Source organism: Mesorhizobium sp. M8A.F.Ca.ET.208.01.1.1 (genome assembly GCF_004791315.1).
GTDB lineage: Bacteria > Pseudomonadota > Alphaproteobacteria > Rhizobiales > Rhizobiaceae > Mesorhizobium.
Genome location: NZ_SRUT01000005.1, coordinates 278566 through 393908, shown reverse-complemented (window position 1 = coordinate 393908; position 115343 = coordinate 278566). Strand labels below are relative to the sequence as shown.

The 115343-nt window shown below is 60.8% G+C and carries 95 protein-coding genes and 1 pseudogene (1 of these 96 running past the window's edge); 44 read left to right on the top strand and 52 right to left on the bottom strand.

Annotated features, from left to right (window positions below; genetic code table 11):
* From EN851_RS23810 to EN851_RS23800, 3 genes are all read right to left on the bottom strand, one after another.
* Positions 1 to 551, bottom strand: partial view of a carbohydrate ABC transporter permease gene (locus tag EN851_RS23810; protein ID WP_135930088.1) — the 5' portion only. Its footprint begins 322 nt before the window's first position; only the first 551 of its 873 coding nucleotides appear in the window; its start codon is at positions 549 to 551; its stop codon lies off the left edge, out of view.
* Entirely contained in the window at positions 541 to 1437 is an 897-nt protein-coding gene (locus EN851_RS23805; protein ID WP_135920543.1) for a sugar ABC transporter permease, read from the bottom strand. Before EN851_RS23805 ends, EN851_RS23810 begins: the two co-directional genes overlap by 11 nt.
* Positions 1438 to 1527: 90 nt before the next feature.
* On the bottom strand, positions 1528 to 2781 hold the full coding sequence (locus tag EN851_RS23800) for an ABC transporter substrate-binding protein (protein WP_135930087.1): 1254 nt from the start codon (positions 2779 to 2781) through the stop codon (positions 1528 to 1530).
* A gap of 386 nt (positions 2782 to 3167) precedes the next feature.
* Between EN851_RS23800 and EN851_RS23795 the strand changes: the two genes are divergently transcribed.
* A complete protein-coding gene (locus EN851_RS23795) occupies positions 3168 to 4040 on the top strand; it encodes a dihydrodipicolinate synthase family protein (protein ID WP_189521921.1) in 873 nt (290 codons plus the stop codon).
* 93 nt (positions 4041 to 4133) lie between these two features.
* Here EN851_RS23795 and EN851_RS23790 read toward each other — a convergent pair whose 3' ends face one another.
* The 9 genes from EN851_RS23790 to EN851_RS23750 form a co-directional block, all read right to left on the bottom strand.
* Entirely contained in the window at positions 4134 to 4943 is an 810-nt protein-coding gene (locus tag EN851_RS23790) for an IclR family transcriptional regulator (RefSeq protein ID WP_245520797.1), read from the bottom strand.
* Positions 4944 to 5245: 302 nt separating this feature from the next.
* Positions 5246 to 6661 carry an aspartate ammonia-lyase gene (locus EN851_RS23785; RefSeq protein ID WP_135930084.1) on the bottom strand — a complete coding sequence of 472 codons (1416 nt, stop codon included), beginning with the start codon at positions 6659 to 6661 and terminating at the stop codon, positions 5246 to 5248.
* Between the two features lie 95 nt (positions 6662 to 6756).
* Positions 6757 to 8253 carry a GMC family oxidoreductase gene (locus EN851_RS23780; RefSeq protein ID WP_135930083.1) on the bottom strand — a complete coding sequence of 499 codons (1497 nt, stop codon included), beginning with the start codon at positions 8251 to 8253 and terminating at the stop codon, positions 6757 to 6759.
* A gap of 9 nt (positions 8254 to 8262) precedes the next feature.
* Positions 8263 to 9363, bottom strand: a complete 1101-nt coding sequence (gene ugpC, locus EN851_RS23775) for a sn-glycerol-3-phosphate ABC transporter ATP-binding protein UgpC (RefSeq protein ID WP_127870961.1) — start codon at positions 9361 to 9363, stop codon at positions 8263 to 8265.
* Positions 9364 to 9367: 4 nt separating this feature from the next.
* Positions 9368 to 10288 carry a carbohydrate ABC transporter permease gene (locus EN851_RS23770; RefSeq protein ID WP_245511668.1) on the bottom strand — a complete coding sequence of 307 codons (921 nt, stop codon included), beginning with the start codon at positions 10286 to 10288 and terminating at the stop codon, positions 9368 to 9370.
* Positions 10278 to 11174 (bottom strand): sugar ABC transporter permease, encoded by an 897-nt coding sequence (locus EN851_RS23765; RefSeq protein WP_127870960.1) that lies wholly within the window; start codon positions 11172 to 11174, stop codon positions 10278 to 10280. Before EN851_RS23765 ends, EN851_RS23770 begins: the two co-directional genes overlap by 11 nt.
* Positions 11175 to 11263: 89 nt before the next feature.
* On the bottom strand, positions 11264 to 12517 hold the full coding sequence (locus tag EN851_RS23760) for an ABC transporter substrate-binding protein (RefSeq protein WP_189521920.1): 1254 nt from the start codon (positions 12515 to 12517) through the stop codon (positions 11264 to 11266).
* A gap of 65 nt (positions 12518 to 12582) precedes the next feature.
* On the bottom strand, positions 12583 to 13893 hold the full coding sequence (hisD, locus tag EN851_RS23755) for a histidinol dehydrogenase (protein ID WP_127870959.1): 1311 nt from the start codon (positions 13891 to 13893) through the stop codon (positions 12583 to 12585).
* Between the two features lie 100 nt (positions 13894 to 13993).
* Positions 13994 to 15796: a thiamine pyrophosphate-binding protein gene (locus tag EN851_RS23750; protein ID WP_135930082.1), complete on the bottom strand. Its 1803-nt coding sequence runs from the start codon at positions 15794 to 15796 to the stop codon at positions 13994 to 13996.
* 370 nt (positions 15797 to 16166) lie between these two features.
* On the opposite strand from EN851_RS23750, the gene EN851_RS23745 reads away from it, so the two are divergent.
* Positions 16167 to 17054, top strand: a complete 888-nt coding sequence (locus tag EN851_RS23745) for a sugar phosphate isomerase/epimerase family protein (protein WP_127870957.1) — start codon at positions 16167 to 16169, stop codon at positions 17052 to 17054.
* 30 nt (positions 17055 to 17084) lie between these two features.
* Here the strand turns inward: EN851_RS23745 and EN851_RS23740 are convergent, their stop codons facing one another.
* A complete protein-coding gene (locus tag EN851_RS23740) occupies positions 17085 to 17843 on the bottom strand; it encodes a DeoR/GlpR family DNA-binding transcription regulator (RefSeq protein ID WP_135930081.1) in 759 nt (252 codons plus the stop codon).
* A gap of 545 nt (positions 17844 to 18388) precedes the next feature.
* Between EN851_RS23740 and EN851_RS23735 the strand changes: the two genes are divergently transcribed.
* From EN851_RS23735 to hisN, 3 genes are all read left to right on the top strand, one after another.
* Entirely contained in the window at positions 18389 to 19558 is a 1170-nt protein-coding gene (locus EN851_RS23735) for a Gfo/Idh/MocA family oxidoreductase (protein ID WP_135930080.1), read from the top strand.
* Between the two features lie 145 nt (positions 19559 to 19703).
* Positions 19704 to 20729: a glycoside hydrolase family 3 N-terminal domain-containing protein gene (locus EN851_RS23730; protein WP_135930079.1), complete on the top strand. Its 1026-nt coding sequence runs from the start codon at positions 19704 to 19706 to the stop codon at positions 20727 to 20729.
* Between the two features lie 137 nt (positions 20730 to 20866).
* Positions 20867 to 21667 carry a histidinol-phosphatase gene (gene hisN, locus EN851_RS23725; protein ID WP_245520800.1) on the top strand — a complete coding sequence of 267 codons (801 nt, stop codon included), beginning with the start codon at positions 20867 to 20869 and terminating at the stop codon, positions 21665 to 21667.
* 53 nt (positions 21668 to 21720) lie between these two features.
* On the opposite strand, the gene EN851_RS23720 is transcribed toward hisN, so the two are convergent.
* Positions 21721 to 22542 (bottom strand): helix-turn-helix transcriptional regulator, encoded by an 822-nt coding sequence (locus tag EN851_RS23720; protein WP_127870954.1) that lies wholly within the window; start codon positions 22540 to 22542, stop codon positions 21721 to 21723.
* 130 nt (positions 22543 to 22672) lie between these two features.
* Between EN851_RS23720 and EN851_RS23715 the strand changes: the two genes are divergently transcribed.
* The gene (locus tag EN851_RS23715; RefSeq protein ID WP_127870953.1) at positions 22673 to 23668 is read left to right on the top strand and encodes a Gfo/Idh/MocA family oxidoreductase; all 996 of its coding nucleotides are present in this window, start codon (positions 22673 to 22675) and stop codon (positions 23666 to 23668) included.
* A gap of 66 nt (positions 23669 to 23734) precedes the next feature.
* On the opposite strand, the gene EN851_RS23710 is transcribed toward EN851_RS23715, so the two are convergent.
* The 8 genes from EN851_RS23710 to EN851_RS23675 form a co-directional block, all read right to left on the bottom strand.
* A complete protein-coding gene (locus EN851_RS23710) occupies positions 23735 to 24535 on the bottom strand; it encodes an IclR family transcriptional regulator (protein ID WP_245511667.1) in 801 nt (266 codons plus the stop codon).
* Between the two features lie 60 nt (positions 24536 to 24595).
* Positions 24596 to 26179: an ABC transporter ATP-binding protein gene (locus tag EN851_RS23705; RefSeq protein ID WP_245520796.1), complete on the bottom strand. Its 1584-nt coding sequence runs from the start codon at positions 26177 to 26179 to the stop codon at positions 24596 to 24598.
* Between the two features lies 1 nt (position 26180).
* The gene (locus tag EN851_RS23700) at positions 26181 to 27011 is read right to left on the bottom strand and encodes an ABC transporter permease (RefSeq protein ID WP_135930078.1); all 831 of its coding nucleotides are present in this window, start codon (positions 27009 to 27011) and stop codon (positions 26181 to 26183) included.
* Between the two features lie 17 nt (positions 27012 to 27028).
* Complete coding sequence (locus EN851_RS23695; protein ID WP_135930077.1) at positions 27029 to 27997, bottom strand: ABC transporter permease; 969 nt, start codon at positions 27995 to 27997, stop codon at positions 27029 to 27031.
* 66 nt (positions 27998 to 28063) lie between these two features.
* Positions 28064 to 29644 (bottom strand): ABC transporter substrate-binding protein, encoded by a 1581-nt coding sequence (locus EN851_RS23690; protein WP_245520795.1) that lies wholly within the window; start codon positions 29642 to 29644, stop codon positions 28064 to 28066.
* A 78-nt stretch (positions 29645 to 29722) separates the two neighbouring features.
* Positions 29723 to 30601 (bottom strand): dihydrodipicolinate synthase family protein, encoded by an 879-nt coding sequence (locus EN851_RS23685; RefSeq protein ID WP_135930076.1) that lies wholly within the window; start codon positions 30599 to 30601, stop codon positions 29723 to 29725.
* Between the two features lie 527 nt (positions 30602 to 31128).
* On the bottom strand, positions 31129 to 31719 hold the full coding sequence (locus EN851_RS23680; RefSeq protein ID WP_135930075.1) for a DUF1349 domain-containing protein: 591 nt from the start codon (positions 31717 to 31719) through the stop codon (positions 31129 to 31131).
* A 230-nt stretch (positions 31720 to 31949) separates the two neighbouring features.
* A complete protein-coding gene (locus tag EN851_RS23675) occupies positions 31950 to 32675 on the bottom strand; it encodes a hypothetical protein (protein ID WP_245520794.1) in 726 nt (241 codons plus the stop codon).
* Between the two features lie 433 nt (positions 32676 to 33108).
* Here EN851_RS23675 and EN851_RS23670 point away from each other — a divergent pair, with 433 nt between their 5' ends.
* Both EN851_RS23670 and EN851_RS23665 read left to right on the top strand, forming a co-directional pair.
* Entirely contained in the window at positions 33109 to 34704 is a 1596-nt protein-coding gene (locus EN851_RS23670; RefSeq protein ID WP_245520799.1) for a GMC family oxidoreductase N-terminal domain-containing protein, read from the top strand.
* A 97-nt stretch (positions 34705 to 34801) separates the two neighbouring features.
* On the top strand, positions 34802 to 35986 hold the full coding sequence (locus tag EN851_RS23665) for an MFS transporter (protein ID WP_135930073.1): 1185 nt from the start codon (positions 34802 to 34804) through the stop codon (positions 35984 to 35986).
* A gap of 653 nt (positions 35987 to 36639) precedes the next feature.
* Here EN851_RS23665 and tssH read toward each other — a convergent pair.
* Positions 36640 to 39444 carry a type VI secretion system ATPase TssH gene (tssH, locus tag EN851_RS23660; RefSeq protein ID WP_135907067.1) on the bottom strand — a complete coding sequence of 935 codons (2805 nt, stop codon included), beginning with the start codon at positions 39442 to 39444 and terminating at the stop codon, positions 36640 to 36642.
* A gap of 320 nt (positions 39445 to 39764) precedes the next feature.
* Between tssH and tssA the strand changes: the two genes are divergently transcribed.
* From tssA to EN851_RS23575, 17 genes are read left to right on the top strand one after another with little or no spacing between them, the layout of a single operon-like run.
* Entirely contained in the window at positions 39765 to 40937 is a 1173-nt protein-coding gene (gene tssA, locus EN851_RS23655) for a type VI secretion system protein TssA (RefSeq protein ID WP_135907066.1), read from the top strand.
* A 6-nt stretch (positions 40938 to 40943) separates the two neighbouring features.
* Positions 40944 to 41483, top strand: a complete 540-nt coding sequence (gene tssB / locus EN851_RS23650; RefSeq protein ID WP_027033816.1) for a type VI secretion system contractile sheath small subunit — start codon at positions 40944 to 40946, stop codon at positions 41481 to 41483.
* Between the two features lie 3 nt (positions 41484 to 41486).
* Positions 41487 to 42992, top strand: a complete 1506-nt coding sequence (gene tssC / locus EN851_RS23645; RefSeq protein WP_027033815.1) for a type VI secretion system contractile sheath large subunit — start codon at positions 41487 to 41489, stop codon at positions 42990 to 42992.
* A 46-nt stretch (positions 42993 to 43038) separates the two neighbouring features.
* Positions 43039 to 43500: an Hcp family type VI secretion system effector gene (locus EN851_RS23640; RefSeq protein WP_032926026.1), complete on the top strand. Its 462-nt coding sequence runs from the start codon at positions 43039 to 43041 to the stop codon at positions 43498 to 43500.
* Positions 43487 to 44242 (top strand): type VI secretion system baseplate subunit TssE, encoded by a 756-nt coding sequence (tssE, locus tag EN851_RS23635; RefSeq protein ID WP_135881127.1) that lies wholly within the window; start codon positions 43487 to 43489, stop codon positions 44240 to 44242. The genes EN851_RS23640 and tssE overlap by 14 nt, the downstream gene beginning before the upstream one ends.
* Position 44243: 1 nt before the next feature.
* Positions 44244 to 46118, top strand: a complete 1875-nt coding sequence (tssF, locus tag EN851_RS23630) for a type VI secretion system baseplate subunit TssF (RefSeq protein ID WP_135880682.1) — start codon at positions 44244 to 44246, stop codon at positions 46116 to 46118.
* Entirely contained in the window at positions 46082 to 47149 is a 1068-nt protein-coding gene (gene tssG, locus EN851_RS23625) for a type VI secretion system baseplate subunit TssG (protein WP_135880683.1), read from the top strand. The genes tssF and tssG overlap by 37 nt, the downstream gene beginning before the upstream one ends.
* The gene (gene tagH, locus EN851_RS23620; protein ID WP_135907065.1) at positions 47146 to 48612 is read left to right on the top strand and encodes a type VI secretion system-associated FHA domain protein TagH; all 1467 of its coding nucleotides are present in this window, start codon (positions 47146 to 47148) and stop codon (positions 48610 to 48612) included. Before tssG ends, tagH (EN851_RS23620) begins: the two co-directional genes overlap by 4 nt.
* A 3-nt stretch (positions 48613 to 48615) precedes the next feature.
* Entirely contained in the window at positions 48616 to 49068 is a 453-nt protein-coding gene (gene tssJ, locus EN851_RS23615; protein ID WP_027059521.1) for a type VI secretion system lipoprotein TssJ, read from the top strand.
* A 39-nt stretch (positions 49069 to 49107) separates the two neighbouring features.
* Complete coding sequence (gene tssK / locus EN851_RS23610) at positions 49108 to 50442, top strand: type VI secretion system baseplate subunit TssK (RefSeq protein ID WP_135880685.1); 1335 nt, start codon at positions 49108 to 49110, stop codon at positions 50440 to 50442.
* 4 nt (positions 50443 to 50446) lie between these two features.
* On the top strand, positions 50447 to 51769 hold the full coding sequence (gene icmH / locus EN851_RS23605) for a type IVB secretion system protein IcmH/DotU (protein WP_135880686.1): 1323 nt from the start codon (positions 50447 to 50449) through the stop codon (positions 51767 to 51769).
* Position 51770: 1 nt separating this feature from the next.
* Positions 51771 to 55307, top strand: a complete 3537-nt coding sequence (gene tssM / locus EN851_RS23600; RefSeq protein ID WP_135907064.1) for a type VI secretion system membrane subunit TssM — start codon at positions 51771 to 51773, stop codon at positions 55305 to 55307.
* Positions 55304 to 55831, top strand: coding sequence for a type VI secretion system-associated protein TagF (tagF, locus tag EN851_RS23595; protein WP_135907063.1), 528 nt, complete (start codon positions 55304 to 55306; stop codon positions 55829 to 55831). The genes tssM (EN851_RS23600) and tagF overlap by 4 nt, the downstream gene beginning before the upstream one ends.
* A complete protein-coding gene (locus tag EN851_RS23590) occupies positions 55831 to 56934 on the top strand; it encodes a DUF2169 domain-containing protein (RefSeq protein WP_135880689.1) in 1104 nt (367 codons plus the stop codon). Before tagF ends, EN851_RS23590 begins: the two co-directional genes overlap by 1 nt.
* Positions 56931 to 57956, top strand: coding sequence for a beta-ketoacyl synthase N-terminal-like domain-containing protein (locus tag EN851_RS23585; protein WP_135880690.1), 1026 nt, complete (start codon positions 56931 to 56933; stop codon positions 57954 to 57956). The genes EN851_RS23590 and EN851_RS23585 overlap by 4 nt, the downstream gene beginning before the upstream one ends.
* Entirely contained in the window at positions 57957 to 58931 is a 975-nt protein-coding gene (locus tag EN851_RS23580) for a DUF4150 domain-containing protein (protein ID WP_135880691.1), read from the top strand.
* 23 nt (positions 58932 to 58954) lie between these two features.
* Entirely contained in the window at positions 58955 to 59905 is a 951-nt protein-coding gene (locus tag EN851_RS23575) for a hypothetical protein (RefSeq protein WP_135880692.1), read from the top strand.
* A gap of 34 nt (positions 59906 to 59939) precedes the next feature.
* Here the strand turns inward: EN851_RS23575 and EN851_RS23570 are convergent, their stop codons facing one another.
* From EN851_RS23570 to tssI, 3 genes are read right to left on the bottom strand one after another with little or no spacing between them, the layout of a single operon-like run.
* Positions 59940 to 60281, bottom strand: coding sequence for a hypothetical protein (locus EN851_RS23570; RefSeq protein WP_135880693.1), 342 nt, complete (start codon positions 60279 to 60281; stop codon positions 59940 to 59942).
* The gene (locus EN851_RS23565) at positions 60281 to 60706 is read right to left on the bottom strand and encodes a DUF6484 domain-containing protein (protein WP_135907062.1); all 426 of its coding nucleotides are present in this window, start codon (positions 60704 to 60706) and stop codon (positions 60281 to 60283) included. Before EN851_RS23565 ends, EN851_RS23570 begins: the two co-directional genes overlap by 1 nt.
* A gap of 11 nt (positions 60707 to 60717) precedes the next feature.
* On the bottom strand, positions 60718 to 63042 hold the full coding sequence (gene tssI / locus EN851_RS23560; protein ID WP_135907061.1) for a type VI secretion system tip protein TssI/VgrG: 2325 nt from the start codon (positions 63040 to 63042) through the stop codon (positions 60718 to 60720).
* Between the two features lie 249 nt (positions 63043 to 63291).
* On the opposite strand from tssI, the gene tagH (EN851_RS23555) reads away from it, so the two are divergent.
* The 8 genes from tagH (EN851_RS23555) to EN851_RS23520 all read left to right on the top strand — a co-directional run bounded on the left by tagH (EN851_RS23555) (position 63292) and on the right by EN851_RS23520 (position 77950).
* Entirely contained in the window at positions 63292 to 64344 is a 1053-nt protein-coding gene (gene tagH / locus EN851_RS23555) for a type VI secretion system-associated FHA domain protein TagH (RefSeq protein ID WP_135907060.1), read from the top strand.
* Between the two features lie 299 nt (positions 64345 to 64643).
* Positions 64644 to 66131, top strand: coding sequence for a type VI secretion system protein TssL, long form (gene tssL, locus EN851_RS23550; protein WP_135907059.1), 1488 nt, complete (start codon positions 64644 to 64646; stop codon positions 66129 to 66131).
* A 22-nt stretch (positions 66132 to 66153) separates the two neighbouring features.
* A complete protein-coding gene (tssM, locus tag EN851_RS23545; protein WP_135907058.1) occupies positions 66154 to 69702 on the top strand; it encodes a type VI secretion system membrane subunit TssM in 3549 nt (1182 codons plus the stop codon).
* Between the two features lie 159 nt (positions 69703 to 69861).
* A complete protein-coding gene (locus EN851_RS23540) occupies positions 69862 to 70635 on the top strand; it encodes a PP2C family serine/threonine-protein phosphatase (RefSeq protein WP_135880699.1) in 774 nt (257 codons plus the stop codon).
* A 5-nt stretch (positions 70636 to 70640) separates the two neighbouring features.
* Positions 70641 to 73208 (top strand): serine/threonine-protein kinase, encoded by a 2568-nt coding sequence (locus tag EN851_RS23535; RefSeq protein ID WP_135907057.1) that lies wholly within the window; start codon positions 70641 to 70643, stop codon positions 73206 to 73208.
* Positions 73209 to 73220: 12 nt separating this feature from the next.
* Positions 73221 to 73727, top strand: coding sequence for a DUF1036 domain-containing protein (locus EN851_RS23530; RefSeq protein WP_245511664.1), 507 nt, complete (start codon positions 73221 to 73223; stop codon positions 73725 to 73727).
* Positions 73724 to 76147, top strand: coding sequence for a M23 family metallopeptidase (locus EN851_RS23525; protein ID WP_135907056.1), 2424 nt, complete (start codon positions 73724 to 73726; stop codon positions 76145 to 76147). The genes EN851_RS23530 and EN851_RS23525 overlap by 4 nt, the downstream gene beginning before the upstream one ends.
* Positions 76148 to 76333: 186 nt before the next feature.
* The gene (locus EN851_RS23520; RefSeq protein ID WP_135907087.1) at positions 76334 to 77950 is read left to right on the top strand and encodes a caspase family protein; all 1617 of its coding nucleotides are present in this window, start codon (positions 76334 to 76336) and stop codon (positions 77948 to 77950) included.
* A gap of 10 nt (positions 77951 to 77960) precedes the next feature.
* On the opposite strand, the gene EN851_RS23515 is transcribed toward EN851_RS23520, so the two are convergent.
* Both EN851_RS23515 and EN851_RS36470 read right to left on the bottom strand, forming a co-directional pair.
* Positions 77961 to 78506: an OmpA family protein gene (locus EN851_RS23515; RefSeq protein ID WP_135880703.1), complete on the bottom strand. Its 546-nt coding sequence runs from the start codon at positions 78504 to 78506 to the stop codon at positions 77961 to 77963.
* Between the two features lie 42 nt (positions 78507 to 78548).
* On the bottom strand, positions 78549 to 78698 hold the full coding sequence (locus tag EN851_RS36470) for a hypothetical protein (protein ID WP_167531251.1): 150 nt from the start codon (positions 78696 to 78698) through the stop codon (positions 78549 to 78551).
* On the opposite strand from EN851_RS36470, the gene EN851_RS23510 reads away from it, so the two are divergent.
* Entirely contained in the window at positions 78697 to 79272 is a 576-nt protein-coding gene (locus tag EN851_RS23510; RefSeq protein ID WP_189521918.1) for a hypothetical protein, read from the top strand. The two genes, EN851_RS36470 and EN851_RS23510, sit on opposite strands and share 2 nt — an antisense overlap.
* Positions 79273 to 79278: 6 nt before the next feature.
* On the opposite strand, the gene EN851_RS23505 is transcribed toward EN851_RS23510, so the two are convergent.
* The 3 genes from EN851_RS23505 to EN851_RS23490 form a co-directional block, all read right to left on the bottom strand.
* Positions 79279 to 80523 carry a caspase domain-containing protein gene (locus EN851_RS23505; protein WP_245511663.1) on the bottom strand — a complete coding sequence of 415 codons (1245 nt, stop codon included), beginning with the start codon at positions 80521 to 80523 and terminating at the stop codon, positions 79279 to 79281.
* Between the two features lie 7 nt (positions 80524 to 80530).
* Positions 80531 to 81622: an OmpA family protein gene (locus tag EN851_RS23500; protein ID WP_135907054.1), complete on the bottom strand. Its 1092-nt coding sequence runs from the start codon at positions 81620 to 81622 to the stop codon at positions 80531 to 80533.
* 543 nt (positions 81623 to 82165) lie between these two features.
* Entirely contained in the window at positions 82166 to 84715 is a 2550-nt protein-coding gene (locus EN851_RS23490) for a caspase family protein (protein WP_135907044.1), read from the bottom strand.
* 1637 nt (positions 84716 to 86352) lie between these two features.
* On the opposite strand from EN851_RS23490, the gene EN851_RS23480 reads away from it, so the two are divergent.
* On the top strand, positions 86353 to 86589 hold the full coding sequence (locus EN851_RS23480) for a hypothetical protein (RefSeq protein WP_135857355.1): 237 nt from the start codon (positions 86353 to 86355) through the stop codon (positions 86587 to 86589).
* A gap of 387 nt (positions 86590 to 86976) precedes the next feature.
* Here EN851_RS23480 and EN851_RS23475 read toward each other — a convergent pair whose 3' ends face one another.
* The gene (locus tag EN851_RS23475) at positions 86977 to 87216 is read right to left on the bottom strand and encodes a hypothetical protein (RefSeq protein WP_135880709.1); all 240 of its coding nucleotides are present in this window, start codon (positions 87214 to 87216) and stop codon (positions 86977 to 86979) included.
* A gap of 274 nt (positions 87217 to 87490) precedes the next feature.
* Positions 87491 to 87976: a hypothetical protein gene (locus EN851_RS23470; RefSeq protein WP_135907042.1), complete on the bottom strand. Its 486-nt coding sequence runs from the start codon at positions 87974 to 87976 to the stop codon at positions 87491 to 87493.
* Between the two features lie 478 nt (positions 87977 to 88454).
* Here EN851_RS23470 and EN851_RS23465 point away from each other — a divergent pair, with 478 nt between their 5' ends.
* The gene (locus EN851_RS23465) at positions 88455 to 90278 is read left to right on the top strand and encodes an adenylate/guanylate cyclase domain-containing protein (RefSeq protein WP_135907040.1); all 1824 of its coding nucleotides are present in this window, start codon (positions 88455 to 88457) and stop codon (positions 90276 to 90278) included.
* 262 nt (positions 90279 to 90540) lie between these two features.
* On the opposite strand, the gene EN851_RS23460 is transcribed toward EN851_RS23465, so the two are convergent.
* Positions 90541 to 92094, bottom strand: a complete 1554-nt coding sequence (locus tag EN851_RS23460) for a winged helix-turn-helix domain-containing protein (protein WP_135907038.1) — start codon at positions 92092 to 92094, stop codon at positions 90541 to 90543.
* A gap of 109 nt (positions 92095 to 92203) precedes the next feature.
* Here EN851_RS23460 and EN851_RS23455 point away from each other — a divergent pair, with 109 nt between their 5' ends.
* Complete coding sequence (locus EN851_RS23455; RefSeq protein ID WP_135907036.1) at positions 92204 to 92665, top strand: cupin domain-containing protein; 462 nt, start codon at positions 92204 to 92206, stop codon at positions 92663 to 92665.
* A 274-nt stretch (positions 92666 to 92939) separates the two neighbouring features.
* On the opposite strand, the gene EN851_RS23450 is transcribed toward EN851_RS23455, so the two are convergent.
* From EN851_RS23450 to EN851_RS23420, 7 genes are all read right to left on the bottom strand, one after another.
* Positions 92940 to 93749 carry an ATP-binding cassette domain-containing protein gene (locus tag EN851_RS23450; RefSeq protein ID WP_135907034.1) on the bottom strand — a complete coding sequence of 270 codons (810 nt, stop codon included), beginning with the start codon at positions 93747 to 93749 and terminating at the stop codon, positions 92940 to 92942.
* A 19-nt stretch (positions 93750 to 93768) separates the two neighbouring features.
* Positions 93769 to 94461, bottom strand: a complete 693-nt coding sequence (locus tag EN851_RS23445; RefSeq protein ID WP_135880714.1) for an ABC transporter permease — start codon at positions 94459 to 94461, stop codon at positions 93769 to 93771.
* Positions 94462 to 94463: 2 nt separating this feature from the next.
* Positions 94464 to 95177 carry an ABC transporter permease subunit gene (locus EN851_RS23440; protein ID WP_135930072.1) on the bottom strand — a complete coding sequence of 238 codons (714 nt, stop codon included), beginning with the start codon at positions 95175 to 95177 and terminating at the stop codon, positions 94464 to 94466.
* The gene (locus EN851_RS23435; RefSeq protein ID WP_135907032.1) at positions 95174 to 96337 is read right to left on the bottom strand and encodes an FAD-dependent oxidoreductase; all 1164 of its coding nucleotides are present in this window, start codon (positions 96335 to 96337) and stop codon (positions 95174 to 95176) included. Before EN851_RS23435 ends, EN851_RS23440 begins: the two co-directional genes overlap by 4 nt.
* Complete coding sequence (locus EN851_RS23430) at positions 96330 to 97874, bottom strand: NAD(P)/FAD-dependent oxidoreductase (RefSeq protein ID WP_135907030.1); 1545 nt, start codon at positions 97872 to 97874, stop codon at positions 96330 to 96332. The genes EN851_RS23435 and EN851_RS23430 overlap by 8 nt, the downstream gene beginning before the upstream one ends.
* Positions 97871 to 98176 (bottom strand): (2Fe-2S)-binding protein, encoded by a 306-nt coding sequence (locus EN851_RS23425; RefSeq protein ID WP_135880718.1) that lies wholly within the window; start codon positions 98174 to 98176, stop codon positions 97871 to 97873. Before EN851_RS23425 ends, EN851_RS23430 begins: the two co-directional genes overlap by 4 nt.
* A 91-nt stretch (positions 98177 to 98267) precedes the next feature.
* A complete protein-coding gene (locus EN851_RS23420) occupies positions 98268 to 99116 on the bottom strand; it encodes a transporter substrate-binding domain-containing protein (protein WP_135907026.1) in 849 nt (282 codons plus the stop codon).
* A gap of 131 nt (positions 99117 to 99247) precedes the next feature.
* Between EN851_RS23420 and EN851_RS23415 the strand changes: the two genes are divergently transcribed.
* The 5 genes from EN851_RS23415 (at position 99248) to EN851_RS23395 (ending at position 103095) form a co-directional block, all read left to right on the top strand.
* Entirely contained in the window at positions 99248 to 100138 is an 891-nt protein-coding gene (locus EN851_RS23415; RefSeq protein ID WP_135907024.1) for a LysR family transcriptional regulator, read from the top strand.
* A 635-nt stretch (positions 100139 to 100773) separates the two neighbouring features.
* A complete protein-coding gene (locus EN851_RS23410) occupies positions 100774 to 101292 on the top strand; it encodes a hypothetical protein (RefSeq protein WP_135907022.1) in 519 nt (172 codons plus the stop codon).
* Positions 101289 to 101687 (top strand): phage holin family protein, encoded by a 399-nt coding sequence (locus EN851_RS23405; RefSeq protein ID WP_135907020.1) that lies wholly within the window; start codon positions 101289 to 101291, stop codon positions 101685 to 101687. Before EN851_RS23410 ends, EN851_RS23405 begins: the two co-directional genes overlap by 4 nt.
* Positions 101684 to 102553: a hypothetical protein gene (locus EN851_RS23400; protein WP_135917261.1), complete on the top strand. Its 870-nt coding sequence runs from the start codon at positions 101684 to 101686 to the stop codon at positions 102551 to 102553. Before EN851_RS23405 ends, EN851_RS23400 begins: the two co-directional genes overlap by 4 nt.
* Before the next feature lie 341 nt (positions 102554 to 102894).
* A complete protein-coding gene (locus EN851_RS23395; RefSeq protein ID WP_135907018.1) occupies positions 102895 to 103095 on the top strand; it encodes a plasmid partitioning protein RepB C-terminal domain-containing protein in 201 nt (66 codons plus the stop codon).
* A gap of 409 nt (positions 103096 to 103504) precedes the next feature.
* Here the strand turns inward: EN851_RS23395 and EN851_RS23390 are convergent, their stop codons facing one another.
* From EN851_RS23390 to EN851_RS37725, 8 genes are all read right to left on the bottom strand, one after another.
* Positions 103505 to 104638 (bottom strand): substrate-binding protein, encoded by a 1134-nt coding sequence (locus tag EN851_RS23390; RefSeq protein ID WP_135907016.1) that lies wholly within the window; start codon positions 104636 to 104638, stop codon positions 103505 to 103507.
* Positions 104639 to 104709: 71 nt separating this feature from the next.
* The gene (locus tag EN851_RS23385; protein ID WP_135907014.1) at positions 104710 to 104982 is read right to left on the bottom strand and encodes a hypothetical protein; all 273 of its coding nucleotides are present in this window, start codon (positions 104980 to 104982) and stop codon (positions 104710 to 104712) included.
* A gap of 90 nt (positions 104983 to 105072) precedes the next feature.
* Positions 105073 to 106650 (bottom strand): HD domain-containing phosphohydrolase, encoded by a 1578-nt coding sequence (locus tag EN851_RS23380; RefSeq protein ID WP_135907012.1) that lies wholly within the window; start codon positions 106648 to 106650, stop codon positions 105073 to 105075.
* 267 nt (positions 106651 to 106917) lie between these two features.
* A complete protein-coding gene (locus EN851_RS23375; RefSeq protein ID WP_135881131.1) occupies positions 106918 to 107916 on the bottom strand; it encodes a sensor histidine kinase in 999 nt (332 codons plus the stop codon).
* An 85-nt stretch (positions 107917 to 108001) separates the two neighbouring features.
* Complete coding sequence (locus EN851_RS23370; RefSeq protein ID WP_135907010.1) at positions 108002 to 109927, bottom strand: PAS domain-containing sensor histidine kinase; 1926 nt, start codon at positions 109925 to 109927, stop codon at positions 108002 to 108004.
* A 142-nt stretch (positions 109928 to 110069) separates the two neighbouring features.
* Positions 110070 to 110372, bottom strand: a complete 303-nt coding sequence (locus EN851_RS23365; protein ID WP_135880727.1) for a hypothetical protein — start codon at positions 110370 to 110372, stop codon at positions 110070 to 110072.
* Positions 110373 to 110952: 580 nt separating this feature from the next.
* Positions 110953 to 111198 carry a hypothetical protein gene (locus tag EN851_RS23360; protein ID WP_135880728.1) on the bottom strand — a complete coding sequence of 82 codons (246 nt, stop codon included), beginning with the start codon at positions 111196 to 111198 and terminating at the stop codon, positions 110953 to 110955.
* A gap of 120 nt (positions 111199 to 111318) precedes the next feature.
* On the bottom strand, positions 111319 to 111936 hold the full coding sequence (locus tag EN851_RS37725) for a cold shock domain-containing protein (RefSeq protein ID WP_135907008.1): 618 nt from the start codon (positions 111934 to 111936) through the stop codon (positions 111319 to 111321).
* 589 nt (positions 111937 to 112525) lie between these two features.
* Between EN851_RS37725 and EN851_RS23350 the strand changes: the two are divergent.
* Positions 112526 to 113255, top strand: a pseudogene (locus EN851_RS23350) (IS5 family transposase).
* Between the two features lie 144 nt (positions 113256 to 113399).
* On the opposite strand, the gene EN851_RS23345 reads toward EN851_RS23350, so the two are convergent.
* From EN851_RS23345 to EN851_RS23335, 3 genes are all read right to left on the bottom strand, one after another.
* Complete coding sequence (locus EN851_RS23345; RefSeq protein ID WP_135907006.1) at positions 113400 to 113675, bottom strand: hypothetical protein; 276 nt, start codon at positions 113673 to 113675, stop codon at positions 113400 to 113402.
* Positions 113676 to 113845: 170 nt separating this feature from the next.
* Positions 113846 to 114055 carry a cold-shock protein gene (locus tag EN851_RS23340; RefSeq protein WP_027145347.1) on the bottom strand — a complete coding sequence of 70 codons (210 nt, stop codon included), beginning with the start codon at positions 114053 to 114055 and terminating at the stop codon, positions 113846 to 113848.
* A gap of 319 nt (positions 114056 to 114374) precedes the next feature.
* Entirely contained in the window at positions 114375 to 114725 is a 351-nt protein-coding gene (locus tag EN851_RS23335) for a hypothetical protein (RefSeq protein ID WP_135907004.1), read from the bottom strand.
* 192 nt (positions 114726 to 114917) lie between these two features.
* Between EN851_RS23335 and EN851_RS23330 the strand changes: the two genes are divergently transcribed.
* Positions 114918 to 115271 carry a hypothetical protein gene (locus tag EN851_RS23330; RefSeq protein ID WP_135930071.1) on the top strand — a complete coding sequence of 118 codons (354 nt, stop codon included), beginning with the start codon at positions 114918 to 114920 and terminating at the stop codon, positions 115269 to 115271.
* The last annotated feature ends 72 nt before the right edge of the window (positions 115272 to 115343 follow it).

Below are 115343 nucleotides of genomic sequence, written 5' to 3'. Positions count from 1 at the left end.
GCCTTGGTCAACTCATCAGGGAACGAGACAAAGTAGTTCCTGAAAAACATTGTCGTGAATGCGATACCATAGACCGTGTGAACCAGTATGAGGCCCGCGGTGGACCCCGACAAATGCAACATGCCGAGCACTCGTGCAATAGGCAGCAGGACCGCTTGCAGCGGAAGGAAGCACCCAAACAACATGAAGGCGAAGAAAAGGTCTGATCCGCGGAATTTCCACTTGGCCAGCGTGTAGCCATTGATGGCGCCGATGGCCGTGGACACGAAAACCGCCGGGACAGTAATGATCAGCGAGTTCAGAAAGAAGGGCGAAAGGCCGACACAGTTGGTGCCGATACAAGCCGTGCTCCAGGCTTTCGACCACGCTTCGAACGTGAATTGCTTTGGGAGGCCGATAAGCGAGCCGGAATAGATTTCATCCAGTGGCTTGAACGACGTAATCAACATGACCCAGAGCGGCACCAGGTAGAGCGTAGCCAGGAAAGCCAGGCAGCCATAGACCAACAGCCTGCCGCCGTAGCGCTCGAATTTGCGCATCTTAATGATCATTGGCTGGCTTCCGAAGTTCGGTGTAAAGATACGGAACGATAATCGCCACCACCGCGGCCAGCATCATCATCGCGCTCGCCGCGCCGACTGCCATCTGGTTTCTTTCGAACGTCGCGGAAAACATGAACATCGACGGCATCTCGGTTGCCCCGCCCGGCCCGCCATTCGTCAGGGCGAATGTGAGGTCGAACGTCTTGATGGCGATCTGGCCAAGCAGGACGACGACGCTGAGAAACGCCGGTCGAAGCATCGGCACGACGACGCTGACATAGATGCGGACCTGAGAAGCGCCCTCCATCTGAGCGGCTTTTATGATCGAATTGTCGATCCCCCTCAGGCCGGCGAGAAAAATGGCCATCGCGAAGCCGGACGACTGCCATACCGCGGCAATGACGACGGTGTAGAGGGCGTAGTTGGGATTCACCAGCCAATCGAATGTGAAGGAGGTCCAGCCCCAGCTCCGAACCACATTCTGGATGCCGAGACCGGGGTTCAAGACCCATTTCCAGGCGACGCCGGAAACGATGAATGACAGCGCCATCGGATAGAGGAAGACGGTTCTGAGAAAGCCTTCCGCCCGAATTCGCTGATCGAGGAGAATGGCGATGAAAAGGCCAAAGAAAGTCGCGATCGACAGGTAAAGTGCCGAGAAGATAAACAAGTTCTTGACGGCTATGTACCACCGCGGGGTCGACCAAAGACGGATGAACTGCTCCAGACCCACAAAATCGTATATCGGCATCACCCTGGATGAACTAAGCGAAATACTTGCAGTCCACGCGATGAATCCGTACGTAATTACGAGTATAATCAATCCGCTCGGAGCCAGAATGATTTTTGGCAACTGGGCGGCGAAGTATCGCTTGATATCCGTCCTTCGAACCATGTCATTCCTCGAATTGCCCGGCCAATTCAGGTTCAAGCAGAACGCCAGCCGGAAGGCCATCGGCGGCCTTCCGGTCGTTGTCAATCACGCCTAACGAGCGTTATCGATTTCGTCAGCGAGAAGCGTCACCGCATCTTGCGCGCTCATGTCCGACACGAAGAACTTCCCTGCAACTTCCTTGAAAATCGCAGCGAATTGAGGTTCGGCGGCATAGCCGCCAGACAGGGTGCCGAGGAACGATTTGTTGTCGATCGCCGTCTTGAGGTCCGCTGCGGCCTGCTTGGCGCAGTCGTCAAACTTCGACATGTCGACACCGAGCCGAGGCGGGATCGACCCCTTGATCAAGTTGAACTTTATCTGCACTTCCGGATCGAGGATCACCTTGACCAGTTTGTCCTGCGCGGCCCGAAGGTTCGGATCGGTGGTCTCGAACATGCTGAACGAGTCCATCGCCCAAAGGAAATTCGGCGTTGACGTGGGGGTCGGGAAACACAGGAAGTCCACGCCGGGCTTCAGGTTCTTTGCGAGAAACTCGCCCTTCGCCCAATCCCCCATGATCTGCATGCCGGCTTTACCGCTCGCCACCATTTCACTCGCAACAGCCCAGTCACGGCCGACAAAATTGTCATCGACGAGACCCCTTACCTGGCGCAGCTTTTCGAAAACCTTGACCATTTCCGGGCTGCGAATGGCCTTGTCGTCAACCTTGAGCGCGACCCGCGTGTAAAACTCGGGTCCATTCAAATCGATGATAAGGCTGTCGAAGATTTTGGCGACCTGCCATGCCTCGTCGCTGGCTGCCAGAGGGATGATACCCGCCTTGCGCAACTTTTCGCCCGACGCGATAAGCTCGTCCCAGGTTTTCGGAATGCCTATACCCGCGGCGTCGAACGCCTTCTTGTTTGCCCAGATCCAGTTGGAACGATGCAGATTGATCGGCACCTCGACCCACTTGCCGTCGGGCGCCGCAAGACGCTTATAGTCGGGCGGGATCAAGTCAGCGCCGCCATTCGCGGTTTCCAAATCGGTCAGGTCCCGCAGAACGCCTTCCTTGGCCCAGGTCGAGGCGTCGTAGCCCAGCATCTGCATCGCGCCCGGTGGGTTGCCGGCGACGATTCGTGCGCGGAGCGATTGCTCCGCATTGACACCATTTGCTCCACCTATAGCGGCGTCCTTCCAGATGACACCGCGCTTTTCCAGCTCCTGCTTGATCGTATTGACCGCGGCCACTTCGCTGTCGGACACCCAATGGTGAATGACCTCAATGGACTTTTCTTCCGCTTGGGCCGTGGCAGACATCATGCCGCATATGGCGGCGCCCAGTAACAGAGTCCGACTACGCATTTCCTCTCCCCAACTATCTCCGAATTGCGATGAGTACAGAGCGCTTGCAACCTGCGTCCCGCGCCTGCCCCGGTAAGCTCGCCATGTAGGTTTTCCGCTCACCGGTATAGAGGTTCATACAACGGAACAGTGCCAGCAATTGCGCACTCGGCAGGAAACTGACGCTATGTGATGCACAAAGGCGCAGCCACTGCGACAGCGAAGGATTTCCAGCAGAATCACTCATCGAAATTCTTCTTGACAAAGGCTCTACGGCAGAGCGATTTTGCGCTAGTCAATATACAGTTTCATTGAATGAAACATCGGCGGCCGCCCGAGCACATCATCGACGCCGGGGCCGAGCGGTCCGCTGGTTTCACAACGATCCCTCTCAGCAGGAAATGCAAATGGTTGAAGCACTAAGGCGCGAAGAAGTCAGAGGCGTCATTACACCGATCGTCACGCCGTTTAACCGCGATGAGACAATCGATTTCGAATGCTTTGAACGCGAACTTTCGTTCATGGAAGCATCCGGCATCAGGGTAATCATCATTGGCGGCAGCACCGGATCCGGCAACGAGCTGAACGCCGAGGAGCTGGCGAGCTTGATCCGCACCGCGACGACCAAGAGCAATCTGCGCGTCATCGCCGGCATCATCCCCGATACGACCAAGGACGCCATTCACCGGTCTCTGCTTGCGAAAGAGGCAGGCGCCGCCGCGTTGCTACTCTGCCCACCGACTTACAACGGCATGACAGACGAATCGGCGCTTGCATTTATCACAGATGTGGCTGCCGCATCCGAGTTGCCAATCGTCTTTTACGACCACTTCAATTATTCCGTCGATCTCTTGAAGACGATTGCTCGCCTGCCTGAAGTCATTGCAATCAAGTGTGTATTCCAGAACATAGGGGAGCTTGTGCAGACTGTCGGCGATCACGTGACTATAGCTGCCGGCTATGACCCGATCACACTTGCCGGCTATGTGATGGGCGCGGAGGCTTCGATCTGCGGCGTTCACGCGGTATTGCCGAAGCAGAACGTCGATATCTATCGGGCGTTCAAGGACGGCAATATCGCAAAAGCGATGCAGTTGACCAAAGCCATCGGCCCGATTTGCCGCGAAGTCAGTCAGGCAACCAATTTTCCCACCCGCATAAAGTACGCGATCGGCATGCTTGGCCGGGATGTCGGGACGCCCATCCGTCCGCTGGACCGGATTGGCGAAACTGATAAAGCGGCCATCGACGACGCTCTCAGGGTCGCCGGACTGCGATAAGAAGATTTTCTGGGCGGGTCGTCTCACTCTCGAGGTAGACGATCCCGCCTCTCTACAGTACGCGATTTTTCCGCTAGCGATGGCGTCCGATTCTCAAGCGCCGACGCGGGAATCCCTTCTGCCGGGGAATCCAATTGCTCGCGACAGTTGCGCAGTAACCTCGACCAGATGGGCCCCCACGGACGGGATCGCATCGTCAACAACGCGGGTCGTCGGACCGGAGATGCTAATTGCTCCGATCGGTCGACCCGAGGCATCGAATATCGCTGCCCCGACACACCTGCTGCCTATCGTGGCCTCTTCATTGTCCACGGCGTAACCAAGTTCGACGATCTCCGGCAATTCGGCCAGGACCTTGGCTGCGCTGGTCAATGTCCGCGGCGTGTAACGGTCAAAACTGCACCGCTGAAGCAACCGGTTGGCCTCGTCGCGATCGAGCCACGCCAATATGCTTTTGGACAGGGATGACGCATGCCAGGGATTCACTGAACCAACCGCCCCGCCCTGCCTCAGCATCTGTGTTGTCTCGATACTGTCGACGACCACGACTTCCTGGCGGACCAGCAGTGCCAGGTTTATGGTTTCATTGAAGTGTTCATACAATTTCTGCAGATAAGGGCGAGCCACGGCGCGAATGTCACGGCGGTGCAACGCTTTCTGTCCCAGCATGAACAGGTCGATACCCAAGGTGTAGCCGTTTCCGTCGACACGCTCGATAACCCCATGGCCGGCCAGGCTTGCCAGATATCGCAACGTCGTTGGTTTACCGAGGTCAACCTCCCTGGCAATCGCGGATAGAGACATTGGCGCTTCCGCCTTCTCCAGGACGCGCAAGATCGCCATAGTCCGATCAACAGCATCGAAACGCACTTTCTCGGTCAGGTTTTGTGATGGTTCTGTCAACGAGCCAACTCCGAATGAGCGCATGGGCAGAAGCCAGCAAAATTGGCCGTTGCCTAAGTCAGCAAGCGCTCAATCAGAGATATTCAGTGCTGAAGCGGTCCCGCTGCCCCAATGCCCGAACGGGAAACCTCGACAATGGGTGAAGCGACTCGTATTTTACACCTGCCAAACAACGATATCACTCACCGAAACATCAGGCAACACAGTCGAACAAGAGTCGATGATTGTCTGACCGCCACCCGACGCGCAGGGCGCCGGCCTTTTCCTTCTCTATCGTTTATCGCAGCGAGGCCGATTGCGCTTCAAGCCGAGGCGGCGTTCGAGAGACCCGCGAACTCGGCACTGTTACCGAATATCTGCTCAATTTGTTCAGGCAGCAGAACACCCTCGTCTTCAACGAGCTGGCGCAAATTTCTCTTGCCCGCCAAAGCCCGCTTCGACAGTTCGGCCGCCTTGCTGTAGCCGATGAGCTTCGCCAATGGCGTGGCCAAGGCTAGGGATTGGTCCAGCAAGGCTTTGCAACGATCCTCGTCGACTTCGATCCCGTCGACGCAGCGCTCTTTGAAGATCCGCATTCCCCTCGTCAACAACCGCATGGATTGCAGGATGTTCAAGACGATCACCGGCTCCATCGCATTCAACTGGAGCTGCCCGGCGCTCGCGGCGAGCGTCACGGCAAGATCATTCCCAATGACCTGGAAACTGAGCTGATTCATCATCTCCGGAATGACCGGGTTGATCTTGCCGGGCATGATGGAAGAGCCGGCCTGTACCGGAGGCAAACGTATCTCCCCGAGGCCGCCGAGCGGTCCGCTGCTGAGCAGGCGCAGATCGTTGCAGATCTTGGTCAGCTTGACCGCAATGCGCTTGAGCATGCCTGAAAAGGACACAAAACCGCCGGTGTCGGACGTTGCCTCGATGAAGTTGCGAGCGGCGATAAGCTGGATCCCGGATATCTGCGACAGATGACGGCAAGCGATGCCGGGGAACTCGCGGGGCACGTTGATCGACGTGCCGATCGCCGATCCGCCCAGGTTGATTTCCAGCAACAACCTCGATGCCGATTGAAGCTGGATGATGTCCTCGTCGATCAGTTCGGCAAAGGCCCCGAACTCCTGCCCGACTGTCATCGGAACGGCATCCTGAAGCTGAGTTCTGCCCACCTTCAGAGCATTTGCGTGCTGCAGCGCTTTCGCGCGGAAGGCCTCACGCAAACCGACCTGTGCGGATACCAGCCCCTCGCAGGCTCGCAAAACCGTGAGGCGGATCGCGGTCGGATACACATCGTTGGTCGACTGGGAGAGGTTTACGTCGTCGTTGGGGTGGAGTCTTGTATAGTCGCCAACGGCTGCGCCGAGCTTGATCAAGGCCAGGTTCGTCACAACTTCGTTGACGTTCATGTTCGTGGACGTGCCGGCTCCGCCCTGCATCATATCCACGGGGAAATTCTCTTCGATCGCACGGAGTCCGATCAGTTCGTCACAGGCGTCCGATATGGCCTCTGTCTTTTCGGGCGAAAGCAGGCCGAGTTCCATGTTCGCCAGGCCGGCGGCCTTTTTCACCATGGCCATCGACTGGATGAGCTCGGGGAAATCCCTCAGGCGCAGCCCGGATACATCAAAGTTCTGTTCCGCCCGACGGGTGTGCACGCCGTAGAGCACATTGCCAGGGATAGCGAGCGGTCCGATCAGATCGGATTCGATGCGTTCGACAAACATGATTGCTACCTCTCTCAGCACAAAATCCCGGCACGACGCACCGCCTCAGCGCTTTCCTCTGGACGACCGTCGGTCCGACGGCCGCAGGTGACCCTTCACCTCTGCCTTATTGCGGCGCCAGCCTTGATGGCGAGGGCCGCGACGGTCAGTGCGGGATTCACAGCCGCCGATGTAGGCAGCACCGAAGCATCGGTTACATAGAGGTTTGAGATTTCGTGCGAACGGCAATCCGTGGACACGACCGACGTCTGCGGATCGTTTCCAAGTCTGGCGGTGCCGCACTGATGCGAGGTCGTCTTCCTGCCGAAGGTTCGGGTGAGCACGATCGGGAAGCCAGCCGTGCGCATGATGTGACGCGTCTTGCGGATGAGGGTCTCGTGCGCCCGCATGTTGCTGCGCACCCAATGCATGACGATGCGGCCGTTGCTGACCGTGACGCGGCTGTCGGGATTGGGCAGGTCCTCGCTGGTCAGGAACCAGCCATAGCAATTGCGGGCAATCAGTCCGGCCAGCCAGCGCGGCAGCAATGGTGCGTTGGCCTTCAGGATGTTTCCCGTAATGTGTCCAAGCAACTGGACGTTTCCCAGCGGAAATCCGGTCTCCGGATCGGCATTGTAGAAGTCGTTGAACGCAAGCGTCTTCTGATAAACCGATGTATTAGCGGATAGCGGATCGATCGCCAGCATGGCGGTGGTGTTGTGGTTCATGAAATTGCGGCCGAGTTGGTCGGAGCCGTTGGCCAGCCCGCGCCGGTGCGCGGCATTGGCAGACCGCAACAGCAGCGCCGCGGTCTGGACGGCGCCGGCCGCAACGGCGAAAACGCCAGCGCTGATGCGCTGCTCAACGCCATCCTTCACAAACACCGCGGCAATCACCTGCTGACCGGCCGGATCAGTCTCCAGGCGCAAGACATTGGCCCCAGTCAAGAGGCTGACGTTGCCATGCTTGAGCGCCGCCGCCAGCGGGCCGGCCTCGGCATCGATCTTGCCGGATCCGGTATTGGGAAACGCATCCCATCCGGTCTTGGCGCGGCGAAGCCATTCATCGATGTCAATGGCCAGAGGAAGACTGGATGGATGAACGCCTGCCTTGTTCAGGCGAGCGCGCACAGCGGCGATGGCCGGCTCGTCCTGCACCGGGGGAAAGCGGTAGGGGCTTGAGCGCGGCGGCTCGGTCGGATCCTGTGAGGCATCGCCGCGCACCTTGAAGATCGTCTCGGCCCGCTCGTACCACGGCTCGAGTTCGTTATAGGTGATTGGCCACCCTGGCGAGGCGCCATCCATGTGAGGGCGAGGCGAGAAATCTTCCAGTCTGTAGCGGTACAAGACCGCGCCAAAGAACTTGGAATTACCGCCGACATAGTAATAATTGCCCGGAAGGAAGGCCTCGCCGTCGGTCCCAACCCACTCTTCGCTCGATCGGTAAAATCCCTTGAGGAATATCGCTTTGTCGTCGCGCGCCTCGGGGGTATCCCGAAGGTGCTCGCCACGTTCCAGGATTACGATGCGCCTGCCGCTATCGGCAAGGCTGTAGGCCAGGGACGCGCCTCCGATCCCTGACCCGATGATGACGATATCTGCTGTCTGATCCAAGTCGGCGCCTCAATCTATTCGTTGTTCGGTCTCAGCATCGAACAGCACGATCTTGGCAGTTTCGACAGCGAGGGTCGCGGGCGTGCGGGCTGCGACGGCCCGTGGTGGCACGCGCGCCGTGACCTCGACGCCGCCTGCCTGGAACAGGGCAAGCGTGTCGGGTCCGGTGGGCTCGACAACGTCGATGTTTACTGACAACTTTTCCGCAGACTGCGCGCCGGCGACGCTGAAAAGTTCAGGACGGATCCCGACAAGGACACTGCGCCCGGCGTATTTGGCAGCCGCCTGCGATGAGACCGGAATTCCGGCGAGTTGAGTTGGCGCCGCTCCAGGGATGTCGATCACAGCCACCGCGCGACCTTCTTTCACCTCGAGCTTCGCCGGAATGATGTTCATCGATGGCGAGCCAACGAACTTGGCCACGTACACGTTTGCCGGCCGGTCGTAGACCGACTGCGGATCGTCGAGGTGCTGGACCACGCCGTCCTTCATCACGGCGACGCGCGTTGCGAGCGTCATGGCCTCGATCTGGTCGTGGGTGACGTATACGATGGTTGTTCCCAATCGTGCGTGGAGACGCTTGATCTCCGTGCGCATGTCGACGCGTAACTTGGCGTCCAGGTTGGAGAGAGGTTCGTCGAACAAGAACAGCTTGGGTTGACGCACGATCGCGCGACCCATCGCTACACGCTGTCGCTGGCCACCGGACAGTTGCGACGGCTTCCTCTCCAAAAGATGTGTCATCTGGAGCAGGTCGGCCGCGGTCTTCACGGCTTTATCCCGCTCGGCCTGCGACACTCCGCGTATCTTCATGCCGAACTCGATGTTCTGGCGCACGGTCATCGTGGGGTACAGCGCGTAGGACTGGAACACCATCGCGATATCCCGGTCTTTCGGCGAGAGGTCGTTGACGACCTTGCCGGCGATACGGATTTCTCCGCCCGATATCTCTTCCAGGCCCGCGATCATGTTGAGCAGGGTGGACTTGCCGCAGCCCGAAGGGCCGAGCAGTACCAGGAAGTCACCGGTTCCGATGGAGATGCTGACCTCTTTCAGAACTTCGAGGTCACCATAGAGCTTGCGGGCACGATCGATTTCAAGAGTTGACATAGCATCAGCCTTTCACGGCGCCGGCGGTAAGGCCGCGCACGAAATATCGTCCAGCGACGACGTAGACAAAAAGGGTCGGCAGCGCGGCGATCATGGCGGCAGCCATGTCGACGTTGTATTCCTTGCGCCCCATCGAGACGTTGACGATGTTGTTGAGGGCTACGGTGATGGGGGCATTCTCACCGGCGGTGAATGAGGCACCAAACAGGTAGTCGTTCCAGATCTGGGTGAACTGCCAGATGCAGGACACGACGATGATCGGCAGGGCCGCCGGCAGCATGATCGATACGAAGATCCTGATGAAGCCGGCACCGTCGATCTTCGCCGCCCTGACAAGTTCATCGGGAATGCTGACGAAATAGTTGCGGAAGAAGAGTGTCGTGAACGCGATGCCGTAGACCGTGTGGACCAGAACGAGCCCCGGCAGAGACCCGGCGAGACCAAGGATTCCCAAAGTTTGCGCCATGGGAAGAATCACGGCTTGAAAAGGCAGGAAGCAACCGAACAACAGCAGCCCGAAAATCACGTTTGAGCCGGGAAACCGCCATTTGGTAATGACGTAGCCGTTGATCGCGCCGATGCCGGTCGACATGATCACGGCCGGGATCGTCAACAGCAGCGAGTTGATGAAATAGGGTTTCAGTCCTTTGCAGGCGGTCCCGTTGCATGCCTCCGACCAGGCGGTGCGCCAGGCGTCGAAGGTGATTTGCTGCGGCAGACCGATAAAAGAGCCGGCATAGATCTCGTCCAGATGCTTCACCGAAGTGGTGATCATCACCCACAGCGGCATCAGGTAGAACGCGGCCATGAAGAACAGGCTGCCGTAGATGACGGCACGACCGATTCGATGCTGCCGACGGAAGGATGCGGCTTTAGTAGCCAAAGGCGCGGGATTGGTGGCCAAGGACGCGGTATTAGTGGCCATCGCGGGTCTCCTTCAGCTCTGAATAGAGATACGGAACGATGATCGCGGCGACGGTCATCAGCATCATCATCGCACTGGCTGCACCGACGCCCATCTGGTCACGCCGGAAGGTGGCGGAGTACATGAAGGTGGAAGGCATTTCGGTCGCGGAACCGGGGCCGGTGTTGGTTAGCGCCAGAATGAGATCGAAGCTCTTGATTGCGATATAGCTGAGCAGGACGATCACGCTCAGGAAGGCGGGGCGCAGCATCGGCACGACGATGGTCCGGTAGATCCGCGGCAGGCTTGCACCCTCGATCTGGGCGGCCTTGATGACCGAATTGTCGATGCCGCGCAGGCCCGCCAGAAAGATCGCCATGGCGAAGCCGGTCGATTGCCATACAGCGGCAATCACCACGCAATAGATCGCGAAGGTCGGTTGTGCGATCCAGTCAAACACGAAGCTGGTCCAGCCCAAATCATTGACCACTTTCTGCACGCCCAGAGCGGGGTTGAGAATCCACTTCCAGGCCGTGCCGGTGACGATGAAGGACAGCGCCATCGGATAGAGAAAAATCGCCCGCAATGTGCCTTCAACGCGGATCTTCTGATCGAGAAGGATTGCCATCAACAGTCCGAGGCCGGTTGTCAGTGCCAGGAACAGTGTTGAAAAGACGAACAGGTTGAACACCGCCGTGTGCCAGCGCGGCGTCGACCACAGACGGACATACTGGTTCAGGCCGACGAAATCGTATTTCGGCACGATCATGGAAGACGAGAGCGAAATCCAACCCGTCCAGCAGATGAACAGGTAGACCGCAACCAGCACAACCAAGAGGCTGGGCGCCAACACCAGCCGTGGCAACCAATTCTCGATACGGTTCGACAAAGGGGTGGATCTGCTCATCGGCTTGCCCTCAGGTTGGGTCAATGGAGCTGCGAGGAAGCGCTGCCGGGACCTCATGGGAGGCATTGCCCCGGCAGCGAACGCACGCCTCAACGTGCGTTGTTGATCCCGTCGACCAGGGATTTGACCGCGTCTTCCGCGCTCATATCGGTGACGAAAAACTTTCCGACGACGTCCTGGAACACGCCGGAGAACCGGGGCTCGACGGCAAAGCCGTCGGTGAGCGATCCGTAGATGGCGTTGTTCTTTATGGCAGCGACGCGGTCCGAAAAGCTGCGCTTGGCGCAGTCGTCAAAATCGTCCATCGCCACATCGAGACGAGCCGGGATCGAGCCCTTGATCAGATTGAACTTCTTCTGAACCTCGGGGTCCATGATCGCTTCGGCGACCGCGTCCTGCCCTTTTTCGATATCGGCATTTTTGATCTTGAAGCCGCCGAAAGTATCGAACACGAACTTGTAGTTCGGCGTTGCGGTCGGTGTCGGGAAGCAAAGGAAATCGACACCCGGCTTCATCCCCTTGGCAAGGAATTCGCCCTTCGCCCAGTCGCCCATGATCTGCATGCCTGCCTGGCCGTTGGCGACCAGATTGGTCGCAGCCGCCCAGTCACGGCCGGTGAAGCCGGCGTCATGCAAACCACGCACCTTGCCCAGCAGTTCAAACGTCTTGATCATCTCCGGGCTGGACAGCGCCGTTTCATCGAGATCGATAGCGGCTTTCTTGTAGAAATCCGGGCCGTTCACGTCGATGAGCATGGACTCGAACAGCTCTTCGATCTGCCAGCTCTCGTCGCTCATTGCGATCGGCGTAACGCCAATCGCCTTCAGCTTTTCGGCACTGGCAATAAGCTCGTCCCAGGTTGTGGGAATGGCGATTCCGGCCTTGTCGAAGACGGCCTTGTTCGCCCAAACCCAGTTCTGGCGATGCATGTTGATTGGGGTCGAGAAGAAGGTGTCATCCTGCTGCAGGAATTGCAGCATCACCGGCGGAAGGGCGGCTTTCCAGTTGTTCTTGGCATACAGGGCATTCAGCGAACGCAGCACGCCTTCCTTGGCCCAGCCCAGTCCTTCGAAGCCGAGGAACTGCATCACCGCAGGCGGATTGCCGGCGGCGACACGAGTGCGCAGTGCCTGCTGGGCATTGGCGCCGTTGGCGCCGCCGACCGCGCTATCCTGCCATTCGAAGCCCATGGTCTTGAGCTTGTCGGTAATCACCTTCAGGGCCCCGACCTCGCTGGCCGACGTCCAGACATGCAGGCCTTCGATTTTGGTCTGTGCCATTGCCTGACCCGCAATGGGCATTCCCAGCGCGGCGGCGAGCAGCATTCTCTTGAGTTTGGTCATCGTTATTCCCCTGTTGAGGTTTGAAATGCCCGGTCGCATTTTCGCTGTTATCGGGCGGGTTGGAGTCAGCTTGGATCAGCCGGCATGGCGTAGCCGACGTTCTTTCTGCCGTAGCGGCGGACCCGGATGTTGGCTTGTTCGGCATGCCCCGCGAACCCTTCCATCAGGCACAGACGCGAGCCGTACTCACCGATCAGGGCCGAGGCCTCGTCGGTCAGGATGCGCTGATAGGTGCAGGTCTTGAGGAACTTGCCGACCCAGAGTCCGCCGGTGTAGCGCGCGGCCTTGTTGGTGGGCAGCGTATGGTTGGTGCCGATGACCTTGTCGCCAAACGACACGTTCGTGCGGGCACCCAGAAACAGAGCGCCGTAGTTCTTCATCTTCTCAAGGAAGTAGTCCGGATCACGTGTCATGACCTGGACATGCTCCGAGGCGATGCGATCGGCCTCGGCCACCATCTCGTCGATCGTATCGCACAGGATGATCTCGCCGAAATCCTCCCAGGCCTTGGCCGCGACAGCCGCGGTCGGCAGGATTTTCAGCAAACGCTCGATTTCATCCAGCGTGTCGCGGGCAAGTTTTTCGGAATTGGTGATCAGCAAGGCAGGCGAGTTGACGCCATGCTCCGCCTGGCCAAGCAGATCCGTGGCCACGATCTCACCGTCGGCACTGTCGTCGGCAATCACCAGCGTCTCGGTCGGACCGGCGAAAAGGTCGATGCCGACCTTGCCGAACAGCAGCCGTTTGGCTTCTGCCACGTAGGCATTGCCCGGGCCGGCCAGAATATCGACGGGAGCGATCGTCTCGGTGCCGTAGGCCATGGCGGCGATCGCCTGGACGCCGCCTAGGCAGTAGATTTCGTCCGCACCGGCGAGGGCCTGGGCGGCGACAATCTTCTCGGCGATCTTGCCCTGAAACGGAGGGGCGCAAGTGATGACGCGCTCGCAGCCAGCCACTCGGGCGGTCAAGACGGTCATGTGGGCCGACGCAAGCAGCGGATATTTGCCGCCCGGGACATAGCATCCGACATTCTGGATCGGGACGTTCTTGTGACCCAGAACGACTCCCGGCAGCGTTTCGATCTCCAGATCGAGAAGGGTCGCGCGCTGGGCTTCGGCGAACCTGCGAACCTGGTCCTGCGCGAAATCGAGATCCTCGCGTTCGCGCTTGGTCAACGCGTTGATGCATCCGTCGATCTCGGCCTTGGTCAGGCGATAGTCATCCCTGTCAAACTTGTCGAAGCGGACGGATAATTCGCGCACCGCCTTGTCGCCGCCCTTCTCGACCTGGGCCAGCAAGGCCTGAACCGTCGCAGTGACTGCCGGCTGACCATCGTCTGCGACACTGCCTCGGGCGGACTTGACGGTGCGTATCATGACAATAACTCTTCGTTCGCGAGCGCGTGGGCGCCGCATCCTCAACGAGATGGGTGGTGAAGTGTGAGGACGGGGCCGGCCCGCCCTCAGGTCGATCCTGCTACAGGTGCTGCTCGCGGGCGCGCATCTCGGCGTAGCCGGCCTGTTCCTTTTCGTAGTAGGCCGGCGACGGGAAATCCCACCAGCCGGTCGCGAACGGTCCCGCCGCGTCGCGCGAGACAATGACCTCGACGAGAGCCGGGCCGCCGCATTCCAGAGCTGCCTTCAGGCTGCTTTCGAGATCTTCATCCTTCTCGACTTTCCAGGCTTCGAGCCCGAATGCGCGGGCGGAGGCCGTGATATCGGCAGAGTAAGGCTGGCCATTGCCGGAATGATGGGTAAATTCGGAAGCGATGTGACGGCCCATGAACTTGCGCTGGCCACCGCGGATCGACATGTAGCCCGAGTTGTTCAACACGAGGAACACCACATTGATGCCGTTCATCACGGCGGTGCCCATTTCGGGCAGCGACATCATGAAGTCGCCGTCGCCAACGATCGCCACGACCTGACGATCCGGGCATGCGAGCTTGGCGCCCAACGCCGCCGGCACCGCCCAGCCCATCGGCGAATAGGAGCCGGAGGTCAGATGAGTGCGCGGCTCGTAGACCGGGAAGCTTTGCTTCACCGAACCCTGGGTGTTGCCCGAACCGACAACCACGATACCATCGCGGTCGAGGACCTTGCGCAAAGCGACCAGGGGGCGCTGCGACGTGAAGGGCGTTTCGCGGCTGTTTTCGCGCGGCGACACCAGAGCGATCCAGTCAGCCTTCGCTTTCTGAACGTCGGCCAGGAACGTCTCGCGTTTCGCCAAGGCCTTCTTTGCATCTGCCTCCGAGATCAACGCCAGGATTGCCTCCAACGCCACCTTTGCGTCGGAAACAATGCCCACCTCGGTCGGATAGGTTTTGCCAATCTCGCGCGGGTCAAGATCGATGTGGATCAGCTTGCCCGGGGGGATCGAGAACGAAACGCCCTTGGCGTAGGAAGAAGCCGACCAATCTGTGAAGCGGCAACCGACGGAGATCACGACGTCCGCGGACGCGGTGATCTTGTTGCCGCAGGTCGTGCCGGTCTGGCCGACCGCGCCGATGAAGAGCTCATGATCTTCCGAGATGGCGCCCTTGCCGTTCCAGGTGATTGAAACCGCCGCGCCGAGCTGCTCGGCCAAACGCGTCAATTCATTCGAAGCGTTGGCCGTGATGGCGCCGCCACCGGCGACGATGACCGGCCGTTCGGCAGTCAACAGAAGCTTTACCGCCGCCTCGATCGCGCTCGGATCCGGGTGGGCCACACCGATCGGCAGGCGCTTGTCCAGCGGATGAATGGTAACGTCCGCCGCCTCGACCTGCACGTCCATCGGTACCTCGACATGCACGGGGCCCGGACGACCGGTGAGCATCTCGTTGAAGGCGCGATGCATGATGCTCGGCAGAACCTCGACGGATTGCGCCTGCCAGGCGCGCTTGGTCACCTGCTCGGTGATGCGCGCAAAGGCGTTGTCCTGCTGGCGCTCGATCTCCTGCATGGTGCCGTGGCCATGCATGTAAGTCTGTGGCGAGCCCGAGACATAGAACAACGAAGTGGAGTCGCAGTAGGCTGTTGCAAGACCAATGATCGTGTTGGTGGCGCCGGGCCCGACCGACGTCGAACATGCCATGGGCTTGCCGCTGGCGCGGAAATAGCCGTCCGCCATATGAACGGCGCTCTGTTCATGCATGACCTGGATAAAGGGCAGTTGCGAGCCTTCCTCTAGAAAAGCATCGAACAGGGCCCAGATGCCATGTCCAGGTACGCCAGCCACATATTCGACGCCATATTCCTTGAGCGCTCTTGCGACGATCTGCCCACCGGTCAGTTTCATTGTTCGACCCTCTTATGTTTTGGCTTACGAGGCGTTGCGAGATATGCTCCTCGTCCATGCTTTCAATAAGCAGCCATGGAAGGCCTTGCGACAAGTTCGCAGGGTACGTTTATTTGAAGCAATGTGACGCGCTATCAGAGAAGACTTGCGACAGTACGCGTTGACCCGTTCCCGCCGCCGATTGGCGAATTATGCCGAGACTGGCTCGTGCCACGCGCAACACGCTTCCGGAATCCGCGAGATTTTCGACGCGATGTAATGCGATAAGTGCTGCATATCGCGCAAGAATTCGCGCCACCGCGAAATTCCGCTTGCACAAGGCGTATGGCTTGCTTGCTGGTATTGTCAACCACTTACGACGGTGGAACCCATGTCGAAGCGCAACCAGATTATCCTGCATGCCCTTGTGGCGCGATACGGCACGCTGGCACTTGATCTCGATATCGCACACCTGACCGGTTTCGACGGGCTGGAAGCATCCGGCGCCAAGATTCGCGCTTTCCTGGACGCTGGTTTCAATTCGCAGGATTTGCGGCGCCTTATCGGCGATACTTTCATCCCAGGAGTTGGATTTCTTCTCGACGTGGAACGCTACGGCGACGCTCGAAAGGACCTGCTGAAAGACGCGGAAGCGTTGACTGACCTTGCCGCGGCGGTTGGAGCAAGGGGCATTCAGGTCATTACGGGTCCAATCAGTCTCGAGGCGCTCGATCCCACCAGCGTTACGCGGCGACCTGATCTCTACCGAGGCGTTGTTGGCCTGCCGATAGAGGAGCAGATCGACATTACGGCGTCTGGATTGGCCTCGGTCGCCGACGTTGCCGCCCAGCGCAACTTGGTCATCTACCACGAAGCGCTGTCCTGGACGCCGCTCAACACCCTCGACAGGCAGCTTCGCACCATCAGGAAAGCAGCGCGCGACAACATACGTCTCGTCGTCGACTTCTGGCACTGTTACACCTCAGGCGACGGTCCCGAACAAATCTCGCGATTAGACAAGGATCTGATTTACGGCGTGCACATCTGCGACTCTCTCCCGTTTGCGGGCGGGGTTCCCAACGAGCCCGTACTGCGCGACGTGGAAACAGGCAAAGGCGCCCTAGATCTCAGAGAGTGGGTGACTGCCGTGAAGTCCACCGGCTACGATGGCTGGTGGAGCTGCGAGCTGTTCTGCAACAAGCAGCATCAGATGAACAGCTATGAGGTCGCACGCGATCTCAAAAATCTCATGCAGGATCTTGTTGAAGGTCCTTCGTAGTCGATCGTCGAGGCTTCAATTTGAACCGCCCTATGCGCGGTGGATCACCGTGCCCTGCTTGCTAAACAATTCGAGGGTCTCGGCAGTTAGGTGGCGCCCGACCACCAAATGGTCGATCTCTCCAGGTCCCGCAACCTGAAAGGGTGCAACCCTTGACACCCTGTCGATTGCTGCAAAAACCACCCGAACGGCGCTTCGCCTGCACATCACGCGTTTGATCTCTGCCTCGGCAAGGTCGAATGCGGTCAGGCCGACGGAAGCATCTATGGCACAATCGCCAGCGAAGAAGAGATCGGCATGGAACTGCTCCAACTGCGAGAGGCAGACGGGTCCGAAAGAGCATCCTCTGTCCTGGTCGTATAGGCCGCCCAACAGAACCACGCGCGCTTGACGATGCCCTGCCAATGCCGTCGCGACAGACGGAGCGTTCGTCACAACCGTCAAGGTCATGTCACGGGGCAAAGCGCCAGCGCAGGCGACGTTTAGGGCTGCTTGATCCATCAGGATCACTGCGCCCGGTCGCACGAGCCTAGTTGCGGCAGCAGTCAGCACCGCGAGATCGGTGGCGGAAATTTTCAACCGCTCGCCTCCGGTGCCGGCCGCCGATGCCTTGGCGAGCGCTCCGCCGTAGACCCTGCGGCAAATCCCGGCTTTGGCAAGGTCGCGAAGATCGCGGCGTACGGTGTCTTCCGACACGCGGAACTCAAGCGCTAGCGCATTGGCCAGGACCTTGCCTTGCTCGGCCAATCTATCGCGTATGATCGCCTGACGCTCTTCCGAAAGCATCATCCAGACCTCCCAGGCAGATCATGGGCAGCTTCCAATTTCGTCTTCATCGCTAGAGGATATAACTCCCTACCTTCCCAAGCCACAATGTCATCATGAACCGGCGCTGCCTGTCGAGCCAAGGGCGCTGCTCATCGATCATGTGGTCGACAAGTCTCACTACCTGCCGCTCACCGACGCAATTTCGCACAGTCATCATTCCTGACGCATTTGGACGTCCATCTCCGACGCGGGAAAAGGGGGAACGGGTCGCGGAACATCGTATCCACCATACCAACCCGTGCTGTCCGACCGCTTACGGGGCGCGGATACCATCGCGGCTGAGCGGCGCTCAAATGGGAGTCTGGACTCGATGCACGATGGACAGCGATCTAGGCGCATCGCGTCACTGTGCGTCACAGATTGGAACCGTGCGAACTTGTCGCTTGATCTAGCGAGTGGAAGGGTACCCTGGGACTTTTCCTCGGCGCCGCCGCTGTCGAATTGGAAGAGTACAACATCCGTCTCCGACCGGTCCAGACAGTGGCCGAAATGCGCAATGGGTACCTATGAGCCTTCTAACGAATGACATCCCCCGCAAACGTCGTCTTCGCGCCGGAATGGTGGGAGGCGGTCGTGGTTCATTCTTTGCAAGTCGCCACCGAACTGCCATGCGGCTTACCAATCGTTTCGAACTTGTAGCTGGCGCTTTCTCGTCCGACCCGCAAACATGCGTTGAAGCGGGCGACGCGCTTGGGGTGGCTGCGGACCGCAATTACCTCAGCTTCCAAGACATGGCGGCCTCCGAAGCAGCACGCGACGATGCGATCGAAGTCGCGATCATCGTCACGCCCAATCATCTGCATTTCGAACCGTGCAAAGCGTTTCTCGACGCGGGCATTCCTGTCATCTGCGAAAAGCCGCTGGTCCACTCGTCGGAGCAGGCGCGCGAGCTTCAGCGGATAGCGGCGGCCAATGACACGTTCTTTGCCGTGACATACACCTATACAGGCTATCCCATGGTCCGAGACGCGCGCGCTCGTATTCGCGCGGGCGAGATCGGGCAGGTTCGCTTCATGCACGTTGAGTATCTGCTCGAATGGTTGGTCAACGACCCCTCGAAACTGGGCAAGGGCGGGATATGGCGCGGCGATCCGGCAAAGGCGGGACCGACGGGCGCGCTGGGGGATATCGGCACGCACGCTTTCAATATCCTCGAGTTTGTGTCCGGGCTCCGATGCACAGCACTCAGCGCCAACCTGATGCGAACCGTCGATTCCTTTGGGTTGGACGACACTGACTTGATCCAGCTGGAATTCGAGGGCAACGCCAACGGCGTCTTGTGGTCCTCCTTTGCCGCTCCTGGCCATCGCAACGGCCTGCGCTTCAAGATCGTCGGCTCCAAGGCCACCATGGAATGGCGGCAGGAGGCGCCGGAAACGCTTAGCGTCTTCCGTCTTGGCCAAGGCGACCTCACCTATCGTCGCGGAAACGGCGACCTGTCGGCTGACGCGAAACTGGCAACCAGCTTGCCGGCCGGCTCTCCCGAAGGCTACCTCGAAGCACTCGCTGTCTTGTACAGCGACTATGCGACGGCGCTCGAGGCAGGCCGAAACTGGCGAAAAGCGCTGCAGGTGGCGGTTTCCGATGTTTACGAAGGGCTGAGGGGCGTCCTGCTGTCCGAGATCAGCGTCACGTCTTCAGCGTCGAAAGCGTGGGTTGCGTTCCCAAATTCGTAGAGCAGACAAACGTCAATGATTGGACTTTGGCTGGCTCGCTGACAGCACAAGCCAAACCCATCTCCACCTCATCCCTCCCGGGTTGCACGGTCTTTGCATCGAACCACTACACTTTCAGAGCCAAGACAAATCAGGACTGAACAAAATGGATGACCTATCCCGCGACGCTTACGCAGTACTCCTGCCCGCCTATGACAAGGTCGAGTTCACCAAAGCGTCGACGTCTTTCTTCAATGCCGGCGGCGTCGCTTCCCTTCTCGGATCGACGCGCGAGGAGTATGTGGCGCGTCGCATGTCGCCAGCTAGGCAGCAATCGGAAACGCAGCAGCTTCTTCTGGACTACCACGACCGCGCGCGGTCGCTTGCCGACGACGTGCTGATTGCAATCGATTACGAACTGGGAGGGGTGCACCGCCTCCATAACCTTGGACCCCAGCTTCCTCATCCGCGCGAAGTTCTGGAGATGAAGGAGACCGAGATCGAGCACTTTGGCGTGGAGGCCGCTCGCGCCGCCAAATCCTGCGGCATCAACTTCTTTTTGGCCCCCGTCGTAGACCTGGTGACCGGAAGCAATCCGTGGCTGCTTGACCGCACCTTTTCCGTGGATGCCGACCTCGTCAGTCGCGCCACGTCGGCATTCATTCGAGGCGTGCAGAGCCAGGGGGTGGCGGCAACAGCAAAGCACTTTCCCGGCCATCCCCATGTGCCTGAAGACCCGCACGACAGCGCGACTGTGTCGGTCACTGCCTCGCTGGACGAGCTCAAACCCAATCTGAAATGCTTCGACGCGGCCATTGCGGCGGGTGTGCGCGCCATCATGACCGGGCCCATACCGGTCGATGCAATCGATCCGACCGAGCCTTCGTCGACTTCCGCAAAGGTGGTCGCGATGCTTCGCGGTGCCCACAGGTTCCGTGGCCTGATTGTTTCGGACGATCTCGATCTGCCTGGAACGTTGCGCGGCCGCACGGTTCCGGAAGCCGCGATGGCGTCGCTCAAAGCCGGCGTCGACCTTCTTCTGTTGGCGGGCGGGCCCCAGGTCGATGAGGTGGCAAACACTATCATCGCCAGTGTCCGCGCCGGCAAACTCGAACGAGGTGTCGTTGCCCGTGCGGCGAGCGCAGTGCGTCTGCTGGCTGGGGATTCTGCTCTGTCCTTGCAGGCGGCCTGAGGACCGACCGGTCGCGCAAGCCTGCGCTGGATGAAATTGCCCGGTGCTTGTTCTAGACAGACAAGAGGGCGCACCTCAAAATTGAAACTCGATCCAGCGTTTGACCCAAGGCGGCAGCCGCATTCGACTAGTTGGAGATGGAACCCATGTCAAAGCTCCCGGACTCGTCCTTCCTGCACCATCTGGCTGATTTGGCGGACGCCGAGACCCTGCCCCGCTATCTGGTCGACCTCGCCGTAGAGACAAAGGTGAAGGCTGGATACAGGTTCGATCCGGTGACCGAGGCAGATCGCGAGGCCGAAATCGCGTTGCGTGCCGCCATAGTGAAAGAGTTCCCGGACCACGCGGTACTCGGCGAGGAATTCGGCGAGACGGGCGGCGGCAGCGACTGGCGATGGGTCCTCGATCCCGTTGACGGAACGCGACCTTTCATCTGCGGCATTCCGGTCTGGGGGACGCTCATCGGTCTAACCAATCGCGGCCACGCCGAGATGGGGATGCTCAGCCAGCCCTATATCGGCGAACGGTTTTGGGCCGACGCAACGGGCGCATGGCGCCAGCGCGCCGGCGAGCGAAAAGCACTCAAGACGCGCAACATCGACAATCTCTCCGACGCCATTCTCCACACCAACTCGCCCGAACATTTTCATGGCGATCTGAAGGCTGGATTCGAACGGCTGAACAGCGCGGTGAAGATGACCCGGTATGGCGGGGAATGCTACGCTTTTGCAATGCTGGCCGCGGGTCGGATCGATCTATCGCTTGAGCCGTCCCTGCAGCCCTACGACATCGTGGCCCTGATACCGATTATTGAAAAGGCAGGCGGTGTCGTCACCCGTATCGACGGTGGCCGCGCCGAAGAGGGAGGGCCGGTCCTGGCCTCAGCAACGCCTGCGCTGCATCGGTTGGCGTTGAATGAGCTTGTCGGCACGGCATAGGCCGGCTTCGCGGTAGCGTTGGACTACAGCCTCGTGCCGTGAAGGCTCCGAGACTACATCTGGATCATGTCGGACCCGTCACCGAGGTACTGCAGCACTTCCCTGGGGATGCTCGGGTCGCCCCTGTCGATCACTGTAAGCTCCTTGAGGTGACGGCGCTGGAGCAGGCCTGGTCCTTTGTAGTGCAAAGCGACCTTCGTTGAGTAGGGTTGGCGAAAGGCATTGGCCGCGATGCCGCTAGCAATGCCGAACATGAAGCGCTTGGCGTTTCGTTTCACCTGGGCGTAGACGCCGAAGGTGAGCTCATTGCTCTGAATGCCTTCGAAATCGGCTGTGAATAGCCTGTCCGCCACCGGAAAACTAAAACCATAGTACTTAAAGACATATTCGGTTTTTCCCGGCTTGTCGAAGCTCGGAAACCGTTCAATATAGTAATGCTGCAGAAACTTATCCGATCTGTACAAGCAGAATGCCGATTTCAGGATGAAGCCTTTGTAGATCGAAGAAAACTGATACCGGTCATAAACACCCAGGATCTCGGAATCCTGAACGGTGCTGTCAAAAACAATGTTGGAGAGGAAATTCACAAACTCAGGCAAATGCCGGGCAGTCGACATTGCATGAAAAAAATTGCCGTCGATCAGCGTCCGAAATTCCTCCGGGTTGGAGAAAAGGATCGGGACGCTCAGCCCGAAGAAGTTCGCGATCGTGCGCAGGTTGGCGCTCGACGGTACGTGGGCGCCGGACAAATATTTGTTAAATTGTTGCCGGTTGACGTTTAATTTGCGACAAACGGCAGCCACAGACCCGTGACGGTCGCAGAGGGTTCTCAAATTCGCCGCCAGCGCGGCATTATCCCCTGCGAGGTGGTTCAATCTGGCGGCCTTCCCGGTGACGCGACTAGACGCTCTGTGTACGCCACATTAATGCAGAACTCAATCAGATGCGAAGTTGGCTCCGCGACGCGAATTCGCCCATACTTGGACCGAATAAGGAGCGCCCGGCATGGCAACTCACGGCAAGACGGGGTGGTCGGTTATGGGCACCGGCACCATCGCCTCGGAGCAGATGGTCGCCGGCATCAGGGCGCAAGGGCATACTCCCCTGTGGGTGGTCAGCCGGCGCAAACTGGACGCCGCGCATTTCGCCCAGGACCTGGATATCCCACAGTGGACAACCAACTTGTCGAATGCACTCGGCGACCCTGACGTCGAGTTCATCTATGTCAGCGCGCGGATAGGGCGCCGAGGGCACTATATCGCTGCCGCGGCGGAGGCCAGGAAGAACGTCCTTTGCGACGGTCCCATCTCTGAAAGCAGCAAGACGGCGGCCGCTTTGGTGCGAATGTGCGATACGGCCGGGATCGTGCTTGCCGTACATCACCCGTTCCGGGCTTCGGCGATCCACCAGACCATGCGCAGGCTGATCGTCGACGGCGAAATCGGCAAGGTTCAATCGACCCTTATAACACGCGAGGGACCATACAAGCCGACAGCCAAGCGCAGGATGGACGATCTCGAAAGCGACAGCGACATCTATCTCGACATGTCCGTCGACGACATCGACCTGGCTAGATTCCTCACGGGCGCGGAGCCTCAGGAAGTTTCCGCCCTCGGTGCGAATGAAGGCAATGGTCCTAACCAGATTTCCTATGCTTTCAAGCTCGACGATGGCAGCATATTCCAAACGTTCGAGAGTTTCGCGATCATGGACATGGAAAGCACGGTGGTGGTCGCCGGCGATCGCGGCACACTGATCGCCCATGGCACGCTGAACGGGAAGGCTTCGGGTACGCTCATGCGACGCCATGGCGCCAAGAATGAGCTCGTTCCGGTTCGCGACGGAGACTCCCATGTCGCGACCGTCGAGGATTTTGTCAGCGCCGGGGAGCGAAAAATGTCCTGGCTGGCGCGAGGCTCGGATAATGTCGCGGCCCTGCGGGCCGCCGAGGCGGTGGCCACGGCTGCGACAAAGCGCCGAACAATCGCAATTCGGCCGTAACCTGCAGAGCCTGGCTGTCGAAATGACAGCCGGGCAGGTTGCTCCGCCGATCACTCGCTGCGGGGGTCAGGCTGACATCTTCCCTTCATACCCCATGGCGCGCGATATCTGATCCGCGATCTCGGCAACGCGCCTGCCCGTCGAAGGGAGATCCTCGTCGGTGACGCGCGCGATCGGCCCGCTGATGCTGATCGCGCCGAGCGGGCGTCCGGCCTCATCGTAAACAGGTGCCCCGATACAGCGGCCACCTATCGCCGACTCCTCGTTGTCGACCGCAAAGCCCCGCTCCCGTATGAGCGGGAATTCGCCACGCAGTTGGTCCAGCGTGACGAGGGTATTCTGGGTGTAGCGGGGTAACCCCGATGAATTGATGAGCCTGTTAACTTCATGCGCATCCAGCCGGGCGAGTATGGACTTTCCCAAGGAGCTGGCATGCCACGGATTCGTCACGCCGACTGACGCCCCCTGACGCAAGGTTTGCATGGCCTCGATACAGTCCACGACAACGAGTTCATCGCGCAGCCAGAGAGCGAAGCTGACCGTCTCGTTGAACTGCTCGTGCAGGGTTTCGAGATAGGGACGGGCTACAGTTCGCACATCCCTTCTATGGAGGGATTTCTGCCCCAGAATATAGAGCCCGATGCCCAGGACATAGCGGTTGCCGTTTACCTTGGCGATAAGACCATGACCGACAAGACTGGAGACATAGCGCGACGTCGTTGGTTGGCCCAGCCCGACCTCGCGGGCAATCATTGACAGCGACATCGGCTGGTCAGCCCGTTCGAGAACGCGTAGAACGGCAACCGCCCGATCGACTGCGTCGAAACGGGCACTCTTCTGCTCATCGGTGGCAAGGTCGGTGGGCAAGATCGCTCCGGCGAATCTCCATGACAATCGCCCTCTTGGTGCTCCAAGAAGAGGTTGCCGTCAATTAAGGCGCGGCGCGGCTTCCAACAACATCCTCGTGTAGCGATGCTGCGGCGAATGGAGGACTTCGTTCGTTCGCCCGGCCTCAACGATGTCCCCGTCCTTCATGATTATGATGGACCGAGCGATTTCCGAGACCAGCGGCAGGTTGTGCGTTATGAACAACATTGCAAGACCATCCTTCTTCAGATCGAGCAGAAGCTCGACGACCGCTGCCTGCACAGACACGTCTAGAGCCGACGTAATCTCATCACAAATCAGAAGCCTCGGTTTCAAAGCCAGCGCGCGGGCCACCGCCACGCGCTGACGCTCGCCTCCGGACAGATCCGCGGGATAGAGGTCGATTACTCTTTGCGGCAGTCGAACGCGGTCGAGCAGCGACCGGACCTCCGCACCAACCCTCGTCTTGTCCGTCATCCCGGTCAGGCGAACGGCGCGGGCAATGCTTTGAGCAATCGATTCCTTGGGGTTGAGCGAGCGGTCAGGGTTCTGAAACACGATCTGCATGGCGCTCAGATCAGCTTTGGAGCGGCTCGACACGGCGAAGGGTATCGAATGGCCTTCAAACAACAAGCTGCCCGTGGCATTGCCATGCAAACCCGTCACGCAGCGGCCTGTCGTGGTCTTGCCGCTGCCGCTGCCGCCGACCAGCCCCACGCATTCGCCTTTGCCGACCGAGAATGAGATGCCGTGGACAACCTCGACGTGGCCATGCGAGGCGCGCAGGTTCTTCACCTCGAGGACGTTCCGGAATGCAAGGGGGTTGACGGTCGTGTCATCCGCCGCAGGACCCGGGCTATCGGTCACCAGTCGCGGTATGGCGTCGAGCAGCATGCGCGTATAGTCGTCGCGCGGCTCCGCGAAAACCTGCTTGCGGCCACCTTGCTCAACAATCCTGCCGGACAGCATGACGGCCACCCGATCGGCCACGACGTTCACGACCGCAAGGTCGTGAGTTACATACACCACGCTGGCGTTGCTGGACTTCACCAGCCTGGCAATCAGTTCAAGGATCGTCTGCTGGGTAGAGACGTCAAGGCCCGTCGTTGGCTCATCCATCACGATCACTTGCGGTGACGTCATAAAGGCCATGGCAATGGCGATGCGTTGAAGTTGTCCGCCGCTCAACTCGAAGGGATAGCGTTTCAAAAAACGCTTATCATCGGGGAGGTCGACGTTGCGCAGAGCTTCGGCCAGCAACGGCTTCAGGCTGGGCTGCGAGTGACCATGCGCGGCAAGAAGTTCGGTCATTTGCTTGCCGATGGACATTCTCGGACTGAAGCTGGTGGTCGGATTCTGCGGTACCAGCGAGACCTTACCGCCTTGAAAGGGACGCCTCTCGCGCCCTGAAAGCGAGAGGATGTCGGTGCCGCCAATGATTATCTTGCCCGACGAAATTCGCATTCCCGGTCGCGCGAAGCCAAGCAAGCTCAGCGCGACAGAGGTCTTGCCCGATCCCGACTCGCCGATGATGGCCAGGACTTCGCCGCGTTCAACGGCAATGGATACATCGCTGACGATTTCGCGGCCGCTGAGATCGTGCATGAAAAGCGACTGCACGACGAGCGGAATTGCTTCGGCCATTTCAAATCTCTTTCGAGCGACCAACCGAGCGCGCAAAGCTGTCGGTCAGAACGTTGACGGCAACGGAGAAGACGGCAATCGCAAGCGCCGGCGCGATGGCGATCCATGGCGAGATGGTGATGCCGATTCGGTTTTCGCTGATCATCAGGCCCCAGTCGGCGGCCGGCGGCGGCAGGCCCAGTCCCAGATAGCTGAGAGAGGCGTAAAGAATGATCGATCCGCAAAGCCGCACACCGAAATCGGCAAGGACCGGCGTCAGCACGTTTGGAAGGATGTCGAGGAAACAGATCGCCGCCCAGCTTTCTCCGCGGGCGAAGGCCGCCTCCACGTACTCGTTCTTTGAAATATCCATCGTGATCAAACGCACGATGCGGAAGATGCGGGGCGAATGCAGGATAACGATGCCCACAATCACGGTTGGGAGGCTGGGGCCGGTCGAGGCGAGAAGCACCAGAAGGAAGATGGCTGGCGGCAAGGCATAGATGACATCGGAGATTGCGATCAGCAGGACATCGAGAGGCCCTCGCCGCAAGCCGGAGTAGATGCCCAACGGCACGGCCACGATATAGGCCGCGACGGTCGCGCACAGCGCGACGACGAGCACCGTCCTGCCGCCGTAGAGGAAACGGCTGAAAGTATCGCGGCCGAGGAAATCGGTTCCGAGCCAATGCTCGTGCGTTATGGGCGCGAACGGAGCGCCGACAATTTCATCAAAGACGTAGGGGCTGAAATAGGGTCCAAGCGTGGCAAGAGCGATGATGACCAGGACTAGGACCAAGGCGATGCGGGCAGCGGGCTTGGCCAGCGTAAGGCGCAGGACAGAGGTGGACATTGACCGATCTCCCCGGCTCAGTTCTTGCCACGTGCAACGCGCAGCCTTGGGTTCAGGAGCAGGATCAGCGCTTCCGACACCAGGTTGATAAGCACGTAGGTAGCCGTGATGATCAGCGTGATGGCGAGCACTGTCGGCATGTCACGGTTGATCACCGCATCTGAAAGCGCGCTGCCGATTCCGGGCAGTTGGAAGACGGATTCTGTGACCACGACCCCACCCGCCAGCCAGGCCGCGTTCAACGCGATCGTCTGAACGGTCGGCGTGATGGTGTTGGGAAGGACGTGCCATATCAACACCCGCGCGGGACTTATTCCGCGAAGCCTCACCATGTAGATGTACTCGGCGCTCAGCACTTCGAGGGCCACCGCGCGAACCATGCGCACGACCTGCGCGAGCGTCGTGCCAAGCAGCGTCAGCACCGGCAAGATGAAGAGGCTGGATTGGGATGAAAGCGGCAGGCTGTCGTTGATCAGTGAAACCGGCGGCAGCCAGCGCAGATAGACCGCGAAAAGGACGATCAGCACGGTGCCAATGACGAACTCGGGCAAGGCAACCGTGACGATGGTCGGGACCGATATCAGGTGATCCGCCAACCTGTCTTTGTAGATCGCCGCGACAATGCCAAGGACGAACGAGAGCGGTATCAGCAGCAGCAGCGAGGTGACCGTCAGCACCATGGTGTTGACGGCCCTAGGCCCGATCGCTTCCCACACCGGCCGGCCTGAGGGGATTGATCGTCCGAAGTCGCCAGTGAGGGCGCCTTCGATCCAGCTGAAATACTGCACGACCGCAGGCCGATCCATGCCGAACTCGCGCCTGAGCGCCTCGACTGCGGAGGGGTCGGCCTTGGCGCCGAGAGCCGCACGGGCCGGATCTCCCGGCAGATACTGTGTCGCGGTGAAGACAACCACCGAGACGGCAAATAGCGTGACGACAGCCAGGACTATTCTCGTCAGCAGCAGCTTCAGCAATGGCTTATTCAAGGGCTATCACTCTTCATATGAGAGGAAGCCGCCGTGAGCCGATCGGCGCCACGGCGGCCTTGCTGCTTACGCGAGATAGACACTTTCGAATTGATAATAGCCGAGGTTTCTCTGGGTCGATGGAACGATGTTCTTGACCTTGGTGCTGGAAGCGTCGAGGAGATCGCGGAAGCCCCAGATGATATAGGCTCCCTCGTTCCAGAGCACCTTCTGCGCCTCCACATAATATTCGCGGCGTTTGGGGGCGTCGAACGTGGTCCTTGCCTTGTTGACCCACTTGTCGAACGCGTCGCTGGTCCAATCCGGTTCGTTCCAGTAGGCGCCTCGCGCATAGCCCTGGCCGAATTGGGATTCGAGGGTGTGCTGGCCCCAGTCCGAACTTCCCATTTGGGTCTTCTTGAAGTTCGGGCCGGAATAGTAGCTGTCCGGCGGGACAACCATGAGCTCGATGTTCACGCCAATTTTCTTCGCCTGGTTGGCGATGAGGGTGGCCGACGCCTGCATGCCTGGAGCAGCATCTGAAGTGTAGAGCGTGATTGACTGGCTGTTGTCGTAGCCCGCCTGCTTGAGCAGCGATTTGGCCTGATCCGGATCATATGTGCGCTGCGGGAGTTCGGACGCATAGTCCGGATCCGTGATGCAGTGCAGATCATTGCCGATCCTGCCATAGCCGGACAGAGCGTTGTCGAGCAGTTGCTGGCGGTCGATCATGAGCCTGAAGGCCTGCCGGACCTTCACGTCGGTAAATGGCTTCAGGTTTGTCATCATGAATTGATCGGTGGTGGCGCCGCTCTTGGAACGCAGCAGCACAAGCGCAGGATTGGCTTCGATGAGCCGCGCCAGGCTTCCGTCAAGCTGTGCCACAGCGTCCACCTGGCCGGCCACCAGCGCATTCATGCGAGCGGTCGGATCGTTTATCGCAATGAACTCGACGCCATCCAGGTAGGGCTGCCCTGCCGTGCGATAATTGTCGCTGCGTGCCAGTGTCACCCGCTGGCCGCGCGACCACGACACGAACTTGAAGGGTCCGGTGCCGATCGGCTTGTCGAAGTCGGTCGTGCCGTCCTTTATGAGGAACATCACCTTGCTGCCCAGCACTTGCGGCAACAGGGCATAAGGCTGTTTCAGCTCGATTTCGACGGTGCTGGCATCCAATGCACGCACGCCCTTTGGTTCCAGTAGCGGAGCCAGATTGGGGTAGGCATCGGCTTTATTGTCGGGGTTGAGGATGTACTGGATGGTGTAGGCTACGTCCTTGGCAGTGAAGGGAGCACCGTCGTGCCACACCACACCCTTCTTGAGCTTGATCTTCCAGATGTTGCCATCGCTGTTGTGGGTGAAGTCATCGGCCAGCTTGTTGTAGAGATTGCCGTCCTTGTCGAAGTCGGTGAGCCGATCGAAGATCGACTGGGCGACGGCGAAATCCATGTCGCCCGTCGAGATGAAGGGGTTGAGCGATGACTTCGCGCCGGCCGCTCCAAGGCCGACCCGGAGCGTCCCTCCCCGCTTCGGTTCGTCGGCAAGGGCCGGGCGAAGCCCTACCCCTGCAAGCACAATGCCCGTGCCCATCAACAAGCCTGTTTTCAATAGATCGCGGCGCCCGATAAGCGCCGGATCAGCGTTGGGGCGATTGATGTCCTTGCTCATGTCCACATTCCCTCTGTTTTGATTGTTTTGTTTGTGTGCTAGTCGACCAACGGACGGGCAGCTGCAGCCGATCCCGGCTCAGGCAAGCAGTCCGGCATGCTTGAGTGCCTTGATGATGTTGTCCTGATCCTCCTTGGCCAGGTTGCCATTGGGCAGGCGCGGTTCACCCACCTTGCGGCCCTGGGCATTGATCGCGAACTTGATGCGGGCGGGGAAATTGACCCCCTTGGTCATTTCGCGGGCGAGCGGTGCGATCTTGTCCGTAAGCCTGCGGCCGAGCGCGTAGTCGCCCGCCGCATGCGCGGCATGGATTTCCACATATTGCTTCGGGATGACGCTGTTGATGCCCGAGATCGAGGCCTTTGCCCCGAACAGGAAGCTCGCAATGTTGACGCTGTCGGCACCCGCGGCGATGACAACCCGGTCTCCGACGGTCTGGACCAGCTCCGTCACAGGCTCCAGAGCCACTTCCTTCAGGCAGATGACCTCGGGCAGCTCGGCAATGCGCTGCATGACGGCCGGCGGGTTGAAGAAATGATTGTAGTAGATGATGGGAAGCGAGGTTGCCGTCCCGACATCCTGGATGAACTTGTCCAGTCCTTCCCCGGACGGGGTATTGTAGATGGGCGGTCCAAGCATGAGGGCGCAGGCGCCGTTCTGCTTGGCGATTTGACCACGTTTTATAGCGTCGCGTGTGGTGGTCGTGATTATCCCGGCAATGACGCGCAGCTTGCTGCTGGTTGTTGCGGTCTCCACCAGGATGCCGAGTTCTTCGGCGGAGAGTTCATCACCTGAACCGGTGCTGCCGCCGACCACGGCGAGGCTGATGCCCGCGCTCTCCATGAACTTCAGTTCGCCCTTGAACAGGTCAAGGTCCAGATCACCGTCGGGTTTGAAGGTCGAAACGAGCGGCGGGATGATCCCCTTGATCTCGTCCTTTTGAAGCACAGTCGTCATTGCCAATCCTTATTTCACTCAGTGAAAGTCACTATTACTGAATGAACATCCCGTGAAGTACCCCGCTTGTCAAGAGCGTTTTGCACAGCTGGTTCGAACGACAATTTCCGGTCGGCTTATTGAACCTCCGATTTCGTCCCTCGAGACGGATCGCCGGTCTTTTGTTCAATGGGAGGAGCGAAGCCGGATGATTACCGGCCTTCTGTTCGCTTATGACCGCTCTTGCGGCTCTACATCGGAATGCCAAACTGGAAGCAGGCGAGCTAAACGAGACCTATGGCGTCACTGTCCGGGCGCTCGCCCGCGATGGGTCGACACGATGCAATTCGTGCCAAGACGTGAACAAAACTGCGCACCCGCATTTGCTCCCGCAGAAAGGCGGCGCGCCGAATTGGCCAGCCGCTTGTGGTATCAACTGGCCGATAAAGCAGCCGTCGCTGCTATCACAGGCACTTCTCGAGGACCGACCGAAGTAGAGAACCGGGCCGCAGATGACGGCCCGGCTTCGTCAATGAGTGCCGGCTTAACTATTGTCCGTTGCGCAGATCGTCGATCTTGCCGACCGAAAGTTTGACGTCGGAGAAGACAGCGGTCGTCCCCTCGCCCGTGGGTGATTGAACCCCCATGCCGATGCGGATCGGCCGCCTTGCAATGCCAGGCAGCGTGAACCAGCGCAGGAAGTTCCAGTATTTGCCGTCCGCCGAAAAGTGGAGGGCGATCGCCTCTCCATCGCTATAGGCGCGCAACCACACATGGTCGCCGGGAAAGGCTGGGCCATCCGAATCGTCGGATGTGGTGCGCGTGACCACACTGACGATGGTCGGCTTGCGTGCGGCGGAAAACTCGAAGGCGATCTTCGCCCAGTTGTCGCCGTCGCATTCGATGAAGAGAGCGCCACCGTCATACGCGGACGCGAATTCGATGGAGACCTTTGCGGATAATGCAAAATGCTGGTCTTCAACCTCACCCACCATTCGCGTGACATTTGCCATCCGGCTCTTGCCGCTTGGGGCGAAGAACCAATCCGTTTTCCCATTGACACGGAGCCGCACCACGTCGTCCTGGATGGTTGCCGTGCCGTTGTCGGTGCCCTCAACGAGCAAGCTGTCGAGTTTCATAAGTGCTTCCTTTCACGTTGCAAGATTGCGTGCCTCGCGGCGCGCCGTTTTGATCATGTCCAGTTCTCAAAGGCCGAGAGCCAGCGACCAGCGCCGGGCAAAATCCCAAGCCCGTCGATCTGCTCTGATGCTGGATTGTTAGCCTTCCATGGCCGATGGAGATATGGCTGGATCATGGTCGCGACGGCGTTTACGAGAAAGGCTCGCGGAGGCCATGGCCGTGACAGCCGTTATGGATGGAGTTCTATCGCCAGCCAGACCGAGTCGGTGTCCGCGTAATAGCGATGCCAGGGGTAGCTCCACTGGTTTTTGCCTGTAACCCGGCAGAACGGGTCATGCGAATAACCGACAGGCATCACCACGTCCTCGTAAATCGTGGTTTCGTCGCGCAGTTTAAATTTCTGCATGCGGCCACTGCCATGGATTTGGGTATGCGTTTCCAGGAATGGGTGCTCATTGTGGATGAAGCAGTCCGTGTCTCCCGGCGACCACCACAGATTGAGCTTGAGCGTGAACGTCTGCGGCGATCCTGGGGCGGCACGCTCATTGGTGAAGACCAGCGGGTCGGTCGACACCGTGCCGATCTCGTCCTGCGACGAAATGAAAAGCGGCGTATCGCGTGGAAAGCTTTTGATGCGATTGCCCAGCCAATCCCAACCGCGAAACATGCACCCGCCAAGATTGGTGGCTCTTCGCACCTTGAGGATAGCCGCGCGCTCCGCGGACTTGATTTGCCCGCCCTTCAGCCATGTCGATTTCCAGGCAGGCACGATTGCCGGATGCTCCTCCCCGGTGATCATGGCGTTGGGGCTGATGTTCACAACGACGGCATCTTCAACGGCATAGTCGCGGACATCTTCCACGAGTTTGGCCAAGATGAAGTCGTCGGCAAACGAAAGGTCTCTCGTTTGGTTGGGCACGGTTTTGTCGTCCATCCTGAGGGTGACTTTCGCCATACCAGACCATAATGCGGCAGTTGAAAGAAGTGCGCGTTCTGACGATTATGGTCGTGACTTGACGCCTTTGGTGCGTCAAACCGCGAAGGCCTGAGTATCTCAAACTCGGTTGGCCTGGCACCGGCACCTATCAGCTTTCCAACCATCGCCTTGTTTGGCGCTCGCCGTGCCGGTGGCCCGATGCTTGCGCCAAAGCGCAACGTCTCTCGCGCGCTTCATGTTGCGTCTAAGTTCGCGGCCCTGCGAACTTGTCAGGGGTACTCGATGTTTGCCTACTAGCCGCCGATGCCTCGGTATTGTCGAGGTCCGCCGCGGTCAATCGAACATTGACGGTGGCGCACTGGCCCCTGAAACCGGGGCCGCTTTTGTAGGATCTTGACCCATGACAGCGCATGGCTCGGCCCTCTGGGGTATACGTCCGCAGGACGAAGTGATGCAGACCAATTGCGACTATATCGTCATTGGCGGCGGCTCGACCGGCTGCGTGATTGCCTCGCGGCTCTCGGAGAACCCCGATGCCTCGGTCTTCCTGTTGGAGGAAGGGCCGCGCGACTTCAATCCTTACATCCATATTCCGGGCGCCTACTACAAGACTGCTCAAGGATCACTCCTGAAACGAATTGCCTGGGAACCGACCTCAAGCCAATCGCGAAGCGAACAGCCGACCATGGTCCAGGCCCGGGTGCTGGGCGGCGGCAGTTCAGTCAACGCCATGATCTATATCCGCGGCGCTCCGTCCGACTATGCGCGGTGGGAGGCGCTCGGCGCGGATGGCTGGAACTACGCTGATGTACTGCCCTTCTTTCTGCGTTCCGAAGACAACAATCGGTTCTGCAATCAGGCTCACGCAGCGGGCGGACCGCTCGGCGTTTCCGACATCGACCACATCCACCCCCTCACCCGCGCCTGGCTGCAGGCCTGTCAGCAGGCTGGACTGCCTTATAATCCGGACTTCAATTCGGGCGACCAGGCCGGCTGCGGTCTTTACCAGATCACCGCCAGGAACAAACAGCGCAGCAGTGCTGCCACGGCCTTCATCAAGCCCGCCCGGCACAGATCCAATTTGCAGATTCGAACCGGTTCCACGGTCACGCGAATAATCGTCGAGAAGGGGCGTGCCGTTGGTGTGGAGTACGTCGCAAAAGGCCGCAAATGGGTGCTTATGGCCAGTCGCGAAGTGATCCTGTCGGCCGGCGCGATTGCCTCGCCGAAATTGCTGATGTTGTCTGGAATCGGCCCCGCCGGGGCCTTGCGCGAACATGGCATTCCTGTCGTTGCCGACTTGCCGGGCGTCGGGCAAAACCTCCAGGACCATATCGAGATATCTCTCGTCTATCAGTTGAACGGCCCCCACAGCTACGACAAATACAAGAAGCCGCACTGGAAGGCCGCTGCCGGTCTGAACTACCTCCTGTTCCGGGATGGGCCTGCTTCGTCGAACCTCATCGAAGGCGGTGCGTTCTGGTGGGGCAATACAAGCGAGGCCATCCCGGATGTGCAATACTTTATGGTCGTGGGAGCCGGCATCGAGGAAGGTGTCGATGCAGTCCCGGGCGGGAATGGCTGCACCATCAATCTTGGGCAGATCAGGCCGCGATCTCGAGGGGAAGTGACGCTGAGAAGCGCCGACCCCTACGAAAATCCACGTGTTGCGCCGCGATATTTTTCCGACACCTACGATCTCGATGCGGTGGTTGAAGGAACGATGGGAGCGTTCGATATCATGGAGCAGCCGGCCATCCGTCGCTACATTGCGTCAAGGCAGATCCCGTCCGCCGGCATAGCGACTCCGCTGCAGGTGAGAAAGTTCTGCCAAGAGGTCGCGCACCCGGCGCTGCATCCGGCCGGCACCTGCCGAATGGGCAAGGACGGCATGGCAGTCGTCGATCCCGAGCTTCGCGTCCACGGTGTAGAAGGCCTTCGCGTGGCAGATGCATCGGTCATGCCGACGCTCATATCCGGCAACCCCAACGCTGTGTGCATTATGATCGGCGAGAGGACCGCGAACTTTATCCAGCATGGCAAGTAGGAACGCGCCTCAGTTCTATCTCCAAGATCAGCCTCACGCGCTCGCCGGCCTCCCGCAAGCCGGCTGATAATGACAAGCAGTCCGGAGGCCTACGATAGTGAACGATGTCTCGACGATTTCCCAAGGCATCAAACGAAGCCGGTTCTTCTGCAGTCTGTTCTTTCTCGGCGGCGGTATCGGGATCGGGGCTTGGGCTTCGTCCCTTCCAGTCTTCAGCATTCAAATGAACCTGGATAAAGGGCAACTCGGGCTGGTCCTGATCTGCTTTGCTCTCGGCGCCATCTCGATGATGACCAATATAGGCCGCTTGGCAGCGATTGTTCCAAGCAGTGTCCTCAGCTTACTGGGATCGATTACCTTTGGCGCCACCCTGATAGCCCTCCCTTATGTCGGTGGCGCCTGGCCGCTGGCGGCGGTTGTGTTTCTTGCGGGGGCCGGTTTCGGAACGCTCGACGTTTCGATGAATATCGATGCCTCGGCATTGGAGCGCCGCATGCGGAGGCAGGTGATGTCGTCTTTCCATGCCGTATTCAGTTTCGGAAGCTTAGCCGGCGCGTTTGTGGTCGGTCAAATGCTGTCCTACGGTGGCGCCTTGAGCGTATGCCTTGGCGTCACGGGGGCCGGTGTGGGGGCAGTGGCGCTTGTCGCCTGCGCGGGGTGGAACAATGCAGCCCGGTTCAACGGGCCTGCGGACGCGATAGAGGCGACGGACGGCAAGTTGGACAGCGCATTGACGAAGCACCTCTACCTGCTTGGCGGCCTCGCATTTCTGGGGATGCTCGCCGAGGGCGGGATGATGGATTGGAGCGCCATTTACATCGTGACGCGATCCGGCGGCGCAGAAAGCACAGGCGCCTATGGCTTCGCGGCATTTGCGACCATGATGGCAACCGGCCGCCTGTTCGGTGACGCCATCGCCAACAGCATCGGTCAGATGACGATGTTGAGCTACTGCGCAATAATTTGCGCAGGCTCGGTGCTCGTATTGATCCTGATGGGCGGCAATCTGCCAGTTGTCCTGGTTGCGCTTACGGTGTGCGGCCTTGGCCTTGCCAACGTCGTGCCCACCCTCTTTGCTGCCGCTGGCCGTGCGGGAGGCACATCGGCTGCTCGCGCAATGTCAATCGTGACGACGATGGGATATGCTGGATTGCTGCTGGGGCCTGGATTGCTGGGCCTGATCGCACATGTCTCGTCGCTGGCCGGCAGTTTCTGCGCCATCCTGCTGGCATTCATCGCCATTTCGGTTTCAGCGCGCTCCGTGAGGCGGGTGATGGCTTGATCAGCGACGTTTCCCGCGCGAAACGCGGTGTGGCCGCCAAGCTTTTCTCGGACGTTGAGCCGCGCGGAAGAGTACTGTCAAAAGTATCGTCGGATTGATCTACTGGCCCTACATCCCAATGAAGACCTCGCTCGCATGGGGTCAAAAAAATCAGTGATTTAGGGCAGTCGGAGACTGCGTTGATGATGTGACATCGATAGTGAATGAGACTATCCGCAAATCGTTGTTTTTTCTGCGAAAAACTACGTCGGAGCACTCTATACTACGCTAACCCCTACTCCCACTCGATTGTTCCCAACCCAGCTAGGTCATTGATCTAGCTGGGTTTTTTCTTACCTGCGGCACCGAAAGCCGACGCACAGTCCGTCAAAAAGTTACGCTCTTGATTTTAAAGGGAAAATCGCGACAAAAAATATTCTGAGGTTTCACCAACTATCGGGAACAATCGCTCGATTTTTGCACACAGAAGCGTCTCGACGTGATGACATTGCCCTGCGAAAAGTACCGTCAGTAGGTCAATCACGCCACACAAACTCGCCCTTTGGCCCGAGATGGAACGGCAGGCAGGTACTTCCATGCCTTCAAAAATCGTCGAGCTGACCGGCTCAGCCTGCTTATGCGCGAGACGCCGAAGCAAATCGTCATCAACATTCCTACTCGAAGGAATAGGTGAACCCTTCCTTGGAGGCGCCGACGGTGACTTTAGTCATCTTTTCGCCCTCGAGCGAGCGGTTCAGCACGCCGCGGCTCAGTTCCGGCAGCAGCGTGTTGGTCAGGATGGCATCGATCATCCTGCCGCCGGATTCAATCTCGGTGCAGCGGGCCTTGATCAGATCCATGACACCGTCGCCGATTACCAGTTCCGCATCATTGGTTGCCCGCAGCCGGCGGGCGATTTTGGCGAACTGGTGACGGGTGATTGCTTCGATCATCGAATCCGAGAGCGGATAATAAGGAATGGTCACCACCCGGCCGAGGAAGGCCGCCGGGAAGACTTTCAGCAATGGGCTGCGCAAGGCGGTGTCCAGATCGTCGAGCCCGGCCCGCAGCGTGCCATTTTTGGTGCGGTCCATGATGACCTCCGAGCCGACATTGGAGGTGAGCAGGATCAGCGTGTTCTTGAAGTCGATCCGGCGGCCCTCGCTGTCGTCCATCATCCCCTTGTCGAAAACCTGGAAGAAGATTTCGTGCACGTCGGGATGCGCCTTCTCCACCTCGTCGAGCAGGATCACCGAATAGGGTTTTCTGCGCACCGCTTCGGTCAGGATGCCGCCCTTGCCGTAGCCGACATAGCCCGGCGGCGCGCCTTTGAGCGTCGAGACGGTGTGCGCCTCCTGGAACTCGGACATGTTGATCGAGATCAGGTTCTGCTCGCCACCATAGAGCGTTTCGGCCAGCGCCAATGCCGTTTCGGTCTTGCCGACGCCCGAAGGGCCGCAGAGCAGGAAGACGCCTACCGGCTTTTCGGGCGCGCCGAGCCCGGCGCGGCTGGTCTGCACCCGCCTGGCGATCATCTCCATGGCGTGATCCTGTCCGACCACGCGTTCGGACAGGCTGCCGGCGAGCCGCAGCGCCTTTTCGGTCTGGCTCGATAGCATCCGCCCAGTCGGGATGCCCGTCCAGTCCTGAACGACCGCCGCCACGGCATTGCGATCGACCGACGGCAGGATCAGCGGTGTCTCGCCTTGCGCCTCGGCCAGTTCGGCCATCAGTTCGCGCAGCCGGCCGAGATCGGCGGCAGGATCAGATGGAGGGGCAGCGGCCGGTCCTTCTACATCAGTCTTGGCTGTTTTGGCTTTCGTCGTTTTAGTCTTGGGCACTTCGGCCTTAGGCGCTTCGGTCTTCGGCGGCTGAGCCTCAACTGTGTCGGAGCCCGCCGTTGCGGTATTGCTTTCCGGCGTCTCCACCGGATCGAGCGGAACACCCTCGCCGCGCAGTCTGGCGCGCAGTTCGAGTATTTCGGCGACGAATGCCTTTTCCCGATCCCAGCGTTGCTGAGCCGCGGCCAACGTGATTTCGGCTTCGGCAAGTCCGGTGTCGACCCGGGCCTGCCGGTCAGTCACCTCGATGCCTATCGCAGCCTCGCGACCGATGATGCCGCTTTCGACCTCCAGCGCTTGGCGACGGCGCATGATGTCCTCGACCTCGGCGGGCGTGGCGTGCTGCGATATGGCGACGCGGGCGCAGGCGGTGTCGAGAAGGCTCACTGCCTTGTCCGGCAATTGTCGCGCCGGGATATAGCGATGTGAAAGGCCGACCGCGGCCTCGATCGCCTCGTCCAGTATCTGCACCTTGTGGTGCTGCTCCAGGACACCGGCCACACCGCGCAACATGAGGACGGCCACCGCCTCCGACGGCTCGTCGATTTTGACCACCTGGAAACGGCGGGTCAGCGCCGGGTCCTTCTCGATGTACTGCTTGTATTCGGCCCAGGTCGTCGCGGCGATGGTGCGAAGTTCGCCCCGCGCCAGCGCCGGTTTCAAGAGATTGGCCGCGTCACCGGTTCCGGCCGCGCCACCGGCGCCGATCAAGGTGTGGGCTTCATCGATGAACAGGATGACCGGCGTTTCGGATGATTGAACCTCATCGATAATGGCCTTCAGCCGTTTTTCGAATTCGCCCTTCACGCTGGCGCCCGCCTGCATCAATCCGACGTCGAGCATGCGCACGCTGACATTCTGCAAGGAGGGCGGCACGTCGCCCTCGGCGATACGCAAGGCAAAGCCTTCGACGACCGCCGTCTTGCCGACCCCGGCCTCGCCGGTCAGGATCGGGTTGTTTTGCCGGCGCCGCATCAGGATATCGACGATCTGCCGGATTTCTGGTTCGCGGCCGACGACCGGATCGATCTTGCCGTCGCGGGCGCGCTGGGTCAGGTCGGTGGCATAATTCGCCAGCGCCGAATCCCCGCCCGGAGCCCGCTTCGGCGCCTCCGCGACGGAGAGCGTGGTCGAGGTGCCGGCTTCGAGTGAACCCTCCACGACATCGGCGAACCGCGCGATGACCGCGTCGGCATCGATCTTGTTAAACTCGCCGCTGATCTTCGACAGCAGGCCTTCCAGCACCGGCGTCTTCAGGCAGGCAAGCAGAATATGGGCGCTGCGGACTTCCTCCACGCCGAACTCAAGCGTAGCCAGGTTCCAGGCTTCCTGAATGGCATGAAAGATATGGTCGGAGAACTCCTCGATCGATGTGGCGCCATAGGGGAGCTTGTCGACGGCGCGGGTCATATCGGCGGTGATCCGGCTCGCATCCACGCCCGCATCGGCGATGATCATCTGCACGTCCGAGCGGTCGGAAAGCACCAGCTGCTCGACGAAATGGACGAGTTCGACGTATGGGTTGCCGCGCAGTTTGGCGGTGTCGGCAGCCGCCTTGAAGGCGCGGACACCGACAGGATTGAGCTTGCCGACCAGTTCCTTGCGCTTGAAAGTCTGCGATGACCGGCGCTGTTCCATCGAACGTGCTCCTGCAGTCTGCCAGCCGATAAATTGCCACATAAGCCATCACTTGACAAAGCGCCTGATGTACCGCTGTCGCAATGCCCGGTTTAGCCGGCTCGTTTCCATTTGTGGAAAGTCCCGCACCACTGACTGTAAACGGCCTCCGCGATGCGGTTCGCCTGCAGCTTCGGCCACCACACCAAGGATTCCGGCACTCTGGAGGCGGTGGCGTTTAGCTTCTGTTAATTTTTGAGCCGTCGTTTAATTGTGGTAAAGTGCAACCCTGTGATAACGTTGCGTCACTTACGGTATGAGGTCGGTCGCTGGGGGTTTGAGTGATTGATGCCGCGCTCTGGCTTAGTCCGCTCGACGGTGGAAACCCGTCAGGTGAGGATTTGCGCAACGACCCGGCTTTTCATGAGCTGGAGCGCCTGACGGAGCCCGAGGTCAAGGTCGTCCACGACGGCAACAACAAGCCCACGTCGCAAAGCACCATTCCGGTCGACTGGTCCGCAGTGCTGGCAAAGGCGGTGGACTTGCGCGCGCATGGCCGCGACCTGCGCCTGCTGGTCATCGTCACGCGTGCGCTGGCCAATGAAGACGGACTGGCCGGGCTCGCGCAGGGTCTGACCCTCATCGCGCAGACCTTCGATCAGCATTGGGAAACCATGCATCCGGCCCTGCGGCCCAACGCTACGCCTCGCGATGCTGCCTTGCGCCGTATCAACGCACTGCTCGACCTCCAGAATGGTCAGGACGGGTTGCTGGCGAACCTGCGGCAAATGATTTTCTTTACGCCACGCGCGATCGGACCGATCAGCGGACGCGACCTGGAACAAAGCGCGCTCGACGACCGTATCATGCTCCAGGAAGCCGCCTCGGGATTGAACACGGCGGAAAAGGCCGCACTGGTCAGCGCCCACGGACAATTGTTGAACCGGGTGCGTGCCGGATGTGCGGCACAGATCGATCAGGCCGGCGCAGAGATGGTCGCGCTCGTCGCCGACACCAGGGCAGCGATCGCAGCTCTTGACGCGGTCGAAACCGCCCTAAACGCCCGCCTCGAAGGCGGCGGCGCTCCCGTTCCGGAATTAAAGCGGTTTCTCCAGCGTTTGCTGACGACCCTCGAACGGAACTCGGCAGCCGGCGCCGTGGCGAATGGCTCGGCCAAGACGCCCAACCCGGGAGAACTGGCAACGCCTGCTCGAAACGGTCGTGGAGCCGATACTATGACAAGTGCGGCAAGCTACTCGGACTCGAGCACGGGGCTTCCCGACCGGATCTCCTCGCGCGACGACGTGGTGAAGTGCCTCGACCTGGTCGTCGCCTTCTACGACCGCACCGAACCGTCGAGCCCTATACCGCACCTGGCACGGCGCGTGCGCCGCATGGTGCACATGGATTTCGTTGAACTGATGGAAGATCTCGCCCCGTCTGGGCTGAAGGAATTCCGGCTCCTTGCCGGCGTTCCCGATGTCAAGAAGACGGCCCAGAAGGATGAAAGGTAACAGCACATGCCAGCCGAAAGCAAAGCGAAGGTCATCGAACGAAATCGCGCGCCGCGGGTGCAGATCGCCTACGACGTGGAAACCTACGGTAGCCCGACCACGATCGAATTGCCGTTTGTGATGGCGGTGATGGCCGACCTTTCCGGCGCTTCGCAGACCAAGGAAGCGTCAAAATCGGTGCTGGACCGATCCTTCGTCGAGACCGACGCCAACCGCTTCCCCAAATTCATGGAGGCGCTCGGGCCGCGCGTCAAAGCCCGAGTGAAGAACACGCTGCCACAGGCCGAAGGCCAGGAGCGCGACGAGGAACTGGCGCTCGATCTCACCTTCACCAAGATGGGTGATTTCGCTCCCGACAAAATTGCCGCGCAGGTGCCGCAATTGGCCGAGATCCTCAAGATGCGCCGCCAGCTCGAGGAACTGCTCGGCTTCATGGACGGCCGTGTCGACGCCGAAAAACGCATCGCGCAGTTGCTGAACAACGAGCCGCTGCTTGGCAAGATCGCCGGCCAGGCGCTCGCCGACGACGACAAGGCAGGGGAGTAAACCATGGCCGAACAGCAAAAGACCGCCGCCGTCGCCGCCGAGGCCGAAGCCATAAACCTCGACGAATTCAGCGGCCTCCTCGAGAAGGACTTCAAGGTCAAGAAGGACGACAGCGAGAAGCTGCAGCAACTCGTGCGCAATCTGGCACTCGCGGCGCAGTCGCGTTCCGACACCACGACCATTTCGTCCAATGCGATCAAGTCGATCAAGTCGCTGATCGCGGGCATCGACAAGATGCTGACGGCACAGGTCAACGAGATCCTGCACGCACCGGAAGTGCGCGAGATGGAAGGCACTTGGCGCGGCCTCTGGTATCTCGTCAACAACACCGAGACGGACCAGAAGCTGAAGATCCGGGTGATGAACATCTCCAAGGAACAGCTGGGCGACACGCTCGAAGACTATGAAGGCCAGATGTGGGACCAGAGCCCGATCTTCAAGAAGGTCTATACGGACGAGTATTCGATGCTGGGTGGCGAGCCGATCGGCTGTGTGATCGGTGCCTACGAATTCTCCAACCACCCGCGCGACGTCGGCCTGCTGCGCAATATCTCCGGCATCTGCGCCTCGGCGCACACGCCGTTTATCGCAGCCGCCTCGCCGCGCCTGTTCCGCATGGACAGCTGGCAGGAACTGCCGAACCCGCAAGACCTGCAGCAGATCGTCTCCAACCCGGCCTATGCCTCTTGGCAGTCGCTGCGCGAGAGCGAGGACGCCCGCTACATCGGCCTGACCATGCCCCGCGTTCTGGCCAGGCTGCCCTATGGCACCGATACCGTTCCGGTGAAGGGCTTCACCTTCGAGGAGGAGGTGCAGGGCGACCACAACAAATACGTCTGGATGAACGCCGCCTTCCCGATGGGCGTCAACATCAACCGCAGCCACAAGCTTTTCGGCTGGGGCACGCAAATCCGCGGCGTCGAGAATGGCGGCACCGTGCTCAATCTGCCGGTGCACAGCTTCCCGACCGATGATGGCTCGATCGCGATGAAATGCCCGACCGAAGTCGCCATCGACGACCGGCGCGAGGCCGAGCTGGCCAAGCTCGGCCTGATGCCGATCCTGCACCGTAAGAACACGGATCTGGCGGCCTTCATCGGCGCCCATTCGCTGCAGGACGACGAAACGCGTGCCGGCCGGCTGGTCGATCCCGATGCACAGTCGAACGAGCGGCTGAGCGCCAACCTGCCCTATCTTTTCCCCGTCTCGCGCTTCGCGCACTACCTCAAGGCCATTGCGCGCGACAAGGTCGGCTCGTTCAAGGAGCGCTCCGACATGCAGATCTGGTTGACCGAGTGGATCAACCGCTACGTGCTGGCCAACCCGGCCTTTGCCGACGACAAGGCGCGCGCCAAGCGTCCGCTTGCCGCTGCCGAGGTCCAGGTGGACAGCGTGGAGGGGCGGCCAGGCTACTACAATGCCCGCTTCTATCTGCGCCCGCACTACCAGCTGGAGGGCATCAATGCCTCGCTCCGACTGGTGTCGGAACTGCCGTCCGTGAAGACTTGATTTGCAGCAACAACATCTTGGTTTTTAAAAGCGGTGGAGAGAGAAAATGCCCACGACCATGAAGATTGATGGCTTTCTGAAGGTCCCCGATATCAAGGGCCCCAGCACCCGCGACGGCCACTCGGACGAGATCGAAGTCCATGGCGTCGACTACAAGATGGTCGCACCCTATGATCCGAATTCGCTCTCACGCCGTGGCCGCGTGTCCATGGGCATGATCAAGTTCACCAAACACTATGACAAATCCTCGCCCTACCTGGCAAAGGCGTTGTTCGAGAACAAGGCCCTCAATGAGGTGGTGTTTTCGGCACGTCGGACCATCGATGGCGAAAGCAAGGATTACCTGGTCGTTACGCTGACCGACGCCTCGATCATGGAATACGACATGTCGCAAGCTGACGATGAGGCAGACCTGATCGAGGAAGCGGTCAGCTTCGCCTACAAGAAGATCAAGTTCGTCTATGACGGCAATGATGAAGCCGAAATGGATGTCTATGTCGGCAAGTGAGGTTCGGCGGCCCGGCGCGGGCAAGCAGCAGATCGCGGGCAGCCTGCGGGCGAAAAGCGAGGCCGTCCAGCCGTCGCTGTGGGATCGCCTCGTCAACGACCTGCCGGGCCTGACCTCGGAGATAGACGGGCTGCGCCATGTCCTACTGAACGAGCTTGGCGCGGACCGTCTCGACACCCTGGTTGCCGGCAGTGCGCGGAGCATCGACGCGGATGCGGAGTTGACGCCCGATCAGAAACGGCGTCTGCATCGCCTGGCCTTTCAGACCCAGCACCGCGTCGAGATCGAGAGCCGTGGTGTGGTGGTATCGGCCCGCGTGCTCAGGGAAGCGGTGCGGCGCGACATCGAGGCTCTGTTCAACACCGAGCGCTTCGAGGCCACACCGCTGCTTTCCGACCTGGAGAACGAGCAGATGGCGGACAACCCACCGTCGCTCGCCGATTTTCCGGAGGTCCGCCGAAGCGTGGTCAATTACGGCGTGCCTTCCTTCTCGGGACGTTCGTCCCGCGACTTTGACCGCGACGTGCTGGCGCGCGAAATCCGCTCGGTGCTCGCCACCTTCGAGCCCCGCCTCAAGGAAAGTGCGACGAAGGTTACCGTCACCCTTGGTGATAAGACCGTAGGGCTAAAGATCGAGATCGATGCCGTGCTGATCATGACGCCGACACCGGAACGCATGCGCCTGCGCACCACGATCAATCTCGACAACGGCTTGGCGCGGACCGAAATTAGGGACGCCTGAGATGGATCGGGTTTTCGTCGAATATTACGAGGAGGAACTGACCCATATCCGCGGCCTTGCGGCGGAATTTGCCGACATGCATCCGGCAGTGGCGCGCAACCTGTCCCTCGATACTGTGCCCTGCCCGGATCCCTATGTCGAACGGCTGCTGGACGGCGTCGCCTTCCTCGCCGCACGCACCCGGCTGAAAGTCGACGCCGAGCGCTCGCGATTTTCGCGCAGCGTGCTCGATGTTCTCTATCCCGATCTGGTCACGCCGGCGCCGGCGACAGCGATGGCCGTGCTGAAACCCGGCCAGCAGGTGCAGACCATGCCCGCCGGCCACGTCGTCAAGCGCAACACGCGGCTGGTCTCCAGCCTGCAGCCCGGCCTGTCGACGCGCTGCACCTTCTCCACAGCGCAAGACATGACGCTGTGGCCGATAGCAATCACTTCGGTCAGCTATTTTCAGGATCGCAGTGCGCTGGCGGCGGCCGGCATAGGGCCGATCGGCGACACCGGCGGCGAGGCGGCGCTGCGTCTGGCTCTGACGCGGACCGGAAAAGGCAAACTCGACGAATTGGCGCTCGACCAGCTTGACCTCTACTTTGCCGGACGCACCAAGGCGCCGCTTTTGTTCGATGCGATCTTCGGCGCCTGCGTGGCCATAGGCGCAAGGCCGGAAGGCAAGACCAACCGGCTGTCGCCCTTGCCGGCACCCGAAATGGTCGGCATCAGCGACGACGAGGCCCTGATGCCGCGCACCCGCCCGACATTCGAAGGGTACCGCCTGCTGCGCGAATACTTTGTCATGCCGGAACGCTTTCACTATGTGAGGGTCTCGGCGCTGCAGCCGGTGGTGCGCAAATGCGAGGGCGGACTCGAGATCATCTTCCTGTTCCGCCGCCCGGCGCCCGAACTCGCCGATCTGACGCCGGCGGATTTCGAACTTTTTGCGACGCCGATCATCAATCTGTTCGAGCGCGAGTGCAACGTCGTCGAACTCGACGCGCGCAAGACGCGGCAGGTGCTGCACGCCGACCGCACGCGGGCGCGCGACTTCGAGATCTATCGTGTCCTCCGCGTCGAAGATGCCGACAGTGAAGGCAGCGACGCCGAGATACCTGAGTTGTTCAGCCTCGGGCAGAACCGCGGCAGTGGCTGGGTCTATTCCACGGAACGGCGCCCACGCCGGGCGACTGAGGATGAACGGCGCGATGGGCTGACCCGCACGTCATACACCGGGGACGATGTCTTCCTGGCCGTATCCCGGCCACTTGGAACCGCCGCGAACCGGCCGTTGAAGCGTCTCGACATCATGGCGCTTTGCACCAACCGTGACCTGCCGATCCTCGACGACAATCCGACCTTGACGCTGGAGGCCGGTGATCCGGTCGAATCTGTTCGCCTGCTCGGTGCGTTGCGTCCGCCGCAGCCGGCCATCCCCGCGGCACTGCCCACCGGGGCCGAAGGCGAGTCCCGGGCCGACGATCTCGCCTGGCGACTGGTGGCGCAGCTGGCGCTCAACTTTCTCAGCCTCGCCAAGGAAGGCCGCGGCGTCGACCCGCTGCATGCGCTGCTTGATCTTTATGCCGACCGGGGCGATCCGAGCCTTGCCCGCAACGTCCACTCGATCGTGCGCATCGACTCGCGGTCGGTGATCGAACGGCTGCAGATCGACGGGCCGATGTGCTTCGGGCGTGGCACTGAAGTGACGCTGCATGTCGATCAGTCGGTGCTGGCCGGGCAAAGCACCTTGCTGCTTTCGGCCTTGCTGGCGCGGCTGTTTGCCCGTCATGCCGGAATAAACGGCTTCGTGCGAACCCGCACGCGGCTGCTGCAGAAGCAGGAGGATGTGCCATGGCCGATGACGCCCGGCAATCGCTACCTGATCTAGACAGTAGCGGCCCGGACCGGGCCGAAGGTCTGTCTGAAGCGTTCGACTTTTTCGAACTGTTGCGCCGTCTCGAACAGCGGAGCGGTCTGTTCGGCCATTCAGGGCGCCCCGACCGCGAGCCGGCAAGGCTCGGCCAGCATGTGCGCCTCGCCTTTTCCGCGCGGGACCTGGCGCAATTCCGCGAGGCCACCGACAAGGCACCGGCCCGAGTCACCGTTTCAAATCTCGGTCTGTTGGGGCCCGAAGGGCCGATGCCGCTGCATCTGACGCGTTGGGTGCTTGACCGCCTGTCGCAGCGCTGGTTCGCCGGTGCCGACGCACAGCAGACCAGCGACACGACCTTCGTAGACTTCGTCAACATCCTCCAGCACCGTATGATTGCCCTTTATTACCGGGCCTGGGCGGATGCGCATCCGGCGGTCCAGGTCGAGCGCGCGGTCGGCGGCCGCGTTCGCGCCATGCTTGAAGCGATGGCGGGGATCGGACTTCCCGGCGCCAAAAATCCTGATCTCGACATTGTTAAGCTTCGTCAAGCCGCAGCGCTCGCCAGCCAGGTCGACGGTCCGGAACGGCTGACGTTGTTTCTGGCGGAAGCGTTCAGGGTGCCGGTTCAGATCAAGGAGTTCATCGCCGCCTGGATAACCATACCAACCGGGCTGCAGACCCGCCTCGCAAAAGCCTATGCGGGGCTCGGCCGGGGGGCGACGATCGGCCCGCGCGTTTTCAACCGCCAAAGCAGGATCGAGCTGCGCGTCGGCCCTCTCTCCTTTGAGGAGTTCAAGGCCTTCCTACCGGGAGGCGCGCGTCTCAAACTGTTCAAGCACGCCGTTCGCGACATGGTCGGGGAATCACTCGACGTCGACCTGCGCATCGTGCTGGCGCTTGAAGCGGTGCCTCCACCCCGTCTCGGAGCGGTCCAGCTTGGCCGGACCGCCTGGCTTGCGCGGCCCGCCGAAAGGGGCGATGCTGACGATCTGCGGCTGCGGACAATTGTCGGATGGCGGCCGGAAATGGCGGGGGTCGCGGCATGAGCTTGCTGCTGACGCTGGAGCAAGGGCCACGCACCCAGGCGGTACGGCAGACCCGGCTTGACGAAGGTGAGCTGGTGATCGGCCGCAGTGCGGACGCGGGCTGGCAGATCAACGATCCCGACATGTTCGTTTCCCGCGCCCATTGCAAGATCACTGGCGGGCGAGACGGCTATTTCGTCACAGACATGTCGAGCAGTGGACTTTTCATAAACGACTCCGACAGCCCGCTTGGTGCCGGCCAGTCGACGCGCCTTCAAAGCGGCATGCGGCTGAGACTTGGCGACTACGTCGTCCATGTCGACCTACAGACGCCAACTGCCCAGGCACCTGCCGCCAGCCAGCCGGTTGCGGAACGCTTGCCGCCGGCATCGCGGGCGCCGGTGAGCATCGGCCGTGACGACTTCTTTTCCGCCAAGGTCGAGGAGGAGCCGCGACGGCCACGTCCGGCTGATCTGCCGAATCCGTTCGAGCAGCCGGTTGCGGGCGCGTTCGAGCGTGCCGCCTCCAGCCGGCGCAGTTCGCCTGCTTTCGATGACCCGTTCAGCCTCGATCCGGTTTCGACGCCTGTGGCGAAAGACGCCACCCCTTACCTCGAACCGGGCGGCGCGGCGAGCCAAACGGATCCATTCAGCCTCGACCCCGTGCCGTCCCTCGGCCGTGAAGCCCAACTCGCTCATGGAAAACCGTCCGATTTCAGCGATGATTTTGGTTTCGGACCCGCCGCCGCGACCGGTTCGGCAAACGGCGTCGGTTCGACTGGCCAGCGCGAGCGCGTCGCCCAGCGACCCGCCAATCCCTGGGATTTGCCCGGGCAGGCGGCTGATAGCCCCGTCCCGGCGCGGACAGGTGCTGCCGCTACGCCCGCCCGCCAGCCGGCAGTGGCCCAGCCGGGCGACAAGGCGCTTCGCTCCGCATTCCTGCACGGCATGGGCGTCGAGGAAGCCGATTTCCCTGGCCGCGACAGCATCGCGGAAATGGAGAAGTTCGGCCGCGAATACCGGCTGATGATGGAAGGCCTGATGCAGCTTCTGCGCAAGCGGGCCGAGGAAAAGGGCAATGCCCGTGTCGCCCAGACCATGGTAGGGGCTTCCGAAGTCAATCCACTGAAGTTCCTGCCGACGGTCGACGACGCCATCGTCACTCTTATTGCCGAACGCAGCCCCGGCTTTCTCGCCGGCGAAGCGGCAATCGCCGACGCGGTTCGCGATCTCGCGCAACATCACGTGCGCGCCTGGCGCGGCGTGCAGGCCGCCTTGCGGCGGATGGTCGACCGTTTTGAGCCGGCAGCGATCGAGCAGGAGCTCAAATCGAATTCCGCGATCGGCACCCTGCTTTCGGGCGGGCGCGGCGCCAAGCTGTGGGAGCTCTACCAGAAACGCCATCGTGAAATCGCCGAGAGTGCGGAAAAAAGCTTTCTTGGCGAAATCGGCGCCGATTTTCGGGATGCATATGAGGAGGAGTGAGACATGATCGACCGACGCGAATTCATCGTTGCCCTGGGCGCAACCGGACTGCTTGCGGCTTGCCAGAGCGGTCCGCCGAAACCTTCGGTAATCACCATCAATGTGACAGGTGGGGCAGGCATGAACCCTGGACCAGGCGGCGGCGACCGGCCGGTGACGGTTCTCGTCATGCGGCTGCGCAGCACCGGCAAATTCAATTCCGCCGACTACTTTGCCCTGCAGGGCGATGCCGGATCGGCGCTGGCAGGCGATCTCATCGGATCCGACCAGATCGCCGTCGGGCCGGGAAAATCCGCGTCCAAGACCATCACCGTCGAGCCGGATGCGACAGCGCTGGGCTTCGTCGCATTGATCCGCGAGCCCACCGGCAGGAACTGGCGCACAACCAAGTCGGTGTCGTCGGGATCAAAATTCACGATCAATGTCACGATTGGGAAGGGCGGTATCTCCGCCTAGCGGCCAGGGCAAGGGAAGCTCAATGCAGAGAGTAACGGCATGAGCGATGCAAACAGGGTGCTGTGGTCCGAGGGTCTTTTCCTGCGGACCCAGCATTTTCAGCAGCAGGATCGTTTCTTCGAGGCGACCGTGCGCGGCGCGTTGCAGGCCGGGCAGTTGCATACGTTCGGCTTTCAGCAGCTGACGTTGGACCAGGCGTTACTCGATGCAGGCCAGATCGCCATCCTGTCCGCTCGCGGCATCTTCCCGGACGGAACACCTTTCGCCATTCCGGAGATGATGGACGCGCCGCGGCCGTTGCCGGTGACGCCAGACACGGCTGCCGGACCGGTGCTGGTGGCCTTGCCGCTCGAACCGCCCGGCGGTGTCGGCTTCGATCCAGCACACGCCGCCACTTCGGGGGCACGCTATCATGGGCGGATCGTCTCGGTACGTGACGCCGTCCAAGGCGGTTCGGACCCTGAAGAAATCGAAATCGCCGTTCCGCAGGCGCTGCTGCTCGCACCAGGCAAGTCCGTCGGTGGCTACACCGCCTTGCCGATCGCCGACCTCAAGGGGGTTCGAGCCGATGGCGGCGTCGCGCTGGACGAGACCTTCCTGCCGCCGACACTGGTAACCGGCGCCGTGGCCTGGTACCGGCAATTGCTGCTGGAAGTCGTCACGGGGCTTGACCAGATCGCCGAGGCGCACGGCAAGATGGTGATGGGCGGGCCGGGGCGCAGCGTCGAAGACCTGCTGATGCTCAACCTCGCCAATGCGGCGCGCCCGCGGCTGGCCCACATGCTGGCGCAGGATGTCTTCCATCCTGCCGAGCTTTACCTGGAACTTGCCGGACTCGCCGGTTCGATGGCGACCTATGGATCGAGCGCGCGGCGGCTGGGCGAGTTGCCCGCCTACGACCACATGGCACCGGGGCCCGCGTACATGGCGCTGGCCGACGCGCTGCGCTCGCTTATCCTCAGCCTGCGCTACATCGAACCGAAATCGCGTGCGCTGCCGGTCATGCGGCATTCGACCAATGTCTGGAAAATCCGCATCGACAACCCGAAGCTGCTGGTGGCCAGCCGCATCGTCATCCGGGTCGGTTCGGAGCTGTCGGAGGACGCGCTACGCAAGATCTTCGTCAATCAGGCGACAGTCGGTTCGGCCGACCAGTTCGAAGGCCTGTGGAAATCGCGTTTGCCCGGCATTCCGCTGAAACCGCTTCATTCCCAGCCGCGCGAGATTCCCTACGATGGCGATCGGCTATGCCTTGAGCTGGACCAGAAAAGCGAGCACTGGGCGTCGCTGCTCGATGCTCCCGGCTTCGTCATCGGCGTTTCGGGCGTGTTGCCAAGCGAGCCGCAGGTGGACTGCTACTCGGTGAACAGGTGAGATCATGAGCCGCGATGATCCTTTCGGACTGTCGGAGGATCGCGAACGCACCCGCATACGGCTGACCGGCGCGCCGACGCCGAGGCCGATGGCGCCGCTGTTGCCGGGCGCGGCGGTAAAGCGGTCGCGCACCCACCCGAATGCGCTCGTCAACGCATTCGCGCCCTTGCTGGAATTCGCGCCGGAGCTTGAAAGCGCACTGGCGCCGGAGAACCCGGAAACGCTGCGCACCCGGCTACTTGAGGAACTGGTTCGGGCACGCGACACGGCAATGTCGACAGGGTCCTCGATGGAGCGGGCCGATCAGGCAGCCTGGGTCGTGGCGGCGTTGCTTGATGATCTAGCTCTGAACACGCCATGGGGCGGAGCCAGCGCCTGGCCGCGCCAGCCGCTTGTGGTGATGCTGCGCGGCGATGTCGATGCCGGCACGCAGTTCTTCACGCGGCTCGACGAACTGGAGCGCCATCCCAATCGCGATCGCGAATTGCTGGAGCTGCAGTATGATTGCATGGCGCTCGGCTTCCGCGGAAAATATCGAGTGCCCGGCCGGTCAGGCGATCGCTCGCTCAATGCGGTTCGCCTGACCGCGGCACGCTTCCTGCGCGATGCCGATGCCGAAGGTGCGCCGCTGTCGCCAAACTGGAAGGGCGTCATCGCATCCGACGAGCCGCAGCGCTTCATCGTTCCGATCTGGGTCATGGCGCTCGGCGCGGCGGTTGTTGCCACAGCCATCCATATCGGGTTGTCGATGGGGCTGAGCGGCCAGGCAGTCGAGCTTTCCGCCCTTGTGCGCGCTCTGCCGCCGCCCACACGCGGCGATATCAGCCGTACGTCGCCCAAGGTCGATGCCCCGCCCCCTGAAAAAGTGGATTTTGCGCTGTTGCCAGAATTCCAGGCCGGGGCCCCGGCCGAGCTCAAATCCGCCCTCAGCGGCACCGAAAGCGTTTCGTTGGCCAAGCTGATCATCCAGGCCTCCAACCCCGAACTGTTCCAGTCGTCGCGGCCCCAACTGAGCGACGGCTTCGAGCCCCTGATCGGTTCGATCGCCAAGGTAATCCTCGCCAATCAGGAGCTGATCGGAAACATCACCGTGATCGGTCATACGGACGGTGTTCCCCTGCAAAAGACCAATCCGCTGTCGACCAACCAGCGACTGTCGGAGGCGCGCGCCCAGACGATCGCCGACATGCTGGTGCAGAACGGGGTGCCGCAGGACCGCGTTCATTCCGAAGGCCGCGCGGCCACCGACCCGGTGGCCAGCGACAGCACGCGCGAGGGGCGAGCCTTGAACCGCCGTGTCGAGGTGCTCGTCGAAAAGAGGCTGTGAGATGTTCATCCTGCGCTTCCTGTGGGCGGTCCTGACATCGCGCTGGCTGTGGACGCTGATCGGCATCACGCTGCTTTCGCTGGTGATCTGGGTGTTCGGTCCGATCGTCAGGATCGGTCCCTATTCGCCTTTCGATTCCGACAATGTGCGCATTGCCATGATCGCGGGGCTGATCATCCTGTGGTTGGTCTGGCTGATTATCGCGCAGCGCCGCGCCATCCGCGCCAATCGCATGTTCGTCGCCGAGATCGCCCCACCAGTTGCGGAGAAGCCCCTCGGGCCTGGCGAAGAAAACGTCGCGGCCGTGGGTGCCAAATTCGCCGAGGTGATGGCCGAACTGAAGCGCCGCAAGCTCGGCGGGCGCAAGTTCCTGCGCGAGATGCCATGGTATGTGATCGTTGGGCCGCCAGCCACCGGCAAGACCACGGCCCTGCGGCAGTCCGGACTGAACTTCCCGATCGACCTCACCGACGATTTGCAAGGGGTCGGCGGCACGCGCAACTGCGACTGGTTCTTTTCCGAGAACGCGGTTCTGATCGACACCGCCGGCCGTTATGTCCAACAGGAGAGCCAGCCCGATGTCGACGCGGCGGAATGGCTGGGCTTCCTCGACCTTCTGAAGAAGCATCGCGGCCGCCGCGCGCTCAACGGTGTGATCGTCGCGCTTTCGATCGACGTGCTTTCGGAGGGTGACGAAGCCATCAAGGCACATGGCCGCAAAATCCGCCGCCGGCTGGCCGAACTCAACGACCGGCTCGAAATCCGCCTCCCGGTCTATCTGATGCTGACCAAGGCCGATCTGATCAAGGGTTTCGAGGCTTTCTTCGGCAGCCTGTCCACCCCCGCGCGCGAGCAGGTCTGGGGAACGACCTTCGCGCTGGATGCGCGTGTGGACGCCAAGACCATCGAACGCGAAATTTCGACGCTCTCGACGGAACTCGAGCGGCGGCTGGTGCCGCGCCTGGAGGATGAGGACAAACTGGCCGCCCGTGCCGAGATCTTCAGGTTTCCCGCCCAACTGTCCAGCCTGTCCGAACCGATCCAGGTGCTGATCAAGGCGATGTTCGGCGAAAGCCGGTATGAAGAGGCCGCCTGGCTGCGTGGGCTCTATCTGACATCGGCGACGCAGGAAGGAGCGCCCATCGACCGACTGACCGCGGCGCTGTCGTCGTCGTTCGGCCTGCCGCCACGGCGGGCCCTGCCCGCACCGAGGGTCGAGAAACGCAGCTTCTTCCTGAAGAACCTGCTCACCGAGGTCATCTTCAAGGAAGCCGGCCTCGGCACGTTCGATCCGCTGGCGCAGCGCCGCCGCGCCTGGATCTGGCGCGGTGCGGCGGCTGCATGCGCGGGGGCGGCCTTGCTGGCCGGCGGGCTGTTCACCTGGTCCTATTTTGACAACCGCAACGCGATCACGGCACAGGCAGGCCAGTTCGAAGCGCTGCAAGCGCCCCTGACTTCCGCTGCTGCAAATCCGGCATCGGTGCAGCAACCCGACATCGACGGCGCTCTCGAAGCGATGGACGCGGTCGCGAATGCCAAGACGGCACCGCCGGGCAGCGCCCAAGATCTGCTGGGCCCATCGGCCTCGGCGGAACTGGTGCGGGCCCAGGCCGACACGTACGACCACGCCCTGCGCAACGTGCTTGAACCACGCATGGTCGCATTGCTCGAGGCGACCATGTGGCGGCAGATCCGCGATCCGGATTTCATGCTCGGCGCGTTGAAGACCTATCGCATGATGACGGGCCTGTCGCAGATGGACACCGATTTCGCCCAGAACTGGTGGGTGAACAGCCTGCCGGAATTCGCCGCCGCGGCACCCTTTCCGACCGCCGATGCCGAAGAGCATCAGCTTGCCGCGATCCGCCGTATGGCGGTCGACGAAAGCTATGTCGCGCCCGACCAGGCGCTGGTTGCCGAAGCGTTGAAAACGGTGTGCACGATCTCGTTGCCGGCGCGGGCCTACAAGCAGTTGCTGGCCGATCCGGAGGTGGCCGGGCTCAAGGAGTGGATCCCTGCCAATTTTGCCGGCCCCAATGGTGGCAAGGTGTTTGCGCGGCGTTCCGACAAGACACTTCGCGTCGGCATTTACGGAGCCTTCACCTATGCCGGCTTCCACGACGCCATTCTCGACCGCATCGACGATGTCGCCGCCCAGGCGGCACTCGATCGCGCGGTTTTCGCCGGCGGCTGCTCGGAAAACTCCGAGACCTCGGTCTCGGCGCTGTCCGAGGATATTCTGAAACTCTACTATGACGACTACATCGCACAATGGGACAGCTTCCTGCGAGACATGCGGCTCGCGCCACTAACCGATCTCAATGTCGCCAGCGAAAATCTGAAGGATCTCTCAAGTGCCGATTCCGCGCTGAAACGGCTGCTGACGGCGGTCGTCCAGGAGACCGAACTGACGCGCTCCGATGAGGCCCCCGCCGACGATAAGTCGGCGGCCAAGGGCGCCTCGAAACTGCTCGGCAAGCTCGGCAAGCTCGGCAAGCTGGCGACGAGCGGTGCGAAGCTGCTGCCCCGCGCCGGGTCAGCCAGCGAGGTGGACCTGACCGGCAATCTGGTGGCCGAACATTTCAAACCGCTGAAGAGCACCATTGCCGAGGTCGACGGCCAGCCGCCGGCACTGGATGCCGCCGTTGTCGCGCTGACCGCGCTGTCGAACGTCCTGCAGACGGTCACCGCCAACCCCAATCCGCAGGATGCCATCAAGAAGCAAGGCGGCCTCGCCGAGCTGACCGGTGCCGTCGCGAGGCAAGCACAGATCCTGCCGGACCCCATCAATGTCTGGCTTAGCGGAATTGCCGGTGACACCAGCAATTTGACGCAAAAGGCGGTCACATCGGAGCTCAACGCCATCTGGCGCGCGGACATACTGCCTTTCTGCCAGGCGGCGTTGAACGACCGCTATCCGTTTAGCGCCGACAGCGCGGTGGATGTCAATGTGCATGATTTCGCCCGCCTGTTTGGACCGGCCGGATTGATCGACGGTTTCATCAACGACCACCTGATCAACTATGTCGACACCACCAGCCAGCCATGGAAATGGCGTGCCGATTTCGGCCTCGATCCTTCGGCGCTGGCGGCGTTCGAGCAGGCCAGGCATATCCGCGACGATCTCTTTCCCGGTGGTACTGGGCCAGTGATGAGCTTCACGCTCGAACCGAAGGACCTGTCTCCCAACGTTACGCGCGTCACGCTCAATCTCGATGGTCAGACCCTCGTCTATTTCAACAATGCGACGCGGCCGCAACCGATGACCTGGCCGGGCAAGGACGGCACCGGGGTCATCTCGCTCGCCTTCCAGCCGATCGACGGTTCGCCCGAAATCATGCTCAACGAGACTGGCAGCTGGGCGTGGCTGAGGATGCTGCGCAACGGCCGTTTCGCCGGCACATCGCTCTCCGATGTCTACAGCCTGCGCCTAGGCACGAAGGGAATGTGGGCCGATTTCGAACTCAAGGCCGCCAGCGTCGAGAACCCCTACAATTTGCAGATGTTCAAGAAATTCTCATGTCCGCCACAGATATGACCTTGCCCGGCTTCTACGGCAAAATGCCCGCCACCGGCGATTTCGTGACGCGGCGGCTGTCGGGCGACTTTGTCCGCGGCTGGGACCGCTGGCTGGCGCAGCATCTCGTCCCGCTGTTCGGCTCGGAAATTTGGCCAAGCACAACCGCGCTGCGCTTTCTGGCCGGCCCGGCGTCCTTCGGCGCATCGGCAGGCATCATTGTGCAAAGCGCCGACAGGGTCGGCAGGAAGTTTCCTCTGAGCGTCGTTGCGCAGCTTTCTGAAGCTCCGGTTTTGCTGGCCGACGCCGAGGCGTGGTTTTCCGCGATCGAAGAGGCGGCCATCGCCGCCCAGAACGGTGAGCTGACGCCAGACGAGCTGGATGCCACGCTGGCCGGACTGCCGGTGCCGCCTGTCGAGCCGGATGAAGAAGTCATCGGCGACATGGTGATGTGGACAGCCCGTTCGGACATTTTCGACATCGATCCGCAATCGCCGCAAACGACGCTAGAACAGATTCTCGCCGCCAGTTGGGAGACCAGCTGATGCGGATCTGGAACCAGATGGGTTACCGGCACGAGTTCAGCGTGAGCGCTGACACGACCGGGCGTGAGTGGGTCGTCGTGGTGGTCAAGGGCACGTTCGACTTTCCCGCAACGCCCGGCGGGCTGGTGCACAGATCGGCAGAACAGGTGCCGCTGGTTTTTGCCGACACGCAAACCGGTGAACCCGGCTACTCCGCCACGCTATGGGAAACCGATTTCGCCTTCCGCAAACCGCGCTGCGACGTGATCGCCAATGGCTGCGCCTATGCGCCGGGCGGGCGCCCGGCCGAGCGCGTGCCGGTCGGCATCAAGGTTGGCAATTGGTCAAAACTGTTCGAGGTCGTCGGCCACCGCGAATGGCGCGCCATCGGCCCGGTTTTTACCGCCACATCGCCGCAACCCTTCCTGAAACTGCCCATCTCCTATGACGTCGCCTGGGGTGGCGTCGACAGGCTGGATCCGGAGGACAAGCTGCCGGCCAGCTACAAATACAACCCAGTCGGAACCGGGTGGTCGCGCATCAGGAACCAGCGCCTCATCCCCGGCCTGCGTCTGCCGAACACGCAAGCTGTCGGCGAAGAGATCCGCTCGCCCTTCGGCGACTACAAGCCGATGAGCTTTGGCCCGATGGGCCGCGGTTGGCCGGGCCGTATCGAATATGGCGGCACCTATGACGACAATTGGGCCAACAACATTTTCCCGTTTCTGCCGCCGGACTTCGACGAACGCTACTTCCAGGTGGCCCCGCCCGACCAGCAAATCGATCCGCCGCGCGGTGGCGAGGAAATGCAGCTGATCAATTTGACGCCAAGGGGGCGCGAACATTTCAGAATGCCAGCCACGGCCATCAAAGTTGCAATGTTCAAGGGCTACACCAAGGCATTCGAGGCCGATATTCATCCGGACACTGTTTTGTTCGACACCGAAAATCGGCGCTTTTCATTGGTCTGGCGTGTGTCGCAACGCCTCCAGCGCACGATCCTCGACTTTACCGAATGCTGGGTCGGGCCGCCGACACCAGGCATGCTCCACGCCAAAGCCGTCAAGAAGCCATATGTCCGGCCGATCGCGGAGCCGATCCAGCCGGAGGCAGAGGACGCATGACGGCTGCGCTCGACATCGTAGCGACCGGGATGGTGACGGCCGTCGGCCTTGATGCGCCGTCGTCTTGTGCGGCGCTCCGCGCCCGCCTGGACGGCTTCAAGGAGACGCAGTACGCCGACGATGAAGGCGAGTGGCTGCTTGGCTCCCCTGTCACCATGCCGCGAAAATGGATCGGCCAGAAGCGTATGACCCATATGCTGGCGGCCGCGATAAGCGAGATATGCACCACGGTGCCACAGGCACGCGAACGGACGCCGATGTTGTTGTGCCTTCCAGAGGCGTCGCGGCCTGGTTCACCCGTCCAGGATGCCTCCGCGCTCGTGCGAAATGTATGCGCGATCCTTGAGATGGCCGTCGACCCACGATCGCGCACCATATCGCATGGCCGGCCATCCGGACTGGTAGCACTTGAGCAGGCGCGCCGGCTGCTGGCCGAAGGGGGAACCTCAGCAGTCATTGTTGCAGGGGTGGACAGCTACCTCACTCCCGAGGCGATAGGCTTCTATCTGGCGAACCGTCGCTTGCTGGCCACCAACAATCCGAACGGCTTCATTCCAGGCGAGGCCGCGGCCGCTGTGCTGTGCACCCATGCTGGTCATGGATCCGGACTAAGGCTGCACGGTCTGGGCCTCGCCCGAGAGAATGCATACATCTACAACGAGGCTGACGAACCGCTGCGCGGGGACGGGTTGACGACCGCCTATCGGCACGCGCTGAAGGAGGCCGGCATCGAGATGAACCAGTTGGGGTTCCGTATTTCGGACCTTATCGGAGAGCAGTACTGGTTCAAGCAAACGGCCCTGGCAAGCCTTCGGCTCGTGCGGGGTGCGCATGACTTTCAAGACCTGTGGTCGCCGGGTGAATCGCTTGGAAATATCGGAGCGGCGGCGGTGCCTGTGATGATCGGCATGGCCTTCGCGGCGGCAAGGAAGGGCTACGCGGCCGGTAATCCGGTCCTGATCGAGGCGTCCGAAGACTCCGGCGCGTGCGGCGCAGCCATCTTTGCTGCGAGGGCTGCATAGATGACAGTCTACGCCAACAGTCTGGAAGTCGCCTGCAAGGCGCAGGGTAACAAGGTCATAGCGGCCTTTCCTGATGTCTGCTTCACGCCGCCGGAGAATCCGGCAACGCCCCCTGGCGTTCCGATTCCCTATCCTTCTTTCGGCTTCGACAGCGACACGGACAAAGGCACCAGCACCGTCAAGATCGGTGGCCAGACGATCACGCAGAAAAACAAATCCTACTACACCAAGACAAGTGGCACTGAAGCGGGCTGCGCGACCAAGAAGGGCATCATCACATCGAAGAATACCGGCAAGGAATACGCCGTCGCCTGGTCGAGCAATGTCAAGGCCGACGGCGAGCCCGTCAACCGGATGACGGACCTGTCCACCAACAATCATGCTTCACCGCAGGGAAATACGCTGACCTTTCCGAAACTGGCCACCGGCGCCGGAGTCATTTACAGCACGGAAAAATGCCTGATTGGCTCCTATGACGCGATCGCCGCGGTCTGCAACGACAATGGCGGCGAGGCACACCATATCGTACCGGACAAGTGTTTCCGAACGGGCAGTCGGGCGAACGCGGACGTTACATCGACGCGCATCGCCAATGCTCCGACGCTCGGAGAGGGGGTATGCATCTGTCTCAGTCCTGATGATCACGAACGGATTCATGAGGCTGACCGTGAGCAGATCGTAACGCTGGGCCGACCCGGCCTGGCCAAACTCAAGGGCAAAAAACTAGCGGATGCGAAAGCCAAGTTGAAAGCGCAGGGCAAACTCGGCGTTGCGCCGATGAGCAAGATTACCGAAGCAACCATTTCATGTCTCGACGACCTTCAGGATCTCAATGCGAATTGCATCAAGAAGGCAAAGGAAGCGGTGGAGGAGCAGCAAAGCGCATTCGGGGCCAGCCAGAAGGGTAGAACCTCCAACCCATTGCCCGGCAAGGAGGCCAAGAAGACGATGAAGCCGCCAAAGCCCAGAAAATAGACCGACACACCAGGAGTACGCAGATGAAGATACGAGCGTCGGGCTACATTGCTCCAGATCTTATCGCCGCGGTCCCAACCGAACTCGACGACGAGGATCCGTATTCGCGCTTCCTCATGTTTCAGGACACGACGGAGCAACAGGTCGCGGATGTCGACATCCCTCGAACAGTCGTTTCCGTTTGCGCCTACCCATTCGAGAGCGACAACGAGAATGTGTTCGTCGCTCTAACCAACGAGGGCGACCTCTACTTTCTGACCGAGGACGTGGACTACGAAAAGATCCCCGGTGCCGGCGTCCTCAGCGAGGATGCCGAGGATCTTGGTTCGACGCTTGGCATCACCCAGAAGGCGGGCATCCTCTATGTTTGCGGCGACGGTTCCCAAGTCTATTTCAGACCCAGGAAGGATGAATGGGTCCGGATTTGCGAGCGTGACGTCGATGGAATGGCAAACAATTTCCTGGAGGGCATCGCCGCGATCAGCCCGAACAAACTGGCGGTCTGCGGATACACCCACAGCCGCCCCAAGCATGCCGCACGAGGTTGCCTCTACTTCTACAACGATGGGGAATGGGGCCAGGCAGAACTCCCAAACAATCAGTCCTTGTATGATCTTGTCTTTGTGGACGCATCGCGTCTCGTTGCCGTGGGCGGCGGCGGTACCATTGTTACGGGAACAGGACCTGGCACGATGGAGGACGCCTCCGTCGAAGGTTTGCTCGAGAAGTTCCTCCGTATCCGCCTCGATAGCTCGAAACTCTATGTGTTGGGTAAGACAGCAATCTTCATATTCGACACCAAGCTGACCCTGTTGGACACCCTACCCCTGCCCGCCGAGTATCGCAGCCCGAAGAACATCGAGGTCAAGCAAGGCATCATCTGGTATTTCGATCGTGAAGGCTTGGCTCGTCACGACGGCATGGGCTGGACTCTCATGCCTGTGCCTCCCGAACTTCTCGAAAGATCGGAATAGTCTGCCTCGGAACGTTACCCTGTCGAGGGTCACCTCAGGCCTTTCCCAAATTGACTTCTATAAAGCGCTGCACCTTGGCAAGATCAAGGTCGATGATGCGGATCGGCTTTTGGGCGGAGAGCATCTGAACCACGAACAGTTCTCCCGCTTCCGGGAACTCTTCGAAGCGCTGTTGCGCAATCTTTCGGCCGGCCTCACCCGCGACCCTGGCTCCATCGAGAAAAGCTTCAAGGCGCTCTATCAACCTCGCAAGGCGCTCATCATCCATGTCCGGGTTTTCATCAGGATGCAGCAAATGGTAATGGTATACCGTCCACAGGAAGGCTGCCTGTTCCACATGCTGGCGCACGATTTCGTAGAGGATTGGCACCGGCATCAGTTCAGGTTCACGGAGCCGCCGCGGATTCGATTGGCCGCACTGGCGTGGCTGGTGACATAGGTTCCCCGGATGGTGATGTGGCCATCCTTCTCCATGATGATTACGGACTTGCCGCAACGCAGTTCGATGCGCTCATTGCCGACAATGTGGACCAATTCACCGTCACGCACGATCTGCTGCGCGTGAGCCCGACGCGAAGGCTCCACGAGTTTACCCACGATCAGCGGCTGCAAGGGATCACCCTCCCGAAAGAGCAGCGCAACTTCAGCGCCGATCATGCTGGCATCGAGTTTGATCAGGCTTCGCGCGGCGATCGCTGTCTCGACAGGGTTTCCAGGAAAGACGACCAGCGGCGATGTGTCGTCAAATCCCAGGAAAATGCCGATTACGACACCATCGATGCGATCACGAACTTCAGCCATGCTTCGTCCCTCTAATTCTGGTGGATCTTGCTGCCCTTGAATTGGATATCGCCGGATGCCTTGCCGCTGATCTTTCCGGAAGCATCAATGGAAATATCCTTGCCTTTGATGTTGATCGTCCCATCCTTCTTCATGATGATCTCCGCACTTCCGCACTTCAGCGTGATCGAGTCCTTCGCCTCGAGCGTATAATTCTTGCCTACGTTGAAGGCCGAGTCGTCGGCGATCTGGACCAGGCTCTTTTTTCCAACCTTCAGCTCATGTGCGCCCGCTACCTGTGTGCTGTCGTCGACGCCTATCTCTGTCTTGCGGGTTTTGGTGATCTCGGCCATCTGGGCGCCGCCAATTTTTATGCCCTGGTCCGCGCCGATCTCGATGCTCTGGCTGGCGGATATGTTCCAGCTGTCGCTGGCCCCGATCGTATGGCTCTGCGCCGCGCCGACCGTGACCGACCGTGTCGAACCGATTGTATTCTCTTGCGGCCCGCCAACGCTTCGTGTCTCAGACGCCCCGACCGTGTCGATGCGAGCAGCGCCAACAGTGACCGTCTGGACAATCCCCACCGTCTGCGAGTGGTTAGAGCCGATCGTCTCCGAAGAGTTCGAACCGATGCCTATCGTCTCGTTTGCACCCACTGTCAGCGAGCGGTTCTTGCCCACCGTCTCGGTGTCGTTCGAGCCGATATTCGTGGTCTGGTCGACGCCGACCTTGACCGTCTTGTTGTTGCCGACATCCTCGTCGAGGTTGTGGCCGACAGAATGCTTGGCGTCGTGGTCGATGCGGTCCGACTGGTCGTGCTGGACCAGCTTGGTGCGGTCATGCTTGATCAGAAGGTTGTGGTCTTTCTGCGCCTGGAAATTGACCAGTTCGGAGCCGGCCTTGTCCTCGAACATCAGCTCGTTGTAACCACCGCCGCCTTTCGAGGAGTTGGATTTCCACCCCGACTGCGTTGCATTGCCCGGCAAGCCGTAGGGCGGCATCTGCGAGGCATTGTAGACCCTGCCGGTGATGATCGGCAGGTCAGGGTCGCCTTCGAGGAAGTCGACGATCACCTCCTGGCCGATGCGCGGTATCTGGATGAAGCCCCAGCCGCTGCCGGCCCAGGTCTGCGAGACACGCACGAAGCAGGAACTGTTTTCGTTCTTCTTGCCCAGGCGGTCCCAGTGGAACTGCACCTTCACCCGGGCATATTTGTCGGTGAATATCTCCTCGCCTGAAGGGCCGACCACCGTCGCCGTCTGCGGTCCGCGCATGATCGGCCGCGCCGTGATCCGCGGCGCGCGATACGGCAAGGCAGTCGGCGCGACACCCAGCACGATCTTGTAATTCTCACTGTGGGCTTCGTTCTGGGTCCTGTAGCCCGGATCGAACAACCTGTATTCGGCGCTGACAACCAGATACTCCTGGTTCTGGTCATCGCGCGGAAAGCTTTCCAGCTTGAACGTACAGCCGGAATGGAGGCCGCGCACGGTTCCGACCGCGGTGATGCGCTGGTGCACGGCCTGGAGTTCCTCGCGCCGGATGCCGGCCAGGGTGTCGCCGCGCCCGACATCGAGATGCGCCCCAGGCTGGCGATAGTTCTCGCCGGAGGCTTCCTTGTGGCTGAACGGCTGGGCGGACTTCGCCATCAGATCGGCGCCAGGCTTCTGGAAATCATAGTCGGTATGGGCATAAGCCCCCGGCCGCACCGAACTGCCCGGAATCCATTCGGTGATGTATTCGACGTCGCGCCGCGAGCCCTGTCCCTCAAAGTTATAAGGTATCTTCTCGTAGCCCGGCGCCGGCTTCAGCTTGCTCATCGCATCGCACAGTACGAGCGTGTGCTTGCCCTCGTCATGCTCGAAGAAATAGAAGATGCCTTCGTGTTCGAGCAGGCGCTGCACGAAATCCAGATCGCTCTCGTCGTACTGCACGCAGTATTCGCGCGAGGGGTACGACCCTTGCAGCCGCTTCTCGAATTTCGCCGTGCCGTATTTCGAGAAGATCTTTTCAACGATCTCGACAGCGGTCATGTTCTGAAAGATCCGGCAATCGGTGACGTTGCCGAGGAACCAGAGCCACGGCCTGACGACCGCTTCATAGTAGGCCAGCCGGTCCTCGATGCGAGTCAGGCGAAACTCGGACACCAGGCCGCTGAACCAGCGTTCCGGATCGGATTCCCCTTCGACCGAAACCATGCCTCCCAGCATCTTCAGCGGATCGATCTCGGAGCTGGGACTGACGAAGCCAACCGTATAGGCAAAGCAACGGCTAATCTCGTCGCGGCCGACAAGATGCGTGAAGGTCAGTTCGGCGCCGACCGGCGTCTGCACAACCGTGGCACGTTCGTTCGGCATGGGTCGAGCCCCTCCTGGACGCGGCCGCCGGCGCGGTGGATTTGAAGCTCCCGTCATCTGCCCAGGAACTTTTGAGAGCCCGCCGCACCAGGCCGTGTTGAGCCTACCACATGTTGTCCTGCCGACCAAAGAGGACGCACGGCGGAAAACCTTAACCTGTCGATGCATCGCCTCGAAACGCTGCTGTCCTGTTGTATGTGCAAACTGCTAGAATGTGGAGTATCGGTCAGTGTTCGGCGGCGATCCTGGATGTACATCAGTCTGCAAATCAACAATGTCGACGCCTTGCCTGCGGGCATCTCGGCCGGCTACGCGGCGCGGGATCGCAGCTTCGACATCGGACGCGATGCTTGCGACTGGACCTTGTCGGACCCCGACAAGTTCATCTCCGGCCGGCATTGCGAGGTCCGCTACGAGGGAGGCGCGTTCTGGCTGCACGACGTCTCGCGCAACGGAACCTACATCAACGGATCAAACCAGCGCATGACCAGCCCGCATCGGCTGGCCAATGGCGACCGGATGCTCATCGGCCGCTATGTCGTCTTTGTGTCGATCGATGAGGAGCGCGCTGCGACCGGTCACCCCAGCCACGGTTCGACGCAGCGCGAAATGCCGGTCGCTGCAGGCCGCTCGCTGGAATTCGGAGATGGGCCGTTTTTCGATCCCTCGGAGCAACAGTCCGGGCAGCGCGTTGCGGCGTCGACGTTCCCGTCGCAACCGCCCCTGCCCTCGACCAGGGATGAAGTGCTGAGGGAAATCGCCATCGGAGCCGGCATTTCGCCGGAATTGCTGCAATCGCGCGACCCGCATGAAGTTGCCGCGGAAATCGGTGCGGTGCTGCGAACGGTGGTCGAGGAACTGACATTGCTGCTGAAGGCACGCGCGGCGGCGAAGATGCTGGCCAAGAGCACACAGCGAACGATGATCAGTGCCGCCGACAACAACCCCCTGAAGTTCGTTCCGGGAACCGACGACATCCTCGAAATCATGTTCGCACGGCGCCGGACCGGCTATCTCGATGCCAGGCGCAGCATCGAAGATGCATTCCGCGATCTCAAGACCCACGAATTCGCCACCTATGCCGCCATGCAGGCCGCGCTGTCGCGGCTGCTTGACGACCTGTCTCCGGAAGCGATCGGACGAAAGCTTCCGCCGACATCGTTCTCGTCGAAGAAGAGCCAGGCATGGGACGCTTTTGTCACGACCTGGCGAACCATGGAGGAAGCACACGAGAACGGCATGCTGGACATATTCCTGGCCTATTTCAGCGAAGCCTATGCAAAAGCCGACAAGCAGAAATAGGCGTTTCAGGGGAGCCGTGGCGCTGCAGCCAACGAAGACAACTCTTCGGTGCGTGGCATCCGGTTCCAATCGAGAGTTTCCGAGATTACGATCGCTTACGACAATTCGCCAAACGGGTAAGGCTGGTCGACCTGGGTGTCTGCGACAATGTCATCTTACGGCGGGATAGCAAAATATAGCCAACTTTCCTTAAGACAGAGCCCTGCCCTGCAGGGCCTGCCTTTGCTTTGCCTGACCGCGAGAAGCTTTGCGCCTGGCCGGCAAGAGCGCGGGCGTCAGGCGCGGACGGACGATTGGCCATGAGCTCGAAAGACGATCCTTTCGGCCCGGCCCGCAAGACCGTCATTCGCGCCACGCCACGACGCGAGCGAAAGCCGGCGCCGGTCCCCCAGGAGCCTGTCGCGGATGGCGGCCAACCCTCGCAGATCAGGGACTCGACAGTGTTCGATCCCGGCGTCGGCCGGCAGACACCGCCGGGCTGGACATCCGGGACCGTGATGTATCAGGGAACTCCTCTTGCGGCGGCGCCGGCGCCGGCCCTGCGGCAGGAGACCCTACTCAATATCACCGAAAGTGTCAGATATTCCGCGGCAAACCCGATCCTTGCCGCGGCCGCACCGTTGCTGATGCTGTTGGGCCAGCTCAGGCTTGTCCCGGTCGAGAGACAAGCGGAGCCATTGGCGGAGCATGTCGCCGAAGCGATAGACAAGTTCGACCGAACGATGGAGAAATCCGGGGTCGCGGAAGAGGATGCGCGGATCGCGAAATTTGTCCTGTGCGAAACAGCCGACGACCTCATCGGCAACCTGCCTTGGCCACGAAAAGACGCCTGGGTGCAGCACAGTATGCTGACGCAGTTCTTCCACGTCGAGCCCAACGGCACGGGCTTCTTCGAAGCGCTGAACAAAGTCCTAGCCAGCCCGGAGGCACATTACGATCTGCTCGAACTGATGCATGTCTGCCTGTCGCTGGGGTTTGAGGGCCAGTATCGCGGTCTGACACGCGAGGACACCAACCTCGAACGTGTTCGGCGCGACGTCTTCGAAACGCTTCGCTATTTCAAGCCCCGCGCGGACGAAGACATCTCGCCCCATTGGCGGGGCCTGTCGGCGACGGTGACGCAGTCGTCGACGCGCCTGCCGCTCTGGGTCGTTGCGGCAGCGGCATCAGCGCTGCTGACTGCCGCATTCTTCGCGTTGCGGGTCTTCATCACCAATGAAGGCGACGCCGCCGCGGATGAATTGCTGGCGCTCAACCCATCGACGCCGATCGCCATCGAACGGGCCAGCGTGGCGCCGTTAGCCGAGCCGGCGAAAGTCACCCCGCCTCCTGCCACAACCACGCAGATCGATCGCATCCGCTCGGCGCTGGCCAAGGAAGTCGGAGCCGGCGGGCTGACCGTGGACACCAAGGGCGACTTCATCGTGGTGGAAATCAACAATCTCCTGCTGTTCCAGTCCGGCAAGGCCGATGCGAAACCAGAGTTCCAGCCCATAGCCGCTGATATCGCTGCCGCCCTGGAACCCGAGCGCGGACCGATCAGGATCGTCGGCCACACCGACAATGTGAAGCCGCGAAAATCGAGCCCGTTCAAGTCCAACTTCGACCTTTCCGTGGCTCGGGCGAAGGCTGTCGAAACGATGATGGCGCCGAAGTTCAGCGATCCCTCGCGACTGACCGTCGACGGCAAGGGCGAGGACGAGCCGATCGCCGACAATGCAACGCCGGAAGGCCGCGCCGCTAACCGCCGTGTCGATGTGATGATCGCCAAGGAGGAAACATTGTGAGCACGGCCGTTTGGAAGCGCCGATGAAGCGTTGGCTGCTGTGGATATTCAGCATGATCGCGCTGGCCGGATTTGCGGCGGCGGTGTGGTTTGCGGGACCTTTGATCCGCTTCGCCGATAGCCGCCCCCTCGGACCTGTCTGGTTGCGCGCGGCAATCATCGGTGTGATCGTGGCGGCCGTGGCGCTCTTCTATGGATTGCGTTTCTGGCGGATGCGCAAGGCGCAAAAGGCGCTGGAGATCGCCGTTGCCCGCAACGACGGCAGGGATGACGACTCGCAAGTACTCGAGGCGCGCATGAACGAGGCGATCGCCGCGCTTAAACGGTCGAGCGGCAAGCGCAATTTCCTCTATGAGGTCCCCTGGTACATCATCATCGGCCCGCCCGGCGCAGGCAAGACAACGGCATTGGTCAATTCCGGCCTGAATTTCCCGCTGGCCGTTTCGGGTGATGCCCAGCCGGTCGCCGGCGTTGGCGGCACGCGCGCCTGCGACTGGTGGTTCACCGACCAGGCCGTGCTGATCGACACCGCCGGACGCTACACGACGCAGGAGTCCAATGCCCAGAGCGACAGCAAGAGCTGGCTCGCCTTCCTGTCGCTGCTCAAGAAATGCCGCACACGGCAACCGATAAACGGCGTCATCCTGGCGATCAGCCTTGCCGATCTCATCGGCCTCGACGACCGGCAGCTTGACGCTCACGTCGTCGAGATACGCAGCCGTCTGCGCGAAATCCACGAGACGCTGAAAATCCAGTTTCCGGTGTATCTGGTTTTCACCAAGGCCGATCTTGTTGTCGGGTTCATGGACTATTTCGGCGGTTTCGACGAGACGCGCCGGCGCAAGGTCTGGGGCGCGACATTCCAGACCAGCGATCGCACGAAGAACATGGCCGCGGAGGCCCCGGCCGAATTCGATGCGCTGGCGAGACGCCTGGTCGAGGAGATGCCCGACCGACTTCAAGAAGAGGCTGACCCGGTCGCGCGCATATCCGTCTTTGGCTTTCCGGCACAGTTCGGTGCGCTGAAGGGCCGAATTGCGAGTTTTATCGCCGGCCTGCTCGATCCGGGCCGCAGCCAGGTGAATGCCAGCCTGCGGGGACTCTATTTTTCGTCAGGCACGCAGGAGGGAACGCCCATCGATCAGGTGCTGGGCGCGATCGGCCGCAACTTCGGCAACAATTCCAGCGCCCATCTTTCCGGAAGCGGCAAGAGCTTCTTTTTGCATGATCTGCTGACAGGCGTCATTTTTGCCGAATCCGGATGGGTCTCGTACGACAAATCGGCGGCAAGGCGGGCGGCGATCGCCAGATTTGCCGGGCTTGGCGCTATCGCGTTGATCGCCGCGGTGGCCCTCGGCATCCTGGCCCTAAGCTTCATCGCCAACGGGTCGCTGATCGCCTCCACCAAGCAGGCCATGGGCCAGTATCGCACAACGGCGGACGCGCTGCTCAAGAGCACCGAGGTCAACGATGTCGACCTCGAAAACGTCATTGGCCCACTCGACCAGTTGCGCGATCTGCCGGCCGGGTTCGAAACCGGCGACGTGCCGACACCGATCGAGGAAACGTTCGGCCTCAGCCAACGGGAAAGACTGCTTTCGGCATCCAGGACGGCTTACCGGCAAGCGCTGGAACGAATGTTCCGATCGCGTCTGCTGATCCAGGCGGAGCGGACGATCCAGGCCAAGATGGCCGATCCCGCCGCGCTCTACGAGCCGTTGAAAATCTATCTGATGCTGGGCGGCAAGGCGCCGAAGGTCGACGACGCGTTGATCGTCTCCTGGATGAAGCAGGATTGGGAGCAGAACCGGTATCCAGGCGAAAACAACCGCGCAGGACGCGAGCAACTTGAAAAGCACTTGCGCGCCATGCTTGCGCTGGACGACGCCTATGATCCGGTTTTCCAACTCAACCAACCACTCGTCGAGGCGGCTCAACGCTCGCTTGGGCGGATGAGCCTTGCCGACCGTGCCTCCGCGCTGATCAGGTCTGCCGTATACGCGGCGGCGCTGGACGATTTCTCCGTTTCAGCGAAGGGCGGACCGGAAACGCCGCTGGTATTCGAGCGTGTCGATGGCGGCGACCTGTCAGGCCTTCGTGTTCCCGGCCTCTATACCTATGCCGGCTTCAACCGTTTTTATCTCGGACAGCTCTCGCGCATTGCGCAGATGCTCGTCGACGACCAGTGGGTGCTTGGCGGCGGCGGCGAACAGGGCGGCATCGATCAGGAGTTGCTGAAGCTCGGCCCCCAGCTCCTCGATCGCTATGGCAAGGAGTTCGCAACCGCGTGGAACAGCGTTCTCGATGGGTTGAAATTCAAAGCGATGCTGAAGGACAAGCCGCACTATATCGCGCTTTCCGCCGTCGCATCGCCAACCTCGCCGATCGAACAGCTGTTTACAGCGATCGCCGCCGAAACTGCCCTTACGCGGGGCGCTGCTTCTGGCAAGGAGCCAGCCACCGGGGTTGAAGCCGGCACGGTTCAAGGCCCGTCGATGGCCAGGGGTCTGGCTCGGATCGGCATACAAATAGCTACCGGAAAATCGCAAAGCCGTGCCGGCACGGGATCTGCGGCGGCGCAAAACCAGAGCCCCGGGGGCAACATTGAAGCGCAGTTCCAATCGTTCCAGGCCTTGGTGAGCGGTCCTGCCGGGCGCCGACCGATCGATGCCTTGACCCAGAACTTCCGCGACATCTACAAGAGCCTGCAACTGGCGACCGACGTGCCGTCGCAGACGGATCGCGTCAACGCCAATCTGCAGCTGCAGATAGCCACCCTTCGTGCCAATTCCTCGCGCCTGCCCAAGCCACTCGCCAGAATGGTCAATGCGACGGCGGACGAATTCGAAGGCAACGTCGCCGAGACTTCGGTGGCGAATTTGAACCAGCTGCTCGACCGGGCGGTCACGGCTCCTTGCGAGGCGGCTGTCAACGGCCGTTATCCTTTCGCCGGCGATGGCACCGAGGATGTGGCGATGGCGGATTTCGCGAAACTGTTCGCACCGGGCGGGCTTCTGGACCGGTTCTTCGCGCAGAATCTCGCATCGCTGATCGACATGAGTGGCCAGGACTGGAGCTGGAAACAGGATGTGCGCTTCGGGCGCGACCTGTCGAAACCGACGCTGAAAATCTTCCAGCAGGCGGCCGAAATCCGCAGCGCCTTCTTTCCCCAAGGCGGTTCGACGCCCTCGATCAGCATCACCTTCACGCCGTTCTCACTGCATGGCGATGCTGATGCCGCGGTGCTCGATGTCGATGGCCAGACCGTCCAGAGCAACCAGGTGGGCAACGCGCCGAGCATCGTGACCTGGCCCAGCGGCGCGGCTTCCGGTTCCGCCAGCCTGAGGCTGACGCCGGAGATGCCAGGCCGCGAATCCACCATCAAGTTCGAAGGGCCGTGGGCGCTGAAGCGGCTCATGGACAAGGCGTCCATCACCGGCACCGACAATAATGTCCAAGCGCGCTTCGTGATCGGCGGGCGCGACGTCAGCTATACGATCCAGACCGGCTCCGGCCCCAACCCGTTCCTGCTTCCGGCACTTTCCGGATTCAGCTGTCCGAAGGCGTTTTGAGATGGGCTTCGAACTTTTCAATGCGGTAGCACCCTTCGGGAGGCTCAGGCGCCCGGACCTTAATTTCGATACTTTAATGGTCGAGCCTGTGGCAGACTGCCGTGAGCGAGCGCCCGGGATTGGGCCGCAGAGGACGCGTGAGAAGCGTTTGGTGGCAAGGTGAGCGATGTCGCCCTTCCCTTTGACAGTTTCGGCGTGAGCCACAAAGGCTGTGTCCGCGAGCACAATGAGGACAACTACCTGCTCGAGCCACGAACCGGGCTTTGGGTGGTGGCCGACGGAATGGGCGGGCATGAGGCCGGAGAAGTCGCCTCGGCCAGCATTGTCGACCACCTGGCCACGATCGGCATCGCAAGCTCCGCTCCGGACCTGCGGGCGCGCTTCGAGGACAGACTGAGCCGGGCCAATGCCGAGATCCGCGGCATATCGGAATCGCGCGGCATCACCATCGGCTCCACGGTCGCCGCCCTGTTGGCGATGGACGGACGGTTTGCCTGCCTGTGGGCTGGCGACAGCCGGGTCTATCTGATCCGCAACGCCGCGATCTCGCAGATTTCGAAAGACCACACCGAAGTGCAGGAACTATTGGATCGAGGCATGATCAGCGCGGCCGAGGCGCTGACCTGGCCGCGCCGCAATGTCATCACGCATGCGGTCGGCGTCAGCGACGACTTCGTCATCGATTTCCAGCAGGGCGAACTGATGCCGGGGGACATTTTCGTGCTGGCCACCGATGGGCTGACGGCACATGTCACAGATGCGGAGATCGAGGCCGCGGTGGTGTCGGCAACGCCTCAGGCGGCCTGCGAAAATCTCTTGCAAACGGTGCTGACGCGGGGCGGAACGGACAATGTGACCATTGTACTGGTGAAGATCGGAACCGGGCGCAATGGACAATCGCTCCACCCTGATCTGTCCAGAGCGGAGGGCTGAGGCCGATGAGCGCCGATGACAAGACGCGAATATCGCCGCAGGTGGCCAACACCGCGGTCGGCACGCAGCTCAGCGGCATCTACGAACTTGACGAGCGGATCGCATTTGGCGGCATGGGCGAGGTCTATCGCGGCCACAACATCCAGACCGGCGACCACGTCGCGATCAAGATAGTGCTGCCCGAGTTTGCCCGTGACCAGACGATCCTGTCCTTGTTCCGCAAGGAGGCCTCGATCCTCAACCATTTGTCGCATGACGCGGTCGTGCGATACCACGTCTTCACCATCGATCCCGGAATCGGCCGGCCCTACCTCGCCATGGAATTCGTCGACGGCGAGTCGCTGTTCGACATAATGCGAAGGGGGCCGATGCCGACGGAAGAGGTGCGCAAGCTCTGCCATCGCCTCGCATCCGGCCTAGCCGCCGTGCATCAAGCCGGAGCAATCCATCGCGACCTGTCGCCCGACAACATCATCCTGCCGGGGGGCCGGGTCGACCGCGCAAAGATCATCGATTTCGGCATCGCGCGATCAGCGACGGTGGGCGGGGAAACGCTGATCGGCGGAAAGTTCGCGGGAAAATACAACTACGTTTCACCCGAACAGCTCGGGCTGTACAGCGGCGACGTCAGCGAGCAGTCCGACATCTACAGCCTTGGGCTGGTGCTGGCCGCCGCCCTGCGCGGCAAGCCGATCGACATGAGCGGATCGCAGTACGAGATCATCGAAAAGCGCCGAACCGTGCCTGATCTCTCTGACATCGACGACGATTTTCGTGACATTGTCGAAGCCATGCTGCAACCGGATCCGCAAGACCGGCCGGTCAGCATGGCTGACATCGCCAGGATGACGCGCGGCGAAGACGAAGCGACAACACCGCCCCCATCCAGGACACCCCGCGACCGGCCGGCTTTGCCACCAGCCGAGCAAACCCTTGCTCCTGATCCCAAGCCCCAGCCATCCAATGTCGCGGGGCACAACGTGCCGGCGGCAACGGGCCCGGGCGAGCAGGGCTTCGTTCCGCATGTCCGGCCAGCGCATCTGTCCAAACCGTTGCCTTCGCCGGCCGCCAGCCCGCCGCGCACGGCCGCGAGCAATGTCCCCGGGAAACCCGCGAAGACCCGAACCATCGCGATCGCTGCTCTTGCGACGCTGGCTGTCGTCTCGGTCGCCGGCCTTTACCTGAGCGGCTTCATGACACCTGTGACGCCGACTGCCGGCAAGACATCGCTTTCGCCCGAACCATCGAAGCCGGCGCCGACGGACAAGGTCGCGAGCGCCCCCGAGCCGGCAATGACAGGTCCGGCCGCGGAGCCGGGAGCCAGCGTCCAGCCTACTGAAAAACAGCCAGATGCCGTGGCAACCCAACAGCCGCTGCCGGCCAAGCCCGCCGAAATCCCCTCGCAGGCTAAAGCCCCGAAGCCGCCGGCAATGGCAGTCCAACCGCAAACAGAGGCGAGCGCACCGCCGGCTGGAAACCAGGCAGATGCCAAGGCCGTGCAGACGGCAGAGCCGGCGAAGCCTATTGCTCTCCCGCAAGCCATGGAACCCCCAACGCCATTGGCAACGGATGCGCAGCAACCGTCCGCAAAGGCATCGCCGACACCCCAGCAGAATACGATGGTCAGCAACAGTCAGACGGCAGTTCCAGCGCCTGAGACGACAGCTCCAGCCGCACCGGCAGTTCCAGCCCCGCCAGCCGAGAAGGTGGCAACGCCGCCATCGGCCAAGCCAAAGGTTGTGGAGACCCCAAAGCCCGAACCACAGATCAGCCAGCCGGAAGCACCCAAGGTGACCGTGCCAGCACCCAAACCAAGCGTAAGCCAGACGGATACCGCGAACGCCGAGGGCCAAAACGCCTCGCCACCGCCGGCCAAACAGCCGGACCTACCAGTCGTCGCGTTGAACGTACCCAAACCGGCGATCCCCCCGGTCGTCGACGATAGCGCGCAACGTGTCTCCTGGGTTCGCGACTTCGGCGGCGGCGACTGTTTCTATGCCACCATGACGTCGTCGACCGACAAGGCCGCCGCGATCGAAGGCTTTGGCACGGCGGTCCAGCCATTCGAACGGATGCTTGGCGATTTCCAGGCAAAATTCCACGTAGAGCCGGACATCAGCGTCCGCCTCATCGAGCCGAGCCAATGCGAAGTCACCAACTTTCTGCGCTTTCTCGGGCAGACCACGGCCGACAAGCCGCAGCTTGTTCTCGACCGGACATCGGTGCCTGATGGTACGCCGATCAGCGGCACGCTGGTGACGCACGGCGGGCTCATCTCCAGTGTCCTGCTGATCGATCACAAGGGCATGATGTTCAATCTCGACGACCGCATCGTCGCACAATCCGACAAGGCCACCTTCAGCATCCCGATTGGCCTCGGCGCCGCCGACAAGGCCGCCGGGAAGGCCGTGCCGCAGATCATAATGGTGATCACGGGTCCGCAGGATATTCAGGCGGCAGCCTTCGCGACGCCGACGCCGGCCTCGGTGCTGCTGCCCAAGATTCTCGAAGAGATCGAGACCGACGGATCGCAATTTTCAGCCACTGCCAAGTATTTCCGGCTCGGCGGATAGCATGGGCGCCCGATGGAACGCTGCCGCTCGCGTTTCCCCAACTCGTCCGCCGACCTGCCCTTGGGGCAGCGTGAGCCGGCTCGAGCCCTGGTTGCCCTGACGGGCCGCATGAAGCTTGCGGTCATGGCAGGGGCGGCATTGCTGGCCGTGCTGGCGCCCGGCGAAGCGCGGGCCGAATTCACGGTCTGCAATCAGACACTCGACGTCGTCAATCTCGCGGTCGGCCAGAAGGTCGACAATGCGGACCAGACTGACGGCTGGTGGACCATCGGCGCAAATCAATGCGTGAACGTCATCCGCGAGGAACTGACGAACCGCTACATCTACATCTACGCGACTGATGTCTTTGGCCATGCGATCCTGACCGGGTCGACCGAGATGTGCATCGAGCGGCGGCGTTTTTCGATCCGCGGCATCGACGAGTGCTGGCAGCGCGGCCATATCGCAGCGCAGTTTCTCGAAGTCGATACGCTTGAACAGGTGCGGTGGACCTTCTTCCTGACCGGAAGCAATCCGTGACGCACAGTATCGACACCAGCTTCAGGGAGAAAAAACTGGCGCGCGCCGCGCTGCGCAGGCGCACGCTCTGGCGCCGGCTCATTGCCGGTTTCGCCGTGGTTGTCCTGCTATCGATCGCCACCGGTTTCTACCTCACAGCGGACTATTGGTCGTTCGGCGACGAAGACGAGGAGCTGCACGCGGTCGAAGGCACGGACGATGTGCCGGCAGATGCATCCGTCTATGTGCCTGCCATTATCGAACTGGCCGGAGATCCGATGTGGATCACGCTTGCGCCCGACGCCGACACGGCAAGCAAGGGCCATGCGGTAGCGCGCCCGTCCGAACTCGACAGTTCCGGCGCCTCACCGCAGATCGAGATCCTCTCCGACGTCATGCTGAGTGCCAGCGAAAAGTTCATGACGACGATCCCGTCGACGCAGGAGGACTTCGCCTTCTTCCAGGCACAGCGGCGGACCGCTCCGACATCGCCGGCCGCCGCACCCACCGAGCAGGCCGCTCCGCCTGCCCCGCCGGTGGCACCGAACGACCAGCAGGGGGACCTGGATAATGAGCTGGCTGCACCCGATGCGAGCGAGGCCCCGGCCGGTTCGGCGCCCAAGGCGGATGCCGGCGACGCGGAGGCCGGCTGGGGAGAGACCATCGATCAGGGCGAGGCAGCGCTGCCCGCCTTCAAGAAGACCCAGATCGAGAACAATACGACCGTCGCAACCGCGACCAACGAGTACCAGCGCTTCGAGGCGACCGAAGACACCTTCGTGAAGATCCTCAACGACCGCAGCCTGGACAGCGTTGCGCTCGATGCGCATTTCTCCGCCGACGATGCCAAGCTGGCGGGCGAAGCCTTGAAGGCGCTCTTCAACCGGGACGGCCTGGAAGCGGGTTATGTCGTCGCCATGCGCGGATTCCGGCCGAACCGCGAAACGACGACGATGTCGCTCATGCAGGTCTCGATCTACGCCAAGAATGTCTTTGTCGGCACGTTGACGCGCAATGCCCCTGGCGCCTTCGTGTCGGGTGTCGATCCCTGGGTGCAAGAGGATCTGTTCAACTACTCCGGTGCAGACCAAGGCGGGCCCAAGCGTCAATACCGCCTGCTCGATGCGATCTATTCGACGGCTGCGCGCAACAAGGTCCCGACCGGCGTCATCGGCGAGGCGATCATGTACCTGTCGCGAGGACAGGATCTCGACGCCTTCACCAGCGAGGACCAGCGCCTAGTGCTGATCTACTCGCAGACGCCGCGTGGCAAGGATGAGACGTCCGGGCGGGTGCTTTATGTCGGCGTCCAGGGCGGTGAGAAGACCATCGACTGTTTCGTCTTCCAGCAGAGCGACGGCCAGTACTCCTGCGTCACCGGCAATGACGAGGTGCGTTCGCTAACTGTCGCCAACGGCATGGTCACGCCGGTGAACGGGGTCATGACATCCACCTTCGGCCCGCGCAAGCACCCGATCCTCGGCGTCGTTCGTATCCACAAGGGCGTGGATTGGGCAGCCCCTGTCGGCACGCCGATCATGGCGGCCTTCGACGGCGAGATCAGCTTCCAGGGCGATGGCGGCAGCTATGGCAATCTGGTGAAGATCTCGCATGCGAACGGGCGCGAGACGCGCTATGCGCATATGCAAAAATTCGCCATTGCGAGCGGAGTCGGTACCAAGGTGAAGGCCGGCGACGTCATTGGCTATATCGGCACTACCGGGCTCTCGACCGGCCCGCATCTGCATTTCGAGCTCTACCAGAACGGCGAGGCGATCGATCCGCTAGGGACTGCCACCACGGTCGCCACCTATGAGACTGGCAATTCCGGCAATTCTGGCAATTCCGGCGATGTCGCCGTCGAAACGCTGACCGAGCGGATCGTTCATGTCGAGAGTGGCGGCAGCGCCCGCGCCAAGAACCCGAATTCCTCGGCGACCGGCGCCGGCCAGTTCATAACGAAGACCTGGATTCGGATGATGAATACCTACCGTCCGGACCTCGCGCGCTCGCTGTCGACCGCCGACCTGCTCGCCCTGCGCTACGACGCCACGATCTCGCGCGAGATGGTTCGCAATCTGGCGCGCGAGGGCGAAGCGTATCTTCGGGCGCGCGGTCACCAGATCACGGCCGGCCGGCTCTACCTCTGTCATTTCCTGGGAATGGAAGGCGCGCATCAGGTGCTGTCGGCGCCAGCTTCGGCACAATTGAGCGCCGTGCTGGGGTCCGCCGTCATCCAGGCCAACCCGTTTCTCACGGGCAAGACAGCCAGCTATGTGGTGGACTGGGCCGAAAGGAAGATGGGCCAGAAGCTGAGCCGTGTGGCCACCGACGCCAACCCGCCGTCGACGACTACGGAGATCCGCCAGACATCGCCGGAGTTCGAAAAATACAAGCAGGCCGTCACCGCCCTCATCAGCTCGATCCAGAATACGCTTTGACCCGGCCCGTGCGGCATCAGCCCCTCAGGCCATTGGTGTCACTATCTCTCGGGCCTCTGTGAACCAAAGTTGGGCTCAGCATCACATATGTCCAAGGATCCATTTTTGGCACAAGCGACCCAGTCGCCGACGAAATCTGGCATCCGCAGACATCAACAGTGCCCCCAGTGGGTAGAGGGCTGGTCCATGAAAACGATCACAGTCTTTCTGAGCGGGATTATCCTGGCTTTCGTTGCCGCCTTCGGCGCCGAGGCAGCCGTGCCTGACGCCAAGCGCGTCGCGCTGGTGATCGGCAACACCAACTATGTCCATGCGGTTACCTTGCCCAACCCCGCCAACGATGCCCGCCTCATCGCATCGACACTGCGCGATGCCGGCTTCGAGGTGATCGAAGGGGTCGATCAGGACAATGCAGGCATGCACAGCCTCATCAGCCGGTTCACCGAGCAAGCCTACGACGCCGACCTGGCGGTCATTTTCTATGCCGGTCACGGCATGCAGGTCGACGGCAAGAACTACCTGATACCGGTCGACGCCGATTTGACATCGCCAGCCTATCTCAAGACGCGCACCATTCAGATCGACGACTTCATGGCCGCGCTTCCGCCCGACCCGGCGATCGGCGTCATCATCCTCGACGCTTGCCGCGACAATCCGCTGGCAAGGACGCTGGCGGCCTCGCTGCCGAAAAGCCGATCCACCTCGTTGGGCACCGGCCTGGCGCCGGTCGAAGCAAGATCGGACGTCGTCGATACTGGTGGCCTGCTTATTGCCTATGCAACGGATCCGGGCGCCATCGCCTTCGACGGCGACGGGGTCGACAGTCCTTACTCCACCGCGCTCGCCAGGCATCTGACCGAGCCCGGCGTCGAAATCCAGAGCGCGCTGACGCGCGTGCGCGGCGAGGTGACCGAAACCACGCAAGGTCGCCAGCGGCCGTGGCATAACGCATCGCTGGGACGCGAGGTTTTCCTGGGTAAACCCGTCGCCGCTGCGGCGCCGCCGGCCGTAAATCCGGTAGCCGACGCATCCGCGACATCCGCCCCTGCCCCTGTCGCCAATGGTTCTCTTTCCTGGGAAGTCGAGCAACGTCTTTGGGATGAGGCCTCGAAGCACAATTCTGGTCCGTTCTACCAGGCCTATCTCGACCAGTTTCCGAACGGTCGTTTCGCCACCGTAGCGCGGCTGAACATCGACGAATTGGACGGCCCGAACGCTCAAAACCGGCAGGTCGCGGCACTCGATACGAACCAGGCGAACGCCGGTCCCGGCTCCGCCGTGCGCACCTCTGTCAGCGTTCCGGACGAGATGAAGCAGAAGCCGGGCACCGAGTTGACGGAAAGTGCGATGGGCCTCGACCGCCAGAGCCGCATCGACCTGCAGTTGCGGCTTGAAGCGTTAGGCAACGAGCTTGGGCTGATCGACGGAACCCTGGGCTCTCAGACCCGTGAGGCGATCGGCATCTGGCAAGCCGATAACGGACTGCCACAAACTACCTATCTGACGCGCGAGCAACTGGCGTTCCTGGTGATCCAGTCAGATCCCGTGATGGCAGCCGTGCGCGCCGGATATGACGCCGATCAAGCCCGTACGGCACAGCCGAGGAAGCCCGTCGTGCAGAAAGCCCGCGCGATGAAGCCGGTGGCACAAGGACCCCGCAAACAACGGCAGGTCGCTCAGAAGTGGCGCGACCGCGAGATCATGGTGCGGCGGGATGAACCTGCTCGGCCGCGGGACAATTTTCTCGCCAGGGCACTGATTTTCGGCGCTGGTGTGGCCGTGGGCAGCGTGCTCAAACACTGACCGCCGCGCGTTACTGCGCCTTAATCCGCATTTCCACGCGACGGTTGACCGGATCATACGGGTTGGGGCTGCGTGGATTCTTTTCGCCCATGCCGATGGCGTCGATGCGGGCGGGATCGACACCACTGGCCGTCAGGAAGGCTGCCACCGATTTCGCTCGTCGTTGCGACAGGCCCTCATTGTAATGCACAGTGCCAGTGGCGTCGGTGTAGCCTTCGACGACGAAGCTGAACGTGCTCAGCCGGCTGTCCTTCAGCGCCTTGGCGAACTCGTCGAGTTCAGAGCGCGCAGTGGTGTCGAGTGCGGCCGAATCTAGGCCGAAATTGATCAGCATATCGAGACTCGATTTCTCTCCCGGCGCTTCTTTTGCCTTGGTCTTGGTCTTGCTCTTGCACTCCTCCTCGGTGCCGACGCAAATTCCCCGCGACTTGCCGAGATCGGCCGCGCCGGCAAAGAACTTGACAATGTCTTCTGATTTCTGAACAGGATCGGCGAAAGCGTGGGTCGAGAAAAACACCACGACCGCCAAGACAAAAGTTGAACTGCCCCACTGCATAACGGTTACTCCTATCTGAGCATCCGATTTCGATGATGGCGATCATACCAAATTCCAGTGCAATTGTCTGTCGATAAACGCCGGCGGCACGATAGTGCCGTTGGCTGTTGCCGGATCATTGGTCGAGACTTGACCCGCGCCGCGCCTGAGGCTTGAGTGACCAAGGCTTCTCGATGAAAGCGTGGCGGTCATGGCCAATGGGCTCCGATTCAAGACGGCACGAGATCTTTTCACGGCTTGTCCGGCTATTGCCGAGGACATGAGAACCCTTCCAACCGACCAAAACTCGATCGCGTTTTGCCGCCACCTGCTCGCCGGGCGCGTTCCCGAGGAAGCGATCACATTCTGTGCCTACCTGCTTGCCGAGCGGGCCGCGGTCTGGTGGGCGCATGAATGCCTGAGCCATCTGACCGAGCTGTTCGATGGAACCGATCAGGAATTGCTTGCGCATGTTCGCGACTGGGTGGCTGAACCGGACAATCCCCGCCATCAGGCAGCCGTCCGCACGGCCGCGACGACACCAGCAACAACGCCAGTCGGCTGGATTGCGCTGGCTGCTGGATGGCGGAACAATGGTTCGGCCATGGACGCGACGACAACACCGGCCTTGCCGCCATTACCTGCTGCCCACGCCGTCAATGCCGGGATTCTGGCCGGCCTGGCGCGTGTCGCTCTCGCGGACCGGTTTGCGGTTCTTTCCGCATTTGTCGAAATGGGCATCCAGATGGCGGAGATCGAGGCGCGCCAATCGGCTGATGCCTATTAGAGCCGCTTACTTGCAGCCGCCTTGCGCCCATTTGGCCAGCGCCACCTTGAAGCGTGTTCCCAGCGGATGTTGCAGGCGCAAGACAGAGACATCATTGGCGGCGAAATTCTTCGCCTGATCGCACAGCCGGGCCTCGTTCCATTCATGGCAGCCGTCGCAGTGCTTGCCTTCCCAGACCGACTTGTCCAACCCCTCCACCGGGCTGAACAGGGGCTTGCCCTTGATCAGTTCGGCGATGCTCTTGCCGTCGATCGCCGCATCGCCGAAGTCGACCGGATGATTAAAAAGGATCGGGGCATCCGACGCCAGTTTGGGGATTTTCTGGCGCAGCACATCGAGCGCAAGCTGGTCGTTGCTCGGGCCTGACGGACTAGCCGGGCCGGTGTTGCGCGCGTCGGAGCCGCCTTCGGCTTGAGGTGTGCTCGCCTCGCCCACGATCAATGGCGCATTGAGATCGACCTTGTGCAGGACGACCTCCGTTGTCAGCGAAACGTTGAGCCAGGGGCGCTGCTTGCCGGCGGTTGCCTTGAAGACATCACCGGTCACCCGGTTCATCGCCTCGGTGATGGAGACGTTGGCTTCGCCGATGTGCTGAAGCAGCGCCGCAGTGAACGGCGAATGTTCGCCCGACCCGTCATAGGCGACCTGATTGGGACTGGCGGCGAAAGCGACAAGCGTGCCGGCGCCACCGTTCTCGATCGGGATCTCGGCCAGGCCGCTCATCGCACCGTGGACGCCCGCAGTCTTGGCCAGCACTTCGGCGAGGGGATTGTCGCGGCAAGCGTCGAGGAACACCAGCCTGATGCTGGTCTCGCGTGACATCTGGCGCAAAACAAAATCAAACGACACGGCCTCGAAGTCGAGGGAAGTCTCGTCCTCCAGCGCGGCGTCGACCGGAAGCAGGTAGTTCTTGCCCGAAACCTGCAAGCCGTGGCCGGCGTAGAAGAACAGCGCGATATCGGCACCGCGCACCTGTTTTGCGAACTGGGCGATCGTCGCCTGCGTCTGCGGCTTGGTCAGGTCGAAGCCCGAAACCACCTCGAAGTCGAGCTTCTTCAAGCGTTCGGCCATGGCCTGGGCGTCGCGCACCGGATTGGCGAGGGGTGCCGCGTGCTGATACTGGGCGTTGCCGAGGACAAGGGCGACGCGGCGCTCGGCGCTGGCGGCCGTCATAGTCAACAGCAAGGCGAGTACCACGAGACCGGCGGCGCGAAAGAAGCGGCCGCAACGGGCGATCAGACCGGACCTCACCGCACCCTCAGAGCTTGGTCGCGGAAAACTCGATCCGCCGGTTGAGCGCCTTGTTCTTTGGCGTATCGTTGGCGGCAACCGGCCGCTCCTCGCCATACCCGGTCGCCGTGATCTGCGTGCGCGCAATCCCCGCGGCAACAATGGCATCGGCGACCGCCTGGGCCCGCCGTTCGGACAATTGCTTGTTCGCCTCCGGCGAGCCGTCGGAATCGGTGTAACCGGAGACCTCGACCTTGAGGCTCGGGCATTTGCCGACGACACCTTCGACCTCTTCAAGCAACGGCCGGCTCTTCGCATCGAGCCGCGCGCTGGCCGGCCGGAAGTAGATGGCGCCGGTGCGCGACAGCACGGCGAACCGGTTCAGGCATTCCTCGTCGCTGAAGTTCGCCTTGGCGGCATCGGTGGCAACGGGGCCAACCTCGGCTGAATTCGCCGCGGCGGTCGGAGCGGCGGCCGGCTTGCTGCCGTCAGCGGTGAAGACGAAATCGAACGATACCGACGCGGTCGGCACGATGTTGGTGACATTGGCTGCCTGTTGCAGCTTGTCAACGTTCGGCAACAGGCCGAAATCCTCGACATGGACAGCGACCGGAGCCTCCGAAGCAACCGACACCATGGTGTCGCTGATCATAGTGACGACGACGCTGGCCTCGAGGTCCTTGTCGACGCCGTGCAGATTGAGACGGAAAGGCAAGGTTGCCTTCACCCTGCGCTTTGTCGCGAGATCGGCGAATGCGGCGGGATCCACCTTCGCCGTCAGCTCGGCCGTCGGGTACTTGAATGTCTCGAAGAACAGGAAGCGCATGCGAACATTGCGCAGGTCGACGCCGGTATCGACCGAGTTGAGGTCGAATGTGACCTTGGCATCACCCGCCGCGCTCAGCGTGCCGGTGATGTTCCTGATCTTGTTGGTCTCGACGATCGTGTTCTTCTTGACCGACTGGTAGGTGATCACCGAAGCTGCGGGATCGAGCGTCCAGTTCGGCGCGGCGCTGGCGGCTTGCGACCCGAGCAACAGCAACAACGTGAGGCCAAGAGCCCTTGCTGCAGCAAGGCCTTTCGACGTTGTCTTCCACCAGAATGCGACGACTTCGAACATGGAACGCCCCTGCCCAGGACCACCGTATCGACCCGACATCAAGCGGGGAGCATAGAGCACTCGCGGTTGGTTGGCGAGTACGGCTGCAAATCCTAAGAATGCAGGATAATCGGCGAAGAACTGATGCTGCCCCATTCCTGAACTAAGCCTAAGCCGGTGTGAAACGATCCGGGAGTCAGTGCCGCCACGACCAGGACATGGTCGTAGCTACGTCCGGCATTCTTGAGGTTTGATCAACCTCCCCAACCGCCGCCTCCACTACCTCCGTTCCCGCCTCCACCCATGGACGGAGTGACTGGCGGGGGGACAGGTGCCGTTTCCTCAACCGGCTTGATCACCTTTTTGGCGGTGACCTTCTTCTGCTGGTCGATCTTTGGCGTGGACGTCGTGCGAACGAGCTTCTGTCTGTGCTTCGTCGTCGTCACCGTTGGTTCGGCCGTGGGCGAAACGGACATGCAGCCCGCTAGCGCCGCCAGGGCACCGGATAGAACCGTTGCAATCAATGCCTGCTTCACTGCCGTGCCCACCATTGCCTCCTTGTGATCAAAACAAGTCCCGACGCGGATTGGCTTGCTCCCAGACCGCTCTGGCCGTCTTGACCAGTTGGTCGTCCAGCGAGCCGTTCGCCGCGATCTTCGACTTGAGTTCGCCGTGCAATTGCTTCAGCGCCGCCGTTTTCGCCTTCACGCCGAATTTTGTCAGCGTCGCCTGGGCGCCCGGCAATTCCTTGCGAAGATCGAGTGCCACCGCGAAGGCCAGGTAGCGCACCGCTATCGCCTGGTCGGCCTTGTCGCCCTTCTGCATTTCGAGAGCCGCCCGGTCATAGGCGCCGGACTGATCGCCGCGGGCCGTGGCCAGTTCGAACAGTCTCTGCGCTTCATCGAGGTTCTGCCCGACGCCGACACCGTCCCGGTACATGCGCGCGAGGCTAGCCGGAGCGTAAGGCTGGCCGAGATCCATGGCCTTCTGGAAGAGCCCGTGCGCCTGGCTGGGATCCTTCCCGACACCTACGCCGGCGAGGTAATTTCGGCCGAGCAGGTTCATCGAATACATGTCCTGCCGCTCAACGCCCGCCTTCAAGAAGGCCACGGCGCGGGCCGGATCGGCGGGCACGCCATTGCGGCCCTCCGTGAAGATCGCGGCAAGATCATTCATCGCGTAGGTATGGCCCATGGCTGCCGCCTTGAGCAGAAGGTCCAGCCCCTTGCCAGTGTCGCGCTCGACGCCATAGCCGTTGAACAGGGCACGTCCCCATGACGTCATCCCGTAAGGATCGCCCTTGTCGGACGCCGCCGCATAAAAGGCATTGGCTTGCTTGCGGTCGGCAGGCATTCCCGTGCCCGTCGCGTTGAAGTAGCCAAGCTCGAACACGGCACGGACGTGACCATTGTCGGCTGCCGCCTGGACGGCTTTCTTGGCGTACTCGACCTTGCCGGCTGCCAGCAGCGCTCGGCCCAGTTCGTAGCGGAAGCGGGCGACGTCGGGATAGGCTTTCACCGCCGCCTCGCAGGCCTTCACGGCCTCGGTGCCGATTTCATTCGGAAGCAGGCCGGGGACGACGCCTTGCAGGTCGAGAGGCTCGCCGGCGGCCTGGTCGCAAGGATCGACGCGTGGCGACAGCTTCATGGTGGCGGGCTTGGATGAACTGCTGTCGGCGCGGATTTCGAAGCCGACCTCTACCGGCTGGGCAGCACCGATCTGGGGTTCGTAGCGCAGCTGGTCGACCTCGTCCGCCATCAGGCTCGACTCCGGCGACAGGGCACGATCCGGCAGGGACAGCGTTCCCGTTGCCGGATAGCTCGCGAGTTTCAGGCTGACGGAGGGATCCTTTGTGGGGAAATCCAGATTCAGCGGAACCGGGCCTACTCCGACCGGGACGCTGATCTCGCGGTTTTCGATCGCCTCGGCGGCGCCGGTGATATGAATGCCCCGCTCCAGCACCTGCTGCTTCTGCTCGGTCTCGAGCGAAGCCGCAATCTGTTCGCCTTGGGCGCCGTGGCCATCCTTGACACGGAACACCATGATGCCCCGGGCTTCGCCACCCCAATTGTCATGCGTGGCGTAGGCCAGCATGTCCACCTCTTCGGGCGCACCGGCGCCCTTGGGCACATCCATCTTCAGGCGTGGCAGGTCCACGCCCTGAATCTCTTCGCCGACCTCGACGGCCCTGCCGTCCAGCAGCAGGCGTCCGAGCACGGGCGGCCTTTCGATGCTGACGGTGATCGATCCGCCATCGACATCGACCGGTTCCGGCAGGTCAAGGGCAACAGGCCCGACACCCGACGGCACGACTTTCTCAAGAACCGGCGGCAGCGAAGGCCGGCTGGCACGGCGCATCAGGACAACTTCGTCGATGAGCGAGGAGTTTTCCCAGGGAACCTGCTTGCCGTCGGTGGCCTCGACCACATCCCGGCGCACCGCGGCCATGACCGTGCGTATCTCTTGGTTCGGCGCCAGCGCCCGACGCGAAAATGCGGACGAAAACGGGCTGAGGTCTCCGCCTCCATCATAGGCGACCGCCCCTGGCTCGGTGGCAAAGGCGATCAGCGTATTCAGCGAGCTTTTGACCTGTGCAAGACCGGTGTTGCCGGCCGTGATCAGCTGGTCCCTCAGCCAATAATCCTTGCGCGGAAACGGATTGTTGCGACAGGCGTCGAGGATGATCACCTGGATCTTCGATTTCGCGCGCAATTGCTGCAGGACATCATCCAGCTTGACCGCCTGGACCTCTATGTCGGCTGCATTCTTCAGCGAGGCATCGACGGGGATCAGGAAATTCTCGCCACCAATCTGAAAGCCATGACCGGAATAGTAGACGACGGACAGATCGGCGCCGTCCGCCGCAGCAAGGTAGTTGCGGAACTGCTCCTCGAATTGCAGCTTTGTGAGGTCCTTGGCAACGAACACTTCGAAGCCGGCCAGCCGAAACGTCTTGGATACGTCCTCGGCATCCTTGTCGGGATTCTTGAGGGCGGGGATTTCCCGGTACTCGGAATTGCCGATCACAAGCGCGACCCTTCGATCGGCCGACGCATCGAACGTCGTGAAGGCGGCCACGAGGAAAACCGCGATTAATCCGCACAGCCGGAGCATGGCAACCGCCTCAACCGCCGCGACCTGACGACCACAAGCTCCCCAGATTGCGGTATCAAGGTCTGATGAAGAACTCACAATCCGCCGAAACAGCAACAGGAAAAAGACTGAAAAACCATCGCGGCGGCAGGCACCTTCGGAATGTGCAAGGTACCTCAGAGCAGACCCATCCGCAATGAGTGTCTAACCGCACCGGCATGGCCGTCCGGATCCGACGCATTCACCAAGCTTGAACCCAGAGACGGGGTGCAGTGAAGTCGGAAGGCCTCGTCATGGGATGGCCAAAGACAAGACGAGCGGCAATTCCATTCCGAAGTGCCGGATGCGCCAGATTGTCGAGGAAAACTTTCAAGCCATGCCGGCAGGCAGCGAGTGATGCAGGATTCCAATATCAAACCATCGCTGCTGGTTCAGCCGCCTATGTGCACGTCATTGTACGCCAAAGCGCGACACGGTTCTAAGGACGCTTTACATCAATGCTTGACATGTTCAGCATTCAGCTTTGCCACCATCTTTTGGGAGGCGACTGATACTGGATGCAATGGGTAAAAGCGAAGGCTACAGTGCCGAACCCGCCCTATCGCCGCCGTTTCCCCTGCTCCCACTCGATCGTTTCCAACCCAGCTAGGACCTTGATCTAGCTTGGTTTTTGCTTTCCTGCGGCACTGAAAGCCGACACACGGCCCCTCAAAAAGTTACACTATTGACTTTAAACGGAAAATCGCCGCAAAAAAAGTTTTGAGGTTTCATAGACTATCGGAGCCAATCGGTCGGTTTTCGCTCTCTCGGTGCTCAGTCGCACACTCGACCCGATCTCAAAAAGTACCGTCAGCACAGTCTATCACGCCCCGCTGGAGCGATCCATCCATCGCAACCAAAAGAGCCAGCCTGCTCCATTGGCACTTGGTAGCGCCATCATTCATGCAAGCCCCAGTTTCGATCAGGGTCGTTGCGTCGATTGTCGGCCTACGGCGGGACCGTCTCGGAATGCCGGGGCTGACCATCCGATCCTGTCCAGTCAACCGAAGGCGCCAACCTGTGCTCTTCCCGCTATCGCTCTTGTAGCCGATGACCTGCTTATGCACAGTGATGCCCGCTAACACCATCGGACCTGATCCGGTGCCAATGTTAGCAATAAACACGCTGTCGATCAGGCGATGCATGAGATCTCGCTCTAGAATGAGCGATGGGTCTTTAACCGCTTGCTCTGCTCCTTCTCTCCGCGAGTTGCTTCCTAAGTTTGTCTCCTTCGGCAAGATAAGCTTCTGCTTGAGGCGAATTCGTTGGCGTACAGCCTCTCTTCATCGGAAGGCGCCCGTTTTTGTAGGCTAACAGGATCGCTGCGGCTGCATCAGGACCAACCTCAAGAACGAGATCGAGCCAATTCCTTTCGGGTATGTAGATGTCGGCGCGCTCAGCTTTCGACAGAACATCTCCTTCAAGAACGAGCCTTCTCGTCTTAATGGGCATGATACCAGGCAGGCTAGCAAGGAAGTCCGTAAGAGAGCGCATCGCCGATTACTATAGAGTCACTCGTAGGCGGCTAGAGCAGCCGATGTCTTACTGCTGTCGATCGATCAATATTGCGCCAGCCTTCCCCCATGATCCAAATCCGACTACAGAGGGATGCTGACCCGGTGACCTTGCAGGAGGGTGATTTCGTGAGAGCGCACTCGACCACTCGTCGTCCGGTCACTACCGAGCGCATCGAACGAGTTCTCGACCGCATCGCAGAAATCATCGTCGCACGCGGCGAGCAAGGCGAGGCATGGCTTCCGCTATATGACCACCTGGAGGCCGCGCTGCAGAATCTTCAGGCGAAGGAAAGGCGCCTTTCCGCAGTGCGTGAGCGAGTCAAACGTTCTAAGGGTTGAACGAGGACTCGACCTATGGCCCGAAGCTTAGTCCAGGCATTTTTCACCCCAGGGCTTGCCAATACATAGCGAAGAGACGCGTTTGTCATAAGGCCCCGTTGGCTGGGGTCGATATGCGACATAAGAATGTTGTTTTTATTTAGTTTTATCACAATATGTAGCACATTCAGGGCAACTGCCGTAAACTGTGTCGATGAACACCTTCCGGCGCGACCCAGCACGACTGGCTGCAGCTTATGGTCGGTGCAATCGGTGCGAAATTCCGCTCGCAATGGGAGCGGCCATTGGCGCGCGTGGCCGCGAGGGCTTGAGCCCGCAAGCGGACGGGTCCGCACTTTATTCCGCGCGTGACGATCCCAGATGACAATACTCGCTGGCTTGGGCTGATCACGCGATGCGCAACAGCTTGCGCAGGCGGACAGGCAGTCGGGGCGAGGCTTGAAGCTCAGCACAGCTCGCCTCCCATCGCTTCAGATACACGGCGATCGGGATACCGGTTCGGCCGGGCCAGCGGTTGAGTGCACCCAGCGCCTCGACACAGTCCGGCGCCGCCTCGTACTTGAGGTAAGTGTGACGGGTGCGATCAATGAGACTGAGACGAATAGGTCCAAACCAGTGGATAAGCATCGCAATATCACAATAGGTAGCACAATTTGTAGCACAAACTTTGGGCTCCCCCAACATTTATGCTTTGAAGCTTTATGTGGCGTTTGGGTGGATCTGAATTGGTCAGACTCGATTGTTTCAACCCAGCTAGATCATTGATCCAGCTGGGTTTTTTGCTTACGGCACCGAAAGCCGACGCATGGGTCCGTCAAAAAGTTACGCTGTTGAAAGGCTTCAGAGCGCCCTCGCCCGCAGACGGAGGTGAATTGACGCGTTGTGCCATACAGATCTGTGCTTACAGCGACTGCAGTCGCGCGATGTCCTCGGGTGTTGCAGCACGCTCAACTATAGTGCGCCCCGAAGGGTCCTTCACCTCCAGGCGGCCATTCTCAATCTCTTCCTTTGTGCCGTCGGGATGGGTGACTTCGGTCTTGTCACCTGAAATCTCGACCTTATCGTCTGCCGCGTTCACGTGCTCCTGCCCATCATGCCCAATGTCGTCACCGGCATCGTGGTCTGCACCATCGCCGCTGCCACTGCGGCCAGAGTTGCCGCCGTGCCCAGAGTCGTGATCTCCATCGCTGCCAGACCCGGAGTTGCCGCCATGACCCTCACCACCACTACTACTGCCGCCGCCACCCTCGCTCTTGGCATACGCGGCGGCTATTTGGATCTTGCCCGAGCTCACAAAGCTGAGCTGATAGGGCGCCACCACCAAAGCCAGGACAGTTGACGCCCGAAGGGCGAGCAGCAAGGTTCGGGTTAATTTTGGATTCTGCATGATAGGTTTCCTCCTCAATACATTGAGACAACGCAGAAGAGACGGAGATATTCCCACTATGCCCAGAAAAAGGCGAATGCAGGACCTTCGCTGGCGCTACCTCAGGACTTAGGTCGGATATGCACTGAAAGCACGCTACGCGTCCAACCTCGGCTCGGCGCAGAGGTCCAACCATAACCCGCCGCAATCACAATATCCGCAACCGGTTGGGTCACGCATGCTGACATCGTGGCTAATTAAACGGCGGGCGATGATCGAGGGTGGAAAGCGCCGATAGGTGGCCAAGACCGATCATACGCTGCCGTTTCCGATAACCGATTTGAGGCCGAGTTCTGACTGTCGGCTTACGGGCGTCGAGCTTGAATAGCTGCCGTTAGGCGCGCTAATTTCAACGACGACTTTCGCCAGGATCGCACCCATCGAATGGGGAGGCGCTCAACGGTTCGTTGTGCTAACCTCGATAGCCGCGGAGGGCGCTATGGGTGAGAATCGCAAGCTAGCCGCAATTCTAGCCGCAGACGTGGTCGGATATAGTCGGCTCGCCAGCGAAGACGAAGATCGCACCTTGGCGAGGTTGCGGGCACTACGCAGCGACCTGATCGATCCGACCATCGCCGTGCACAACGGGCGCGTGATCAAGCGCACCGGAGATGGAGCGCTTGTCGAGTTCCGCAGCGTGGTGGATGCCGTCCGCTGCGCTATCGAGGTGCAGAACGGAATGGTGGAGCGCAACGCCGGTGTACCGCAGGACCGTCGCATCGAGTTCCGGATCGGCATTCATCTGGGAGACGTTGTCGAGGAAAGCGACGGCGACCTGATGGGCGATGGTGTCAACATCGCGTCGCGTCTGGAGGGCGTTGCGGCGCCCGGGGCCATCTGCCTGTCCGAAGATGCCTATCGCCAGGTCAAAGCGAGGCTCAACCTCTCGGTCGCCGATCTCGGCAGCACGCAGCTCAAGAACATCGCCGAGCCGATCCGAGTTTATTCGCTGGCGGTCGGTGCCGCCGGCGCGAAGGCGATCGCGACGTCGGAACCCTCGACGAGCCGGCCCGCAGGATCAAAGTCGGCAAAGCTGTCGATCGCCGTCCTGCCGTTCGCCAATATGAGCGGCGACACCGAGCAGGACTACTTCGCCGACGGCATCAGCGAAGACATCATAACCGACCTGTCGAAGGTCGCCGGCCTCTCGGTCATCGCCCGCAACTCCAGCTTCACCTACAAAGGCAAGAACATCGATGTCCGGACGGTCGGGCGCGAGCTCGGCGTGACTGCGGTGCTCGAGGGCTCGATCCGCCGCGCCGGCAACCGCGTCAGGATCAATGCCCAGTTGATCGATGCGCGGACCGGGACCCATGTCTGGGCGGACCGCTACGACCGCGACATGACCGATATCTTCGCGCTGCAGGACGACGTGACGCGCCGCATCGTCGAAGCCCTCAGGGTTGCCCTGACCCCGGCCGAGTCGGCGCGCATCGCCCATACACCAACGAGAAACATCCAGGCGCATGATCTTTTCCTGCGCGGGCGCGAGGTCTTGTCCGGTCCTGATAAGACAAACGAGACATTCGAGCGCGCGGTCGCCTTGTTCATCCAGGCGATTGAGCTCGACCCCGACTATGCCGAACCGTATGCCGGCCTGGCTCACGCTTACAACCACGACTTTCAGAACCACTGGAGCGGGCGCACCGACAGCAAGGAACTCTCTGCCCATTATAGTCGGCTGGCGCTCGAGAAGGGCCCCAACCTGCCCTATGGGCATTACATGGCCGCGCTGGTGAAGTTTTGGGAGAAGGATCCGGCCGGACATCGCGAGGAGGTGGAGAAGGCGCTTGCTCTCAACCCCAACTTCGCACTGGCCTTCGGCCTGCGCGGGGTGGGCAACATCTACAACGGCGCGCCGCTGGAGGCGATTCCGGATCTGGAGCACGCGCTGCGCCTCGATCCGCTGCAGGGCCATTTGACCTGGCACTTCATCGGCTCGGCTTACCTCCTGGCCGGGGAGTACCAGAAAGCGGTCGAGGCATTTCGCGAGCGTATCCGCGTGTCGCCCAAGACCGACCTGTCGCGGGGGCTCCTTATTGCCGCGCTGGGCCACCTCGGCGACGTCGATGAAGCACGGCGCGTGAGCGCCGAGCTAAAAGAGATAAACCCGAGCTATCGCTTTTCAGAGCACGTGGGGCGGCTACCCTTCAGCAATCCGGCCGACGCCGAACGCATCCGGCAGGGGTACGCCAAGGCGGCGATACCCGAATACGCGGACGAAAGCCCTGCGCCTGCACTAGAGGTTTCGAGGGGCCGCTAGGTCGGCGGCGCGATGAAGGCCGGCACCATTATTAAGTGGGTTTCCCCCGTCTCGGTGTTGGTATTTTTGATGGTATCCAACCACCTGATGTATTTTGGCGATTGGCAGGATGAAGGACCAAAAATCCTGGCTTAGTGCCGTTTTTCACCAGTTTGGTTGCACCCATAGAATCCGGCAACCGGAATTGAACCGCCGCCAACCGGCCGTCTCATGCGACATCCGCTCATTGGCCCGGACCGATCATACTCACGAGAGCGCCGCGCTATTCTGGTAGCCCGGCAGCATGAAGCGCATCACCAAGGCATTCCGCGAGCGCCTGAGCGCAGTTCACGCCCGCAAACTGGCGACCGTAGCGAAAAGTTGGGTGCAGTTCGAGCACCCGTGCGGCAGCTGCCCTCGCTTCTTCCAACCGGCCGAGTTTGGCAAGCGCAGCGGCCAATTGCACATAAGTGATGCTGTGTGCGGGATTGGCCTGAACGGACTTGTAAGCGGCGCGACAGGCTTCGTCGTAGCGGCCGCACAGCAAATGACTCATCGCCTGCGCGTCGAAAGCGGCGAAGGCCCAAGGATCAAATGGGCTTAGCCGCATGCCTCGTTCGCTCCACTCGATGGCTCGCTCTGCTTCTCCGCTCCATCCGAGGACGACGCTGCCGAGAATGTAGGTCAGCGCCGATGACGGGCTGATCGCAAGCGCGGCTTCCATTGCAGTCAAAGCAGCGCTGCGGTCATGACCATCCATGCCGAGGGAAAATCCCGCGAGAGTCAATGCGGACGCATCGTCCTGTCCATGAAGGATGGCGGAGCGCGCATGGCGTATCGATGCGGCGCGGTTGGCTTCCTCCAAGCCCCTTCGGAGGAAGAGGCAGTGGTGACACATCGCAGCGTTGCCGTGCGCCAGCGCATAGGCCGGATCGAGTTCGATGGCGCGTTCGAGCAGCACGAGCGCTCGCATCGCCCGCTCAGGCATTCCGGAATCAACGTCAAGCTGGGCCCGAAGCACAAGGTCATAAGCATCCAGGTTATCCGGACGCCTGCGCCTCACCCTGTCGATTTCGGCACGCCGCAGGCTCGGTGCGATTGCGCCGACGGCCGAAATGGCGATCTCATCCTGAAGCGAGAAGATATCGTCGGAGCTGCGGTCATATCGCTCGGCCCATACATGAGCGCCGGTCGATGCATCGATCATCTGGCCGGTCACGCGCACGTGGCCCCCGACCCTCCGCACGCTGCCTTCGAGTACATACCGGACGCCAAGCTCGCGGCCGACCTGCTTCACGTCCAAGGCGCGGCCCTTGTAGGCAAAGGTCGAATTTCGCGCGATGACGAGCAGCCAGTTGATGCGCGCCAGGCCGGTGATGATATCGTCAACCATACCGTCGGCGAAATAATCCTGCTCCGGATCGCCGCTTAGGTTCGAGAACGGCAAAACCGCGACCGAGGGTTTGTCCGGCAATGTCAGCGTTGCCGGTTCTGCTCCATCGACTCTCGGATCGCGGCTATCGGCTGTGACCGCCGGCCCGATATAGCGGTAGCCGCGTCGCGGCAGCGTTTCGATCCAGCATGCGCCGCCCGCCAAGTCCTCAAGGAGCCGCCGTGCCGCCGCAATCTGGACCGTAAGGTTGCTGTCCTCAATGGCCTGTCTGGACCACGCCGCCTCGATCAAAGCTTCTTTCTGAACCGGCGCACCCGCCTTTTCCACAAGCCGCGCAAGCAACGCGACCGCCCGCTTGCCGAGCGGCGTCGGCTCGACGCCGTGGAATAGAATTCCCGCATCGGCGTCGAGGCGAAACGGGCCAAATGCAAAGCGTGTTGGCATTTGCGAAGAAGATACCGTTTGTGAATTTTTCGCAACGATTTCGGAACGGCCTAAGGACTTGCCGAAACGCCAAGCACATCTTGCCCACATGTTACCAATGGAGGATCAGATGAGCGTCGCTCCCGTCATTCGCATGCCCGAAGAGAACAAGGGGGTCATGCTACGTGGCTATCCAATGGTGTTCCTCGTCACTGGCGAGGATACGAAACATACGAGTATGTTCGACTGGACAATCCCGGCCGGGTTCGCCACCGGCCTTCATGTTCACCGCGTGCAGGAGGAAACCTTCTTTGTGCTTGAGGGCGAATGCGTGTGGCATGTAGGGAACAAGACGATCCACGCGACCCCAGGTACTTTCCTGTTTATTCCACCGGGGGCGCCGCACAATATCACCAATATCGGCGAAAAGCCTGCGCGGGTGCTGATGACCGTCTCTCCGCCTGGGCATGAACACTATTTCGAAGAACTTGCCAAACTGGCTACACACAGCTCTCCGGATCCGAAAGCGCTTGCCCACTTGCGGGACCGTTACGACACTGACCAGCTCTCGACCCTGACAATAAAAGTGTAGGCTTTGATTTGCGGTATCGCGTAATGGCGCAAGCCGCGCATCGTCGGCACCTGCGATGTCCGCTTCTGAGGGTGTACAGGCGGCCCTGAACGACAGGGATGAGGCGCATTACCGCCGGGCAGCTGGAGCCGGAACCGGGCTGTCAGCTTCCAGCTTCATCACAGTGACGTCGGCCCCTAGCCCGCTCCCTCCGGCCGCGCGCTTGATCCGTGGTGGACGGCCTTGCCATGGTGCAGCCCCAGGGCCGAATCTATTGCAGATCAGAGTATTTGCCTCAACCTTGGTTAAACCGGGAAACAAACCGGTCGAACCTCTCGTTTGCGCCGCCACCAAACAGACGATTGGGTTTGCCTTCAGCCTCGATCCGCCCCTGATCCAGAAACAAGACTCGGCTCGACACGTCGCGTGCGAATGCCATTTCATGGGTGACGATGAGCATGGTTCGGCCCTCCGCCGCTAGGTCGCGCATTACCTTCAAGACCTCCCCAACCAGTTCGGGATCAAGTGCGGATGTCGGTTCGTCGAAGAGCAAGACCCGCGGTTTCATGACCAGGGCCCGAGCAATGGCTGCTCGCTGTTGTTGGCCGCCTGACAACTGGGCTGGGTACGCCTTGGCCCGCTCCAGCAGGCCCACCCGCTTGAGAACGGCCTCGGCCTCGTCCCGGACCTCTGCGCGGTTTCGGCGCTGGACGTGGAGCGGCGCCTCCATAAGGTTATCGAGGACGTTCATATGGCTCCAGAGGCAAAAATTCTGGAAGACCATCGCCACTTGCGTGCGGAGCCGATCGACCTGTTTGCGATCCGCGATTGATAGGTTGCCGTTCGTTGCCCGCAGCCTGACCTCCTCGCTAAAGATGCGCAGGTGTCCCGCCGATGGCATCTCTAGAAGGTTGAGACAACGCAGAAAAGTCGACTTGCCGGAGCCGGACGCCCCCAGAATGGAGACCACTTCTCCGTCCTTGGCCTCGAAATCTATACCCTTCAGGACCTCCACACTACCAAAGTGCTTGTGAAGGCCTTCAACTGAGATAGCGGCAGTTTCAGCAGTTCTATTTGAGGCGGCGGAGGCGGCGACATGAGCCATGTGGGTCTCCTATGGGGTGCTAGGCTTTGCGATGTGCGTGATGGGCGTGCAGTCTCCGTTCGACCAGCGAAAGAGCTGAACTCAGGAGGAAGGTGAGCGCCAGATAGATCGCGCCGCTGACCACGAAGATTTCCAGGACGCGATAGGTCGAGGAAATCAGTTTGTAGGCGACGCCGGTCACCTCGGTCAGGGTGATGATACTGGCCAAGGATGTTGCCTTGATCATCAGGATCACCTCGCTGCCATAGACTGGGAGCCCCTGGCGTAGCGCAATCGGCCAGATGATCCGGCGACGCAGCAGGAAGCCCGACATGCCGCACGAGCGAGCTGCTTCGATTTCGCCCGGCGGCACCGCCTGGACCGCACCGCGAATGATCTCGGCCGTATAGGCTGAGGTATTAAGTGCCAGAGCCAGGATTGCGCACCAATATGGCTCGCGCAGGAACGGCCAGAGAAAGGACTGGCGCAAAATGATGATCTGGCCGAGGCCGTAGTAGATCAGGAATATCTGCACCAGGAGCGGCGTCCCACGAAACACCTCGACATGAGCCCGGGCAAGCCATTGCAAAGGCGGCAACGGGCAGGCTGCGGCCGCAGCCACCAACACTGCCAAACCAAAACCTATCGAAAGCGACAAGGCGGCAAGCTGCAGAGTGAGCGGCAGGCCGGACAGGAGCTGCCGCAGGACATCCAAAAGAAACGGCCAATCCATGATCAGCGACTCCAGGGTTTGGCGAGGCGGCGTTCCATTCGCATCAAGACGATGCCCGTTGACCGGCCGATGATCAGAAACACCAGGGCGGCAACGCCATAAAACAGCAGCGGCTGACGGGTCGAACCCGCGGCTGTCCCGGTCTGGCGCAGCAACTCGCTCAGCCCAATCACTGATAGAAGTGATGTCTCCTTCAGCGCCGACTGCCAGACATTGCCTAGCGCGGGCAGGGCAAAGCGCAGCGTTTGCGGCGCGATGATGCGCCGTAACAGCAATAGTCTGGACATGCCGCAAGAGGCGCCGGCTTCTATCTGCCCCCGGTCGAGGCGCAAGTAGGCGGACCGGTAGCCCTCGGTTTGATAGGCGCCGGATACGACCCCGACGGCGATGGCGCCGGTTGCAAAGGAATGCAGCGAATAAAAGCCGGGAAAGCCACCGACGTTCATCGCCTTTGAAAGAACGACACTTCCGCCAAAATAGAACAGATAAACGACAAGGATCTCAGGGACGCCGCGAAAAACCGTTGTGTAGAATTGGCCAATGGCGCGCAAGAAGCGCGATCGTGCCAGTTTCAGGCTCGCACCACCAATTCCAAGGACGCTGCCAAGAAAGAAGCCACAAATCGCGGCCGCTAGGGTTATCCCTGCCGCTTTGAGGAGAGGTAGACCCCAGCCCTGTGGTCCGAAGCCCAACAATTCTATGAAGCTCGTCGTCATTGCAAGGCCTCATGATTGAGCGGTGGTTTGGTGCGAAAACGGTCTGCTGCAAATGGAGCAAGCCTCGAGTCGGCAGCCCCGGAAATCAACGACTGGGCGACAATCTCTCCAATCGCAGGCGCAAGCTGAAAGCCATGGCCACAAAACCCGAACACGTGCCAGAGGCCGTCATGCTGGGTGCTGGGTCCGATGAAGGGGATACCATCAGGCGTTGCGCCTTCGAGACCTGTCCAGGTTCTTAGAACTGGCACACCTGCCAGAGCGGGAAACGCAGTAATCGTGGCGATCGCGCTTGAGGCCATGCGGTCCATGATGGTGAACGAGGTATCCTGATCCGGGCAGGGCTTACCCGAGATGCCGCCGCCGATAACCAGGGAGCCGACGGCGCTCTGTTTGAACGATAGCGGCTGGTCGATTCCGATCACCACCGGCGTAACGAAGGCCTGCACACGCGCTGTCACCATCATGGTGAGAGCCAGAATTTTCATTGGCAGTGTCTCGCCCACGAGGGCCGCTACGTTCGCGCCCCATGCGCCGGCGCAATTGATGATGCGCTCCGCTTCGAGAGACCCAGCATCGGTTTCAGCCGCCCAGTTGCCTCCCGGTGCACGTCGCAGTTCGCGTAAGGCACAGCGCTCAACAATTCGCACGCCAGCCGCCTCGGCAGCATCGCGGAAGGCACGAGCAGCGTTGGCAGGATTGGCGTGTCCATCGCGCCGAGAAATGAGACCGCCAAGCGCTGAGCGCGCGAGGCCGGGCAGCAAGCGGTGCAATTCCTCCGGACCGATCAATTCCTCCGAAAAGATGCCGCGACGTCGCATATCCTGAGCGCGCACCTCAGCCCAATCCAGTTCCGCAGCATCCATGGCCAGCGCGATTTGCGATGTGCCCAGGCGCACTTCGCAAGCCTCGGCGCCTGCAGCCCCAACGTATTCGGTGAGATTTTCCCACATCTCCATAGCGCGCAGAGACAGCGGGTATTCACGCACATCCCGCATCAGGAGCCTAAGGCCGCCGGCGTTTACCCCTGAAGCATGACGCCCGGCAAGGTTCTTCTCGATTACGGTGACTTGCCTGCCAGCCCGCGCGAGAAACAGCGCGATCGAGCAGCCTTGCAGACCGCCACCGATGATCAAAACATCATCGACAGCCCTACGCATGGGAACCGTCCGAGGACGCCTCTGGCTTATCATCAAGCGAGACAATCTCGGCCAACTGCGGATCGAACCCGGTCAATCCGGCAAGCGCCGCCAAGGGCAGTGGTCGCAGCGGTGGTCGCGCCCGGAAAGGAACAGGAAACTCCGACTGTTGCGTCACTGTCTCCTCAAGGAGACGCGCCAGTGTAACCGAGCAGGTCCGGCCCTGGCATGGGCCCATGCCGCAGCGCAAAACGCCACGGATCAGATCCATGTCGGTAGCACCTTGGCGAATAATCGCGCGGAGAGTACCGGCAGTTATCTCCTCGCACCGGCAGATGATTGTTGCATCCTCGGGTAGTTGCGAAGCGAGGCCGGGCGGAAAGGCCGTATCGATGAACGGCCGAGCGGCAATCGCGCGCTGAACACACACAGCAGCCCCCTCGACGTCACTGTCTACTTTCAGGCTTGATGCACCGGAGAGCTCAGAGAGGATTGCCCTTGCTGCGTGGCGCCCATGGGCAATTGCGGCGTCTGCCCCACCGATCATGCGAGCGTCGCCTGAAACGTGGATGCGGCAAGGCCCAGTGGTCAAGGTGGCGCCTGGCGCCAGTTGCGCCCTGCCGTCCCGCGCGGTTTTTGGCCGCCAGCATGCATCGGCTTTCTGCCATTCCAGCGCCAGGCCGGCACCATGCGCCAGATCGACAGCGGGGACGATACCGTCGTGGACGACCAGCAGGTCGCAAGCCAGTTCCACCCTCATGCCCGCGACAGTCATGCTCACGCGCTCTACCTGGCTGCCGCCATGCGCTTGCAGTTCGGTGATGCCCGATCGCATGGGGATGCCGGCAAACCGCAAGCGGGTAAGCCAGCCCACGCCTTTCAGAAGTGCGGGAAGGCCCGCAAGACGAAGCCGGGATAGTGCCGCAATCTTGTGCCGCAGCCGGTCCGTGCGGGCAATAAGCGCTGGCCTTACCCCGAGGCGCCGCAATTGCTCGGCAAGAAGGAAAATCAGGGGGCCGGTGCCTGCGAGCACGACCCGGCCCTCTGGCTGGAGACGCCCGGCCTTGATCAGGGTCTGCACAGCTCCGGCCGTCATCACGCCGGGCAAGGTCCAGCCGGGAAAGGGAGTTGGGCGCTCCATCGCGCCATTGGCAAGCAACACATGCCTCGCCCGCAAATACCCGGCCACCTCTCCTTTGAGCCAGCCGACCGTGCCATCGGCGCGCAGATCCCAAACGGCGGTTTCAGGGCGATAGTCGATGCGAGGCGTAGTCCTGAATTTTTGGATCAGCGTGTGACCTGCGGCGTAGGTCGGGCCAAGCGCTTTGAGAAGGACCTCGGTCCCTGGACGATCCTCAAAGTTCGCGTCGAGCGCGCGAAAGATCTGTCCGCCGGGTGCCGGCTGTAGGTCGAGGACGACAACCTGGCTTCCCGCAGAAGCCAGTTCGACAGCAGCCGCCATTCCTGCAGGGCCTGCGCCAATGACGATGACATCGGCATCGGGCACCCGTCCGTTTGGTACTTCGCCGGGCGAAATTGGATTGGTCAGGATGGTCATTGTGATCCTGCTCCGGTTATCGTCGTGACACCTTTCTGGGTCCGAACCCTCATCCCGTCCCGGACCTGCGAAAGGCATGCCTGGCGGCTTCCAATGCCCTCGATATCGATCAGGCAGTCGAAGCAATGACCGATCATGCAGAATGGCAGCCTGGGAGAACCGCTAACCGGCGTGGTGCGGAAATGCGAAACGCCGGCCCTCAAAAGACAGGCAGCAATCGTCTCACCCGAACGAGCGGCAATCGGTTCGCTGTCTAAGAAGACAGTAATAGTCGCCTCGGAGGACCCGATGGGCTTGAACATGCCAGCACCTGTCGAAATGTCTTGAGGGACCGCTTGCGCCGACCGGAGCATGCATTGGTCCCCTCCCTTGAAAGGGAGGGGACCGGGTCAATTACTCGTGGATCGAGATGTCTACGCCGAACCACTTCGCGGTGAGGGCCTTGTTCGTCCCATCTTTGTTTATCTCGGTGATGGCGCCGTCGAATGCCGCCCGTAGCGCATCGTCTTTGAGGCGGAGCGCAACGTTGGTCGTGCCGAGGCCGAGCACGCCGCCGGCAAAGGTTGGACCGGCAAAGACGAGCGCTCCCTTCGCATTGGCGTCGATCACGGCCTTGAAGGCCGTCACGTTGGCGATTGCCACATCGATGCGTGCCGCGGTTAGTTCCAGACCCAGTTGCTCGAACGACGGGTATTCGCGGATCTGAAGATTTTTGAAGTACTGGCTGGCAAAGGTCGCCGCCGTCGTCCCAGTCTGTACGCCGATCACCTTTCCGGCGAGCTTTCCTTTCAGGACTTCCATTGCGGCCTCGGCGTCCTTCGGAGATTTCGCGAGGTCGAAAGACTGACCGGCGTCTGGTAGGTCCTTCAGTGCGTTGTCGCCCGCAGTCAGAAACCCGTTTGGCGCCTTCGCATAGGGCTTGGAGAAGGCGACGACCTTCTTGCGCTCTTCGGTCACGCCCATGGAGGCGATGATGGCATCGTACTTACCGACGGTGAGGCCAGGAATGATGCCGCTCCATTCCTGTGGAACGACGTCGCATTTGATCTTCATGCGCTCGCACAGAATCTTGGTCAGGTCGATTTCGTAGCCGCCCAGCGAACCATCGGAGTTGGTGTAGTTCCAGGGAGGGTAAGCCCCTTCAGTAGCGATGGTGATATGGTCAGGTAGGTTCTGGGCGACCGCCGTGCCGGCCAAAAGCGGCATAACGGCCAGCGCGAGTATCGTGCGTCGAATTTGCATTCCCTGTTCCCTTTCTTATTGCGTTGGAATGGACGGGTCCTTCAGCCCGCCTGAATATGCCACCCAACGGGGCTTCGCTGGAGACAGTATCTCGTTGCTCTAAGGCTAAGTTGAGCTTATGCTGCCCGATCATGTCGGCGCTGATCCCGTCCTTGAATTGGCTTCGCGTGTTTGAGGCATCCGCGAGGCATCAGAGCTTTGCTCGCGCGGGCAAGGAATTGAACATGTCGGCGGCGGCGGTGAGCCAGCAGGTTTTGGCTCTGGAAACCCACTTGGGTCGCGCGCTATTCGAACGGGCGGCGAACCGGATTAGCCTTACTGCCGAGGGACGTGACTTCCTGCCGACAGTTCAGGTTTCGCTGGGTGCGATCGAAAGCAAGGCCGCTTCGATCTTTGGCAAGCAGCGCGTTGAGCGTGTCGCCCTTCTTGCAAGCCAGTTGATGGCCATGAGTTGGTTGCCGCGGGTCCTGGCCGAGTTTGAGCGCGAGAACCCGTCAATTTGCGTTGATCTCATGATGGAGGGCACACAGCGCAAGACGGAACCAGACCTGGCGATCCGTTTCGGAGAAGAGCCGCACCTTGTCCGTCATCCCAACTGGCTTATGGGAATGTCGCATGTCGTTATGTGCCGCAAGGAAGATGCCCCGAAAATAACGGATCTTGAGAGCCTGCTCTCGTTTCGATTGTTTGATGTGATCTCGCATGCCATGGGCTGGACCGCGCTGCTCACCCATAACTTCGGGCCGATGCAGGGGCGCAATCTCATGCTGGAATCAGTCGATACGACTCCACTGGCGCTGATGATGGTCAGCCAGGGACTGGGCATTGCAATCGGCCATGTTCCTGTATGTGGCCCATTGGCGGCCTCTTTGAACTTGGGCGTCTGTTCCTTCGTGCCGAAAACGCCGGGACCAGGGAACTATTATCTTGAGCAATCGGTGAACCGCCCAGGACGCGCGGCTACCTTGCATTTAGAGCGCGCTCTCCAAGCTGCCGCCCAAACATCGATGCGCGCCCCGTGAAGGATTGGAGGGGCCATGGCTTTCAACAATCAGGCGGAGCTCCGATTCGTGTAAATGGCGTGCGCTGAAAGGTCTCGTGAAGAGGACTGCTTTTAGACAGCTGCTTGGCCTCTCGCAACGACCGATATGAGGCGCATTTCAGACGGGCGGCAAATGGCCGCTTTGCGGACTGTCCGTTTTCGGGATGGCGAGACTAAGCGGATTGACGCGTCCGTATCGCGGACCTTTGCGCCAAGAGCCAGCGTTGATAGTCGCCTGTCAGCGACTTCAAGTCTCGCGCCACGACAGCGCGCCGTCACGCAGCTCCCTGATGCCCGGGCCAATCTCACCCAATGTCGACTCTCGTCGCCTGCTCTGCTTTTTTTGCGGCGCCGTGTCCAGTTGTACCTGCCCTTCAAAGGCTGCCAGGTTCATGGTTCGAGCAAAGAACGGATGTGAGGAGACTCTCAACGCACCTCTCACCGACACCATAAATCAGCGAACGCCGGAACGTTTGAGGAAATGGCAAGTTGCCCCGTCTGGAGGAACACGCACATGAACGGTGTCATTTATCTGATCGGATTGGTGGTCGTCGTGCTCGCGATCCTCTCGTTTCTAGGCCTCCACTGATGGTTGGCCCGACATGGGAGACTGGCATGGCATCTGAACCGAATCCTAACCCCGATTTCTCGCGGGCCCAGCGGGAGATTGCCGGCCGCGCCGACGAGGCGGGGCGCTTGGCCTCCGAGATTTTCGGCTCAGCCAAGGAAGATATTTCACAGAAAGCCAAGGAAGTGGCCGCAGAAGGCAAGGACGCGCTACTCGACGAGGCCCAGCTTGCACAGAATACCCTGACGGGTGCGGTCGCCGCGCTTGGCGGCGCCGTCCGCGCGGCCAGTGACCACCTAGCCAACAGCGACCAGAAAGCGGCGGCAAAGTTTGCCCTTGAAGCAGCCGGCAGTCTTGAGCGTATGTCCGCGTCGCTCAAGGACAAGCCTTTCGAAGAAGTCCTGGCTGAGGTCCGCGCTTTCGGCGGCAGCAATCCGGCGGCGTTGTTCGGTGGAGCAATGGTCGCGGGTCTGGCATTGGGTCGCTTTATCAAAAGCTCGTCGCCAGGTCCCCACGCTAAAGATCGTCCCCAACCCGATGTGGCAGCCGGGAGTGATACGCCATGACCCCCGGCAGCCAAGAGGACCGCAGTTTGATGACGCTGATCGGAGACCTGTCGCAGCAGGTTGTTACGTTGGTCCAGACCGAGGGCAGGCTCCTCAGAACTGAGCTCTCGGAAAAGGCCGAAAAGGCTGGCGCGGGTGCAATCGAGGTTCTGGGCGGCGCCATTTGCCTTCTGGCCGCCTTAATGGTGCTTCTGCAGGCCCTGGTCATCGCGCTCTCGAAAACCCCTCTCGGACCAGGATGGTCGTCGCTGCTGGTCGGCATCGTAGTCGCCGTCCTTGGCCTCGTCTTGGTGAAGACAGGCTCCGCAAATATGAAACCATCTGAATTAACGCCGGATCGCACCGCCGCGCAGCTGAAGAGCGACGCAAAGGTAATCAAGGACCAAGTCAAATGATCGAGAAATCATCCGCCGAACTTCAACGTGAGGCCGAAATCGCGCGGGCCAACGTTTCCGACACGGCCGAATCCATTCGCAACAAAATGACGCCAGGCCAGCTCATCGACGAGTTTTCCGGGCTCTTTACAAGCGGCGATGGCAGCTCGATGCTCAGTGCCCTCAAGTCACAGGTTGGTGCGAATCCGCTTCCCGTCGCTCTCGTAAGCGTTGGCTTGATGTGGCTGATGGCAGGACAAGGAGCCCAGAAGCCGGTCTCGGTCAATGATTCGGCCCGCTCGAGCTTGCGTCCTGACTTCGCCGGTGATGCCGGAGCAGTGGATCTCCCATTTGACAGCGAGGGTCTGATAAGCGGCGTGTCAGACGCTTTGTCAGGCGCCGCCGACAAGGCAAAATCTATCGTCGGAGATGCGGCCGATGGCGCGCGTTCGTCCATGGCAGGTGCTGCTTCGAGCGTTTCGCACAGCGCCAGCCAATACGGTGATCAGGCTAGTAAAGCAACGGCCGCAGCCGTGGACCTGATGCGCCGGGAACCGCTGATGCTGGCGGCTCTGGGCCTGGCGTTCGGGACAGCGGTAGGAGCAATGCTTCCACGCACCGAATTCGAGGATCAACAGCTCGGTGAAACGAGCGACGCTATCCGCGACAAGGCGAACGACTTGCTCCATCAAGGCGTCGAAGGCGCCAAGGATGTTGCCGCTCAAGCCTACCAAACAGTCAAGGACGAGGCCGACAAAAAGGGCTTCGGCGCCGATCCTGCTTCGATCATCAACACAGTTTCTGACGTCGTCAAAACCGCAGCCTCGGAAACCGAAAAGGCCGTCAGGGACAAGATCAGCGACGCCAGCGGAGAGCGGGCGACGTGAGGTAGGTTTTCGGCTTGCTTTCACGATCAGGGCGCGCGTCCAAGCTAGCTGCAGCGTGGATGGCCAACCTCAAGCCACGTTGGTCCATGCCTGCCTTGCCAGGTCGCATTTAGCGACGCCGTACCGCCAGCGGTGCCAAGTGCATTGGCACAGAAAATCCAAGGCTCACGGCCCGCACAGCGGTCGCCTCAACCTGCCTCTGTAGTGAGCGCCTCCCAGCTCCGCGCCGGCGAGCTTTGCCCGGAAGCCATCTATCTGCTGCAGGATTGCACGGGCGCGGAAAGCTTTTCGCTTTGCTGCAGCTGGTCGTTCCGGTCACGCAATAGAGATCGCACGGCCGAATGGCGGAGATGGAACCCGAGTTGGCTAGGCTCGGTTTGGCATTTCTACGCGCGCTCGAACCACGTGGCTCACCGAGCCTGGAGCTGGTCGCGGCCAGCAGCTATTTTGACCGTCTGATGGATAATTCCAAGGTGGTGCGGAATCTGGCCCGGAATTTCCCGGGTCAGTTTGAGGAATTTCACAGGCTCTCGGCGGGCTGAGTTTCGAACTGCTGCGGGTGGCTTTGGCGGTGTTGGGAACTGGAGCATGCACCCCCCGGGCGTTAGCTCGGATGTCCGCTTTTGGGATGCGCCTAGGCTCAGCTCATAGACTTACATGGGGCGCATTTCAGACGGGCGGCAATGGGCCGCTTTGCGGACTGTCCGTTTTAGGGATGGCGAGAGTGGAAAGCGGACTGACGCGTCCGGCATATCGTGGACCCTTTGCGCCAAGAGCCAGCGTTGATAGTCGCCTGTCAGCGACTTCAAGTCTCGCGCCACGACAGCGCGTCTTGGTATGTCGGTTGCTCTAGTGCGGGTGCCTGATACAACCACCATCGACCCGTTTCATGGCGAGGGCATTATCTAGCCGCCCCCGCCATATGGAAGAATAGGTGCTAGACGCCACCAGTTACACTGCCTTGCTTAGCTGGAGTTCGTCGCTGAGTGCGCGTTCGTTGGGGTCGATCGGACCCAGGTTCTTGACGACCCGGAATCGACCGCCCTGCGCCTGCGCAATGTACATGTTCATGCGAACATGGTGCTGGCCGGGGACCATCTCGGCCCGGCCACCTGGTCCCTCGCTGATTCGCGCGTGATCGAGCGCCCGGATGACCGCATCGCGCTCCACCGTGCCGGCTTCGGTCACCGCCGCTTCCCACATCTTGATCGCTCGGTAGTGGCCGGTGCAGCCGCTGCCTGCGGTCAACATCGCGCTGCCGGGGAAACGGTCTTGGTAGCGATGCAAGAGGGCGCGGCCAAACGGATCATCGAGTTCCTGATAGTAGTCGAGGCAGCTGTAGAGGCCTTCGATCTGCTCGGACGGCACAAGATTGAAGAAGTTCTCGTCGAAGTAGGTGCAGATGATCTTGCCGCCCCGCTTGCCGAAGCCGGCCTTGTGCAATTCGTCGAGGAACGGCGTCAGGCCCGGCGGAACGAGGGTGTTGAATACCACCTCGGCGCCACTCGCCATGATCTGCTCGACCGTCCGCCGGAAATCGACTGTATCGAGGGGGAAATATTCCTCACCGACGATCTCACCGCCGTTCGCGCGCACAATCTGGCTCGCCGCCTTGTTCAGCAAATGAGGCCAGATGTAGTCGGCCGATGGCAGATAGAATGTCTTTGCCCCGGTCGTCTTCATGAACCATGGGATCAGCGGCTCGACCTGCTGCGCGGGCACTGGACCCGAGCAGAAGATCAGGGGATCGTTTTCCTGTCCCTCATACTGCTCGGTGTAGATGTAGAGCGTCCTGCCCCGCACGACTGCCTCGCTCTTGATGGCCTGGCGGGTCGAGCTGTAGATCCCGCCGACGACCAGGTCGACTTTGTCGACATCTATCAGTTTCGCGGTCCTTGCCTTGGCGACGGTGTCGGTGGTTTCGCCGTCCTCGATGACAAGCTCCAGCGGCCGGCCGAGCAAGCCGCCTTTGGCGTTGATGTCGTCGACGAGCATGGTGGTGAGGTTCGCATTTGCGATGCCCATGAAAGACAATGGGCCGGTGAGTTCGGCGATTAGGCCGATCTTGATGGGTTTCGGATCCATTTGATTTTTCCAAATCTGGGGTTCATCGGGCGCGCCGCCGCCGGGCGGCGGGCGGCGCTCAGGGCGGGACCTCAGGCTTCGTAATGGCCGAGGAGCAGTGCCGCCTGCGGCTTGCCGACATGGCCGGCTTCCTGCAGGATCGCTGGCACCTCCGGATCGGACACGAAATTCTTCCAGCCCTCGGCGTCCCAGTCGAAGATCGCCCAGACGCGATCGGGCTCGCTGGGGTCGCGGAAGACGGTCGCGCCGCTCGAGCCGTGCAGCCGACGCTTGTCGGCGCCCTTGGTCGAAAAGATACGGATGAAGTGGTCGACATCTGCCACTTTGGTCGTTGCGAGAAGCATCTGATTTCCTCCTGTCGGTCGCGGCCACCATTGGTCCGTCGACAGGATCACGATGCGCGCCCGTGAGCGGGTCCACATGGGGTGGATTCCCTATGCCTGCGTTTCGCCCGGTCGGATAAGGCCGTGCTCGACCGCATAGAGTGCCGCGGCGGCGCGGGTGGTCACGCCGATCTTGGAATAGACGTTCTGGATATGGTGGTCCGCGGTCTTGGGCGAGATATCAAGCTTGCGTGCCGCCTCTTTCGCCGTGAGCCCGGCGGCGATCAGGCGCAGCACCTCGATTTCGCGCGCCGTCATGCCGGCCAGCGCCCGCGGCAAAGCCCGCCGCGACTGCTGTCCCGCGAAAGACAACACGGCCTCTGCGGCGTCAGGGCAGATACAACCGTCACGCACGGCGGCGCGCAACTGCGTTGCCGCTGCCTCGCTCGATAAGGCCTTGCGATGTGGACGTTCCTCCCGTGATGTCTGGAAGGCTTCGGCTGCGGCCAGGATCCGTGCCGCCGGGGACAGGTCTGAGCCGCCGACCTTGCGGTGATAGCCCGAGCCATCCAGGCGTTCGTGATGGCGGAGCACGAGGGCGGCCATCGCATCGCCCTCGCGGCCGAACGAGGCCAGCGCCCGCTCACCATAATAGGCGTGAAGCTGCGCCGCGTCGCGCTCGCGCACCGACAGCGGACCGTTCCGCATCCAGGTCGCCACCGGCACGACGAGTTCGCCGATGTCATGGATGCAGCCCGACCAGCGCAGCGCGCGAACGTCAGGATCGGGCAACCCGCTCCGTTTGCCCGCACCCGTGGCCAGTTCCGACACCATCCTCGAATGGCCCTGCGTAAACGGCATGCGCATGTCGATCATGTCGGCTATGGCCAGGAACGCCTCGTCGCAAGCCTTCTCGTCAAGCGTCACCGGCGGATTGGGCTCAAGCGCCAAAATGGTCTCGCGGTCGACAGTCGCGCTGATGCCATCCATTAGGATCGCCGCATTGGACGAGACGAGTCGAGCCAGGCCCGCTTCGTATGGGCCATCGGCACGACCGGCGATGGTTTCGGCCATCCCTTCGATGCCGACGGCATCGCAAAGCGCGATGGCATCCTGCGCCAGCGTGATCAGGCGTACGGCGGGCAGGACATCGTCACTGCTCAGCCCACGCGGCAGGCCCTTGCCGTCCCAACGTTCGTAGATTTGCCCGAGATTGCGCCGGATCTCGTCCGACAGGCCGAGCCGCTCGCCTATCCGCTGCGCGACCTCGCAATGCGCTGTGAGCACCGGGCGCGCCACCACGAGCGCTTGCGACATCGCGGCCTCGATCGCCCTCGCCTGCGCGTCAGGCTCGAGATCGTAGTAGAACCGCTTGAACGCCTGCACGAAGACCCTGCCCAATTCCGCACGATTGCCCATGTCGAGGCCGACAAGGTCCTGGCGGAGCGCAATTTCGTCGCCGAAGGTGGCCGACAGAAGGTCCGTGTCGGCATTGCAGCCGACATAGCGCAGCATGGACTGGTGGTAGGCATTGCGCCGAACCTCATTGGAAACACCCGCAAGCTCGGCGATCCGCATTGCAAGTACGCAGGATTTCAGTGCGAAGTCGCGAGAATGGCCCGTGGCGAGGTCCGAAGCATAGGCCAGGACCATCATGAAATCCGCCCGGCGTATTGAGACGTCTGTCATCGCCCACCCCCAGTGAGCCTTATGCTAGCCGCGTGCGCCGTCCTTACCTAGGGGAAAAATTCCAAGCCTGATGTGGAGCCTGCGAGAAACAGAATGTTCGGTTTCTAGGCTTCATATATTTATCTGCCCCATCCATCATTGCCACCAACAATGGCTCCAACCTGCTGGTGACGCCGCATGCCGACGACAGCAAAAGATCGCGTCCTCAATAGTGGGTCTTGCGATGTAGCGCTCTACTGACTCGAACCCCGGGAAAAAGATTACCATTCATTGGGACAGTTTTTCGGCGTTCATCCTGACAGTCACGATTATACCTTCATTTGACCAATCCGTGACGATCGAGCCTCCAAGCTGGCCAGTCACACTGCGGTTCAGCAACTGGCTGCCGTACCCCTCCCTGCCGGACGACGCTACGAAGGGACCCCCGCGCTCGGTCCACACAATACAAACCTCGTTATCAGATGACGTTCCCGAGACGTCCAACATCCCCGATCTCACAGAGAGGGCGCCGTATTTGAGGGAGTTGGTAGCGAGCTCGTGGATCACAAGGGCCAAGGTCATGGCAGACTGTTCACCTACGCCCATTCGCGGAACGGCTACACGGATACGACCGCTGAAAGCTCCTTGATCATCATAGGGAGCCAGCAGAACGGCTATAAGATCACCGATCAGTGCGGCGCGGCCCTGGTTACCCGCTAGCGGTCGAACGACGTCGTGCGCCCTTCCTAGGGCGGTCAGCCGTTGTGTGAGTTCCCTCGCCATTTCCGTGACTGATGTCGCGGAGCGAGATGTGATGTTGGTCAAGCCAGTGGCAATCGCCAGCAGGTTCTTGACCCGGTGGCTCATCTCTCCCGCCAGGAGTTCATGCCCCTCTTCCGCCTGTTTGCGGCCGGTTACATCGAGGAATACCCCCGACATCTGCCCATTGTGCAATCCCTCGTCATTTCCAAGACCACGCGCAGAAATCCAACGAATTTCCTCGCCAAGGATGATGCGGAAATCGATTTCGTAGGCGCCTACCAGCGCCCGCGTTGCGGTGAATGCGGCACGCACCCTGTCCCGATCCGCAGGATGGATCCGGGACGATAAATCCTCGAATGTCACCTGATCCGCCTGTGGCAACCCCCACAACCTGAATCCTTGCTCATCCATGGCAAAAGCATCGGTTTCGACGCTCCATGACCAGAGAGCAACCCCGGCAGCATGCAAGGCGCGCTTGAGGTTATCAACCTGGTTGAGGGGATGGTCTTTGTCGCTGAACGGCATGACGACTTTCATTGGGCAAAATTTGCAAGCAGCGGTAGCCCAGGAAGCGTTGTACGTGCGTTGTTTGAGCAGGACAACAGGCCAGCTATAACGTCAGCGTCCGCCCAATCGCCACTTTCAGTTCCTGTTCGCTAAACGGCTTCCCCAGACGTTCGAATTTGCCTTTGTAGTCGTCTGGCATTTGCGCGTAGCCGGTGGCGATCAGGACCTTGATGTGTGGCCAGCGCGTCGTCGTCGTCGCGGCCAACGCGCCACCGGTCATTTTTGGCATCGAGTAGTCCGTTATGAGGAGGTCGATGCTTTCCTTATCAAGAATGGACAGGGCTTCTTCGCCCGATGTTGCCTCGAAGACCTGATGTCCGAGATCCTCGACCATCGTCACGGTGTTCAGGAGCACGAGAGCATCGTCATCCACGACAAGAACGCGCTTGCCATCCATTGCCGTGAACACCGGCACGGCGGCCGGTGGTTCGGGCGAACTGAGTTCACCGGGCGCCAGCGCTAGCCACAACTCCGCTCGCGTTCCGTTGCCGGGCTCGCTGGACAACACGAACCGTCCGCCTGACTGCTCGGCGAGCCCATGCACCATCGAGAGACCAAGGCCTGTCCCCTTGCCAACACCTTTGGTCGTAAAGAAGGGCTCAGCTGCATGAGACAACGTGGTGGCGTTCATCCCTTCGCCGGTATCGGTTACCGAAAGCACCACATAGCGTCCGGCCCGCCGAGCGTCGTCACGGGGAGAAGTCTCCTGCCGTTCGGCAGCTATGACCAGCGTGCCACCGTCTGGCATCGCGTCGCGCGCATTGACTGCTAGGTTGAGCAGCGCGAACTCAAGTTGCGCCCGGTCCGTATGGACCAGCGGCAGGGATACCGGAAACCGTGTCGTTACAACAATGGATGGGCCAAGGGTGCGATCCAGAATGTCCGCCATGCCACGCACGGTATCGACGAGATCGACGGCTTGCATCGCAAGTTCCTGCTTGCGGGCAAAAGCCAGCATGCGTTGCGTGAGGGCAGCGCCCCGCCGAGCCGCCTGGATAGCGTTATCAATAAACGGCGTAACCTGGGGATCAGGCTTGCTGCGTCGGGCGACAATCTCGAGACTGCCCAAAACGGCCATCAGGAGATTGTTGAAATCGTGTGCGACGCCCCCGGTCAACTGGCCGATCGCCTCCAATTTCTGGGACTGGAACAGGGCCTCGCGTGCCTGATCGAGCTGCCGCTGAGTGTCACGACGGTCCGTGATATCCCGAATGACCTTGGCGAAGCCGATGAGGTTGCCCCCATCATCGTAAATAGCGTCGATTACGACATGGGCAAAGAACAAAGACCCGTCTTTGCGAACGCGCCAGCCTTCCACCTCTGTGTTGCCCGCCGCCCGGGCAGTTTCGAGATTCTTCTGCGGCTCGCCACTCGCGCGATCTTCCTGAGTATAAAATAGCGAGAAATGCTGCCCGACGATTTCTTCCTCGGTATACCCCTTGATGCGCTCGGCGCCCGCGTTCCAGCTTACGACATTGCCCTCTGGGTCGAGCATGAACAGCGCGTAGTCCCTTACCCCTTTGACCAGCAACCGAAACTGCTCCTGACTTCGCCGCAGTACCGCTTCCTGGGCTCGCTTCTTCGTCAGGTCGCGTGTGATCTTGGCAAATCCCACCACGGTTCCCGCTGGATCAACAATGCGATCGATGACCACACTGGCCCAGAACCGCGAACCATCCTTGCGGTATCGCCATCCCTCCTCCTCGAAGTGCCCATCCCTGGCCGCCAGTTGGAGGTTGCGCTTGGGCACGCCCGCGTCGCGGTCCTCCTCGGAATAGAACCTTGCAAAGTTCTGCCCGACGATTTCCTCCGACCGGTAACCTTTGAAACGCTCCGCCCCCGCGTTCCAGCTTACAACGGTGCCATCTGGATCCATCAGGTATATGGCATAGTCGCTAATCGACTCAACGAGGAGACGATATCGGGCCTCGGAAGGCTCTACCGCATGCTGATCATTAAGCAGGCTCATCCCACACCCCGGCGCTCTGAAGGCACATCGGGTACGAACGGACCGGGTGAAATATAGTTCCACTCAACAAGTCCGCAGCGACAAGCCAATGTCGTTCCAGCCTCGGCCCCCCAAGGGGCGAAGACGAATGATGTGTGGGGAGCTAGGTGAGCTCGGTATAAAAATCGCAAATCAAATCGGCGACTTTAACGGCTTCAAAATCCGTCATGTGCGCCGCGGTCTCGACCGCAACCATTTCCATATCGTCTTGGTCGACAGCCATGAGATCAAGAATCTTGGCAAACTTGATTTTGAGCTCGCGGTCACCGTCGAATTCATCGATCGTCACATTGAGAATATTAACATTGGCATCAATCAGACGCGTTTGCACGCTCTCGGAGGAGGCAGCCAATGTCCTGATTGCAGCGAAAAAGTGCTCGCGCGCGTTGGCATATTTTTCGCCCATTTTCGTTCCTTCCGCGTAAATTTTGCGCTTTGGACGCCAAGCGCAGATTGCGTCATATGGGCGTCTACACACAGCAGTCAACCCAAACTGCGTCCTACCCCACCCGCGCCGACGAGAATCTTCGGCGATCACAAGCGTGCGGCCGCCCAGGCTTTCGTGTTTATGTTGGATAGTGGGTCTTGCAATGAGCCATCTAACGACCCGAAGCCGCGACATGTATGAGTTAGTCCTTGCTGCTCATCAGGTGAGAGAGCAGGCGCTTGCCGGCAAGTGCGGCCAAGTAAATGCACCATGCTTCGCTTCTTTCTGACGCGATCGACCGGCCTCCAGTACCCGACATGAGATGGCTTCCTGCTTGCTGGCGCAGGCAGCTTGTTGCGTGTGATGTAGCCAGCGTTAACGCCAAGGATCGAGTGGTTCAACGTTGACCCTCAGCGCATGGATCACCGCTGCAAACCATCCCGCTCCCGCCCCACTACTCACCCACATTGCGATGCCGTCGATCTAGGACTCGATCACACAAGCGTCTAGCCGACACCCGATTCGTTGGCGTATCGTTCGATCCTTGTGGCCAGATTTCTCACCCTGATCCTCGTTCGTTCTGCCAGGCCTTTTCGACACTGTTCTGTTCTTCGCCACCGTCCGGCCGGTTCAGCGTGACCGTGCAGCGGATGAGCGTATTCCAGTCGGGTCCGTGCTCGATGATCAAGTGCAGTTCGGTAATCTCTTCCAAGAAGTGCTCGATGGTGATGGGTCCATTCTCGTGCTGATATTCAAGCACGGCTTTCCACCGCTTGTCGCCGTGCAGCGTCACCACATTTGTCATCGGACACTCCCCGTCGGCGACACCGAATCTATCTTAAAACTCTTATACCGCTTCCCCGGTGTTACGCCGCTGCAGTCTTGTTATGGGATGCACGACGCAAGTACTGGATGCAGCGTCCGATCAGCACGGACGAATTGTTCGCGCCTCAAGCCCCTTATGGCCTCGACTGTAAGTGATCATCACCTTCTGGCCGACTTCGAGGTTTGCCACGCCGCTGCGGGTCAAAGTAGTCGCGTGGACAAACACGTCCTTCTCCCCGCCATCCAACGCAATGAATCCGAACCCCTTGTTCAGATCGTATCGCTTCACGACGCCGGCGGCTTCCTGCCCGTCGTGTTCCTGCATAGGAACCGAGGCTTCGGCGGATCGCTTCACAACCTTTGGGGAGGACGCACCGTCTCCCAGGCTTACAGAGACAACTTCGACAACTTGGGCTCCTTTCTGGCCGGGTTCGGTTCGGACCTTCAGGCGTGCCCCCTCGGGAAGGCTGTCATGTCCCGCAGCCTGCAACTTCGAGAAGTGAATGAAGGCATCGGAACCATCGCTGAGCCTCAAGAAGCCGAAACCCTTCTCCGCGTTTAACCAGAGTACCTCAGCATCATGTAAGAAGGTCGTCGCTGACGAAGTCTGGGGTGGTGCTGGCCTGCGGTCGAAATAACTCGGTTCCGAACTCTCATGATGATTATCGCTCTCGAAGCCTTGGCTCCGCGACTGACGGTGTTCCCGATATTTGCCCATTCCAGCACTGACCCTAGAGGAAAAGATTGCATTATCACCGGCAGTGAACAGCGAGCAATATCAATCCAGTTGCTGACGTGGCGCACTGGAAAACTCCCCCGTCGAAGGTGCGGGAGAAAATCCGTTCGATGGAATCGGTCAGGCATCAGCCCGATCTGGAGCCCCGCTGAAACCGCGTGAAGGATTATGCTTGCTCTAGCCTGTGAACTCATAAATGCGGAGTGACCAAGAGGGGTGGAATTCGGACGGTGCTTGTCAACCCGTAGCGAATTCAAGGAATTCAGGCTCTACGTAGATCGTGTGCATATACGACGGTTCACCTAATATCTCTCCGACATCCAAAGCAGCCATGCCGTCTAACATTTCCCTGACTGGGAACGTCTTTCCGAGGCATAAGCGGAAGAGAGTTGCGGTTTGAAGATCGTCTGCATCAACAAGATTTGGCGGCGTTCCAACTAAACGAACATGTGTTCCGACGCTGAAGGACCTTTGCATACATGGAGTTATATCGCTGCAGCCATTGTCCGCAATGGGGTCGTTCGCCTATTGGCGGCTTTTAAATTGCAATGGAATGTGATTCAGCCTCTGCATGAGCCGCTATGACCTGACCGATTCCGAATGGCTTGTGATCGAGCCGCTCTTGCCCGAGGTGTTGCCGCGCGTAGACGATCGCCGCGTGTTGAACGGCATCTTCTGGGTGCTGCGACCCGGTGCGCAATGGCGCGATCTGCCAGAGCGATACGGCCCCCGCACCACCTGCTACAATCGCTTTGTCCGATGGCGTAAAGCAGGTGTGTGGGACCGCCTCATGGACCCCGTCACCAAAGGCCATGACGGCAACGCGCAGATGATAGACACCTCCATTGTTCGCGTCCATCAGCAAGGTGCGACGGCAAAAAGGGGGGCGAGATCTTTGTCTCGGTCGCTCCCGAGGCGGGCTGAGCCAATGGTAGGCCGATCAAACTGATGCTCACGGCAAGTCAGATGAGTGACATCGCCTCCGCAGCAGACATGATCACGGATTTGCGTGAGGTTGCGATGCCGCTCGCCGACAAGGGCTATGATGCCAACGCCTTGCGCAACGCCGTCACCAGGCGAAATGCATGGGCCAATATCCCGCCAAGGCCAATCGCAAGGACCCGATCTGCTTCAGCCCCTTCCTCTACAAGGCGCGCAACCTCGTCGAACGCTTCTGCAACAAGGCCAAGCAGTTCCGTCGCATCGCAACTCGATACGACAAGCTGGCAGAAAACTATCTTGCCGCCCTCAAACTCGTCTCCGTCCGCATCTGGCTACGCGGTAATGAGCCTACGTCCTAGGGTGTGCGAGCACATTCGGGCGGGCTGATGCATGTGCCGGAATGAGCGTGCGATTTCGCGACAACTACATGGAAGCTTAAATTAAAAAGGTGCCGTAACGCGCAAAGGCCAACGAGGCGTTCTCGCGAAGGCTGCCGTTGGCGCTCAGACCTGATTGAATGTGAAGGATGTCAGAAGCGAAGTGACGAAGTTGCTGGCCTTCTCTTTAACGAGAAGCTCCGTCCACTCGTCGGTTCCTCTGAGCATCAGGCCAGTGTAAATGCTGTCGACCGCAGCCTCTTCGATGCGCTTGATATGTGACTTGAACGCAGCCTCGCCGTCTATCCTGTAGATATCCCTCACGACCATTCGCAGGATTTCCTGGATGGCGATCTGCCAGGCGGTATTGATGGTTTGAAGTTCGCTCGTTTTTTCGGACATCCAGATCTCCTTGATCTTGACGGCCATCGACAAGAGGCGGCGGAAGACGCGCGAGCTGGTGGGTCGGTCGGCCGGACATAAAAAAGGTCAGGCAATTCTGCCTGACCTCGCTTGGTCTCATGCTTTCAACAGTGCCAGTACATCCGTGGTCAAAGGAAAGCTGAACCCGATCAGACGGCCTGCAGGTTGCAGGCGGACATCTTGCCCGACTTGTTGTCGCGCTCCATTTCGTAGCCGATCTTCTGGCCTTCGACGATTTCGCGCATTCCTGCACGTTCGACGGCAGAGATGTGAACGAAAGCGTCGGCGCCGCCATTGTCAGGCTGAATGAAGCCGAAACCCTTGGTGGAATTGAACCATTTAACTGTGCCAGTGGTCATGATGAACCCTTTTCATAGCAATATTGGACGTCGGCAACGCGAGAGCGCTGCCGATTTGTGACGATGACGATTTTGAAGGGAAGGTTCGTTCAGGGCGCGGTGCCAAACGCGCGATAACCAAAGCTCAGCAAGCAATATCGACAATTGAATTCATATCCTCCCGCAATGGCGACGTCAACTTTTGGTTTTGGAAATTGTCACTTCAACTTTTTTGGCGTCGGCGCCGGTTTTGATCGGATCTTTTCTCGCTCCCGTCACATGAGTCCTGCTTTCGATGGCAACAGTACGGCTGCTTTCGCCTCAGCCAGGCGTGTCATCCTCATCGCTTTCCCTTAGCCGGCAAGGTTTGGCTTCGCCCTTTCATATGAGTGAGCTCGGTCATCGGACACAGCAAACGCGGCCGCTTCGGATCGGAGATATCGAGCATATCCCAGGGGATGCGATAGAAGCCATCGCGCCGGCGCAGGCTGAAAAGATCGAGTAATGCGGAGCCGATAGCGAAAGCAGAAAGCCGCTCGAGCGCGGCATAGATGCCTACGTGAAATTCGGTCACGACGAGATCGCCGCCTACCTGTTCGGCGCGTATCTCCTCGATATGGCCTACGCTTTTGCCGCGTGGCGACAGCACGCGCCTGCCGGAAAGATGTTCGAGGTTGACGGTGGTGGTCATGCCTACGCCCCCGGTCCGCCAAGATGGGCTGAGCGTTGCATCGAGCGATATCAGCGGTCGTTCTGTCGCCGCTTTCGCTCGGCTTCGATTTCTTCGGGTTCCTTGTCGTCGATCTTGGCTGTCGTGCTGTCTGCCCCCACCGAGGCGCGTAGCGGTTCGTCGAGCTTGGCATTCAGGGCTACGGCCGCAGCCGTGGACCTGATGCGCCGGGAACCGCTGATGCTGGCGGCTCTGGGCCTGGCGTTCGGGACAGCGGTAGGAGCAATGCTTCCACGCACCGAATTCGAGGATCAACAGCTCGGTGAAACGAGCGACGCTATCCGCGACAAGGCGAACGACTTGCTCCATCAAGGCGTCGAAGGCGCCAAGGATGTTGCCGCTCAAGCCTACCAAACAGTCAAGGACGAGGCCGACAAAAAGGGCTTCGGCGCCGATCCTGCTTCGATCATCAACACAGTTTCTGACGTCGTCAAAACCGCAGCCTCGGAAACCGAAAAGGCCGTCAGGGACAAGATCAGCGACGCCAGCGGAGAGCGGGCGACGTGAGGTAGGTTTTCGGCTTGCTTTCACGATCAGGGCGCGCGTCCAAGCTAGCTGCAGCGTGGATGGCCAACGTCA

What these genes read in the sequence shown, in the direction of transcription:
- EN851_RS23805 (WP_135920543.1), bottom strand. Translation starts at nt 1,437, where the DNA reads ATGGTTCGAAGGACGGATATCAAGCGATACTTCGCCGCCCAGTTGCCA.
- EN851_RS23800 (WP_135930087.1), bottom strand. Translation starts at nt 2,781, where the DNA reads ATGCGTAGTCGGACTCTGTTACTGGGCGCCGCCATATGCGGCATGATG.
- EN851_RS23795 (WP_189521921.1), top strand. Translation starts at nt 3,168, where the DNA reads ATGGTTGAAGCACTAAGGCGCGAAGAAGTCAGAGGCGTCATTACACCG.
- EN851_RS23785 (WP_135930084.1), bottom strand. Translation starts at nt 6,661, where the DNA reads ATGTTTGTCGAACGCATCGAATCCGATCTGATCGGACCGCTCGCTATC.
- ugpC (WP_127870961.1), bottom strand. Translation starts at nt 9,363, where the DNA reads ATGTCAACTCTTGAAATCGATCGTGCCCGCAAGCTCTATGGTGACCTC.
- EN851_RS23770 (WP_245511668.1), bottom strand. Translation starts at nt 10,288, where the DNA reads ATGGCCACTAATACCGCGTCCTTGGCCACCAATCCCGCGCCTTTGGCT.
- EN851_RS23765 (WP_127870960.1), bottom strand. Translation starts at nt 11,174, where the DNA reads ATGAGCAGATCCACCCCTTTGTCGAACCGTATCGAGAATTGGTTGCCA.
- EN851_RS23760 (WP_189521920.1), bottom strand. Translation starts at nt 12,517, where the DNA reads ATGACCAAACTCAAGAGAATGCTGCTCGCCGCCGCGCTGGGAATGCCC.
- hisD (WP_127870959.1), bottom strand. Translation starts at nt 13,893, where the DNA reads ATGATACGCACCGTCAAGTCCGCCCGAGGCAGTGTCGCAGACGATGGT.
- EN851_RS23750 (WP_135930082.1), bottom strand. Translation starts at nt 15,796, where the DNA reads ATGAAACTGACCGGTGGGCAGATCGTCGCAAGAGCGCTCAAGGAATAT.
- EN851_RS23745 (WP_127870957.1), top strand. Translation starts at nt 16,167, where the DNA reads ATGTCGAAGCGCAACCAGATTATCCTGCATGCCCTTGTGGCGCGATAC.
- EN851_RS23740 (WP_135930081.1), bottom strand. Translation starts at nt 17,843, where the DNA reads ATGATGCTTTCGGAAGAGCGTCAGGCGATCATACGCGATAGATTGGCC.
- EN851_RS23735 (WP_135930080.1), top strand. Translation starts at nt 18,389, where the DNA reads ATGAGCCTTCTAACGAATGACATCCCCCGCAAACGTCGTCTTCGCGCC.
- EN851_RS23730 (WP_135930079.1), top strand. Translation starts at nt 19,704, where the DNA reads ATGGATGACCTATCCCGCGACGCTTACGCAGTACTCCTGCCCGCCTAT.
- hisN (WP_245520800.1), top strand. Translation starts at nt 20,867, where the DNA reads ATGGAACCCATGTCAAAGCTCCCGGACTCGTCCTTCCTGCACCATCTG.
- EN851_RS23715 (WP_127870953.1), top strand. Translation starts at nt 22,673, where the DNA reads ATGGCAACTCACGGCAAGACGGGGTGGTCGGTTATGGGCACCGGCACC.
- EN851_RS23705 (WP_245520796.1), bottom strand. Translation starts at nt 26,179, where the DNA reads ATGGCCGAAGCAATTCCGCTCGTCGTGCAGTCGCTTTTCATGCACGAT.
- EN851_RS23700 (WP_135930078.1), bottom strand. Translation starts at nt 27,011, where the DNA reads ATGTCCACCTCTGTCCTGCGCCTTACGCTGGCCAAGCCCGCTGCCCGC.
- EN851_RS23690 (WP_245520795.1), bottom strand. Translation starts at nt 29,644, where the DNA reads ATGAGCAAGGACATCAATCGCCCCAACGCTGATCCGGCGCTTATCGGG.
- EN851_RS23685 (WP_135930076.1), bottom strand. Translation starts at nt 30,601, where the DNA reads ATGACGACTGTGCTTCAAAAGGACGAGATCAAGGGGATCATCCCGCCG.
- EN851_RS23680 (WP_135930075.1), bottom strand. Translation starts at nt 31,719, where the DNA reads ATGAAACTCGACAGCTTGCTCGTTGAGGGCACCGACAACGGCACGGCA.
- EN851_RS23675 (WP_245520794.1), bottom strand. Translation starts at nt 32,675, where the DNA reads ATGGCGAAAGTCACCCTCAGGATGGACGACAAAACCGTGCCCAACCAA.
- EN851_RS23670 (WP_245520799.1), top strand. Translation starts at nt 33,109, where the DNA reads ATGCAGACCAATTGCGACTATATCGTCATTGGCGGCGGCTCGACCGGC.
- tssH (WP_135907067.1), bottom strand. Translation starts at nt 39,444, where the DNA reads ATGGAACAGCGCCGGTCATCGCAGACTTTCAAGCGCAAGGAACTGGTC.
- tssB (WP_027033816.1), top strand. Translation starts at nt 40,944, where the DNA reads ATGCCAGCCGAAAGCAAAGCGAAGGTCATCGAACGAAATCGCGCGCCG.
- tssC (WP_027033815.1), top strand. Translation starts at nt 41,487, where the DNA reads ATGGCCGAACAGCAAAAGACCGCCGCCGTCGCCGCCGAGGCCGAAGCC.
- EN851_RS23640 (WP_032926026.1), top strand. Translation starts at nt 43,039, where the DNA reads ATGCCCACGACCATGAAGATTGATGGCTTTCTGAAGGTCCCCGATATC.
- tssE (WP_135881127.1), top strand. Translation starts at nt 43,487, where the DNA reads ATGTCGGCAAGTGAGGTTCGGCGGCCCGGCGCGGGCAAGCAGCAGATC.
- tssF (WP_135880682.1), top strand. Translation starts at nt 44,244, where the DNA reads ATGGATCGGGTTTTCGTCGAATATTACGAGGAGGAACTGACCCATATC.
- tssG (WP_135880683.1), top strand. Translation starts at nt 46,082, where the DNA reads ATGGCCGATGACGCCCGGCAATCGCTACCTGATCTAGACAGTAGCGGC.
- tagH (WP_135907065.1), top strand. Translation starts at nt 47,146, where the DNA reads ATGAGCTTGCTGCTGACGCTGGAGCAAGGGCCACGCACCCAGGCGGTA.
- tssJ (WP_027059521.1), top strand. Translation starts at nt 48,616, where the DNA reads ATGATCGACCGACGCGAATTCATCGTTGCCCTGGGCGCAACCGGACTG.
- tssK (WP_135880685.1), top strand. Translation starts at nt 49,108, where the DNA reads ATGAGCGATGCAAACAGGGTGCTGTGGTCCGAGGGTCTTTTCCTGCGG.
- icmH (WP_135880686.1), top strand. Translation starts at nt 50,447, where the DNA reads ATGAGCCGCGATGATCCTTTCGGACTGTCGGAGGATCGCGAACGCACC.
- tssM (WP_135907064.1), top strand. Translation starts at nt 51,771, where the DNA reads ATGTTCATCCTGCGCTTCCTGTGGGCGGTCCTGACATCGCGCTGGCTG.
- tagF (WP_135907063.1), top strand. Translation starts at nt 55,304, where the DNA reads ATGACCTTGCCCGGCTTCTACGGCAAAATGCCCGCCACCGGCGATTTC.
- EN851_RS23590 (WP_135880689.1), top strand. Translation starts at nt 55,831, where the DNA reads ATGCGGATCTGGAACCAGATGGGTTACCGGCACGAGTTCAGCGTGAGC.
- EN851_RS23585 (WP_135880690.1), top strand. Translation starts at nt 56,931, where the DNA reads ATGACGGCTGCGCTCGACATCGTAGCGACCGGGATGGTGACGGCCGTC.
- EN851_RS23580 (WP_135880691.1), top strand. Translation starts at nt 57,957, where the DNA reads ATGACAGTCTACGCCAACAGTCTGGAAGTCGCCTGCAAGGCGCAGGGT.
- EN851_RS23575 (WP_135880692.1), top strand. Translation starts at nt 58,955, where the DNA reads ATGAAGATACGAGCGTCGGGCTACATTGCTCCAGATCTTATCGCCGCG.
- EN851_RS23570 (WP_135880693.1), bottom strand. Translation starts at nt 60,281, where the DNA reads ATGCCGGTGCCAATCCTCTACGAAATCGTGCGCCAGCATGTGGAACAG.
- EN851_RS23565 (WP_135907062.1), bottom strand. Translation starts at nt 60,706, where the DNA reads ATGGCTGAAGTTCGTGATCGCATCGATGGTGTCGTAATCGGCATTTTC.
- tssI (WP_135907061.1), bottom strand. Translation starts at nt 63,042, where the DNA reads ATGCCGAACGAACGTGCCACGGTTGTGCAGACGCCGGTCGGCGCCGAA.
- tagH (WP_135907060.1), top strand. Translation starts at nt 63,292, where the DNA reads ATGTACATCAGTCTGCAAATCAACAATGTCGACGCCTTGCCTGCGGGC.
- tssL (WP_135907059.1), top strand. Translation starts at nt 64,644, where the DNA reads ATGAGCTCGAAAGACGATCCTTTCGGCCCGGCCCGCAAGACCGTCATT.
- tssM (WP_135907058.1), top strand. Translation starts at nt 66,154, where the DNA reads ATGAAGCGTTGGCTGCTGTGGATATTCAGCATGATCGCGCTGGCCGGA.
- EN851_RS23535 (WP_135907057.1), top strand. Translation starts at nt 70,641, where the DNA reads ATGAGCGCCGATGACAAGACGCGAATATCGCCGCAGGTGGCCAACACC.
- EN851_RS23530 (WP_245511664.1), top strand. Translation starts at nt 73,221, where the DNA reads ATGGAACGCTGCCGCTCGCGTTTCCCCAACTCGTCCGCCGACCTGCCC.
- EN851_RS23520 (WP_135907087.1), top strand. Translation starts at nt 76,334, where the DNA reads ATGAAAACGATCACAGTCTTTCTGAGCGGGATTATCCTGGCTTTCGTT.
- EN851_RS23515 (WP_135880703.1), bottom strand. Translation starts at nt 78,506, where the DNA reads ATGCAGTGGGGCAGTTCAACTTTTGTCTTGGCGGTCGTGGTGTTTTTC.
- EN851_RS23510 (WP_189521918.1), top strand. Translation starts at nt 78,697, where the DNA reads ATGGCCAATGGGCTCCGATTCAAGACGGCACGAGATCTTTTCACGGCT.
- EN851_RS36470 (WP_167531251.1), bottom strand. Translation starts at nt 78,698, where the DNA reads ATGACCGCCACGCTTTCATCGAGAAGCCTTGGTCACTCAAGCCTCAGG.
- EN851_RS23500 (WP_135907054.1), bottom strand. Translation starts at nt 81,622, where the DNA reads ATGTTCGAAGTCGTCGCATTCTGGTGGAAGACAACGTCGAAAGGCCTT.
- EN851_RS23490 (WP_135907044.1), bottom strand. Translation starts at nt 84,715, where the DNA reads ATGCTCCGGCTGTGCGGATTAATCGCGGTTTTCCTCGTGGCCGCCTTC.
- EN851_RS23475 (WP_135880709.1), bottom strand. Translation starts at nt 87,216, where the DNA reads ATGCTTATCCACTGGTTTGGACCTATTCGTCTCAGTCTCATTGATCGC.
- EN851_RS23470 (WP_135907042.1), bottom strand. Translation starts at nt 87,976, where the DNA reads ATGCAGAATCCAAAATTAACCCGAACCTTGCTGCTCGCCCTTCGGGCG.
- EN851_RS23465 (WP_135907040.1), top strand. Translation starts at nt 88,455, where the DNA reads ATGGGTGAGAATCGCAAGCTAGCCGCAATTCTAGCCGCAGACGTGGTC.
- EN851_RS23460 (WP_135907038.1), bottom strand. Translation starts at nt 92,094, where the DNA reads ATGCCAACACGCTTTGCATTTGGCCCGTTTCGCCTCGACGCCGATGCG.
- EN851_RS23455 (WP_135907036.1), top strand. Translation starts at nt 92,204, where the DNA reads ATGAGCGTCGCTCCCGTCATTCGCATGCCCGAAGAGAACAAGGGGGTC.
- EN851_RS23450 (WP_135907034.1), bottom strand. Translation starts at nt 93,749, where the DNA reads ATGGCTCATGTCGCCGCCTCCGCCGCCTCAAATAGAACTGCTGAAACT.
- EN851_RS23445 (WP_135880714.1), bottom strand. Translation starts at nt 94,461, where the DNA reads ATGGATTGGCCGTTTCTTTTGGATGTCCTGCGGCAGCTCCTGTCCGGC.
- EN851_RS23440 (WP_135930072.1), bottom strand. Translation starts at nt 95,177, where the DNA reads ATGACGACGAGCTTCATAGAATTGTTGGGCTTCGGACCACAGGGCTGG.
- EN851_RS23435 (WP_135907032.1), bottom strand. Translation starts at nt 96,337, where the DNA reads ATGCGTAGGGCTGTCGATGATGTTTTGATCATCGGTGGCGGTCTGCAA.
- EN851_RS23430 (WP_135907030.1), bottom strand. Translation starts at nt 97,874, where the DNA reads ATGACCATCCTGACCAATCCAATTTCGCCCGGCGAAGTACCAAACGGA.
- EN851_RS23425 (WP_135880718.1), bottom strand. Translation starts at nt 98,176, where the DNA reads ATGTTCAAGCCCATCGGGTCCTCCGAGGCGACTATTACTGTCTTCTTA.
- EN851_RS23420 (WP_135907026.1), bottom strand. Translation starts at nt 99,116, where the DNA reads ATGCAAATTCGACGCACGATACTCGCGCTGGCCGTTATGCCGCTTTTG.
- EN851_RS23415 (WP_135907024.1), top strand. Translation starts at nt 99,248, where the DNA reads ATGTCGGCGCTGATCCCGTCCTTGAATTGGCTTCGCGTGTTTGAGGCA.
- EN851_RS23410 (WP_135907022.1), top strand. Translation starts at nt 100,774, where the DNA reads ATGGCATCTGAACCGAATCCTAACCCCGATTTCTCGCGGGCCCAGCGG.
- EN851_RS23405 (WP_135907020.1), top strand. Translation starts at nt 101,289, where the DNA reads ATGACCCCCGGCAGCCAAGAGGACCGCAGTTTGATGACGCTGATCGGA.
- EN851_RS23400 (WP_135917261.1), top strand. Translation starts at nt 101,684, where the DNA reads ATGATCGAGAAATCATCCGCCGAACTTCAACGTGAGGCCGAAATCGCG.
- EN851_RS23395 (WP_135907018.1), top strand. Translation starts at nt 102,895, where the DNA reads ATGGCGGAGATGGAACCCGAGTTGGCTAGGCTCGGTTTGGCATTTCTA.
- EN851_RS23390 (WP_135907016.1), bottom strand. Translation starts at nt 104,638, where the DNA reads ATGGATCCGAAACCCATCAAGATCGGCCTAATCGCCGAACTCACCGGC.
- EN851_RS23385 (WP_135907014.1), bottom strand. Translation starts at nt 104,982, where the DNA reads ATGCTTCTCGCAACGACCAAAGTGGCAGATGTCGACCACTTCATCCGT.
- EN851_RS23380 (WP_135907012.1), bottom strand. Translation starts at nt 106,650, where the DNA reads ATGACAGACGTCTCAATACGCCGGGCGGATTTCATGATGGTCCTGGCC.
- EN851_RS23375 (WP_135881131.1), bottom strand. Translation starts at nt 107,916, where the DNA reads ATGCCGTTCAGCGACAAAGACCATCCCCTCAACCAGGTTGATAACCTC.
- EN851_RS23370 (WP_135907010.1), bottom strand. Translation starts at nt 109,927, where the DNA reads ATGAGCCTGCTTAATGATCAGCATGCGGTAGAGCCTTCCGAGGCCCGA.
- EN851_RS23365 (WP_135880727.1), bottom strand. Translation starts at nt 110,372, where the DNA reads ATGGGCGAAAAATATGCCAACGCGCGCGAGCACTTTTTCGCTGCAATC.
- EN851_RS23360 (WP_135880728.1), bottom strand. Translation starts at nt 111,198, where the DNA reads ATGACAAATGTGGTGACGCTGCACGGCGACAAGCGGTGGAAAGCCGTG.
- EN851_RS37725 (WP_135907008.1), bottom strand. Translation starts at nt 111,936, where the DNA reads ATGGGCAAATATCGGGAACACCGTCAGTCGCGGAGCCAAGGCTTCGAG.
- EN851_RS23345 (WP_135907006.1), bottom strand. Translation starts at nt 113,675, where the DNA reads ATGTCCGAAAAAACGAGCGAACTTCAAACCATCAATACCGCCTGGCAG.
- EN851_RS23340 (WP_027145347.1), bottom strand. Translation starts at nt 114,055, where the DNA reads ATGACCACTGGCACAGTTAAATGGTTCAATTCCACCAAGGGTTTCGGC.
- EN851_RS23335 (WP_135907004.1), bottom strand. Translation starts at nt 114,725, where the DNA reads ATGACCACCACCGTCAACCTCGAACATCTTTCCGGCAGGCGCGTGCTG.